The 109,367-nt window shown below is 69.2% G+C and carries 114 protein-coding genes, 3 tRNA genes, 2 pseudogenes and 2 riboswitches (2 of these 121 running past the window's edge); of the genes and pseudogenes, 71 read left to right on the top strand and 48 right to left on the bottom strand.

What is annotated here, in order from left to right:
• The 4 genes from JM664_RS01310 to dapA form a co-directional block, all read right to left on the bottom strand.
• Positions 1–405: the 5' portion of a GNAT family N-acetyltransferase gene (locus JM664_RS01310; protein WP_227418091.1), read on the bottom strand. Its footprint begins 153 nt before the window's first position; only the first 405 of its 558 coding nucleotides appear in the window; the start codon lies at positions 403–405; its stop codon lies off the left edge, out of view.
• Positions 402–1,253: a 3-mercaptopyruvate sulfurtransferase gene (gene sseA / locus JM664_RS01305; RefSeq protein ID WP_227418090.1), complete on the bottom strand. Its 852-nt coding sequence runs from the start codon at positions 1,251–1,253 to the stop codon at positions 402–404. The genes JM664_RS01310 and sseA overlap by 4 nt, the downstream gene beginning before the upstream one ends.
• Before the next feature lie 192 nt (positions 1,254–1,445).
• On the bottom strand, positions 1,446–1,922 hold the full coding sequence (smpB, locus tag JM664_RS01300) for an SsrA-binding protein SmpB (protein WP_227418089.1): 477 nt from the start codon (positions 1,920–1,922) through the stop codon (positions 1,446–1,448).
• A gap of 305 nt (positions 1,923–2,227) precedes the next feature.
• Complete coding sequence (dapA, locus tag JM664_RS01295; protein WP_227418088.1) at positions 2,228–3,103, bottom strand: 4-hydroxy-tetrahydrodipicolinate synthase; 876 nt, start codon at positions 3,101–3,103, stop codon at positions 2,228–2,230.
• 122 nt (positions 3,104–3,225) lie between these two features.
• On the opposite strand from dapA, the gene JM664_RS01290 reads away from it, so the two are divergent.
• A complete protein-coding gene (locus tag JM664_RS01290) occupies positions 3,226–5,163 on the top strand; it encodes a lytic transglycosylase domain-containing protein (protein ID WP_227418087.1) in 1,938 nt (645 codons plus the stop codon).
• A 24-nt stretch (positions 5,164–5,187) separates the two neighbouring features.
• Here the strand turns inward: JM664_RS01290 and JM664_RS01285 are convergent, their stop codons facing one another.
• Together JM664_RS01285 and JM664_RS01280 are read right to left on the bottom strand one after the other, a co-directional pair.
• Positions 5,188–6,621: a Glu/Leu/Phe/Val family dehydrogenase gene (locus JM664_RS01285; RefSeq protein WP_227418086.1), complete on the bottom strand. Its 1,434-nt coding sequence runs from the start codon at positions 6,619–6,621 to the stop codon at positions 5,188–5,190.
• Positions 6,622–6,717: 96 nt separating this feature from the next.
• Positions 6,718–7,209, bottom strand: a complete 492-nt coding sequence (locus JM664_RS01280) for a hypothetical protein (protein WP_227418085.1) — start codon at positions 7,207–7,209, stop codon at positions 6,718–6,720.
• 207 nt (positions 7,210–7,416) lie between these two features.
• On the opposite strand from JM664_RS01280, the gene JM664_RS01275 reads away from it, so the two are divergent.
• The 6 genes from JM664_RS01275 (at position 7,417) to JM664_RS01250 (ending at position 12,728) form a co-directional block, all read left to right on the top strand.
• A complete protein-coding gene (locus JM664_RS01275; protein WP_227418084.1) occupies positions 7,417–7,695 on the top strand; it encodes a hypothetical protein in 279 nt (92 codons plus the stop codon).
• Between the two features lie 64 nt (positions 7,696–7,759).
• Complete coding sequence (locus tag JM664_RS01270; RefSeq protein ID WP_227418083.1) at positions 7,760–9,046, top strand: homoserine dehydrogenase; 1,287 nt, start codon at positions 7,760–7,762, stop codon at positions 9,044–9,046.
• A 9-nt stretch (positions 9,047–9,055) separates the two neighbouring features.
• On the top strand, positions 9,056–9,700 hold the full coding sequence (locus tag JM664_RS01265) for a hypothetical protein (RefSeq protein ID WP_227418082.1): 645 nt from the start codon (positions 9,056–9,058) through the stop codon (positions 9,698–9,700).
• A gap of 76 nt (positions 9,701–9,776) precedes the next feature.
• On the top strand, positions 9,777–10,742 hold the full coding sequence (gene glpX, locus JM664_RS01260; protein ID WP_227418081.1) for a class II fructose-bisphosphatase: 966 nt from the start codon (positions 9,777–9,779) through the stop codon (positions 10,740–10,742).
• Positions 10,743–10,811: 69 nt separating this feature from the next.
• Positions 10,812–12,572 carry a single-stranded-DNA-specific exonuclease RecJ gene (gene recJ, locus JM664_RS01255; protein ID WP_227418080.1) on the top strand — a complete coding sequence of 587 codons (1,761 nt, stop codon included), beginning with the start codon at positions 10,812–10,814 and terminating at the stop codon, positions 12,570–12,572.
• Between the two features lie 81 nt (positions 12,573–12,653).
• A tRNA-Glu gene (locus JM664_RS01250) sits at positions 12,654–12,728 on the top strand.
• A 103-nt stretch (positions 12,729–12,831) separates the two neighbouring features.
• Here JM664_RS01250 and JM664_RS01245 read toward each other — a convergent pair.
• From JM664_RS01245 to JM664_RS01225, 5 genes and pseudogenes are all read right to left on the bottom strand, one after another.
• Positions 12,832–13,017: pseudogene (locus JM664_RS01245) on the bottom strand (tyrosine-type recombinase/integrase); the annotation flags it as partial.
• Positions 13,018–13,074: 57 nt separating this feature from the next.
• Entirely contained in the window at positions 13,075–14,109 is a 1,035-nt protein-coding gene (locus JM664_RS01240; RefSeq protein WP_227418079.1) for a diguanylate cyclase domain-containing protein, read from the bottom strand.
• On the bottom strand, positions 14,106–14,696 hold the full coding sequence (locus JM664_RS01235) for a heme NO-binding domain-containing protein (protein WP_227418078.1): 591 nt from the start codon (positions 14,694–14,696) through the stop codon (positions 14,106–14,108). Before JM664_RS01235 ends, JM664_RS01240 begins: the two co-directional genes overlap by 4 nt.
• Positions 14,697–14,791: 95 nt before the next feature.
• Complete coding sequence (locus tag JM664_RS01230; RefSeq protein ID WP_227418077.1) at positions 14,792–15,514, bottom strand: HAD family hydrolase; 723 nt, start codon at positions 15,512–15,514, stop codon at positions 14,792–14,794.
• A gap of 6 nt (positions 15,515–15,520) precedes the next feature.
• The gene (locus JM664_RS01225) at positions 15,521–15,799 is read right to left on the bottom strand and encodes a DUF3572 domain-containing protein (RefSeq protein WP_227418076.1); all 279 of its coding nucleotides are present in this window, start codon (positions 15,797–15,799) and stop codon (positions 15,521–15,523) included.
• 90 nt (positions 15,800–15,889) lie between these two features.
• Here JM664_RS01225 and JM664_RS01220 point away from each other — a divergent pair, with 90 nt between their 5' ends.
• The 4 genes from JM664_RS01220 (at position 15,890) to rmuC (ending at position 22,995) form a co-directional block, all read left to right on the top strand.
• Positions 15,890–17,269, top strand: a complete 1,380-nt coding sequence (locus tag JM664_RS01220) for a diguanylate cyclase (RefSeq protein ID WP_227418075.1) — start codon at positions 15,890–15,892, stop codon at positions 17,267–17,269.
• 64 nt (positions 17,270–17,333) lie between these two features.
• The gene (gene dnaG / locus JM664_RS01215) at positions 17,334–19,280 is read left to right on the top strand and encodes a DNA primase (protein WP_227418074.1); all 1,947 of its coding nucleotides are present in this window, start codon (positions 17,334–17,336) and stop codon (positions 19,278–19,280) included.
• A 118-nt stretch (positions 19,281–19,398) separates the two neighbouring features.
• Positions 19,399–21,381 (top strand): RNA polymerase sigma factor RpoD, encoded by a 1,983-nt coding sequence (rpoD, locus tag JM664_RS01210; RefSeq protein ID WP_227418073.1) that lies wholly within the window; start codon positions 19,399–19,401, stop codon positions 21,379–21,381.
• Positions 21,382–21,456: 75 nt separating this feature from the next.
• On the top strand, positions 21,457–22,995 hold the full coding sequence (rmuC, locus tag JM664_RS01205; protein ID WP_227418072.1) for a DNA recombination protein RmuC: 1,539 nt from the start codon (positions 21,457–21,459) through the stop codon (positions 22,993–22,995).
• Here the strand turns inward: rmuC and JM664_RS01200 are convergent.
• On the bottom strand, positions 22,972–24,051 hold the full coding sequence (locus tag JM664_RS01200; protein WP_227418071.1) for an AI-2E family transporter: 1,080 nt from the start codon (positions 24,049–24,051) through the stop codon (positions 22,972–22,974). The genes rmuC and JM664_RS01200 overlap by 24 nt on opposite strands.
• A 55-nt stretch (positions 24,052–24,106) precedes the next feature.
• On the opposite strand from JM664_RS01200, the gene JM664_RS01195 reads away from it, so the two are divergent.
• Positions 24,107–24,517 carry a secondary thiamine-phosphate synthase enzyme YjbQ gene (locus JM664_RS01195; protein WP_227418070.1) on the top strand — a complete coding sequence of 137 codons (411 nt, stop codon included), beginning with the start codon at positions 24,107–24,109 and terminating at the stop codon, positions 24,515–24,517.
• On the opposite strand, the gene JM664_RS01190 is transcribed toward JM664_RS01195, so the two are convergent.
• Positions 24,514–24,717 carry a dodecin family protein gene (locus JM664_RS01190; RefSeq protein ID WP_227418069.1) on the bottom strand — a complete coding sequence of 68 codons (204 nt, stop codon included), beginning with the start codon at positions 24,715–24,717 and terminating at the stop codon, positions 24,514–24,516. The genes JM664_RS01195 and JM664_RS01190 overlap by 4 nt on opposite strands.
• A gap of 68 nt (positions 24,718–24,785) precedes the next feature.
• Positions 24,786–25,454: an SDR family oxidoreductase gene (locus tag JM664_RS01185; RefSeq protein ID WP_227418068.1), complete on the bottom strand. Its 669-nt coding sequence runs from the start codon at positions 25,452–25,454 to the stop codon at positions 24,786–24,788.
• A 144-nt stretch (positions 25,455–25,598) separates the two neighbouring features.
• Between JM664_RS01185 and nrdR the strand changes: the two genes are divergently transcribed.
• From nrdR to JM664_RS01140, 9 genes are all read left to right on the top strand, one after another.
• The gene (gene nrdR / locus JM664_RS01180) at positions 25,599–26,060 is read left to right on the top strand and encodes a transcriptional regulator NrdR (protein ID WP_227418067.1); all 462 of its coding nucleotides are present in this window, start codon (positions 25,599–25,601) and stop codon (positions 26,058–26,060) included.
• Positions 26,057–27,145, top strand: coding sequence for a bifunctional diaminohydroxyphosphoribosylaminopyrimidine deaminase/5-amino-6-(5-phosphoribosylamino)uracil reductase RibD (ribD, locus tag JM664_RS01175; protein ID WP_406675750.1), 1,089 nt, complete (start codon positions 26,057–26,059; stop codon positions 27,143–27,145). The genes nrdR and ribD overlap by 4 nt, the downstream gene beginning before the upstream one ends.
• Before the next feature lie 54 nt (positions 27,146–27,199).
• Positions 27,200–27,799 (top strand): riboflavin synthase, encoded by a 600-nt coding sequence (locus tag JM664_RS01170; RefSeq protein ID WP_227418066.1) that lies wholly within the window; start codon positions 27,200–27,202, stop codon positions 27,797–27,799.
• Positions 27,796–28,338 carry a hypothetical protein gene (locus tag JM664_RS01165; protein ID WP_227418065.1) on the top strand — a complete coding sequence of 181 codons (543 nt, stop codon included), beginning with the start codon at positions 27,796–27,798 and terminating at the stop codon, positions 28,336–28,338. Before JM664_RS01170 ends, JM664_RS01165 begins: the two co-directional genes overlap by 4 nt.
• 81 nt (positions 28,339–28,419) lie before the next feature.
• Positions 28,420–29,520, top strand: coding sequence for a 3,4-dihydroxy-2-butanone-4-phosphate synthase (gene ribB, locus JM664_RS01160; protein WP_227418064.1), 1,101 nt, complete (start codon positions 28,420–28,422; stop codon positions 29,518–29,520).
• A gap of 2 nt (positions 29,521–29,522) precedes the next feature.
• Positions 29,523–30,035 carry a 6,7-dimethyl-8-ribityllumazine synthase gene (locus tag JM664_RS01155; protein ID WP_227418063.1) on the top strand — a complete coding sequence of 171 codons (513 nt, stop codon included), beginning with the start codon at positions 29,523–29,525 and terminating at the stop codon, positions 30,033–30,035.
• Positions 30,032–30,487 carry a transcription antitermination factor NusB gene (gene nusB, locus JM664_RS01150; protein ID WP_227418062.1) on the top strand — a complete coding sequence of 152 codons (456 nt, stop codon included), beginning with the start codon at positions 30,032–30,034 and terminating at the stop codon, positions 30,485–30,487. Before JM664_RS01155 ends, nusB begins: the two co-directional genes overlap by 4 nt.
• A gap of 241 nt (positions 30,488–30,728) precedes the next feature.
• Positions 30,729–31,811, top strand: coding sequence for a hypothetical protein (locus JM664_RS01145; RefSeq protein WP_227418061.1), 1,083 nt, complete (start codon positions 30,729–30,731; stop codon positions 31,809–31,811).
• Positions 31,812–32,083: 272 nt separating this feature from the next.
• Entirely contained in the window at positions 32,084–32,545 is a 462-nt protein-coding gene (locus JM664_RS01140; protein ID WP_227418060.1) for an MmcB family DNA repair protein, read from the top strand.
• Here JM664_RS01140 and JM664_RS01135 read toward each other — a convergent pair.
• On the bottom strand, positions 32,526–32,744 hold the full coding sequence (locus JM664_RS01135; RefSeq protein WP_227418059.1) for a DUF6324 family protein: 219 nt from the start codon (positions 32,742–32,744) through the stop codon (positions 32,526–32,528). The two genes, JM664_RS01140 and JM664_RS01135, sit on opposite strands and share 20 nt — an antisense overlap.
• Positions 32,745–32,860: 116 nt before the next feature.
• Here JM664_RS01135 and JM664_RS01130 point away from each other — a divergent pair.
• A tRNA-His gene (locus JM664_RS01130) sits at positions 32,861–32,937 on the top strand.
• A 3-nt stretch (positions 32,938–32,940) separates the two neighbouring features.
• Here the strand turns inward: JM664_RS01130 and JM664_RS01125 are convergent.
• Positions 32,941–33,267, bottom strand: a complete 327-nt coding sequence (locus tag JM664_RS01125) for a DUF6476 family protein (protein WP_227418058.1) — start codon at positions 33,265–33,267, stop codon at positions 32,941–32,943.
• Between JM664_RS01125 and JM664_RS01120 the strand changes: the two genes are divergently transcribed.
• From JM664_RS01120 to JM664_RS01105, 4 genes are all read left to right on the top strand, one after another.
• Complete coding sequence (locus JM664_RS01120) at positions 33,239–34,267, top strand: RluA family pseudouridine synthase (RefSeq protein ID WP_227418057.1); 1,029 nt, start codon at positions 33,239–33,241, stop codon at positions 34,265–34,267. The genes JM664_RS01125 and JM664_RS01120 overlap by 29 nt on opposite strands.
• Before the next feature lie 113 nt (positions 34,268–34,380).
• A complete protein-coding gene (gene rpoH, locus JM664_RS01115; protein ID WP_227418056.1) occupies positions 34,381–35,277 on the top strand; it encodes an RNA polymerase sigma factor RpoH in 897 nt (298 codons plus the stop codon).
• Between the two features lie 60 nt (positions 35,278–35,337).
• Positions 35,338–36,054: an HAD-IA family hydrolase gene (locus JM664_RS01110; protein WP_227418055.1), complete on the top strand. Its 717-nt coding sequence runs from the start codon at positions 35,338–35,340 to the stop codon at positions 36,052–36,054.
• On the top strand, positions 36,051–38,501 hold the full coding sequence (locus tag JM664_RS01105) for a glycoside hydrolase family 65 protein (RefSeq protein WP_227418054.1): 2,451 nt from the start codon (positions 36,051–36,053) through the stop codon (positions 38,499–38,501). Before JM664_RS01110 ends, JM664_RS01105 begins: the two co-directional genes overlap by 4 nt.
• A 1-nt stretch (position 38,502) precedes the next feature.
• Here JM664_RS01105 and JM664_RS01100 read toward each other — a convergent pair whose 3' ends face one another.
• Together JM664_RS01100 and JM664_RS01095 are read right to left on the bottom strand one after the other, a co-directional pair.
• Positions 38,503–41,172, bottom strand: a complete 2,670-nt coding sequence (locus JM664_RS01100; protein WP_227418053.1) for an HAD-IC family P-type ATPase — start codon at positions 41,170–41,172, stop codon at positions 38,503–38,505.
• A gap of 44 nt (positions 41,173–41,216) precedes the next feature.
• Positions 41,217–41,576, bottom strand: a complete 360-nt coding sequence (locus tag JM664_RS01095) for a hypothetical protein (RefSeq protein ID WP_227418052.1) — start codon at positions 41,574–41,576, stop codon at positions 41,217–41,219.
• Positions 41,577–41,704: 128 nt separating this feature from the next.
• Between JM664_RS01095 and ppsA the strand changes: the two genes are divergently transcribed.
• The 3 genes from ppsA to JM664_RS01080 all read left to right on the top strand — a co-directional run bounded on the left by ppsA (position 41,705) and on the right by JM664_RS01080 (position 45,311).
• Positions 41,705–44,089, top strand: a complete 2,385-nt coding sequence (gene ppsA, locus JM664_RS01090; RefSeq protein WP_227418051.1) for a phosphoenolpyruvate synthase — start codon at positions 41,705–41,707, stop codon at positions 44,087–44,089.
• A gap of 31 nt (positions 44,090–44,120) precedes the next feature.
• Positions 44,121–44,270, top strand: a complete 150-nt coding sequence (locus JM664_RS01085; protein ID WP_227418050.1) for a hypothetical protein — start codon at positions 44,121–44,123, stop codon at positions 44,268–44,270.
• A gap of 87 nt (positions 44,271–44,357) precedes the next feature.
• Entirely contained in the window at positions 44,358–45,311 is a 954-nt protein-coding gene (locus tag JM664_RS01080; protein WP_227418049.1) for a 1-phosphofructokinase family hexose kinase, read from the top strand.
• A gap of 16 nt (positions 45,312–45,327) precedes the next feature.
• Here JM664_RS01080 and metG read toward each other — a convergent pair whose 3' ends face one another.
• The 3 genes and pseudogenes from metG to JM664_RS01065 form a co-directional block, all read right to left on the bottom strand.
• Positions 45,328–47,040: a methionine--tRNA ligase gene (metG, locus tag JM664_RS01075; protein ID WP_227418048.1), complete on the bottom strand. Its 1,713-nt coding sequence runs from the start codon at positions 47,038–47,040 to the stop codon at positions 45,328–45,330.
• A 58-nt stretch (positions 47,041–47,098) separates the two neighbouring features.
• Positions 47,099–47,836 (bottom strand): annotated as a pseudogene (locus JM664_RS01070) (SDR family NAD(P)-dependent oxidoreductase).
• Positions 47,837–47,912: 76 nt separating this feature from the next.
• Complete coding sequence (locus JM664_RS01065; protein ID WP_227418047.1) at positions 47,913–48,512, bottom strand: ImuA family protein; 600 nt, start codon at positions 48,510–48,512, stop codon at positions 47,913–47,915.
• Between the two features lie 101 nt (positions 48,513–48,613).
• Between JM664_RS01065 and JM664_RS01060 the strand changes: the two genes are divergently transcribed.
• Positions 48,614–49,654, top strand: a complete 1,041-nt coding sequence (locus JM664_RS01060; protein WP_227418046.1) for an aldo/keto reductase — start codon at positions 48,614–48,616, stop codon at positions 49,652–49,654.
• Positions 49,655–49,663: 9 nt separating this feature from the next.
• Here JM664_RS01060 and JM664_RS01055 read toward each other — a convergent pair whose 3' ends face one another.
• Together JM664_RS01055 and JM664_RS01050 are read right to left on the bottom strand one after the other, a co-directional pair.
• Positions 49,664–50,359 carry an NUDIX hydrolase gene (locus JM664_RS01055; RefSeq protein ID WP_227418045.1) on the bottom strand — a complete coding sequence of 232 codons (696 nt, stop codon included), beginning with the start codon at positions 50,357–50,359 and terminating at the stop codon, positions 49,664–49,666.
• Complete coding sequence (locus tag JM664_RS01050) at positions 50,356–50,694, bottom strand: DUF983 domain-containing protein (RefSeq protein WP_227418342.1); 339 nt, start codon at positions 50,692–50,694, stop codon at positions 50,356–50,358. Before JM664_RS01050 ends, JM664_RS01055 begins: the two co-directional genes overlap by 4 nt.
• Before the next feature lie 145 nt (positions 50,695–50,839).
• On the opposite strand from JM664_RS01050, the gene JM664_RS01045 reads away from it, so the two are divergent.
• The 4 genes from JM664_RS01045 (at position 50,840) to glpK (ending at position 55,111) form a co-directional block, all read left to right on the top strand.
• Positions 50,840–51,205, top strand: coding sequence for an acylphosphatase (locus JM664_RS01045; RefSeq protein ID WP_227418044.1), 366 nt, complete (start codon positions 50,840–50,842; stop codon positions 51,203–51,205).
• A 67-nt stretch (positions 51,206–51,272) separates the two neighbouring features.
• Positions 51,273–52,664 carry a cardiolipin synthase gene (gene cls / locus JM664_RS01040; protein WP_227418043.1) on the top strand — a complete coding sequence of 464 codons (1,392 nt, stop codon included), beginning with the start codon at positions 51,273–51,275 and terminating at the stop codon, positions 52,662–52,664.
• 63 nt (positions 52,665–52,727) lie between these two features.
• On the top strand, positions 52,728–53,462 hold the full coding sequence (locus JM664_RS01035; RefSeq protein WP_227418042.1) for an endonuclease/exonuclease/phosphatase family protein: 735 nt from the start codon (positions 52,728–52,730) through the stop codon (positions 53,460–53,462).
• 155 nt (positions 53,463–53,617) lie between these two features.
• Complete coding sequence (gene glpK, locus JM664_RS01030; protein ID WP_227418041.1) at positions 53,618–55,111, top strand: glycerol kinase GlpK; 1,494 nt, start codon at positions 53,618–53,620, stop codon at positions 55,109–55,111.
• A gap of 4 nt (positions 55,112–55,115) precedes the next feature.
• Here the strand turns inward: glpK and JM664_RS01025 are convergent, their stop codons facing one another.
• The 10 genes from JM664_RS01025 to JM664_RS00980 form a co-directional block, all read right to left on the bottom strand.
• Positions 55,116–56,453 (bottom strand): class-II fumarase/aspartase family protein, encoded by a 1,338-nt coding sequence (locus JM664_RS01025; protein WP_227418040.1) that lies wholly within the window; start codon positions 56,451–56,453, stop codon positions 55,116–55,118.
• The gene (locus JM664_RS01020; RefSeq protein ID WP_227418039.1) at positions 56,453–57,289 is read right to left on the bottom strand and encodes a BKACE family enzyme; all 837 of its coding nucleotides are present in this window, start codon (positions 57,287–57,289) and stop codon (positions 56,453–56,455) included. Before JM664_RS01020 ends, JM664_RS01025 begins: the two co-directional genes overlap by 1 nt.
• Complete coding sequence (locus JM664_RS01015) at positions 57,286–57,993, bottom strand: alpha/beta fold hydrolase (RefSeq protein WP_227418038.1); 708 nt, start codon at positions 57,991–57,993, stop codon at positions 57,286–57,288. The genes JM664_RS01020 and JM664_RS01015 overlap by 4 nt, the downstream gene beginning before the upstream one ends.
• Entirely contained in the window at positions 57,993–58,565 is a 573-nt protein-coding gene (gene pcaG, locus JM664_RS01010) for a protocatechuate 3,4-dioxygenase subunit alpha (RefSeq protein ID WP_227418037.1), read from the bottom strand. Before pcaG ends, JM664_RS01015 begins: the two co-directional genes overlap by 1 nt.
• Positions 58,565–59,278 (bottom strand): protocatechuate 3,4-dioxygenase subunit beta, encoded by a 714-nt coding sequence (pcaH, locus tag JM664_RS01005; RefSeq protein WP_227418341.1) that lies wholly within the window; start codon positions 59,276–59,278, stop codon positions 58,565–58,567. The genes pcaG and pcaH overlap by 1 nt, the downstream gene beginning before the upstream one ends.
• Before the next feature lie 122 nt (positions 59,279–59,400).
• The gene (gene pcaD / locus JM664_RS01000) at positions 59,401–60,189 is read right to left on the bottom strand and encodes a 3-oxoadipate enol-lactonase (RefSeq protein WP_227418036.1); all 789 of its coding nucleotides are present in this window, start codon (positions 60,187–60,189) and stop codon (positions 59,401–59,403) included.
• On the bottom strand, positions 60,189–60,350 hold the full coding sequence (locus tag JM664_RS00995) for a hypothetical protein (protein WP_227418035.1): 162 nt from the start codon (positions 60,348–60,350) through the stop codon (positions 60,189–60,191). The genes pcaD and JM664_RS00995 overlap by 1 nt, the downstream gene beginning before the upstream one ends.
• Positions 60,351–60,395: 45 nt before the next feature.
• A complete protein-coding gene (locus JM664_RS00990; RefSeq protein ID WP_227418034.1) occupies positions 60,396–61,391 on the bottom strand; it encodes a threonine ammonia-lyase in 996 nt (331 codons plus the stop codon).
• Positions 61,392–61,431: 40 nt separating this feature from the next.
• Positions 61,432–62,253, bottom strand: a complete 822-nt coding sequence (locus tag JM664_RS00985; protein WP_227418033.1) for an alpha/beta fold hydrolase — start codon at positions 62,251–62,253, stop codon at positions 61,432–61,434.
• Positions 62,253–62,936, bottom strand: coding sequence for a haloacid dehalogenase type II (locus JM664_RS00980; RefSeq protein WP_227418032.1), 684 nt, complete (start codon positions 62,934–62,936; stop codon positions 62,253–62,255). The genes JM664_RS00985 and JM664_RS00980 overlap by 1 nt, the downstream gene beginning before the upstream one ends.
• A gap of 107 nt (positions 62,937–63,043) precedes the next feature.
• Between JM664_RS00980 and JM664_RS00975 the strand changes: the two genes are divergently transcribed.
• The gene (locus tag JM664_RS00975) at positions 63,044–63,442 is read left to right on the top strand and encodes a VOC family protein (protein ID WP_227418031.1); all 399 of its coding nucleotides are present in this window, start codon (positions 63,044–63,046) and stop codon (positions 63,440–63,442) included.
• Positions 63,443–63,445: 3 nt separating this feature from the next.
• On the opposite strand, the gene JM664_RS00970 is transcribed toward JM664_RS00975, so the two are convergent.
• From JM664_RS00970 to fabA, 5 genes are read right to left on the bottom strand one after another with little or no spacing between them, the layout of a single operon-like run.
• A complete protein-coding gene (locus tag JM664_RS00970) occupies positions 63,446–64,438 on the bottom strand; it encodes a serine hydrolase domain-containing protein (RefSeq protein ID WP_227418030.1) in 993 nt (330 codons plus the stop codon).
• A 60-nt stretch (positions 64,439–64,498) separates the two neighbouring features.
• Positions 64,499–65,023 carry an AAA family ATPase gene (locus JM664_RS00965; RefSeq protein ID WP_227418029.1) on the bottom strand — a complete coding sequence of 175 codons (525 nt, stop codon included), beginning with the start codon at positions 65,021–65,023 and terminating at the stop codon, positions 64,499–64,501.
• Positions 65,020–65,832 carry an enoyl-ACP reductase FabI gene (locus JM664_RS00960; RefSeq protein WP_227418028.1) on the bottom strand — a complete coding sequence of 271 codons (813 nt, stop codon included), beginning with the start codon at positions 65,830–65,832 and terminating at the stop codon, positions 65,020–65,022. The genes JM664_RS00965 and JM664_RS00960 overlap by 4 nt, the downstream gene beginning before the upstream one ends.
• The gene (gene fabB, locus JM664_RS00955; protein ID WP_227418027.1) at positions 65,825–67,057 is read right to left on the bottom strand and encodes a beta-ketoacyl-ACP synthase I; all 1,233 of its coding nucleotides are present in this window, start codon (positions 67,055–67,057) and stop codon (positions 65,825–65,827) included. Before fabB ends, JM664_RS00960 begins: the two co-directional genes overlap by 8 nt.
• A 24-nt stretch (positions 67,058–67,081) precedes the next feature.
• The gene (gene fabA, locus JM664_RS00950) at positions 67,082–67,588 is read right to left on the bottom strand and encodes a bifunctional 3-hydroxydecanoyl-ACP dehydratase/trans-2-decenoyl-ACP isomerase (protein ID WP_227418026.1); all 507 of its coding nucleotides are present in this window, start codon (positions 67,586–67,588) and stop codon (positions 67,082–67,084) included.
• A gap of 131 nt (positions 67,589–67,719) precedes the next feature.
• Between fabA and irrA the strand changes: the two genes are divergently transcribed.
• From irrA to JM664_RS00880, 14 genes are all read left to right on the top strand, one after another.
• Positions 67,720–68,166, top strand: a complete 447-nt coding sequence (gene irrA, locus JM664_RS00945) for an iron response transcriptional regulator IrrA (protein ID WP_227418025.1) — start codon at positions 67,720–67,722, stop codon at positions 68,164–68,166.
• Between the two features lie 183 nt (positions 68,167–68,349).
• The gene (gene miaB, locus JM664_RS00940) at positions 68,350–69,651 is read left to right on the top strand and encodes a tRNA (N6-isopentenyl adenosine(37)-C2)-methylthiotransferase MiaB (protein ID WP_227418024.1); all 1,302 of its coding nucleotides are present in this window, start codon (positions 68,350–68,352) and stop codon (positions 69,649–69,651) included.
• An 83-nt stretch (positions 69,652–69,734) separates the two neighbouring features.
• Positions 69,735–70,745, top strand: a complete 1,011-nt coding sequence (locus JM664_RS00935) for a PhoH family protein (RefSeq protein ID WP_227418023.1) — start codon at positions 69,735–69,737, stop codon at positions 70,743–70,745.
• Positions 70,738–71,214 carry an rRNA maturation RNase YbeY gene (gene ybeY / locus JM664_RS00930; protein WP_227418022.1) on the top strand — a complete coding sequence of 159 codons (477 nt, stop codon included), beginning with the start codon at positions 70,738–70,740 and terminating at the stop codon, positions 71,212–71,214. The genes JM664_RS00935 and ybeY overlap by 8 nt, the downstream gene beginning before the upstream one ends.
• Positions 71,215–71,246: 32 nt before the next feature.
• Positions 71,247–72,140 (top strand): hemolysin family protein, encoded by an 894-nt coding sequence (locus JM664_RS00925; protein ID WP_227418021.1) that lies wholly within the window; start codon positions 71,247–71,249, stop codon positions 72,138–72,140.
• Entirely contained in the window at positions 72,133–73,641 is a 1,509-nt protein-coding gene (gene lnt, locus JM664_RS00920; RefSeq protein ID WP_227418020.1) for an apolipoprotein N-acyltransferase, read from the top strand. The genes JM664_RS00925 and lnt overlap by 8 nt, the downstream gene beginning before the upstream one ends.
• Positions 73,642–73,672: 31 nt before the next feature.
• A riboswitch (SAM-SAH riboswitch) is annotated at positions 73,673–73,721 on the top strand.
• Between the two features lie 9 nt (positions 73,722–73,730).
• Complete coding sequence (metK, locus tag JM664_RS00915; RefSeq protein ID WP_227418019.1) at positions 73,731–74,912, top strand: methionine adenosyltransferase; 1,182 nt, start codon at positions 73,731–73,733, stop codon at positions 74,910–74,912.
• 238 nt (positions 74,913–75,150) lie between these two features.
• Entirely contained in the window at positions 75,151–75,864 is a 714-nt protein-coding gene (gene trmB, locus JM664_RS00910; RefSeq protein WP_227418018.1) for a tRNA (guanine(46)-N(7))-methyltransferase TrmB, read from the top strand.
• A 63-nt stretch (positions 75,865–75,927) separates the two neighbouring features.
• Complete coding sequence (locus JM664_RS00905; protein WP_227418017.1) at positions 75,928–77,007, top strand: amidohydrolase family protein; 1,080 nt, start codon at positions 75,928–75,930, stop codon at positions 77,005–77,007.
• A 154-nt stretch (positions 77,008–77,161) separates the two neighbouring features.
• Positions 77,162–78,250 (top strand): type 2 periplasmic-binding domain-containing protein, encoded by a 1,089-nt coding sequence (locus JM664_RS00900; RefSeq protein WP_227418016.1) that lies wholly within the window; start codon positions 77,162–77,164, stop codon positions 78,248–78,250.
• Positions 78,251–78,428: 178 nt separating this feature from the next.
• Positions 78,429–79,823 (top strand): cysteine--tRNA ligase, encoded by a 1,395-nt coding sequence (cysS, locus tag JM664_RS00895; protein WP_227418015.1) that lies wholly within the window; start codon positions 78,429–78,431, stop codon positions 79,821–79,823.
• An 82-nt stretch (positions 79,824–79,905) separates the two neighbouring features.
• The gene (cimA, locus tag JM664_RS00890) at positions 79,906–81,540 is read left to right on the top strand and encodes a citramalate synthase (RefSeq protein ID WP_227418014.1); all 1,635 of its coding nucleotides are present in this window, start codon (positions 79,906–79,908) and stop codon (positions 81,538–81,540) included.
• Entirely contained in the window at positions 81,537–82,247 is a 711-nt protein-coding gene (locus tag JM664_RS00885) for a class I SAM-dependent methyltransferase (protein WP_227418013.1), read from the top strand. The genes cimA and JM664_RS00885 overlap by 4 nt, the downstream gene beginning before the upstream one ends.
• Positions 82,244–82,993, top strand: a complete 750-nt coding sequence (locus JM664_RS00880) for a squalene/phytoene synthase family protein (RefSeq protein WP_227418012.1) — start codon at positions 82,244–82,246, stop codon at positions 82,991–82,993. The genes JM664_RS00885 and JM664_RS00880 overlap by 4 nt, the downstream gene beginning before the upstream one ends.
• Positions 82,994–83,088: 95 nt before the next feature.
• On the opposite strand, the gene JM664_RS00875 is transcribed toward JM664_RS00880, so the two are convergent.
• Positions 83,089–84,291 (bottom strand): MFS transporter, encoded by a 1,203-nt coding sequence (locus JM664_RS00875; protein ID WP_227418011.1) that lies wholly within the window; start codon positions 84,289–84,291, stop codon positions 83,089–83,091.
• A gap of 92 nt (positions 84,292–84,383) precedes the next feature.
• Here JM664_RS00875 and JM664_RS00870 point away from each other — a divergent pair, with 92 nt between their 5' ends.
• The 19 genes from JM664_RS00870 to JM664_RS00780 all read left to right on the top strand — a co-directional run bounded on the left by JM664_RS00870 (position 84,384) and on the right by JM664_RS00780 (position 101,966).
• Positions 84,384–85,037 (top strand): DNA-3-methyladenine glycosylase family protein, encoded by a 654-nt coding sequence (locus tag JM664_RS00870; RefSeq protein ID WP_227418010.1) that lies wholly within the window; start codon positions 84,384–84,386, stop codon positions 85,035–85,037.
• On the top strand, positions 85,034–85,693 hold the full coding sequence (locus tag JM664_RS00865) for an alpha/beta hydrolase (RefSeq protein ID WP_227418009.1): 660 nt from the start codon (positions 85,034–85,036) through the stop codon (positions 85,691–85,693). The genes JM664_RS00870 and JM664_RS00865 overlap by 4 nt, the downstream gene beginning before the upstream one ends.
• A gap of 136 nt (positions 85,694–85,829) precedes the next feature.
• Entirely contained in the window at positions 85,830–86,414 is a 585-nt protein-coding gene (locus tag JM664_RS00860) for an HNH endonuclease (protein WP_227418008.1), read from the top strand.
• A 107-nt stretch (positions 86,415–86,521) separates the two neighbouring features.
• Positions 86,522–87,973 (top strand): glucose-6-phosphate dehydrogenase, encoded by a 1,452-nt coding sequence (gene zwf, locus JM664_RS00855; RefSeq protein ID WP_227418007.1) that lies wholly within the window; start codon positions 86,522–86,524, stop codon positions 87,971–87,973.
• Entirely contained in the window at positions 87,970–88,641 is a 672-nt protein-coding gene (gene pgl / locus JM664_RS00850; protein WP_227418006.1) for a 6-phosphogluconolactonase, read from the top strand. The genes zwf and pgl overlap by 4 nt, the downstream gene beginning before the upstream one ends.
• A 2-nt stretch (positions 88,642–88,643) precedes the next feature.
• A complete protein-coding gene (gene pgi, locus JM664_RS00845) occupies positions 88,644–90,245 on the top strand; it encodes a glucose-6-phosphate isomerase (RefSeq protein ID WP_227418005.1) in 1,602 nt (533 codons plus the stop codon).
• A 157-nt stretch (positions 90,246–90,402) separates the two neighbouring features.
• Positions 90,403–91,431, top strand: coding sequence for a chemotaxis-specific protein-glutamate methyltransferase CheB (cheB, locus tag JM664_RS00840; RefSeq protein WP_227418004.1), 1,029 nt, complete (start codon positions 90,403–90,405; stop codon positions 91,429–91,431).
• Positions 91,431–91,955 carry a chemotaxis protein CheD gene (locus JM664_RS00835; protein WP_227418003.1) on the top strand — a complete coding sequence of 175 codons (525 nt, stop codon included), beginning with the start codon at positions 91,431–91,433 and terminating at the stop codon, positions 91,953–91,955. Before cheB ends, JM664_RS00835 begins: the two co-directional genes overlap by 1 nt.
• 32 nt (positions 91,956–91,987) lie before the next feature.
• Positions 91,988–92,190: riboswitch (cobalamin riboswitch) on the top strand.
• 133 nt (positions 92,191–92,323) lie between these two features.
• Positions 92,324–94,246, top strand: a complete 1,923-nt coding sequence (locus JM664_RS00830; RefSeq protein WP_227418002.1) for a TonB-dependent receptor plug domain-containing protein — start codon at positions 92,324–92,326, stop codon at positions 94,244–94,246.
• Positions 94,191–95,036: an ABC transporter substrate-binding protein gene (locus tag JM664_RS00825; RefSeq protein WP_406675749.1), complete on the top strand. Its 846-nt coding sequence runs from the start codon at positions 94,191–94,193 to the stop codon at positions 95,034–95,036. Before JM664_RS00830 ends, JM664_RS00825 begins: the two co-directional genes overlap by 56 nt.
• A 2-nt stretch (positions 95,037–95,038) precedes the next feature.
• Entirely contained in the window at positions 95,039–96,025 is a 987-nt protein-coding gene (locus JM664_RS00820) for a FecCD family ABC transporter permease (RefSeq protein ID WP_227418000.1), read from the top strand.
• Positions 96,022–96,771, top strand: coding sequence for an ABC transporter ATP-binding protein (locus JM664_RS00815; RefSeq protein WP_227417999.1), 750 nt, complete (start codon positions 96,022–96,024; stop codon positions 96,769–96,771). The genes JM664_RS00820 and JM664_RS00815 overlap by 4 nt, the downstream gene beginning before the upstream one ends.
• Before the next feature lie 83 nt (positions 96,772–96,854).
• On the top strand, positions 96,855–97,805 hold the full coding sequence (locus JM664_RS00810; RefSeq protein WP_227417998.1) for a metal ABC transporter solute-binding protein, Zn/Mn family: 951 nt from the start codon (positions 96,855–96,857) through the stop codon (positions 97,803–97,805).
• Positions 97,802–98,605: a metal ABC transporter ATP-binding protein gene (locus JM664_RS00805; RefSeq protein ID WP_227417997.1), complete on the top strand. Its 804-nt coding sequence runs from the start codon at positions 97,802–97,804 to the stop codon at positions 98,603–98,605. The genes JM664_RS00810 and JM664_RS00805 overlap by 4 nt, the downstream gene beginning before the upstream one ends.
• Positions 98,605–99,810 carry a metal ABC transporter permease gene (locus JM664_RS00800; protein ID WP_227417996.1) on the top strand — a complete coding sequence of 402 codons (1,206 nt, stop codon included), beginning with the start codon at positions 98,605–98,607 and terminating at the stop codon, positions 99,808–99,810. Before JM664_RS00805 ends, JM664_RS00800 begins: the two co-directional genes overlap by 1 nt.
• Positions 99,807–100,730, top strand: a complete 924-nt coding sequence (locus tag JM664_RS00795) for a metal ABC transporter permease (protein WP_227417995.1) — start codon at positions 99,807–99,809, stop codon at positions 100,728–100,730. Before JM664_RS00800 ends, JM664_RS00795 begins: the two co-directional genes overlap by 4 nt.
• 70 nt (positions 100,731–100,800) lie before the next feature.
• Complete coding sequence (locus JM664_RS00790; protein ID WP_227417994.1) at positions 100,801–101,019, top strand: hypothetical protein; 219 nt, start codon at positions 100,801–100,803, stop codon at positions 101,017–101,019.
• Positions 101,000–101,353, top strand: a complete 354-nt coding sequence (locus JM664_RS00785; RefSeq protein ID WP_227417993.1) for a YbjQ family protein — start codon at positions 101,000–101,002, stop codon at positions 101,351–101,353. The genes JM664_RS00790 and JM664_RS00785 overlap by 20 nt, the downstream gene beginning before the upstream one ends.
• Entirely contained in the window at positions 101,310–101,966 is a 657-nt protein-coding gene (locus JM664_RS00780) for a DUF1638 domain-containing protein (RefSeq protein ID WP_227417992.1), read from the top strand. The genes JM664_RS00785 and JM664_RS00780 overlap by 44 nt, the downstream gene beginning before the upstream one ends.
• On the opposite strand, the gene JM664_RS00775 is transcribed toward JM664_RS00780, so the two are convergent.
• A complete protein-coding gene (locus JM664_RS00775; RefSeq protein ID WP_227417991.1) occupies positions 101,963–102,394 on the bottom strand; it encodes a SufE family protein in 432 nt (143 codons plus the stop codon). The genes JM664_RS00780 and JM664_RS00775 overlap by 4 nt on opposite strands.
• A gap of 117 nt (positions 102,395–102,511) precedes the next feature.
• On the opposite strand from JM664_RS00775, the gene JM664_RS00770 reads away from it, so the two are divergent.
• Positions 102,512–102,970, top strand: a complete 459-nt coding sequence (locus tag JM664_RS00770) for a hypothetical protein (protein ID WP_227417990.1) — start codon at positions 102,512–102,514, stop codon at positions 102,968–102,970.
• 4 nt (positions 102,971–102,974) lie between these two features.
• Here the strand turns inward: JM664_RS00770 and rnd are convergent, their stop codons facing one another.
• The 3 genes from rnd to purM all read right to left on the bottom strand — a co-directional run bounded on the left by rnd (position 102,975) and on the right by purM (position 105,829).
• Positions 102,975–104,132, bottom strand: a complete 1,158-nt coding sequence (gene rnd, locus JM664_RS00765; RefSeq protein WP_227417989.1) for a ribonuclease D — start codon at positions 104,130–104,132, stop codon at positions 102,975–102,977.
• A 66-nt stretch (positions 104,133–104,198) separates the two neighbouring features.
• On the bottom strand, positions 104,199–104,789 hold the full coding sequence (gene purN / locus JM664_RS00760; RefSeq protein WP_227417988.1) for a phosphoribosylglycinamide formyltransferase: 591 nt from the start codon (positions 104,787–104,789) through the stop codon (positions 104,199–104,201).
• Positions 104,786–105,829: a phosphoribosylformylglycinamidine cyclo-ligase gene (purM, locus tag JM664_RS00755; RefSeq protein WP_227417987.1), complete on the bottom strand. Its 1,044-nt coding sequence runs from the start codon at positions 105,827–105,829 to the stop codon at positions 104,786–104,788. Before purM ends, purN begins: the two co-directional genes overlap by 4 nt.
• Before the next feature lie 114 nt (positions 105,830–105,943).
• Between purM and JM664_RS00750 the strand changes: the two genes are divergently transcribed.
• A tRNA-Ile gene (locus JM664_RS00750) sits at positions 105,944–106,020 on the top strand.
• Here the strand turns inward: JM664_RS00750 and JM664_RS00745 are convergent.
• Positions 106,015–106,161 carry a hypothetical protein gene (locus JM664_RS00745; RefSeq protein WP_227417986.1) on the bottom strand — a complete coding sequence of 49 codons (147 nt, stop codon included), beginning with the start codon at positions 106,159–106,161 and terminating at the stop codon, positions 106,015–106,017. The genes JM664_RS00750 and JM664_RS00745 overlap by 6 nt on opposite strands.
• A gap of 82 nt (positions 106,162–106,243) precedes the next feature.
• Positions 106,244–106,366, bottom strand: a complete 123-nt coding sequence (locus JM664_RS18945) for an integrase core domain-containing protein (protein WP_406675754.1) — start codon at positions 106,364–106,366, stop codon at positions 106,244–106,246.
• On the opposite strand from JM664_RS18945, the gene JM664_RS00735 reads away from it, so the two are divergent.
• Positions 106,353–106,520 (top strand): hypothetical protein, encoded by a 168-nt coding sequence (locus JM664_RS00735; RefSeq protein ID WP_227418360.1) that lies wholly within the window; start codon positions 106,353–106,355, stop codon positions 106,518–106,520. The two genes, JM664_RS18945 and JM664_RS00735, sit on opposite strands and share 14 nt — an antisense overlap.
• Before the next feature lie 313 nt (positions 106,521–106,833).
• On the opposite strand, the gene JM664_RS00730 is transcribed toward JM664_RS00735, so the two are convergent.
• The 3 genes in view from JM664_RS00730 to JM664_RS00720 are tightly spaced (at most 32 nt apart) and all read right to left on the bottom strand, a layout consistent with a single transcriptional unit that may run on beyond the window.
• On the bottom strand, positions 106,834–107,583 hold the full coding sequence (locus JM664_RS00730; RefSeq protein WP_227417985.1) for a creatininase family protein: 750 nt from the start codon (positions 107,581–107,583) through the stop codon (positions 106,834–106,836).
• A 32-nt stretch (positions 107,584–107,615) separates the two neighbouring features.
• Complete coding sequence (locus JM664_RS00725) at positions 107,616–108,668, bottom strand: ABC transporter ATP-binding protein (protein WP_227417984.1); 1,053 nt, start codon at positions 108,666–108,668, stop codon at positions 107,616–107,618.
• Positions 108,658–109,367, bottom strand: partial view of an ABC transporter ATP-binding protein gene (locus JM664_RS00720; protein ID WP_227417983.1) — the 3' portion only. 301 nt of this gene lie beyond the right edge of the window; 710 of the gene's 1,011 nt are visible here — the last part of the coding sequence; its start codon lies beyond the right edge, outside the window — the gene reads right to left on this strand; the stop codon is at positions 108,658–108,660. The genes JM664_RS00725 and JM664_RS00720 overlap by 11 nt, the downstream gene beginning before the upstream one ends.

Raw genomic sequence — 109,367 nt, 5'->3', positions numbered from 1 at the left:
GGACCAGCTGGTGAGGAGCGCCGTGCGCAGAAGGAAGCTGCCGAGGCCGCGCCCGAAGACTTCGGGGACGAGACCGAAGTAGGCGAGGTCGACGACGTCTCCCGCGCGGGCATCGAGAACGAAGAAACCCGCCGGCCAGCCGTCGCGCATCAGGGTGTGGAGCGTGACGTCCTCGTGCGCGAGCCATGCCTGGAGCTCGTCCTGCGGGCGCTGGAACATGTCCTCCCACGCGAAGTCGCGCCCCACCGCATCGTAGAGGGCGAGGAAGTACCAGACCGGCGGCCTGGCCGCGGGCAGAAGCGTTGCCGGCGCGCCGGACGGGAGTTGCGGCCACGGCCATTTGGGCCGCTCGGTCATCTCCAGCCAGGTGATGACGTAGTCGACCTCCTGTCCGGCGTCGATCATTCGCCGGTGGCGACGGCCAGGTCGCCATACATGCCCCACTCGCTCCACGAGCCGTCGTAAAGCGCATGGTCGCGATGCCCGATCCGTTCCAGCGCGAGGCTAAGGATCGCCGCCGTCACGCCCGAGCCGCATGTCGTGACGACGGGTTGGTCGAGGTCGACGCCCGCGTCGGCGAAGGCGGCGCGCAGGCCGGCCTCGTCCCGCATCGTCCCGTCCGCGTTCAGCAGCGAGCGGTAGTGGACGTTGCGCGAGCCCGGGATGTGGCCGGCCCGCAGGCCCGGCCGCGGCTCGGGCTCGTCGCCCCGGAACCGGCCCGGGGAGCGTGCGTCCACAACCTGCCGCTCACCCAGCTTAACGTCCCGCGCCACCTGCGTGACGTCGCGGACGAGCTGGTTCTGGCGGCTGGTGGTCATGTGCCGGTCTCGGATCACAGGCGCCATGTCCTCCACCGGCCTCCCCTCGTCGCGCCACTTGGGGAAGCCGCCGTCGAGCACGGCAACGTCGCTCTTGCCCATGAGCCGGAACAACCACCAGAAGCGCGCGGCAGAGAACATGCCCATGCCATCGTAGATCACGACCTGATGGCCGTCGCCGATGCCCAGCGACCGCATCCGGCTGACGAACTTCTCCGGCGGCGGCGCCATGTGCGGCAGGTCGGAGCGGCTGTCCGATACGTCGTCGAGGTCCACGAAGCGTGCGCCCGGGATGTGCGCCGCCTCGTACTCGGCACGTGGGTCGCGCGCGGCATCGGGCAGATACCAACTCCCGTCGATGATCCTCAGATCGGGGTCGTTGAGGTGCGTGGCCAGCCACTCCGTCGAGACCAGGGTCCTGGGATCGTCGCTCATCGGATTCCTCTCGCCGCACCACCTCTTCGGTAAGAGCGCGGGGCCGCGATGGCAAGCCGGCGAGCACGCCGCGACCAGATTCGCAGAGGCTTGCGCAATGCTGGCGGTGTCGGGAAGTTCAAGTTCATCACGGTCTTGTGGAACGGGTGGCGAGGTCATGGCGTCGTGGCGCCGGTCGCATGCGGCGGGGGTTCAGCCGTGCTCCTTGAGCAGGCGCTGCTTCTGGCGCTGCCAATCGCGCTTGGCCGCGGTCTCGCGCTTGTCGGCGACCTTCTTGCCCTTGGCGACGCCAATCTTCAGCTTCGCGATGCCGCGATGATTGAAGTAGAGCACCAGCGGGACGAGCGTCATGCCCTTGCGCTGCGTCGCGTTCCAGAGGTCCGACAGTTCCTTGCGGTTGACGAGCAGCTTGCGCCTGCGCCGGTCCTCGTGGCCGAAGGTGCGGCCGGGGTCGTAGGGCGCGATGTAGCTGTTGATCAGCCACAGTTCGCCGTCCTCGACGCTGGCATAGCTCTCCGCGATGTTGGCCTGGCCGGTGCGCAACGACTTCACCTCCGAGCCCATGAGCTGCACCCCACACTCGAGGTCGCTCTCGATCGCGTAGTCGTAGCGTGCGCGCCGGTTTTCGGCGACCACCTTGTAGTTCGGGTTGTCCTTAGGGCTGGCCATGCGGGCGGCTTATAACGACGGCGACGGCCGGGCGGCAAACGAAAAGCCCGACCGGCATTGAAGCCGATCGGGCGACGTAGATAAAATTCTGTCTTCCCCTGTCAGTGTCGCGTCACAGAAGGAACGGTCCCGACCACTTCAAACTGGCCGATGCGGCCAAAAATTGCCGCCCGCTTCCCCTGCGCGATAGCTCGCCTTGCGGCGAACACCCCCCACGCTGAATGCCTATCCACAGTAAGCGATTCGGCTCGAATCGCCTAACTGATTTTAGGACTTCGTTAACGTCCGGAAGCGCTTGCGCCGTTTCAGTTCAGCAGGCCCGCGTGCTTCATCGCATCCTTGACCGCCAGCCGCGTGCCCTCCGACAGGGGGAGAAGCGGCAGCCGCACCTCGTCGCGGCAGAGCCCGAGGAGCGACATCGCGTACTTCGCACCGGCGAGTCCGGGCTCGATGAAGATCGCCTCATGCAGCGGCATGAGCCGGTCCTGCAGCTCCAGCGCGCCGGCGTAGTCCCCGGCGAGTGTGCAGGCCTGGAAGTCCGCGCTGAGGCGCGGCGCGACGTTGGCGGTGACGCTGATGCAGCCGACGCCGCCGTGGGCGTTGAATCCCAGCGCGGACGCGTCCTCGCCCGAGAGCTGGACGAAGTCGGCGCCGCAGGTGATGCGCTGCTGGCTGACGCGAGCGACGTCGCCGGTCGCGTCCTTGACGCCCACGATGCGCGGAAGCTTCGCGAGTTCGCCCATGGTCGCTGGCGTCATGTCGACGACTGAGCGGCCAGGGATATTGTAGATCACTATCGGCAGGTCGCAGGCGTCGTGGAGCGCGCGGAAGTGGGCGATCATGCCGGCCTGCGTCGGCTTGTTATAGTAGGGCGTGACCACCAGCGCAGCGTCGGCGCCGACCTTCTCGGCGTGGCGAATCAGCCGGATGCCCTCGACCGTATTGTTCGAGCCGGCGCCGGCGATCACCGGCACGCGACCCGCCGCCGCCTCGACCACGACCTCGACCACCCGCTCGTGTTCGGCATGACTCAGTGTCGGGCTCTCGCCGGTCGTGCCGACGGGCACCAGCGCGGACGATCCTTGGGCAACATGCCACTCGACCAGCTCACGCAGGCAGGCCTCGTCAACCGCGCCATCGCGAAACGGTGTGACAAGCGCCGGCATCGAACCCTTGAACATGATCGGCAACTCTTTCCTGCTGTGACGGCCTGCGGTCGAGGCGCGCGGACACTAGCGGGCCGAGCGGGTGTTGCCAAGTTCGTGAGTTGCGGGCCGCGCGTCGGCCGGTAGCCTCCCGCCCGATGCTTAGATTCGCGCTGATTCTCCTCTTCTTTGCCGCCGGCCTGTCCGCCGGCACCGTCAAGTCCACGGCTCATGAGGCGGGCAGCATCGCCTCGTCGCTCGCCGCCATGCGCTCGGGCGCGTGGCCCGAAGCCGAGACACTGGCGGCCCGCGCCGGCGGCGTGGCGCCTGACATCGTGGAGTGGCACAGGCTGCGCGCAGGGCGCGGTTCTCTGGACGAGGCGCTGGCGTTCCTGTCGCGGCGGGCGGATTGGCCCGGCCTGCCGTTCCTGCGCCGACGGGTCGAGGGCGACCTGCCGATTGGCGGCAGCGCCGACGCGGTGGTGTCGTTCTTCGGCGGCGATCGTCCGCAGACCGGCACCGGCTCGCTCGCGCTCGCCGTCGCCTACACCGAACTCGGCCGCGACGGAGATGCCGAAGCGCTGGCGGTGCTGGCGTGGCTCACGCAGGCGATGGACGCGCCGACCGAGCTCGCCTTCATCTCCCGCTATGGCCACATGCTCGAGCGGCACCACGTCGCCCGCCTCGACATGCTGCTGTGGGAGGGTGACGAGCAGGGCGCTCGGCGGATGTTGCCGCGGGTGCCTGACGGCTGGCGCCGGCTCGCGGCGGCGCGGCTGGCGCTGCGCGGTGACACGCCGGGCGTGGACACGCTGATCGAGGCGGTATCCGAGGAGCTGGTCGATGATCCGGGCCTGGCGCACGAGCGTTTCGAGTGGCGGGCGCGGCGCGGGCGTGACGCCGACGCGCTCGACCTCGTCCTTGGCCGCCGCCCGGAGCAACTGGGGCGGCCCGAGGCCTGGGCGGACCGCCGCCGCCGCATGGCGCGCGAGCTGATGCGGCGGGGCGAGGCGCAAACGGCCTACGAGCTGGCATCGTCACACGGGCTGGTCGAGGGAAGCGACTATGCGGACCTCGAGTGGCTGTCGGGTTACATCGCGCTGACCTACCTCGACGAGCCGCAGGCGGCGGCGGACCATTTCGCCGCGCTCGGCGCGGCCGTGGTGACGCCGATCAGCCTCGGGCGCGCCGGCTACTGGCTGGGCCGGGCCGAGGAGGCGCTCGGCAACGCCGAGGCGGCGCGGCGCGCCTACGCCTTCGGCGCCGAGCACCAGACGAGCTACTACGGTCTCCTGGCGGCCGAGCGCGCCGGGCTGGCGCCCGACGAGGCGCTGCTGGGCGCGGAGGAGTATCCTGACTGGAAGAGCCTGCCCGCATCCCGAAGCTCGGTCATGGCGGCCGCCGAGATGTTCCGGGCTGCCGGCGAGCGGAACCTAGCCGAGCGGTTCATGGTGCACCTCGCGGAGAGCCTCTCGAGCGAAGAGATGGGCGCGCTTGCCGATCATGCACTGGCGGAGGACGAGCCTCACCTCGCGCTGATGGTGGCAAAGCACGCAGCCTCCCGCGGCATAGTGCTGCCGCGGGCTTACTATCCCGTCGTCGACCTGGGGGTCGAGCATCCCGACGTCCCGCCCGAGCTGGCGTTGAGCATCGCCCGTCGCGAGAGCGAGTTCGATCCGGTCGTGCAATCCGGCGCCGGCGCGCGCGGGCTCATGCAACTGATGCCCAGCACGGCGGAGATCGTCTCGCGAAACCTCGGCCTCGACTACTCGGTCGGCCGTCTGGTCAGCGACCCGCTCTACAACGCCCGGCTGGGAACCGAGTACCTCGCTGGCCTCCGGGATCGGTTCGGGCCGAGCGTCGCGCTGGTCTCCGCCGGCTACAACGCGGGGCCGGGGCGCCCGCTACGCTGGATGGAGGTTCTGGGCGATCCGCGCAGCGATACCGTTGACGTGGTCGACTGGGTCGAGCACGTCCCGTTCGACGAGACCCGCAACTACATCATGCGGGTCGCGGAGTCGCTGCCGATCTATCGCGCGCGACTGGCCGGCGCCGCGGAAGCGCTCGACCTGACAAGCGACCTCAAGGGCCGCTGAGCCGGCAGATCTCGCCGCTCGCCGTCAGAGCCCCTTGTTGCGGTAGGATTGCGCGACCCGGTCCACCGCGACCACGTAGGCGGCGGTCCTGAGGTCGTCGATGTCGTCGCGCGTCCGCCAGATATGTGCCATGGCCTGGTAGCCGGTGCGCATCGTGTCATCGAGGCCCGAGCGGACCAGCTCCAGCTCGTCCGCGCCGCGCAGGTAAGCCTCCTTGAAGCCGGGCGAGATCTCCCAGCCGAGTCCGCGGTCGGCAGACAGCCGCTCGAGTTCGTCGACGATGAGCCGGTGGCGCCGTTCCTCGGCCCGGCGCTGCATCCGGCCGAAGCGGATGTGGCTGAGGTTCTTGACCCATTCGAAGTAGCTGACCGTGACGCCACCCGCGTTGGCGTACATGTCGGGGATGATGACAACGCCCTTGGAGCGCAGGATCTCATCTGCGCCGGCGGTGACGGGACCGTTGGCGGCCTCGATGATCAGCGGCGCGCGGATGCGATCGGCATTGCCCCGGTTGATGACCGCCTCGAGTGCCGCCGGGATCAGTATGTCACAATGGTGCTCCAGCACCGATTTCCCATCCTCGACGTAGGTCGCGCCGGGGAAGTTCTTCACGCCGCCGGTCTCGCGCATCCACTCGTGCAGCGCGAGGATGTCTAGGCCGTCGGGATTGGTGACGGCGCCGTCCCGCTCGATCACCGCCGTGATCCGGCAGCCGTCCTCGACGCTGAGGAACTGCGCAGCGTGGAAGCCTACGTTGCCGAGGCCCTGCACGATCACGGACTTGCCGTCGAGCGTGCCGGAGAGGTTCGCGCGCCGCACGTCCTCGGGGTGCCGGAAGAACTCGTGCAGGGCATACTGCACGCCGCGGCCGGTTGCCTCGACGCGCCCTGCGATGCCGCCGGCGTTCAGCGGCTTGCCGGTGACGCAGGCGCGGCTGTTGATGTCGGTCGTGTTCATCCGAGCGTACTGGTCGGCCATCCAAGCCATCTCGCGCTCGCCCGTGCCCATGTCGGGCGCCGGAACGTTCTGCGCCGGATTGATCAGGTCGCGCTTTGCGAGCTCGTAGGCGAAGCGGCGGGTGATGAGCTCGAGCTCGTGTTCCGTGTATTGTCGCGGGTCGATCCGGAGGCCGCCCTTGGCGCCGCCATATGGCACCTCGGCCAGGGCGCACTTGTAGGTCATCAGCGCCGCCAGCGCCTCAACCTCGTCCTGGTTCACCTCCAGGGCGTAGCGGATGCCGCCCTTGACCGGCTCCATGTGCTCGGAATGGACGGAGCGATAGCCGGTGAAGGTGTGGATCTCGCCCCTGAGACGAACCCCGAAGCGGACGGTGTAGGTCGAGTTGCAGACCCTGATCTTCTCGCAAAGGCCCGGCGACATGTCCATTCGCGCGGTGGCGCGGTTGAACATGATGTCGACGGACTCGCGGAAGCTCGGCTCGTTGACGGTTGCGTCCATTGGTCTCCTCCCATCGTCGGTCGCGCCGCGGGCGCCCTCTGGGGCTGCGACACGGAGGAGCATAGGTCGCGACGGGTGGTTCGTCCGCCTGAAACTTCAGTTCTCTCCGCCATCGCGGCGCGCGAGGAGCGCCGCGAGCGTGTCGGCCATGTAGCGTGCCTGGTACTTCGGCGTTACGCCGCCGACCCCGAGGCGGGCGCCGAAACGCCACCAGATGCCCGGCGCCCAGCCCCACGGAGCGGATTGCGAGAGGCGTATGACGAAGCCGTTCGCCGGCTTGAAGGCGAAGGCGCCGCGCTCGACCGCCACGATGTCGTCCAGTCCGGCGAGGGAACGGCCGGTCGTGTCCCTGAGCCCCTCAGCCGTGAGTTCGATGCGCTCGCGCGTAACGCGCAGCATGGCGAGGCCGAGCCACGCCAGACCACCCCCAAGTCCGATGAGCACGACGCGCCAGCCAGCAGCAGTGGGACCCGGGGCCAGTCCGAACCAAAAGCAAAGGGCGCCGAGGATCGCCAGCACGAGCAGTGCCAGCACTCGGCGGACCGGAGAGGCGGCGAGCGTCGCGAGTACGGGAGGAGCGTCGGTCACGGCGGCGGCTTAGCGCGGCGATCCAGCCGGGTCGAGGGGCCGCGAGCCGGCAAGGGGGGCGCCGCTCCCGCAGGCAGGGGCTTCGCCCCCACCGTGCGGAAGCGGCGGCGCGCCTCCGGCGCGCGGCGTCCTTTGCCGCGGCGGAGGATCTGCGGGGCTGCGACGCGCCGCTTGCGAGGGGCAGCGGTCCGCTCCTATGTTCGCGCGATGCAAGCGCTGAAGGCCATCACTCTTGCCCTCTCCGTCGCGGCGTGTGCGCCGTTCCCCGAGCTTGCGCGCGCGCCGGCGGAGGTTCAGGGGCCATATCCGCGGATCGTGCCGCTCGGCCAGGTGAGCGTGCCGGCGCCGCAGGCGTCGGTGCCGCCGGACGACGCCCTCATCGCCCGCGCCGAGGCGCTAAAGGCGCGCGCCGCGGCGGCCGGCGACGGAGCGATCTCCGACGACGAGCGGCGGCGCATGATCGAGGCGGCTGCGCGGCATCGGTGATCCGGTGGACGGGCCGCGGCAAACCGGCTAAGGCGCCCGCGGTCGCGGCGAGGAGATGGAGCGCATGACGGAACCCCTGAGGCTCGGCATCGCCGGGCTCGGCACCGTGGGCACGGGCGTCGTGCGGATCGTCCAGCGTCACGCGCAGATCCTGGAGCGCCGCGCCGGACGGCCGGTGGAGATCACCGCCGTGTCCGCTCGCACGCGGGACAAGGACCGCGGCATCCGCATCGCCAGCTATGCCTGGGAGGACGACCCGGTAGCGCTGGCCCGGCGCGACGACGTCGACGTGCTGGTCGAGTTGATGGGCGGCTCGGACGGGCCGGCCAAGGCGGCGGTCGAGGCGGCGATCGCCGCGGGCAAGGACGTCGTCACGGCGAACAAGGCGATGCTCGCGGTGCACGGGCAGGCGCTGGCCGAGGCGGCGGAGGCCAATGGCGCCGTCCTGCGCTTCGAGGCCGCGGTGGCGGGCGGCATCCCGGTGGTGAAGGCGCTGACGGAAGGCCTTGCGGGGAACGAGGTCATGCGCGTCATGGGCGTGATGAACGGCACATGCAATTACATCCTGACGCGGATGGAGAGCGCCGGCCTGACCTATGAGGAGGTCTTCGCCGAGGCCAAGGCGCTGGGCTATCTCGAGGCGGACCCGACGCTGGACGTGGGCGGGATCGACGCGGGGCACAAGCTGGCGCTGCTGACGGCAATCGCCTTCGGCACGCGGGTCGATTTCGACGCGGTCGCCATAGAGGGGATCGAGCGGGTTTCGATCGACGACATCCGCCAGGCGGCCGACATGGGATTCCGCATCAAGCTGCTCGGCGTGGCGCAGATGACGGGGCGGGGGTTGGAATGCCGCATGTCGCCCTGCCTCGTCCCGGCGGGGAGTTCGCTTGGCCAGCTCGAGGCAGCGACGAACATGGTGGTGCTGGAGGGCGACGCCGCCGGACAGATCGTGCTGCAAGGCGCGGGCGCGGGCGAGGGGCCCACGGCGAGCGCGGTGATGTCCGATGTCCTGGACCTCGCGCGTGGAACGCGCCTCTCGACCTTTGGGCAGCCCGCGGCCTCGATGGAGGCGGCGCCGGCGGCCAGCGCCTCGGCGCCCGCGCCCTACTACCTGCGGCTCGCGCTCGTCGACAAGCCGGGCGCGCTCGCGCGGATTGCAACGGCCTTGGGCGACGCCGGCATCTCGATCGACCGGATGCGCCAGTATGGCCACGCCGAGGCAGTTGCGCCTGTGCTGATCGTCACCCATCGCACCAGTCGTGCAGCGCTGGACCAGGCAGTGGCGGGAATGGACGCGACCGGCGTCGTCTCCGGCTCCCCCGTGGCGCTGCGGATCGAAGAGGTCTGAGCGGCGGTCATGGCGCGGCGCAGGCCGGGGAGCGTCAGGGGGCTGGAGGCGCTGGGACGCGAGCGGCTGTCGCGCCACTTCTTCATGCGCGATTTCCTCTACAGCGAGATCGGCAACTTCCACGGTGTGCCGAACATCCCCGACGACCCGGACCTCGCTTTGGCGGCGGGCCGGGCGCTGGCGCAGACGCTGCTGGAGCCGCTGGTCGAGACATTCGGGCCCATCGCGGTACGCTCCGCCTACCGCTCGCCGGCGGTCAACGCCCTTGGCAATGAGCGGGGATACAACTGCGCCTCGAACGAGGCGAACTGCGCGGGCCACATCTGGGACCGGCGCGATGCGGAGGGCAGGATGGGCGCCTGCGCCTGCATCGTGGTCCCTTGGTTCGCCGACCGCTACGAGCAGGGTCGCGACTGGCTCGACCTGGCGTGGTGGCTGCACGACCACCTAGAGTACCACGGGATCGAATTCTTTCCGATCCGCGCGGCGTTCAATCTGACATGGCGAGAGCGTCCGGAGCGTACCATCCGCTCCTGGATCGGCCCGCGCCGCAAGATCCTCGGGCGCGGCGACGCGCCTGGCGAGCCGGAAGAGCGCCGTCGCGTCCGCTACGCCGACTTTCCGCCCTCTCGCGGCATCCGGTATCCGGCGTGAGTCCACGGTCCGAGCTTGTGCCGCCGCCGCGTTAGCGGATAGGGGTACTGCGTTCACGCCATGGAGAGGACGCCGAATGAACGCGAACCCCGTGCAATTCCACGACCGTATGCTCTCGCTCGGGCTGGCGCGGGTAAGCGAGGCCGCTGCAATGGCATCGGCCCGCCTGATAGGGCGTGGCGACGAGAAGGCCGCGGACCAGGCCGCCGTCAATGCGATGCGCGAGCAGCTGAACATGCTCGACATCGCCGGCGTGGTGGTCATCGGCGAGGGCGAGCGCGACGAGGCGCCGATGCTCTTCATCGGCGAGGAGGTCGGCACCGGCGAGGGGCCCGCGGTGGACATCGCGCTCGACCCGCTCGAGGGGACGACGCTAACCGCGAAGGACATGCCGAACGCGTTGACGGTGATCGCGATGGCGCCGCGAGGCACGCTGCTGCACGCGCCTGACGTCTACATGGACAAGCTGGCGATAGGGCCGGGCTACGAACCCGACACGGTCACGATGGACATGAGTCCTGCAGAACGCGTGCGCGCGCTGGCCGCCGCCAAGGGTGGCGAGACTGAGGACATTACCGTGTGCGTGCTGGAGCGGCCGCGCCACGAGGAGATGATCGCCGAGATCCGCTCGACCGGCGCCGCTATCCGCCTGATCACGGACGGCGACGTGGCGGGCGTAATCCACTGCGCCGAGCCGCACCTGACGGGGATAGACATGTACATGGGCTCGGGCGGCGCGCCGGAGGGCGTCCTCGCCGCCGCGGCGCTGAAGTGCATGGGCGGGCAGATGTACGGACGACTTCTCTTCCGTAACGACGACGAGCGGGGCAGGGCGGCCAAGGCGGGGATCGAGGATTTGGACCGGGTCTATCGGCGGGACGATATGGTCACTCAGGACGTCATCTTCGCGGCGACCGGCGTAACAGACGGCTCGATCCTGCCTGGCGTCAAGCGAGAGCTCGGATATCTGACGACCGAGACGCTGCTGATGCGGTCCAAAACCGGCTCGGTCCGGCGGATGAGCTACCGCAACCCGAGCTGACGAGAGGTTGCGCCGCGCCGTCACTGCGATGTAGTGCACCTGAGGGTCAGACACTAAATCTGGTGACAAATGCCGCGCGATCACGCCTCCACCGCCTTCCTGAACGTCGAAGCGTCCGTCACCGGGCGGCGCTGGGTTGGCCCGACGATCGAGGCGGACCGGCTGACCGAGGCGATGGCGCAGGCGACGGGCCTGCCGGAGGTCGTCTGTCGGTGCCTCGTCGCGCGGGGTGTGGCGCCGGACGGTGCGGCCGCTTACCTCGCGCCGACCCTGCGCGACCTGCTGCCCGATCCCCGCAGCCTCAGGGACATGGAGGTGGCCTCGCAACGTCTGCTGCGCGCGGTGCGCCGGCGGGAACGCGTGGCTATTTTTGCCGACTACGACGTCGACGGCGGCGCCTCGGCCGCCCTCCTGCTGATCTGGCTGAGGCACATGGGACTGGGCGCGACGCTCTATGTGCCGGACCGGCTCGAAGAGGGCTACGGCCCGAACGAGCCGGCGATGGCGGCGCTGGCCGCCGAGCACGACCTGATCGTCTGCGTCGATTGCGGGACGGTCGCTCACGGACCGGTCGCCGCCGCGCGCGGCGCGGACGTGGTCGTGCTCGATCACCACCTTGGTGGCGCGGAGCTGCCGGCGGCGCTGGCGGTCGTGAACCCGAACCGGGCGGACGAGGACGGGTCGCTGGCGCACCTTTGCGCGGCGGCGGTCGTCTTCCTGCTCCTCGTCGACATGGGTCGCCGACTGCGCGAGGAGGGGGCGAACGGCCCCGACCTGATTGCGATGCTCGACCTCGTTGCACTTGCCACTGTAGCCGACGTGGCGCCGCTCGTCGGCGTCAACCGGGCGCTTGTGCGGAGGGGTCTCGAAGTGATGCGGCGGCGTGAGCGGCCTGGGCTCGTCGCGCTCGCCGACGTCGCCGCGCTCGACCGGCCGCCGGAGTGCCACCACCTCGGTTTCGTGCTGGGCCCCCGGATCAACGCCGGGGGCCGGATTGGACGCGCCGACCTCGGCGCGCGGGTTCTTTCCACCGACGATCCGCACGAGGCGGCCGCGCTGGCGGAGCAACTCCACCGTCTCAACGACGAGCGGCGCGAAATCGAGGCGCAGGTGCGCGAGGCCGCGCTGGCGCAGGTCGAGGCGCGCGGCGACGACGGACCGCTCGCCTGGGCGGCGGGCGAGGGCTGGCATCCCGGCGTCGTCGGCATCGTCGCCGCCCGGCTGAAGGAGGCAACTGGCCGGCCTGCGGTGGTGATCGGCTTCGATGGAGCCACCGGCGTCGGCTCGGGCCGCTCGGTGGCTGGCGTGGATCTTGGCGCCGCGGTGCATCGGCTGGCGGCAGAGGGCTTGCTGCTGCGCGGCGGAGGCCACCGGATGGCGGCGGGCCTGAGCGTGGAGCGGAACGGGCTCGAGCCGGCCATGGCGCGGCTGGGCGAACTGCTCGCCCGGCAGGCCGGGCAGGAGATGCGCCGCAACGATCTTGTCCTGGACGCCCTCGTTGCGCCATGCGCGGCGACGGCCGAGCTCGTGCGCCGCGTGGACGCTGCCGGACCCTTCGGGATGGGCTCAAGCGCGCCGCGGTTCGCACTGGCGGACGTGAGGCTGGCCGGGGTGCGGCGGGTCGGAGAAGGACACCTGCGGCTCGACCTTGCCGACGGCGCCGGCGGTCGACTGCAGGCCATCGCATTCCGCGCCTTTGACGGACCCCTCGGGCCTGCCGTCGAAGCGCGAGCGGGCCGTTCGCTGCACCTCGCCGGACGGCTTGAGATCAATGTTTGGCAGGGACGAGAACGGGTGCAGCTGCGCGTCGAGGACGCCGCCTGCGACTGACGCCACGACCACTGGAAAGTGCGGAAAAATCCGCTTGCTCTGCTGCGGAGCTTTGACTAGGTACGCCGCACGCACCGGCTTGGCCCGTTCGTCTATCGGTTAGGACGCCAGGTTTTCAACCTGGAAAGAGGGGTTCGATTCCCCTACGGGCTGCCACTTCTTTCTGTTCGCAGGCGCTTTCAGATTTAAGCGCCCCCGTTGTCCAACTTCTTCGGAAGGCTGGATAAGATATGTTCGTCTTGCGTGCTCGCCAGCCTTATCATGCCGGAGGTCTCAACCTAATCCGGTTCGCGTCGGCGACATAGCGGCTCGCTTCCTTCGCCGGCTTGTGCGCGAGGAAGGCCATCACCTCCCATTCGGTCATCCCTGCCTCGGCCAGATGCCGTGCGCCCGCCTTGCGAAGTCCATGAGCCCCGCAGTGGTGAAGCTCTGCCTCGTTGCACCGATCACGGAACCAGTCGCCGAGAGACGCGGCATCGTAGCCCTGCCTTGGCGCGCGGGATCAGGCTGCCGGAGCGTGCGTCGAAGCTGGCCCTGAGCTGAAACCCGACAATATGGTCGCGCTGGTGTGGCGACCGCGACCGCAGTGCTTGGAGCGATAGAGCGCCGCATCCGCGTCCCGCTGCATCCGATCCAGATCCGGGCGGTCGTACAGCACGCTCATCGTCGATCCGATGCTCGAGCCGACCTGGCAGAGGGTGCCGTCGAAGTCGATGGGCTCGGCCACCCGCTCGATGATGCGCCGGGCGATCCGATCCGCGCGTGCAGCATCCACGAGGCCGTGCAGCACCAGCACGAATTCATCCCCGCCGACGCGCGCCACTATGTCGCCAGAGCGCGTCTCGTCGCCGAGGATCCGCGTCACGACCTGCAGGACATGATCGCCGGCCGCATGGCCAACCGTGTCGTTGACGTTCTTGAAGAAGTCGAGGTCGAGGCGCATCAGCGTGAAGGGGGTACGCGTCTCGATGACGCGCGCGAGCTCCATCTCGAGGGCGCGTCGGTTCCATGCGCCCGTGAGGGCGTCAGTCTGCGCCTGCCGTTCAGCGGTGCTCTTGGCAATCTGCAGTCGCTGGTTGAGATCGCGGGACTGCTCCATCGCGGCCGACTTGGCCTCCACGAGATAGAGCATCTCGATTGTCAGGTCGGTTGCGGCGAAGTCGGCACTGGTGAGACCGTAGTCCCGTACAGCGTCGACGACGCCGATGCCGAAGCTGACGTTCACAATGCCTCCGCCGTCCGGCAAGCCGACGATGACGCCCTTCAGCGACGTCTGTGGCGGATCCCGAAAGGATAGATGCACCTTCTGTCCGAGGCTCTCGGAAAAAAGAGACGGGTTGAAACTGCGCGGGCGGCGGATCTCGAAGATCTCGCTCAAGGCACGCCCGATCAGTCGTGACGCCGGCCTGATACGGAGCATGGTCGGGCCAGCGTGCAGGACCGAGAGGTCGGAATCCACGCGTAGGTGCATCGGCATGAGTAGATCCAGCGCCCGCGCGCCCACACCGATGCGGTCGGATGGGACGGAGCCGGTCACGAAGCGCGCGCCGCCAGCTCGAAGCGGCGTCCTTCGGCGAATGCAGGGTCGTGCAGCACGATGGACAACGTCTCCCGTCCCTCCACGTGCTCGACCACGTCCATGATGACCAGCGCGCCATAGTCGTCCGCGAGCGCTCTCAGGATGCCGACCAGAACGTGGCCGTAGCCGGCCTGCGGGTAGCGGCAGTGGAGGTGCCACGCTCCTTCATCGCCTTCGTCGATCAATTCGAGCGATGGAAGGTCCAGATCCGGCACCGCCAGGCGCGCACGTCCCGGCAAGTCGTCCAGCGAATCGAGGAACTCCGCGAATGTCTCGCCGCCGAAGCGCAGCAGTCGACGCAGCGCTTCTGTCGTCGGGTGCGAGACGAGGTAGGTGCCGAGGTCCTCCAGGAACGCGTCCAGAGGCTTGTCGAGGCAGTCGGTTGCAGCGTCGAGCACGCGTCGGGTCACGAAGTCTTCGTAGCTCAGCATTGCCTCGAAGGAGGGCTCGTCGAGGCGCGCGCGCCGCGCGACCTCGAGCCAGACGTCGACTCCGTACGTGTCGCGCACGAAGCTCTCGATCGCCTTGTTTGTCAGTCCGTGCATCTGGAACCTCTCTCCACGACCCAGCCTAGGAACGAGCCGCTTAAGAAAGGCTCAAGCGCACGCCTGCACCGCCGTAATGCCCAGGAGTCGTTTAACTAAAACTGTGTCTGCAGGGAGCTGGACGCGCCGATCTCGTCCAGCCAGCCCGGGAGACCGCCGACATCGTCCAAGACCGTCGCCGCTAGATCGTACAGCGGGGCCTCCTCCCCGCCGGTGCGCACGCCGAGGCAACGCATCCCCGACGCGTGCCCCGCGCGCATGTCGTAGACGCTGTCGCCCACCACCACCACCTCGTGCGGTCGAAGGCCAAGTCGCGCGGCGGTTGCGAGCAGGGGCGCGGCGTCGGGCTTGGCGCCGTGGCCGCTATCGAAGCCGACGATGGCTTGAAACCGCGTCTCCACGCCTGCCTGCTGCAGGTGGAGGCGAGCGGTATCTTCCGCGTCATTGGTAACGCAGGCCAGCAGGAGGCCGCGGCCAACGAGCTCGTCGAGAAGCGGGAGCAGCGGAACCGTCGGCACCTGTTCCGTCCGGGCGGCCACGTCGTCGATGAGCGTCCGCAGCCCTCGTCGATCGGCTCCGGCCGGCAGCGCCGCGAGCAGGGCGTCCCGAACCCGGTCCGGCGTCTCGGCAATCATGATGCTGTCGGGCACGAGTCGCCGCGTCGCCGCGTCGTAGCCGAGGACGGTGCGAAGGCGGTGCTCCAACGTCGCGTCGTTGCCCGACAGCTCCGTTGCGAGGCGTTCTGCGCAGGGCGCCCAAGTCGCCTGCAGGTCGAAAAGGGTTCCGTCCTTGTCGAAGATCACGCCGCGCACCCGCATCGCCCATCAGGTCCACGTCGGCACGTTTCCGCCAGGTAGCGCCGCCCGCGCCCGTCCGGGCACGTCGTAGCCGAGGCCAGCATCGTCGCAGAGCGCCATGATCCAGGCATCGTCCATCAGGACGAAGTCCAGCACGGAGCCAAGGAAAACAGGATCTTGCACGCCTGTCCTGATGCTCTCTCCTGAGGCGCCCGTGGCGCCCAGGAACACTGGCAGTAGCGAGTCGTTCCCGGCCAGCCAAGCCAGGGCCGACACCGCCACAAGCTCGGCCTCGTCCTGTCGCATTGCTTGTTCCCTTGTGAATGCTAATGCGTTGTTAACCATTGATGGCTCAGTTTGCAGACATCGCGACAAGGCAACAGGGGCAGGTGGCTGATGACCGGAAGAATCTTGGTCGCCGGCGGAGTGCAGGAGGAAAGGGATCTCCTGATCGACCTGCTCGATGCAGCTCGCTACGAAGTCATGCAAGCGGTGACGGCCGACGAGGTTGCCGAGCAGGCTCTCAACGCGTCACCCGATATCATCATGCTGGACGAGAGGCTTGGCGACGGCACGGGGATCAACCTCTGCCGCGCGCTGCGCACGGATCCCCGCCTACGCGATCTGCCCATTATCTTGTCCGCAAGGCGCGACGACAGCGAGGCGCGGCGTGCGGCGCTCGAGGCGGGGGCGAACGAGCTGCTGCGCAAGCCTCATGATGAGGTGGTGCTCATGGCTCGCGTGCGCAGCATCCTCAGGATGCGGGACACGAGCGAGGAGCTGAAGCGGAGGCGGACGACTGCTGGCGAGTTCGGGTTTGCCGAGCCGTCCGCAACTTTTGCGCCGCCCGGCCGGATCGCGTTCGTTTCGCCGGCCGGCGCGCGGGCGGCGGAATGGTGCGAGGCACTGAGGCCGCTGGTGCGGCACCACATGGAGGTTACCGATCCGGTCGCGGCGCTCGAGCAGGAGAGCCGTGGCCGCGCCGCGGATGTCTACGTGCTCGACGCGTCGACCGGATGCGCGACGGCAACGCTGCGGCTCCTGGCGGACCTGCGCTCGCGGGCGTTTACCCGCTTCGCAGCCATCATCTTCATGGCACCCACCGAGGATCGCGACTGCAGGGCCATGGCGCTGGACCTCGGCGCCAACGATCTGATCCCGGCCGACTTCGAGCTGCCGGAACTGGCGGTGCGCCTCAAGAGCCAGCTGCGGCGCAAGCGCGAAGCCGACGCTCTCCGGGCGGCGGTCGACGAGGATCTGCGCCTGGCGGTGCTCGACCCGCTGACCGGCCTCTACAATCGCCGGTACGCGATGGCGCATCTGAAGCGCGTCTCGTCCCGTGCGGCGGAGACCGGCCGGACCTTCGCCGTCATGGTCGCGGACATCGACCGCTTCAAGGACATCAACGACCGCTACGGTCACGCGGTGGGGGATGCGGTGCTGGTCGAGGTCGCGCGTCGTCTGAAGGACAATCTGCGCGGACATGATCTCGTCGCGCGAATCGGCGGCGAGGAGTTCCTGGTGGCGCTCCCCGAATGCGACCTGACGGAGGCCCGGCTGGCGGGCGAACGGCTCTGCCGCGTAATCGACGCCGTGCCGTGCGAACTTCCGAGCGGGATCTCGATCCACGTCACCATGAGCATCGGCGTCTCGGTCGGGGGCGGCACAAAGGGCCTCGATGTGGTCGCCTCCCTCATCGACGCGGCCGACCGCGCGCTCTACGGCTCCAAGTCAGACGGCCGCAACAAGGTCACCATGAGCCGTCCGGCTGCTTGACGACGAGGTGCGGTCGTTCCGCCGCGAACTGGACACCGTCCCGCGCCGGCTGGATACTCCGGCAATGAATCTTCCGGACGCCTTTCTGGACGAGTTGCGCTCCCGCGTCAGCCTTGCGCAGGTCGTGGGACGCAAGGTCGCGTGGGATCTGCGCAAGTCCAACCAGGGCAAAGGCGACATGTGGGCACCGTGCCCATTCCATCAGGAAAAAACCGCGAGCTTCCACGTCGATGACCGCAAGGGCTTCTACTACTGCTTCGGATGCCACGCGAAGGGCGACGCGATTCGCTTCACGCGAGAGACGGAGAACCTGAGCTTCATCGAGGCCGTCGAGCGGCTGGCCCAAGAGGCCGGACTTGAGCTGCCCGAGCGCAGTCCGGCCTCCAGGGCGAAGGCGGACCGGCGGGCGCAACTGGTCGAGGTGATGGAGCAGGCGGTGCGGCATTACCGCCTGCAGCTCCGTACGGCGGCCGCGGGGGTCGCGCGAGACTACCTGGCGCGGCGCGGTCTCGACGATGCGGCGCAGGAGAGGTGGGCGGTCGGATTTGCGCCCGACGCGCGGCGAGGAGTTCTGGCGCATCTGACCGCGCAGGGGGTGCCGGAGCAGCTGGTGGTCGACGCGGGACTGGCGGCGCGGCCCGAGGATGGGAGCGCCGCCTACGACCGGTTTCGCGGCCGGATCATCTTTCCGATCAGGGATGCGCGAGGTCAGACCATCGCACTGGGCGGGCGGGCGCTCGACCCGGGCGCTAGGGCCAAGTACCTCAATTCGCCGCAGACCGAGATCTTCGACAAGGGGCGCGGTCTCTACAACGTAGGTCCCGCGCGTGAGGCAGCGGGGCGCGATCAGCCATTGATCGTCGCTGAGGGCTACATGGACGTCATTGCGCTGTCGGAGGCTGGCTTTGGGGCCGCCGTAGCGCCCCTCGGCACCGCGATCACGGAAGATCAGCTCCGCCTTCTCTGGCGCATCCATCCCGAGCCCGTCGTCGCGCTCGACGGCGACCGAGCCGGTCTGCGGGCGGCCATGCGGCTCATCGACGTGGCTTTGCCGATGCTCGACGCGGGGCAATCGCTGCGCTTCTGCCTGATGCCCGAGGGGCGCGATCCAGACGACGTCGTTCGGAGCGAAGGGCGGACGGCAATGCGTCGCCTGATCGAGGAGGCGCAACCCATGGTGCGGCTGCTGTGGCGGCGGGAGACGGAGGGCAAGTTCTTCGACAGCCCGGAGCGCAAGGCGGCGCTCGACCGTTCGCTGCGCACGGCGATCCGCCGGATCCCCGACCCGTCGCTCCGGACGCATTACGGGCAGGAGTTCGCAGAGCTGCGGAAAGAGCTCTTTGGGCAGAAGCGGCGCCCGCCGCGCGGTCGCGGCTTTCGCGCCTGGTCACGGCCTCCGACGGCTGCGCCTGAGACGCGCTCGAGCCTGCTGGCCGCCTCTGGCGATGCAATGGCGGAGGAACTGCGGGAGGCGGTCATCTTGGCGACGCTGATCGCGCACCCGAGCTTGCTGCCGCAATTCGAAGGCGAACTGGAGCGGCTGGAGATGACGTCCGACGACCACCGGGCGCTGCAGGCGGCACTGCTTGCGCCGGATGTGCCCGAGCACGGTGATATTCGGGCGTATCTTGCGGGTCGGCTTGGGAAAGCACCTCTTGAACGGCTGCACATGACTCGCCACGTGCAGATCGCCCCGGGCGTGCGGCGCGGAGCGGTAGACGAGCGTGCGGCGCTGTGCCTTGCCGAGGAATTTGCGAAGTTGGCTGCGCGACGGGGGGCCAGGCGCGACATTGACGAGGCGCTGCGGCAGGCGGAGAACGCCGACGAGAACCTGATCTGGCGCTTGAGCAGGGCAGCGGAGGCACTTGCCGGACCGCGCCGAGAGCGGCGGCAGGTCGAGGATTTCGAGACGGCGCCAAATGGCGCTCAGGTCCGTCGCGACGAACGAACGGCGTTGGACGACCTGATCGGCGAGATCGACTTCTCGCGCGGCGGGCGCCGTCGCACCTGATCGCCGAGCCTGCCCCAATGGCGGGTCTCAGTTTTTCCGGGTATGCGGGTTTCCCGCAGACCGATTCGAACTAATGATTCGGCCGCTGGTCGAATCAGCCTGACGATAGGAGCGCCGGATGGCCGCCAAGGATACGGACGACCGCAAACCTGACGACCAGGATGGCGAGGTCATGCTCGATATGAGCCAGGCGGCGGTCAAGAAGATGATCGCCGAGGCGAAAGAGCGCGGCTATATCACCTACGACCAGCTCAACCAGGTACTGCCGCCCGAGCAGGTGTCGTCCGAGCAGATCGAGGACGTGATGTCGATGCTCAGCGAGATGGGCATCAACGTCATTGAGGACGACGAGGCCGAGGACGATGACAAGAGCTCGACCGAAGTCGTCGAGACCTCGAAGAGCACCGAGGTTGCGGTCGCCCAGACGGACCAGGAAAAGCTGGACCGGACAGACGACCCGGTGCGGATGTATCTGCGTGAGATGGGCTCCGTCGAGCTCCTCTCGCGCGAGGGCGAAATCGCCATCGCCAAGCGGATCGAGGCCGGCCGGAACACGATGATCGCCGGGCTCTGCGAGAGCCCGCTCACATTTCAGGCGATCACGATCTGGCGCGACGAACTTCTGAGCGAGGAGATCCTGCTGCGCGACGTCATCGACCTCGAGACGACCTTCGGTCGCTCGATGGACGAAGAGGGCGACGCGGAGGAGACCGTCGCCGATGCGGTCGAGACGCCGCAGGACCAGCAATCCGACAGCGGCGAGCCCGAGCTCGATGCGGACGGCAACCCGATCCGGCGCGAGGACGATGACGAGGATGACGACCAGGCGAACCTGTCGCTGGCGGCGATGGAGTCGGCCCTGAAACCACGGGTGCTCGAGACGCTGGATCGCATCGCCACGGATTACGAGCGGCTCTCCGAGATGCAGGACATGCGAATGTCCGCGACGCTCAATGAGGACGGCTCGTTCAGCGCAGCCAGCGAGGAGCAGTACCAGAAGCTTCGCGGCCAAATTGTCGAGCTGGTGAACGAGCTCCACCTGCACAACAACCGGATCGAGGCGCTGATCGACCAGCTCTACGGCATCAACCGCAAGATCATGAGCATCGACAGCGCGATGGTGAAGCTGGCTGATCAGGCCCGCATCAACCGGCGCGAGTTCATCGACGCCTATCGCGGCTACGAGCTCGACCCGAACTGGCTTGAGCGGGTCGCGGAGAAGTCCGGCCGCGGCTGGCAGTCCTTTGTCGAGCGCTCGAGCGACAAGATCGACGAGCTGCGTAGCGACATGGCGACAGTTGGCCAGTATGTCGGCGTCGACATCTCCGAGTTCCGCCGCATTGTCCAGCAGGTCCAGAAAGGCGAGAAGGAGGCCCGGCAGGCCAAGAAGGAAATGGTTGAGGCGAACCTGCGCCTCGTGATCTCCATCGCCAAGAAGTACACGAATCGCGGCCTGCAGTTCCTGGACCTGATCCAGGAAGGCAACATCGGCCTCATGAAGGCCGTGGACAAGTTCGAGTATCGGCGCGGCTACAAGTTCTCGACCTACGCGACGTGGTGGATTCGCCAGGCGATCACCCGCTCGATCGCCGATCAGGCACGCACCATCCGCATCCCGGTGCACATGATCGAGACGATCAACAAGCTGGTCCGCACCGGACGGCAGATGCTCCACGAGATCGGCCGCGAGCCGACGCCCGAGGAGCTGGCCGAGAAGCTGCAGATGCCGCTCGAGAAAGTCCGCAAGGTTATGAAGATCGCCAAGGAGCCGATCAGCCTCGAAACGCCCATCGGCGACGAGGAGGACAGCCAGCTTGGCGACTTCATCGAGGACAAGAACGCGATCCTGCCCTTGGACAGCGCGATCCAGGAGAACCTGAAGGAGACGACGACGCGGGTGCTGTCGTCGCTGACGCCGCGTGAGGAGCGGGTCCTGCGGATGCGTTTCGGCATCGGCATGAATACTGACCACACGCTCGAGGAGGTCGGCCAGCAGTTCAGCGTTACGCGCGAGCGGATCCGGCAGATCGAGGCGAAGGCGCTGCGCAAGCTCAAGCACCCGTCGCGGTCGCGCAAGCTGCGCTCATTCCTCGACCAGTAGGAATTCGAGCCCGCCGCTTGACGCGGTGGGGGAGAACCGTGAACATCGGCGCGATCCTGATGGGAGTGCGTGCCGATGATCTTCGATCCTGCAACAGCCGCCGCTGCAGCGTTCATGATGGTCACTGCGGTAGCAGTCGCGCTGCTCGTGGCGGATCGGCGTACGGGCGCGCGGCGCGAGCAGGAAACGCGCGATCTCCGGCGCTCGCTCGACGAGGCGAACCGGCTTGCGGAGCGGCAGGCGGTTCAGCTCGAGGACCGGGATAAGCGGCTGGAGAGGCTGGGCTCCGATCTAACGTCGCTGCGTCAGAAGCATGACGCCGCAGCGGCCGAGCATGGGCTCAAGGTGGCGGAGGCGTCGAGGCTCACGGAGGCAGTAGATCGGCTCGAGCGGACGGCCGAAGTGGCCAGGTCCGAGATGGCGGACCTGATTGATCGGCACCGGAAGCTGCAGGAGGAGCACGGCCGGCTGCAGTCCGCTCACGCGGCGCTGCAGGCGGACACCGACGGCAAACTCGCCTCGGCCGAGCGTGAGGTCGGGGTTCTGAAGGAGCTGCGCGAGGAGATGTCGCGCAGGTTCGAGGAGCTGGCCAACGCCACCCTGCGTCGCACCGGCGCCGATTTCTCAAAGGCGCATACCGAAAAACTCAACGAGTTGCTCACGCCGTTCCGCGAACATGTCGGCCGCTTCGAGGAGGAATTGCGCAAGGTGCATGGCGCGGCGGACCAGGAGCGGGCGCGGCTTAGCCAGCAGATCATCATGCTGACGACGCAGTCGGAAAGCATTCGGTCGGAAGCGGCGAACCTGACCCGCGCGCTCAAGGGCGACAAGCAGCGGCAGGGCGCGTGGGGCGAAATGATCCTCGAGCGCATCCTCGAGGCGTCGGGGCTGGAGCGTGGCACCCACTACGTGGTGCAGGAAAGCCGGCGCGACGAGGAGGGCGGGCGCTGGCGCCCGGACGTCGTGGTGAAGATGCCGCGCGATAAGTCTCTGGTGATCGACAGCAAGGTCAGCCTGATCTCGTACGAAGCGGCGGTGAACGCGGAGAGAGAGGAAGAGCGCGCAGCGCATCTGCGCGAGCACGCGGCGGCGGTACGGCGGCACATCGACCAGCTAGCGGCCAAGGGCTACCACGCGCTGGACGCTGGAACGGTGGACTACGTGCTGATGTTCATGCCGATCGAGGGGGCGCTCTCGGCTGCGCTGAACGAGGTCGGCGATCTCACCGCCTATGCCGTCTCCAGGGGCGTGGGCGTGATGACGCCGAGCACGCTGATGGTGACGCTCCGCACGGTCGACCACATCTGGACTGTTGAGCGTCGCGAGAGCAACGCCGAGGATATCGCCGTCCGGGCGGGACGTCTCTACGACAAGGTGGTGGGCTTCGTGACCGACTTGGACAAGGTCGGCGGCGCGCTTGCCTCCGCCGTGCGGGCACACGAGGATGCCATGGGCAAGCTCGCGACCGGGCGCGGCAACGTTCTGGGCCAGATCGAAAAGCTCAAGGTGATGGGCGCGCGGACCAACAAGTCGATCCCGGTGGACTTCGATCGGCAGGAGGACGAGGAGCTTGAGGAGGGGCCGGCGCGGCTAGCCCTCGCCTCCACCGACTGAAGCCGCTTCGCGGTGCGGCTGGTTGAGCGGCTTTACGTAGAGGTCGTTGACGAGGCTGTAGAGGGCGACGCTGAGTGGCGCGCTGACGACCACGCCGGCGAGCCCGAAGACGGCGCCAAAGGCGACGAACGCAAAGATCAACAGGGCGGGTGGCAGATCGGCCACCTCGCTCTGCGCGAACGGCAGGACGATGTTCGACTCGATTTGCTCGATGGCGAAGTAGGTCAGGCCAGTCCAGAGCACCATCGCCGGGCTGATCATCATCGCGAGGAGCAGCGCCGGAATCGCCGCCGCAATCGGACCTATGATCGGCACGAACTCCAGCAGGCCCGCTATCAGTCCCAGCGCGAAGGGCGATGGTAGCCCGAGCAGCCACGTCGCCGCCGTCACGCCAGCGCCAATTACCAGCATCGAGAGGAGCTGCGCCCGCAGCCACGCCTTCAGCGCGTGACCGGCCCGGTTCAGCGCCTCGCGAAGCGGCTCCTGCCGGTTCGGGACGAAAAGGGAAACCAGTCCGTCGCGGTAAGTGCGAGGCCTCGTCGCGAGGAAGATGCCGGCCACGATGACAAGGATGACGGTGGTCACGGTGGCGAACAGCGCCGTGGACCACGAGGCGAGTCGCGCGGCGATGTTCCTGACGACGCCGCCGCTCTGCATGAGGTCGTCCGGGAACCAGGCGCCGAACCTCCGATCGATCTCGTCCAGCGAGGCCGGGATCCGTTCGATCAGCTGCGACACCTGCGACTGGGCCTCCGGCATGGCGAGCCAGCCGAAAAAGCCGAGGATCAGCAGGATGACCAATGCCGCCACCAGCACCGCGTAACCGCGCTGCATCCCGGTCCTGCGCCGAAGTGGATCGGCGACCGACGACACGATGACCGCCACGACGACGCCGGCAAAGGCGAGGATCAGCGCGTGACGGATGATCCAAGCGAGAAACAGGAGCGCAACGGCAGCGGCGACGATGCAAACCCGGGTGATGAACCGGTCTCGCGGCGGATAGCCGCTTGGACCAGTGTCCTCGGGCATCGAGTGGTGCGGTTCATGGGCGCGCATCGCTAGACAAAGGTGCGGGCGCCAAATCAGGTTCCGTGAATAAGGGGAGAAGCGGATGCAGACGAGCTTCTTTGTCGAGACGAGCGGGCCCGGGCTCTACGACTTCACGAATGAAGTGGCGGACTGGGCGCGGGGCGAGGGTCTGTTGACGCTCTTCGTGCGGCACACATCGTGCTCGCTGCTGATACAGGAAAACGCGGATCCCGCCGTGCAGCGGGACCTGCTCGCGTTTCTCTGTCGCTTTGCGCCACGAGCGGACACGGCCGAAATGAGCTACATCACGCACAGATCGGAAGGCGCGGACGACATGCCTGCGCACATCAAGGCGGCGGTGCTGCCGGTCAGCCTGTCAATCCCGGTCAGAAAAGGCCGGCCCCTGCTCGGCACCTGGCAGGGGATCTATCTCACGGAGCATCGGGACGGAGCGCACCGCCGCGAAGTGGCGGCGGTGCTGACGCCTACCTAGTCCTCGAGCAGGAAGGTCACTTCCATGTTCACGCGGTAGTGCTTGATGGTACCGCCGTCGAGAGAGACGTTCATGTCCTTGACCCAGGCGCTCTGCAGATTGCGGAGGGTCTTGTTCGCCCGGTCGATGCCCTGCTTCACGGCATCATCGAAACTGGTCTCAGAGGTCGCACTGATTTCCGTTACGCGTCCAACGGCCATGTTCTCCTCCTTCCGTAAGGTAAGGAATGACTCAACCTGCCAGACGCGTCGCTGTTCCGAGGCGGGGCCTAGTTCTGCGGCATGAGAAAGATCTCGCGCACGCCGACGCGCTCCGGCGCCTCGATCGCGTGCATGACGGCGGCGGCGACATCCTCGGGGTGCAGCTTTTCCGGCTTCGGCGTGTCGAAGAAGGCGGTATCCACCATGCCCGGCGCCACGACGGTGCATCGGCCGCCCCATTCGCGCATCTCCTCGGCCAGGTTGCCGGCATATCCGTGCACGAACCACTTGGTGGCGCCGTAGATCGAGCCCGAGATGTGCCTGCGTCCGGCGGCGGAGCCGGTGACCACCAGGTGTCCCTTCCTGCGCCGCAGATGCGGCAGCGCCGCGCGGGCAGTGTAGAGCACCCCCATCACGTTCACGTCGACCATCTGCCGCCACTCGTCCGGGTCGCCAGCCTCGGTGCCGGGCTTCGACAGACCCTTGCCGGCATTGGCGAAGGCCGCGTCGATGCCGCCGCGTTCGGCCAGCGCATCGACGGCGTTCGTCAGGTCGTCGAGGCGGCTCGCATCCCCGGCGAAGATGCTCGCGGCATCGCCCAGTTCGTCGGCCAGCGCCCGCAGCTTGTCCTCGCTTCGCGCGAAGAGACCAACGTGCCAGCCCTGGGCGACGGCCGCGCGTGCCGTTGCCGCGCCGATACCGGATGATGCGCCGGTGATGAAGATGGTCCGTGCCATGTCATGTCTCCTTCGGATCTGTTGTCACAACGCGAACGGTCCGCGCGGGTTCGGCCTCTGCATCTTGCGGGGCCGCTGCAGGGGCTACCCAACCGATGGAGGTGCCCCTATAGTGCTGGGGTCGACCGGCCGGGGAGAGAGACGATGCGCTGTCCGTTTTGCGGGAACACCGACACGCAGGTGAAGGATTCGCGTCCCGCAGAGGATCACGTCGCCATCCGTCGCCGCCGCTTCTGCCCCGCCTGTGGGGGGCGGTTCACGACCTATGAGCGGGTGCAGCTGCGCGACCTCGTCGTCATCAAGTCGAACGGCCGGCGCGAGGACTTCGACCGGGACAAGCTGGAGCGGTCGATCCGCATCGCTCTGCAGAAGCGGCCGATCGAGCACGAGCGGATGGACCAGATGATCTCCGGCATCGTGCGGCGGCTCGAGAGCATGGGCGAGACCGACATCCCCTCGAAGGCGATCGGCGAGATCGTCATGGAGACGCTGGCCCGGATCGACACCGTCGCCTACGTGCGCTTCGCCAGCGTCTACAAGAACTTCCAGGCCGCGGACGACTTCGACCGCTTCGTCAGCGAGCTGCGGCCGCAAACGCCGGAGTGACGCCTACCGACGATCGCCACATGGCGCACGCCCTTTCCCTGGGGCGGCGCGGGCTGGGGCGCGTCTGGCCCAACCCCGCGGTCGGATGCGTTCTCGTCAGGGAGGGGCTGGTGGTCGGCCGCGGCTGGACCGCCCCCGGCGGACGGCCGCATGGCGAGACGGTGGCGCTTGCAGCCGCGCGAGACGCCGCCCGAGATTCCACAGCTTACGTCACGCTCGAGCCCTGTGCCCACTACGGCAGGACGCCGCCTTGCGCCGATGCTCTGGTCGCGGCCGGGGTCCGGCGGGTGGTGACGGCGATGGAAGATCCGGACCCGCGGGTGGCGGGGCAAGGTCATGCGCGATTGCGAGAGGCGGGAGTCGCGGTCTGCACCGGCATCCGCGAGGCCGAGGCGAGGCGCGACCATGCCGGCTTTCTGACGCGTGTCGCGGTCGGGCGGCCTTTGGTGACGCTGAAGCTCGCCGCCAGCATCGACGGGCGGATCGCGACAGCCTCCGGCGAGAGCCGATGGATTACCGGCGCCGAGGCGCGGCGGGTGGTTCACGCGCTGCGGCTGGAGCACGATGCGGTCATGGTCGGCGGCGGCACCGCCCGCGCCGACGACCCGGCGCTGAACGTCAGGGATCTGGGCGCGGTGCGGCAGCCGGTGCGCGTCGTCATCTCGCGCGCCCTCGACCTGCCACGGGCCGGGCGGCTGGAGCGTCCGGGTGAGGCCGGGCCGCTCTGGCTCGTGCACGGCCAGACGGCGGACGAGGCGCGCGATTTCTGGCTGGCGCGGGCGACGCTGCTGCCGGTGGCCGAGCGCGACGGGCAGGTGGACGCCGCAGCCGCGCTGGCAGCGCTGGGCCGCGCCGGGCTGACGCGGGTGCTCTGCGAGGGCGGCGGCCGGCTCGCGGCCTCGCTTATCACGGCCGGCCTCGTGGACCGGCTGGTCGTCTTCTCCGCGGGCCTGACGCTCGGGGCGGATGCGCGCCCGTCGGTGGGTGCACTGGGCCTCACGCGCATGGCGGATGCGGAGCGATTTCATCTCCAGGACGCGCGACAGGTCGGCGGGGATGTGATGCAGGTCTGGGAGCGCACCTGAAAGGCTTGCTCTCGTCCCGGTGCACGGCTACCTCGGATAGAGACGGGGAGCGGCATGTTCACGGGCATCGTTACCGACATTGGAACCATCAGGGCGATCGAGCGGCAGGGTGACACCCGCGCCAGGATCGCCACATCCTATGACGTCACGAACGTCGATATCGGCGCGTCAATCTGTTGCGACGGCGTCTGTCTGACGGTCGTCGAGACCGGCACCGAGCCTCAGCCCTGGTTCGACGTGCAGGTCTCGGCCGAGACGCTTGGCCGCTCGAATCTCGGTCGCTGGCGCGACGGGAGCCGGATCAACCTGGAGCGCTCGTTGAGGGTGGGAGACGAACTCGGCGGGCACATCGTCTCGGGGCACGTCGACGGGCTCGCGCGGCTCGTCTCGTTGCGGGACGAGGGGGACAGCACCCGCATGACCTTCGAGGTGCCGGACGAACTTGCGCGCTACATCGCTCCCAAGGGCTCGGTCGCGCTCAACGGCACCTCCCTCACGGTGAACGAGGTCGACGGGCGCCGCTTCGGCGTGAACATCATTCCGCACACCAAGCTCGTCACCACCTGGGGCGATGCTGCCGAAGGCGATCCGGTCAACGTCGAGATCGACACGCTTGCCCGCTACGTCGCCCGGCTGCGCGAGTTCGCCGCGTGAGCGCCTTCGGGCACAACGGCGGCCCACCGCTCGGCGGCGTCGGCTGGCAGAGACATTGCTGGGGGCGCGCGCGGGCGGCGCTACTGCCGCGGATGCCGCTCGAGGTCGTGCGCCGCCGTGTTGCCCGGGCCGCGGAGCTCGGGCTCGACTATCGCACCTATGCCGGTATCCGGGCGAGCACGGGGCGCGACGTCGTGGCGCTGTTGTTTTCGACGAACGCCCTCAGGATGGAGCGAAAGGATGTGCCGCCGCCGGAGCGGGCTGCGCATCTTGCCGCGATCCGGGACTGCGGGACGATGGTCCTGGCGCAATCGCCGCACCGGGCGGAGGAGGTGGCGCGCCGGCTGGGGCTAGACGCGGCCGCAGCGCCGGCGCCGCTGGCGCGCTGGGCGGAGGCGCGTGCGGCGGTCCTCGCCGCTTCGGCCGCATTTCCGGCGGACGGAGTGGTGCTGATCGGGGCGGCGAACTACGAGCGAGCGTGGGCCGAGGCGGCGCGGCTGGCCGCCTTCCTGCCCGAGAGCCGGGTGTTCATGCCCTGAGGCGAACGCCACGGCGGCTCTGGCCTTCCAGCGGAACCGAGGCTAAGGCGGGCGCCGGATGTTGACGGCATGGGCCAAGCGATGAACGACATGAACTGGTCCGAAGCGATATCCTCTGTCGAAGAGGTGATCGAGGACGCGCGCAATGGCCGCATGTTCATCCTCGTCGATCATGAGGACCGCGAGAACGAGGGCGATCTCGTGATCCCCGCGCAGATGGCGACGCCGGAGGCGATCAACTTCATGGCGACGCACGGTCGCGGCCTGATCTGCCTTGCGCTGCCCGGCACGCGGATCGATGCGCTCGGCCTGCCGCTGATGTCGAGCTACAACTCCTCGCGGCACGAGACCGCCTTCACTGTCTCGATTGAGGCGCGGGAGGGCGTCACGACGGGAATATCGGCGCACGACCGCGCGCGCACCATCGCCGTGGCCATCGATGCATCGAAGGGCGCCGCCGACATCGCCACGCCGGGCCACGTCTTTCCACTCCGCGCCCGCGAGGGTGGCGTGCTGGTCCGTGCGGGCCACACCGAAGCCGCGGTGGATGTGGCGCGCCTGGCGGGCCTGAACGCCTCCGGCGTGATCTGCGAGATCATGAACGAGGACGGGTCGATGGCGCGCCTGCCCGACCTCGTGAGCTTTGCGCAGCGCCACAACCTCAAGATCGGCAGCATCGCCGACCTCATCGCCTACCGCCGGCGCTACGACAATCTCGTGCGTGAGCGCGAGGTGCGGACGATCACCTCAGGCTTCGGCGGCGAGTGGACGATGCGCGTCTTCATCGACCAGACGCAGGGCGCGGAGCACATCGCCCTCATCAAGGGCGACATCTCCCGCGACGCGCCGGTGCTGGTGCGGATGCACGCTCTCGACCCGCTGCTCGACATCGTCGGCACCGGCGGCGCAGGTCGAACCGGCGAATTCGGGCAGGCCATGCGCCTCATCGCAGAGGAGGGACGCGGCGTGCTCGTTCTGCTGCGCGACCTGCACATGAAGCTGGCGCTCGAGGACACCGTCTCGCCGCATACACTCAGGCAGTACGGTCTCGGGGCTCAAATCCTGTCGACGCTCGGCCTCTCGCGCTTGGTGCTTCTGACCAATTCTCCTTTGCCAAAGGTGGTCGGGCTCGAAGCTTATGGCCTTTCGATCGCTGGTACCCGCTCGATACCGCTGGAGTGACCATGGCCGGACCGTCGCACTACGTCATGCCGCTGCCCGAGTTCGATGCGCCGGTCCGCGTGCTCATCGTGATCGCGCCGTTCTACCGCGACATCGCCGACGCGCTGCTCGAGGGTGCGCGAGCGACGCTCGACCGCGTCGGCGCGGAGCATGAGACGGTCGAGGTGCCCGGCGCGCTGGAGGTCCCGACGGCGGTGCGGCTTGCCCACCGGCAGGCCGACTTTGACGGCTACGTGGCGCTGGGGTGCGTCATCCGGGGAGAAACAACGCACTACGAGACAGTCTGCGCCGACTCCTCGCGCGGGCTGACGTTGCTTGGGCTCGACGGTCTATGCATCGGCAACGGCATCCTGACGGTAGAGAACCATCAGCAGGCAGTCGTGCGTGCCGATCCCGCAAGTCAGGACAAGGGCGGCGGCGCGGCCGCGGCGGCCCTGCATCTCGTCGCGCTGTCGCGGCGTCTGGCGCGCAGGCCGACAGGCATCGGCTTCCTTACGGGCGAGGCCGAAGCATGAACCGTCGCAGGCAGATGAAGTCGGCCGCGCGCCTCTATTCGGTGCAGGCGCTGTTCCAGATGGAGGCCGCGGGCGAGGGCGTGGACAAGGTGCGGCGGGAGTTCGAGTCTCACCGCTTCGGCGCCCGCTACGACGATGACGAGATGGCGGAGGGCGATGTGGACCTCTTCCGCGCACTTATGGAGGGTGCGGTCGAGCGGCAGGCGATGATTGACCAGATGACTGACCGGGCCCTGGTGGCGAAGTGGCCGATCGCGCGGATCGATCCGACGCTGCGCGCGCTCTTCCGAGCCGCCGGCGCCGAGCTCACCGGAGGCGATACGCCGCCGAAGGTCGTGATCAACGAGTTCGTCGATGTCGCGCGCGCCTTCTTTCCCGGTGGACGGGAACCGCGACTGGTGAACGCCGTGCTCGATCACATGGCGCGCGAGGCGCGGCCGGACTCGTTCTAATTCCATGACCGTGCGGTCGTTTCGTCCGCTGGTAAGGTAGACGGCGCAGCCTGATCTCCCTGAATGTGCGAGGGAGAATATGAAGGGCCTTGGACCACCCGACCGACGCGCGGGGTTGCCGGTCTGGAACCGGCCGGAAACCGGATTCGGATCGGGCGGCTACATCACGCAGCACTGGCGCCAGCAAGCGCCCAAAGACGAGCAACGCTCGCGGGTCGGTCTGTGCGTCGTCGTCTGGAACATGCACTGGCTCCAGGACCTCTTCGCCCGCGCCGCCGATGGCACGCCGGTGCTCAAGCCCGGCGACATGCGCGTCCGCGGCCCCAGCCCCCGGGGCCGGAACGACCTGCCGACGGTGAGCGAGCGGCTTGACCTGATCGCGCGTGGCCTCAGCGATCTTGATCCCGACGTTATCGTGGTGATGGAGGGGCCGTCGGACACGGAGAAGCTGCAGCTTCTCATGAACACGGTCTCAGGCGGGGTTTGGGAGTGCCACGTGCAACGCTCCCGCTTTCCCAGCAGTCCCGGCGGGCCAACGCTCGATTCGTCGCAGTGCGTCGGGATCGCGGTGCGGACGGACACCGGCCGCCTGGCCACGGTGCCGCTCGTGCCGTTCGAGGTCGAATCGCCTGCGATCGGCGATCTGCACGAGGCTACCGAGCCCTTCTTCCTCGACTTCGGGCGCGAGCAGATCACCGAATGGTTCCGATTCGAGCGGCGGCCGCTCTACGTCGAGGTCCGCCCGAACGTGGGCGCGCCGATCCGCTTGCTGGGCCTGCACCTCAAGAGCAAGGGCATCTTCGGCGCAATCGAGTGGTCACGCTGGTGGCAGATCGCCGAAGCGCACCGCGCGCGCCTGCTGGCCCTCTGCCGACATCTCCGCCGGCGCTTCATCGACATGTACCTGGCGCATGCGGCGACGCGGGACATCCCGCTGATCGTCTGCGGCGGCATCAACGAAGGCCCCGGCTTCGGCTTGGCCGAGATGCAGCTCCGCAATAGCGGGGTGCAGGAAATGATGGGCTCGATCTGGCGGCCGGACCTGATCCTGGGCAACGCGCTCTTCGACGCGCTCCAGGGCGATAGTGCCCCGACGTTCGAAGATCTCTGGACGGTGGAGTTTCCCGATCCGATCTTCGAGGAGACGCGCCACCGGGTCTGGACCGACCACTTGCTCTATTCGAGAAACGTCCGGTCCGACTGGATCAGCGACGCGCGGATCTTGCGCAGCACCTGTCAGGGCACCCCTTTCTCCGAGATCTCGGATCACTGCCCGGTGCGCGCGCTGATCGATACGACAGGGTGGGACGAGCCCCGAGATTAGCCCGTTTGGCGGTATCGTGGCGGGACCGCCGCAAACGTGGGGCGACTAATTCCCGAGGACCTGTTTTCACAGGTGGGCGTTGGGTAACCGGACCAGGATCCGGACAGAGCCAACTCCCTCGGAATTGAGTAAGGCCACCGGAATTTGACCCTGCACGGGAAGGGCAGTGCCCGCCACGCACAGCAGATAGGTGGAACGGAGCGCGCCGGCAAGCGCCGCAGCACCTTTCAATGCGCTTGCGCCAGGTTCGCGTTGCGTTCACCATGGACGCCATGCCCGACGATCTTTTTCCGGCCCTGCCAAAACCGGGGCAGCTTCTGGCTCGTGGCGTGTGCCGTCATCTGCTCGACCGGGATTTCGTGACGGTCGAGGAGTTGGTACCCGCACCGGGTTTGCGAGTCGACGTGATGGCAATGGGGCCGAAGGGCGAGATCTGGGTGATCGAGTGCAAGTCATCGCGCGCCGACTTTGCCTCCGACCGCAAGTGGCAGGGCTATCTCGAATGGTGCGACCGCTACTTCTGGGCCGTGGAGGCGGACTTTCCGATCGATCTCCTGCCCGAGGGCACGGGACTTATCGTTGCCGACGCTTACGACGCCGAGATCGTGCGGATGCCCGAGGAGGCGCGGCTTGCGCCTTCGCGGCGGAGTTCGGTACTGCGCAAGTTCGCGCGCCACGCGGCGCTGCGGTGGCACGCGGCGCGAGATCCTGCCCTCATCGTTTCCCGCGCCTAGGCTTGCCACCGGACTTGCCGATGTCGCGGGCGCGGGCGGCGGCGGCACGGATCTCCTCGGCAATCTCATCGGCCTCTTCGGGCTCAAAGTCGAGCGGCAGGTCGATCCCCTCCGCCTCGACGAAGATGCGGACCATGCCCAGCGACGTCGGGCCGATCTGCAGATTCGCCGAGACGTCCGATTCCCTGTCAATGCCCATTGCCGTTCTCCGTCCGCAGTGCGCCGCCGTCCTAGACCCGCAAGCGGTTCCGGGCAAGCCGGCGCCTTGTGCGAAGTCTTGCAAAGTCGCACACGTGGCGTTAGAGGGCACGGCGTGCCGCCTTAGCTCAGTTGGTTAGAGCGCTGGATTGTGGATCCAGAGGTCCCCTGTTCAAGCCAGGGAGGCGGTACCACCATCAATCGAGGGTGACTTCCTGCCGCAGCTTTCCGCTCGGCCGCTCGTAGATGAGGATACGCCCGTCGTCTGTGACGACCGCGTACCAGTCCGCCGCGGCGGTGACGGCCTGAGCGGAGACGCCGTCGGGCAGGGCCACCTCCTCGGGCAGAGGCAGGGCTGGCGTTCCGCTCAGGCGGGTAACAAGCAGCAAGACAATCGCGAGGACGCCGACGATCATGGTAAGCGTCAGAGCCATTACCAGCCGCGCCAGCCACCGGAGCCGCCGCGCGTCCGCTTCGGATATCGGAGCTTCCGCCATGCCGCCCTCTGTCGTTACCGTGGTCATCGCCGCCGATCCGCCGCCGCGGCTAGATAAGGCATTGGCGCGCGACGCACCAGCCGACGCACATCTCAGCCGCTCCCGTCTCGCGCGGCTGCTTGCCGACGGCTGCGTCCGTTCCGGCGCCGAGGCCGTGACCGATGCCAAGCGCCGGCCGGTCGAAGGCGAGGTGTACGAACTGACGATCGCGCCGCCCGCGCCGACCAATATGGTGGCGCAGGACATCCCACTTAATGTTCGCTACGAGGACGAGGACCTGATCGTCGTCGACAAGCCGGCAGGCCTGGTGGTACATCCTGCGCCGGGCAGCGCTGACGGCACGCTAGTCAATGCGTTGCTGCACCGCTTCGGCGGCTCGCTCTCGAGCGTCGGCGGGATTGCGCGGCCAGGCATCGTGCACCGCATCGACAAGGACACGAGTGGGCTCTTGGTGGTCGCGAGGTCGGACCGCGCGCATCATGGCCTTGCCGCACAGTTCGCCGCGCATAGCGCTGAGCGGACATATCTTGCTGTCTGCCATGGCGTGCCGGATGCGGCGGATCCTCGTATTCTGGGCCTGCGTGGCGCGAGCCTGGACGCCGACGGCACTGTCGTCGTTGCCACCGGCCTCGCCCGCCACCGGACCGACCGGCAGAGGCAGGCGGTGACGTGGCGGGGCGGGCGGCACGCGCTGACCCGCCTGCGGACGATCGAGCGTTATGGCGCCGCTGCGGCGCTGGTGGAGTGCCGGCTCGAGACCGGCCGCACACACCAGATCCGCGTGCACATGGCCTATCTCGGCCACCCGCTCGTCGGAGACGGAACCTACGGGGGGCGAAGGCGCGTTTCTGCCGCGCAACCAGGGGCCGAAGTGGCGAACGGTTTTTCGCGTCAGTCACTCCATGCGGCGACGCTGGGATTTCGCCATCCAGTCAGCGGCGAGCAGTTGCGGTTCCAGTCGCCTTTGCCCGCTGACATGGCGGCTCTGCTCGCGGCCCTCGGCCAACGGGGCTGCACGAATGAGTGAGGAAGCGCACGCTGGCTGGACAGGCCGCGCAGGTACGCCACAATCGAAACGACCTACTTGAACTGAACCGATCAGTTTACTATTTCGGAACCTCTCGTACGGGGGAAAGCGCAATGAGCACCTACGCCAATTTGCCCGCGCCGTCGCCGGAGCAGGGCCTCAACCGCTACCTGCAGGAAATTCGCAAGTTTCCGATGCTTGAGCCGGAGGAGGAGTACATGCTGGCGAAGCGCTGGGTCGAGGACCAGGACTCGGAGGCGGCACATCGGCTGGTGACGTCGCACCTGCGGCTGGCTGCCAAGATCGCCATGGGCTATCGCGGCTATGGCCTGCCGCAGGCGGAGGTCATCTCGGAGGCGAACGTCGGCCTGATGCAGGCCGTGAAGCGCTTCGATCCTGAGAAAGGCTTCCGCCTTGCGACATACGCGATGTGGTGGATACGCGCCTCGATTCAGGAGTACATCCTGCGGTCCTGGAGCCTCGTGAAGCTGGGCACGACTTCGGCGCAGAAGAAGCTCTTCTTCAACCTCCGTAAGGCCAAGGCGCGCCTCGGCGCGCTGGAAGAGGGCGACATGCGTCCCGAGAACGTTCGCAAGATCGCGACCGACCTGGGTGTCACCGAGCAGGAGGTGATCTCGATGAACCGCCGCCTGTCCGGCGGCGACGCCTCGCTCAATGCGCAGGTAGGGGCCGATGGCGAGGGTACGACGCAGTGGCAGGACTGGCTAGAGGACGAAGACGCCGACCAGGCGACTGCGTTTGCCGAGAGTGACGAGCTCGAGGCGCGCCGTGCGCTGATGGCCGAGGCGATGAAGGTCCTCAACGAGCGCGAGCAGGACATCCTGACCCAGCGGCGGCTGCAAGACCAGCCCGTGACGCTCGAGGACCTGTCGGGCGTCTACAATGTCAGCCGCGAACGCATTCGCCAGATCGAGGTCCGTGCATTCGAGAAGTTGCAGAAGCGGATGCAGGAACTCGCGCGCGAAAAGGGACTGCTTGCGGACGCCTGACAAGGCACCGGCAAATTCCTCAGCAAGGAACCGGCAGGCACGGCGACGCGTCGTGCCTGCATGGCGCGTGTCGTACTCGATCCTGCCGAATTCGATGGCGTGCTCTTCGACATGGATGGCGTCGTCACCGACACGGCCAGCCTGCACGAGCGGGCATGGAAACAGGTGCTCGACCCCATCCTGACTGCGGCCAGCGGTCCTCCCTTCTCGCATGATGACTACCGCCGATATGTCGACGGGCGAACGCGCCCGGATGGTGCATGCGCCATTCTGTCCTCCCGAGCCATCGAACCTACGCCCTTGCTGGACCGCATCGCGAGGGAGAAGAACGCTGTCTTTCAGCACCTGCTCATCGCAGAGGGCGCCGAGGTCCTCCCCGGCGCAGAGCGGCTCCTCGACGCGCTGCGTCAGGCGGGAGTGCGGGCCGGACTCTTCACGGGCAGCCGCAATGCCGAGCGTGTGCTGAGGAACTCCGGTCTGGGGGCGGCTTTCCTCGCGCGGGTCGACGGTCTGGTGGCCGAGGAGGAGGGCCTTGACGGCAAGCCCGCTCCCGACATGCCGCTCGCCCTCGCGCGGCGCCTGGGGGTGCGGCCGGAGCGCAGCGCATTGTTCGAAGATTCCGAGGCAGGCGTTCTTGCCGGCGCGGCGGGCGGCTTTCGACTCGTGATCGGGGTGGCGGAAGGGAAGGATGCGGAACGGTTGCGCGCAGCTGGGGCCGGGATGACTGTCGCCTCGCTCGAAGAGGTTGCAGTCCGGAACGAGGAGAGCGGAACATGAGCTGGACCTTGACCTACAACGGCTTCGACGTTGACGATGAGGGCCTGCGCGAGACGCTCTGCACCCTTGGCAACGGACGCTTCGCCACGCGCGGCGCCACGCTCGACTCGCGTCCAGACGCGACCCACTATCCCGGTACCTATCTTGCCGGCGGTTACGACCGGCAGACAAGCGAAGTATCCGGCCGCGAGATCGAGAACGAGGACCTGGTCAACTGGCCGAACTGGCTCCCGCTCGTCATCCGGCCCGAAGGCGGCGATTGGCTGCGGATCACGGCGGATAGCACTCGCGACTACGTCCAGACGCTCGACATGCGCCACGGGCTGCTCCTGCGCGAACTGCGGCTGGTGGACCCGCAGGGGCGCGTTACGCGACTGCGCGAGCGGCGCTTCGTCAGCATGGCCGATCCCGACCTCGCGGCCGTCGAACTTACGATCGTGCCCGAGGGCTGGAGCGGGCGTCTCGACGTCCGCTCGGCGATCCATGGCGGGGTGACGAACTGGGGCGTCGAGCGCTATCGCGATCTCGAGGGGTGCCATCTCAGGATCATCGACTGCGCCCACCCTGAGGCCGACGTCGTTCGCCTGCATTGCCGGACGCTGCAGTCCCGCATCGAGGCGGTGATTGCCGCCCGAACCCGCCTCTTCACCGGCCACGTCGAGCGGGATGCCGAGGCGGACGACTGGCGAGAGCTCTGTGAGGTCGGCACCGATTTCGCCCTCGACGTCGCGGACGGCGAGGAGGTTTCGGTCGAGAAGATCGTCTCCTTCGCCACGTCCCGCGACTGCGCCATCGCCTCGCCCAGCCTCGCCGCCACCGACGCTGTCATCCTCGCCCCTCGCTTCGCCGTACTTCTAGAAGAGCACGAACGCGCCTGGCGCGGGCTGTGGGAGGATTTCGACATCGCGCTCGCGGACGGCGATGACGAGGCGCAGCAGCACCTGCGCGTGAACACGTTCCACCTGCTCCAGAGCGTCTCTCCGCACACGACGGCGCTCGACGTGGGTGCTCCGGCGCGCGGCTGGCATGGCGAAGCCTATCGCGGCCACATCTTCTGGGACGAGCTCTTCGTCTTTCGCGTGCTGAACCTGCGTGAGCCGCGGTGGACGCGGGCGCTGCTGTCGTACCGCCTGCGCCGGCTCGAGGCGGCGCGCCGGCTGGCCCGGTCGGAGGGCCTGCCCGGCGCCATGTATCCTTGGCAGAGCGGCTCGGACGGGCGCGAGGAATCGCAGGTGGTGCACCTCAACCCGAAGTCGGGTCGCTGGGTGCCGGACGCCACGCACCGGCAGCGCCACATCGGCTTGGCGCTCGCCTACAACATCTGGACCTACTTCCGCGCCACCGACGACCGCGCCTTCCTTGCGGAGGGCGGGGCGGAGATGCTGCTCGAGATCGCGCGCTTTTTTGCCGGCCTCGCAAGCTGGGACGACGAGCTCCAGCGCTACCGGATCAGGGGTGTGATGGGACCCGACGAATTCCATACCGCCTATCCCGGCGTCCCGGCGGACGAGGCGGCAGGGATCGACGACAATGCCTACACCAACGTGCTCACCTCTTGGCTCCTCACGCGCACCATTGATGCCCTGTCGGACCTGCCGCCCAGCCGTCGCCAGCGGCTTCGCAGCGCCATCGGGCTCGACGACGCCGAGATCGCCCGCTGGCAGGAGATCGCCGAAAAGCTCTACGTGCCACACCTGTCGAACGGCCTGATCGCCCAGTTCGAGGGCTACGAGGATCTGGAGGAGCTCGACTGGGACGCTTACCGCGAGCGGTATGACGACATCCACCGCCTCGACCGGATCCTCGAGGCCGAGGGCAAGGACGTCAACGACTACAAGGTCTCCAAGCAGGCGGACGTGCTGATGTTGCCGTTCCTGTTCTCGTCCGAGGAGCTGGTGCAGATCTTCGAGCGGATGGGCTACGTCTTCGATCCTGCGGACATCCCGCGCCTCGTCGCCTACTATGATCAGCGCACCTCGCACGGCTCGACGCTCTCGCGCGTGGTCCACGCCTGGGTCGTCGGGCGGTCGCAGCGGCCGCGCTCATGGGATCTTCTGCGCGAGGCGCTGGAGGCGGACGTCAAGGACGTGCAGGGTGGTTCGACCCGCGAGGGCATCCACCTCGGCGCGATGTGCGGGACGATCGACATGATCCAGGCTGGCTATCTGGGGCTGGTGGTGCGGTCGGGCATCCTTCACGTCGACCCGGTGCTCCCCGACGCGCTCTCCCGCGTCCGCACGCGGGTCCGCTACAGGGGACAGGAGGTCAAGCTCGACGCGACCCGCCAATGTCTGGATATCGCGGTCGGAGGCAGCAGCGCCGACCCGATCGGCATCGCCTATCGCGGACAGCATCGCCGCTTGCCTCCGGGCTCGGAGGCGCGGTTCCGGCTGGTCCGGCCCCGCAACGCACGCGCTGGTCCGGCGCAAGAGGACGGCGAGCCGTGAGTCAGTAGGGGCGCAGGATCCCCGCTGCGCGCCGCAGCCACTTCTCGGCCTCTAGCCCCAGCAACAGCACGAGGCTGGCGCCGCCGATCAGCGCGAGGTCCGCGAGGCTCATCGGCTGGGTGTCGAAGACAACCTGCATCGGTGGCGCGTAGGTAAAGCCGGCCTGCAGCAAGATTGCGGCCGCCACGCCAAGCAGGACCGCGCGTGTGCCCATCAATCCGGTCCAGCTGAACCCCGAGAGGTGCAGGTAGCGCACCGAGAAGAGGTAGGCGATCTCCATCGCCACGATCAGGTTCACCACCAGCGTCCGCGCCAGCTCCAGCTCGTCGCCGCGCTCGAGCGACCAGAAGAAGAGGCCGAAGACGGCCAGCCCGAACAGCACCGAGACGAGCGCGACCCGCCATATCATCTCGGCGTCGAGCAGGCCCGCCTCCATCCGGCGCGGGCGACGCTCCATCACGCCCGGCTCGGCCGGCTCGAACGAGAGCGTGAGGCCCAGCGTCACCGCCGTGACCATGTTGATCCAGAGGATCTGCACCGGTGTCACGGGCAGCGTGATGCCGAGCAGGATGGCCGCGATGATGACGAGCGATTCGCCGCCGTTCGTCGGCAGCGTCCAGGCGATCACTTTGCGGATGTTGTCGTAGATCGTCCGCCCCTCGCGCACCGCCGCGACGATGGAGGCGAAGTTGTCGTCCGCCAGCACCATCCGCGCGGCCTCCTTGGCGGCCTCGGTTCCCTTGATGCCCATGGCGATGCCGACGTCGGCGCGCTTGAGCGCAGGCGCATCGTTCACGCCGTCGCCGGTCATCGCGACGACCTGCGCCTTGGCCTGCAGCGCCTCCACCAGCCGCAGCTTGTGCTCCGGCGCGGCGCGCGCGAAAACGCCGACCCGTCCGGCGTGGCGCGAAAGCTCTGCGTCGTCCAGCGACGCTACGTCCGCGCCGATCATGGCGCCGCCGGAGGTATCGAGCCCCAGCTCGGCCGCGACGGCCAGCGCCGTGCGCGCATGATCGCCGGTGATCATCTTGACGTCGATCCCGGCGCTGCGGCAGGCCGCCACCGCCTCGATCGCCTCCGGGCGAGCGGGGTCGATAAAGCCGGCGAGACCGATCAGCGTCAGGTCCCGCACGTCGTCCATCGTGAGGGCGTCCGCGTCCAGCGGCCTCTGAGCAAAGGCGAGGACGCGGTGACCGTCCGCCGCCAGCGTCTCGATCGCCTCCTGCCAGGCCGCGCGGTCGAGTTCGCCGCTCTCCTGCCGCGCCGAGAGCTCAAGCAGGCGATCCGGCGCGCCCTTTACGTGCAGCTTGCGCCCGTCCGGCCCCTTGTTCAGCGTGGCCATGAATCGGTGGTCGGCGTCGAACGGAATCTCCGCAATCCGCGTGTGGCGCGCGTGCTCGTCGCCCTCATTGAGCCCAGCCTTGCAGGCGAAGGCTACCAGCGCCCCCTCCATCGGATCGCCCTCCACGCGCCAGCCGTCCTCGCCTCTAAGGAGTTGCGCATCGCCGCAGAGCAGGCCGGTCCGCGCCAGTGCCTCCGCTCGCAGGTCGGAGCGCGAGAGTGCGCCTGCAGGGTCATAGCCTTCGCCGGTGACGTCGAGCGGCGCTTCGCGCGGATCAACTACCACTCGCCGCACCACCATTTCGTTCAGCGTCAAGGTACCGGTCTTGTCGGTGCAGATGACCGAGACGGCACCCAGCGTCTCCACCGCCGGAAGCCGCCGGATGATGGCGTTGCGCGCCGCCATCCGCTGCACGCCGAGGGCGAGCGTGATCGTCAGCACGGCCGGCAGGCCTTCGGGAATCGCCGCGACGGCCAGCCCCACCATCGCGAGGAATGCCTCCTCGATGGCGTACCCGCCAATCATGGTCGCATAGGCGAAGACGGCCGCGCAGACGGCGAGGATGAGGAACGTCAGCAGCCGCGCGAAGTGGTCGATCTGACGCAGGAGCGGCGTCTTCAGCTGCTCGATGCCGCTCAACATCGCGCCGATCCGCCCGATTTCGGCCGCGGCGCCGGTCGCCACGACGAGGCCGACGCCGCGGCCCGAAGCCGCCAGCGTGCCCGAATAAGCCATCGAGGTGCGGTCGCCAAGCGCCGCCTCCCGTGCGACGGCTTCCACCGACTTGACGATGGCGGCCGATTCTCCGGTGAGCGCCGCCTCCTGTGTGGTGAGGCCGCTGGACTTGATGAGGCGCAGGTCCGCTGGCACGCGGTCGCCGGCCTCCAGCAGCACGATGTCGCCCGGCACGAGATCCTCCGCCGGGACGTGCCGCCGCTCGCCCTCCCGCAGCACCGCCGCCTCCGCCGACAGCATGGCTCGCACCGCCGCCAGCGCGTCCTCGGCGCGGCCCTCCTGCCAGAAGCCGATTGCGGCATTGATCACGACCACGGCGATGATTACCGCTGCGTCGGTCCAGTGTCCGAGCACCGCCGTGATCGCGCCGGAGGCGAGCAGGACGTAGATCAGCAGGTTGTCGAACTGGTCGAGCAGCCGTCGCATCGGCCCCCGCGGCTTGACGGCCGGCAGCGCGTTCGGCCCATCCCGGGCGCGCCGTGCCGCCGCTTCCTCCGCGCTCAGGCCGCGACGACTCGACTCTTGCCGGCGCATCGCCTCGTCGACGTCGAGCGCGTGCCAGTCCTCGGCCGCAGGGGCGTCGTTTGCGTCCATGCCTGCTGTCCCGTTCCTTCGGCGCGCTGGCGAGACCGGCCCTGCTACCGCGCCTTGAGCGAGGCAAGCTTCAGGATCGCCTCGAGCAGCGCGAGGCTCACTGTCGGCGCGCGGCCGCTGCCGATCATCGCGTCGTCGTCGCGCGAGGCCGATTCGCGCAGGAAGCACTGCCAGTGGCCGTCCGGCTCGGTTGCCTGCCCCTGCAGCGAGATCGTCCAGCCGGGCAGGCACCGGTCGACGAGGTGCAGCACGGCCTCCGTCGCCTCGGTCGGCGCCGTGGCTTCCGCCGGCACGCCTGGGAACACCTCCCGGATCGCTTCGGTCGCCTCGTGCAGCAGGTTTGCGTCAAGCTCCCTAGCCTCGTCCACGCGCGCAAGCAGGGCCTCAAGTTTCGCTTTGGTCATGCCGCCTTCCCTATCTCGAGTTGCGCCGAGGCTAGTCCAGCGGAAACCGCCGACCTTGACCGGCATCAAATCGCGTGGGCCAGCTTGACGGCATAAGGACCGGAAGCCAATCGACGATCGGGGGCAACATGGCCGCGCAAGCTGAGAACGTGATCTGGTTCGAGAACCTCGCGCGGGGCGACGTGGCTCTCGTCGGGGGCAAGAACAGCTCGCTGGGCGAGATGGTGCAACAGCTCGGGGCGCGGGGTATCAAGGTGCCGCCGGGTTTCGCGACCACGGCGGGCGCGTTCCGCGCCTTTTTGCGCGCGAACGATCTCAACGACATGATCCGCGACACCGTCGGGCGGCTGGGCGAGGCGCGGATCGCGCTGCACCAGGCCGGCACCCGCATCCGCGAGGCGATCGGCGCCGGCGACTGGCCCGAGGACATCCGCGACGCCATCCTCGAGAGCTACCGCGAGCTCTGCCGTCGCGCGGGCGCGGACGACGTGCCGGTGGCGGTGCGTTCCTCGGCCACCGCCGAGGATCTGCCCGACGCGAGTTTCGCGGGCCAGCAGGAGACGTTCCTCAACGTGCGCGGTGAGGCGGCGCTGCTCTCGGCCTGCCGGCGCTGCTACGCTTCGCTCTTCACCGACCGGGCGATCAGCTACCGCGAGGCGCGTGGCTTCGACCACGAGCAGGTGGCGCTCTCGGTCGGCGTGCAGCGGATGGTGCGCTCCGACATCTCCGGGTCGGGCGTGATGTTCTCGATCGACACCGAGTCGGGGTTTGACAAGGTCGTCCTCATCAACGCCGCCTGGGGGCTGGGCGAGAATGTCGTGCAGGGTGCGGTCAGCCCGGACGAGTACGAAGTCTACAAGCCCTTCCTCGACCGCGAGGGTGTAATGCCCATCGTCGAGAAGACGCGCGGCGCCAAGGAGAAGAAGATGGTCTATGCTGGCGCAACCGGCGGCGAGACGAAGAACGTCCCGACCTCGAAGGCCGAGCGCGCGGCCTTCGTGCTGGAGGACGACGAGATCGTCGCGCTCGCCCGGATGGCCGCGACCATCGAGGACCATTACGGCCAGCCGATGGACATGGAATGGGCCAAGGACGGCGAGTCCGGCGAGATCTTCATCGTGCAGGCGCGGCCCGAGACCGTGCAATCCCGCGCCGAGGCGGGGGCGCTCAAGACCTACACCGTCAAGTCCGCCGGCAGGACGCTGGTCAAGGGCCTCAGCGTCGGGGACGCGGTCGCTGCCGGGCGCGTCTGCCTGATCGAGCACGCGAGCGAGATCGACCGCTTCGTCGACGGCGCGATTCTCGTCACCGGCACCACCGACCCTGACTGGGTGCCGATCATGAAGCGCGCCGCCGCCATCGTCACCGACCACGGCGGGCGCACCAGCCACGCCGCCATCGTCAGCCGCGAACTGGGCGTCCCGGCGATCGTCGGCACCGGAAACGCCACGCACCTGTTGCACGATGAGCAGGAGATTACCGTCGACTGCACCGGCGGCGACGAGGGCGTCGTGCACGAGGGGACCGCCGACTACGAGGTCGAGGAGCTGCGCCTCGACGACATCCCCGAGACCCGGACGCGGATCATGCTGAACCTCGCGAACCCGTCTGCCGCCTTTCGCTGGTGGCGGTTGCCGGCCGAGGGCGTGGGCCTCGCGCGGATGGAGTTCGTGGTCAACAGCTCGGTGCAGGTCCACCCGATGGCGCTGGTGAACTTCGATACGCTCGAAGACCAGGAGGCCAAGGAGCGGATCGCCGAGCTGACCCGCGGCTGGGATGACAAGCCGCAGTACTTCGTCGACCAGCTCGCTCGCGGCCTCAGCCGGATCGCCGCAGTGTTCTACCCCAAGCCGGTCATCGTGCGGATGAGCGACTTCAAGACCAGCGAGTACGCCGAGCTGCTGGGCGGCCACGCCTTCGAGCCGGCTGAGGAAAACCCGATGATCGGGTTCCGCGGCGCCTCGCGCTACTATTCCGACGCCTATCGCGAGGGTTTCGCGCTTGAATGCCGGGCAATTCGAAAGCTCAGGCAGGAGATGGGCTTCGACAACGTGGTGGTGATGATTCCATTCTGCCGCACGCCGGAAGAGGCCGACCGCGTGCTGGAGGTCATGCGCGAGAACGGGCTCGAGCGCGGGCGCGACGGGCTGGAGGTCTACGTCATGGGCGAGGTGCCTTCGAACGTGATCCGCGCGTCCGAGTTCGCCGAGCGCTTCGACGGCTTTTCGATCGGCTCCAACGATCTCACGCAGCTCACCCTCGGCGTCGACCGCGACAGCGACCGCCTCGCCGACCTCTTCCGCGAGGCCGATCCGGCGGTACTCTGGATGATCGAGACGCTGATCGCCCGCGCCCACGAGGCGGGCGCCAAGGTCGGTCTCTGCGGACAGGCGCCGTCGAACGACCCGGCCTTCGCGCGGCTGCTGGTCGAGGCCGGCATAGACTCGATCTCCGTCACGCCCGACAGCTTCGTCGCCGTGAAGCGCCACGTGGCCGAGGCGGAGGGAGCTTGATCCATCCGATCGACACATGAGGGAGCGACCCATGCCAAAGCAAGCCTACCTGATCCTCGCCCTCGCCCTCGCCCTGACACTCGCCGCTTGCGCCGCGCCAAACCGTTATCCCGTCTCCGGCGAGGAATGCGGGCCGAACGATCCCGTGGGCGAGATGCACCGCTCGACTGCCCCGACGTGAGCTTGTAGCGCGGCCTCCGGTCACCGCTGGCATCTGCCCTGGGCACGATTATGTCTCGGCCATGCCACGCTGTCGCCTCGGAGGATCATGCGCAGGATACTGACGCTCACGATGAACCCAGCGCTTGACGTCTCGGCCGAGGCGATGAGTGTCGTGCCGAACCGCAAGGTGCGCTGCCTCGATCAGCGGCTCGATCCCGGCGGCGGCGGCATCAACGTGGCGCGCGCCATCGGGCGACTCGGCGGTGATGCGACGGCCTTCGTGGCGCTGGCCGGGGCCACGGGTGACCTCGTGGCCGAGCTTCTGCGCGCCGAGCGAGTCGACGTGGCGGACTTCCGCATTGCCGGGCTGACCCGGCAGTCGTTCGCCGTGACGGCGCGGGACACATCGGATCAGTACCGCTTCGTCCTCGCCGGCCCGGAGTGGGGGCCTGCGGACGTCGACGCCTTGCTGGCGGCGCTGTCGACGCGGATCGAGCCCGAGATGCTCGTCGTCCTCTCGGGCAGCCTGCCGCCCGGCCTGCCGACCGCTGTCCAGGGCCGGATCAAGGCGCTGTCGCGGGAGCGGGGCGCGTGCCTCCTGCTCGACACGTCGGGCCCCGCATTGCTCGCCGCGGCGCGCGTTCTGGAGGGCGGCCCCTATCACGTCCTGCGCATGGATGGCGAGGAGGCGGAGGAACTGAGCGGTCGCGTCTTTCCCTCGGAGCGGGAGCTCGTGCTTTTCGGGCAGGAGCTGGTGCGGTCCGGCGTGGCCGACCACCTCGTCATGGCGCTGGGCGCCAGGGGCACGGCGGGCGTCACGGCGGACGACGCCTTCTTCTGCCGGCCGCCCTTGGTCGAGACGGTGAGCGCGGTCGGCGCCGGAGACAGTCTGATGGGCGCTCTCACCCTTGCGCTGGCCCGGGGCCAGACGTTTCGCCAGGCAGTGACTGCCGGCACCGCGGCGGCGGCCGCGGCAGTCATGACGCCGGCGACGGAGTTGTGCGACGGGCCGACCGCCGAACGTCTGGTCTCGGAGGTGCGACTGGCCGACGTCGCCTGAACGCGCCGCCGAAGGTCTAGCGATCGCCTGAAAAGCGCTGCTGCCATTCCGCGCGCTCGTCGTCCGCGATCTTGCGGAAGAGCACGTCGGGCACGTCAAAGGCGTGTCCCGCCGGCAGCGCCCGCAGCGCGGCCGACACATCCTCCGGCCACTCCGCGTCCGGCGCGCGCAGGGCGCGCAGCATGATATCGGCTGCGTCCGGCACGAAGGGCCGCGAGATCAGCGCGTAGAAGCGGATCAGGTTGAGTGACAGGCGGATCGTCGCGGCAGCCCGCGCCGGGTCCTCCTTGAAGGCGGCCCAGGGCGCGGCGGCCTGGAGGTACTCGTTTCCCGCAACCCAGATCGCGCGCAACTCCGCCGCGGCCTTGCGCACCTCGATCGCTTCCAGATGTCCCTGATAGGCGGCGAGACGGCGCGCGAGATCCTCGATCAGCGCCTCCTCGGCGGCGCCGTACTCCCCTTCCGGCACCGCTTCGCCGAACTTCGAGCGGCAGAACTTGGTCACGCGGCTGACGAAGTTGCCGAGCACGTCGGCAAGGTCCTTGTTCACCGAGCTCTGGAAGTTCTCCCAGGTGAATTCGCTGTCGCCAGTCTCGGGTGCGTGGGAGAGCAGCCACCAGCGCCAGTAGTCGGCCGGCAGGATCTCGAGCGCCTGGTCCATGAAGACACCGCGGCCCTGGCTCGTGGAAAACTGGCCCCCGTCGTAGTTGAGGTAGTTGAACGCCTTGATGTAGTCGACGAGCTTCCAGTCCTCGCCCGAGCCGAGGATCGTCACCGGAAAGCTCAGCGTGTGGAACGGCACGTTGTCCTTTCCCATGAACTGCACGTAGCGCACGTCATCGGCGCCGCGCTCCGTCCGCCACCAGCGCTCCCACGCCGCGTCGGGCAGGCCCTGCTCCTCGGCCCATTCGGCGGCGCAGGCGATGTACTCGATCGGCGCGTCGAACCAGACGTAGAAAACCTTGCCTTCCATTCCCGGCCAAGGCTCGGTCCCGCGCCGGACGGGTACGCCCCATGACAGATCGCGGGTGATGCCGCGGTCCTGCAGCCCCTCGCCGTCGTTCAACCACTTGCGGGCGATGGAGGTTGTCAGGATCGGCCAGTCCGTCGTGCCATCTATCCAGTCGTTCAGGGCGCCGCGCATCTTGGATTGGAGAAGGTAGAGGTGCTTGGTCTCGCGCACCTCGAGGTCGGTCGAGCCGCTGATCGCGCTGCGCGGGTCGATCAGGTCGGTCGGGTCGAGCTGCTTGGTGCAGTTCTCGCATTGGTCGCCCCGCGCGCGTTCGTAGCCGCAGTTAGGGCAGGTGCCCTCGATGTAGCGGTCTGGCAGGAAACGGCCGTCGGCGTTGGAATAGACCTGGCTCTCGGTCCGCTCCTCGATCAGGCCCGCCTCCCAGAGCCGGCCCGCGAAGTGCTGCGTCAGCGCGTGGTTCTGCGGAGAGGACGAGCGACCGTACTTGTCGAACGACAGGCGGAAGCCCTCGGCCAGACGGCTCTGCTCCGCATGCAGGCGGGCGCAGTAATCCGCCACCGGCTCGCCGGTCTTCGCGGCGGCGAGTTCGGCCGGTGTGCCGTGTTCGTCGGTGGCGCAGAGGAACAGCACCTCATGGCCGCGCGCGCGCATGTAGCGGGCGTAGAGGTCGGCCGGAAGCTGGCTGCCCACCAAGTTGCCGAGGTGCTTGATCCCGTTGATGTAGGGCAGGGCGGAGGTGATGAGGATGCGGGCCATGCGTCGCCTTTCGTCGTCCGCCGCGCCATACCCGCCTGTCGCCCCGAGCGCCAGCCCGTCAGCGCGCCGTGTAGCCGCCGTCGACGAGGTGATAGCTGCCGGTGATGAAGGATGCCGCGTCCGACAGCAGGAAGCAGGTCAGCGCCGATACCTCCTCGGACGTGCCGAGCCGGCCCACGGGATGCATTCCGTTCAGCTCCGCCTTCATGTCGGGGTCGATGTCGTCGAGGAGCGGCGTGTCGATGAAGGCAGGCCCGACCGAATTGATGCGGATGCCGCGCTGGGCGTACTCCAGCGCCGTCGACTTGGTCATGCCGACGACGCCGTGCTTGGCGGCGACGTAGGCCGGGCTGCCCTGGATGCCGACCGAGCCCAGGATCGAGGCCATGTTGACGATGGCGCCGCCGCCCGACCGCTCCATCGCGGGCAGCCCGAAGCGCATCCCGTAGAAGACGCCCGAGAGGTTGATGTCGATGACCCGACGCCAGTCGTCGACCGGGTACTCCCCGGTTGGCTGCTGCGGGCCGCCGATGCCGGCGTTGTTGACCATCAGGTGCAGTCCGCCGCCCTGCTCGATGGCGAACTCGACCATCCTCTAGACCGCCTGCGGGTCCGACACGTCGGTGGCGATCGCGTCGCCGCTGATCTCGTCGGCGATGCGGCGGGCGTCCTCCTCGCTGATGTCGGCCACGATGACGCGGGCGCCGCCGGCAGCGAGTTCGCGCACGATCGCGGCGCCGATGCCCGAGCCGCCGCCGGTGACGATGGCGGTCTTGCCTTGGAAACGTTCGGTCATGATGTCCTCCGGATTTTCTGACTGCACCGTGGGCGCGGGCGAGCGGGCGCGCCTTGATGTCGGTCAGTCCGTGATCTCAGTCGGAGAGGGCGAGCCGCACGCCGCCGGTCACGCGCCAGTCGCGGGGCGGGTCGCTGCGGGCGCGCAGGCGGTCGAGGCGCCAGGCCTGCGCTTCGCCTTCGTGCCGGGGGGCGAGCGACCAGCGGCTCTCGACCCCCGGCGCCGCGCCCTCGGGCGTCAGGATCAGGCCGAGGGGCGCCAGCTTGCCCTCCGCCGCGCCGGTCTCGGCGGCCAGGTGCAGCCGTCGCACCGGTGTCAGCGCCGGCGGGCCGGGCAGGTCGGCCACCACCAGAGGCACGAGGCCGGCACGCAGCACCTCCTCCATGCTCCACAGCAGGTCCTCAGCCCTGCGGGGGGTGACGAAGGTCAGACGGGCAGGGTCGATCCAGGACCGCACCCCGTCGCCGTGCAGGCGGTCTGGGTTCCAGCTCGGGGCGATCCAGAACACCGGCCCCTGCATCGCGCGCGCGACGATCAGCGCCAGGGTGCGGCGCGCCGTCCCGCAGAGCTCGTGCACCCGCGCGGGGGCCAGCGCCAGGTCGCCTAGGAACCGCGGCCCCGGCACCGCGCGGTGCGGGCGCGCCGTCAGCAGGTGCGGGGCGACGTGGCGACTCATGAGCGACAGGATAGATGTTCCGCAAACGTTCTCAAGTCCGCGCATGGACAATCGGCCACCGCCAAACGAGGGTGCGGCCCGAGAACGAAAGGACGCACCGCATGAGAAAGACCCGGCTCGGCCGCACCTGCATCGAGGTGTCGGAGATCTGCCTCGGCTCGATGACCTGGGGCAGCCAGAACACCGAGGCCGAGGGACACGCCCAGCTCGACCGCGCGATCGAGGTCGGCGTGAACTTCATCGACACCGCCGAGATGTACCCGACGAACCCGGTCAAGGCCGAGACCGTCGGCGACACCGAGCGGATCATCGGAAGCTGGCTGAAGCGCCGCGGGCGGCGCGACGATGTGGTCATCGCGACCAAGATCACCGGCCGCGGCCAGACGGTGCGGCCGGGACAAGCCGTCGACGCGGCCGCGGTGCGCGAGGCGGTCGACGCTTCGCTCGCGCGCCTCCGGACCGACGTGATCGACCTCTACCAGATCCACTGGCCGAACCGCGGCTCGTACCATTTCCGCAGGAACTGGAGCTACGATCCGACGGGACAGGAAGGCGCCGCCGTCATCCAGAACATCGACGAGGTCAGCGAGACGATGCGTGCCCTCGTCGAGACCGGGAAGGTACGCGCCTTCGGCCTTTCCAACGAGACGTCGTGGGGCCTGATGCAGTGGATCGCCTCGGCCGAGCGCACGGGCGGGCCGCGCCCGGTGTCGACGCAGAACGAATACTCCCTGCTCTGCCGGCACTTCGACACCGATCTCGCCGAAACATGCCATAACGAGAACATCACGCTGCTCGCCTACTCGCCGCTCGCTGCTGGTCTTCTCTCGGGCAAATATCAGGGCGGCAGAGTGCCGCAGGGCAGCCGGATGTCCCGAACGCCGGATCTCGGTGGTCGCCGGACCGACCGCGCCTTCTCCGCCGTTGCGGCCTACCTCGACGTGGCCGAGCGGCACGGACTCGACCCCTGCCAGATGGCGCTGGCGTGGGTGCGGTCACGGCCGGTGCCGACGATCCCGATCGTCGGAGCCACGACGCCCGACCAGCTCGAGATCGCGCTGACGTCCCGTGAGGTGGAGATGACGGAGCGCCTGCGCGAGGATCTCGAGGCGGTCCACCGCGCCCATCCGATGCCGTACTGACCGCGGCGATCAGGCGGGCAGCGGGCTCTCCCCGCCGAGCACGGCGATCAGGTTCTCCTCGTCATCGTTGCGGAAGAACGGCACCCGCGGCGGCGGCGAGAGGTCCGGCAGGCGCTGCATGACCTCGGCCAGCGCGACCTGCGTGATGAAGGGCAGGTCGAACCCCCGCACCTGCGACAAGGGGATCCACGCGAGATCGCTCAGCTCGTCCGCGCCGAGCGAAAAGTCATCGGGATCCGTCGCCAGGCGGCGCGCGTCCGCAAGGAAGAAGCGGGCGTCGAAACGCCGCGGCCGCCCGGCCGGGGTTACGGCGCGCAACACGAAGCCGAGGCCTGCGGGCGACGGCACGTGCCCGGTGGCGGCGAAGCCTTCCCAGCCGCGCGGGGCTGACGAGGGCCACCGGCCGCGCACGCCGAGGATCTGTCCCGTCTCCTCCCAGAGCTCGCGGATTGCGGCGGCGGCCAGCGTGGCGGCCGCGGGCGCTCGGGACGCCTCCTCAAGGCGTGCGGCGCAGACCGGCGCCACCGGCTCGGCGAGGGGAACGAGCGCGTCGACGGAATCGACGGCACCGCCGGGAAAGACATACTTGTCGGGCATGAACGCGGCTCTGGCGCCGCGCTTGCCCATCAGCACCTTGGGGTCGCCCTCGGGATCGCGTAGCAGGATGACGGTGGCGGCGTCGCGGACGGCAACGGCCCGGTTCAAGCGGAGCCGAAGCCGTGCATCCGCTTGGCCCACTGCAGCCCAACCATGAGCCCCTTGAGCCGCGGCAGCAGGTAGAGCGAGAGCGCCACGCATCCGATTGTGAAGACAGTCGCGAGCACCATTGGATCGGGCCGGAAAGTGGTGAAGGCCCAGAGGATGACCGGCGCCATAAGGTGCCCCACGATCAGAATCGTGAGGTATGCAGGCCCGTCGTCTGCCCGGTGGTGGTGCAGCGGCTCGCCGCAGACCGGACAGTCGTCGCGCACCTTGAGGTAGCCCTTCAGCATGGGACCTGTCCCGCATTGGGGGCATCGGCGATGCCAGCCGCGCAACATCGCCTGCTTGACCGGCCTCTCGGCTCCGGCTTCGGCCTCTACACTTGCATCGAACACGCCTGCCTCCGATCGGCATTCAGCGCACTCTAGATAACGCAAGGTGCGACGACAGGAACCCCTGCCGGCCTGTTGCGGTTGCGGCGCGTTGTCGCGTAACCGCTGGGGCGCGCGGAACCCGCCGCCGATCCGCTCGCTGATCCCCGAGGTCGCGCAGACGGAGGCTCAGATGGAACCATCCTCGAAGGCAGTGAGGGCACGGGTCGAGGGGCGGGTGCAGGGCGTTTCGTTCCGCGCGTGGGTCCGCCAGGAGGCGGAGGAGGCCGGGCTTTCGGGCTGGGTGAGGAACGAGGCCGACGGTTCGGTCGCGGCCCTCATTGCCGGCGAGGCCGGGCAGGTCGACCGGATGATCGCGACGCTGCGCCGGGGCCCGCCGCTCGCGTCGGTGTCAGCGGTGCAGGTCGAGCGGGCTGAGCCTGATCCGTGGCCAGAAGGCTTCAAGATCCGGCGCTAGCGCGGGCCTGGGTTGCAGTCACCCATGGAGCGTGGAAGTCAGGCGGCGCGTGCAGGAGGCCGGACGGATGTGGGGTTTTTCGGTATCGGCGGCGACGCTTCTGCTGGCCATCGCCTCGGCTCTGGTGGCGCTTCGCGCAATTCGCACCGCGCGCACACCGCAGGGCGCGGTCGGCTGGGTGGTGTTCATCTTCGCGTTGCCCGTGCTCGCGATCCCGGTCTACTTCGTGTTCGGCAACGTCGACCACGTGCGCTACGTCCGCGAGCGGCGCGTCTCCGAGGCATCCGCCGGTCGCAAGGATAAAGCCGACGCGGCGAGCCAAGGACGGCTCGCGGTGTTCGAGCGCCTATCGCAGACCTCGGCGCGACAGGGCAACCACGTCGAGCTCCTGATCGACGGGCGGGAGACCTACGATGCCATCTTCGGCGCCATAGACGCAGCGCAGGACTACCTGCTCGTCCAGTTCTACATCATCCGCAACGACGAGATCGGTCAGCGCCTGAAGGACGCGCTCATCGCCAAGGCGCGCGACGGCATCGAGGTCTACCTGCTCCACAACTCGATCGTCGGCCTCGGGCTGCCGCGGCGCTTCCTGAACGAGCTGCGTGAGGGCGGCGTTCACCTCAATCCGATGCAGGGTCCGAAGCGGCTTCTCGGGCGGCTACAGCTCAACTACCGGAACCACCGGAAGCTGGTGCTGCGCGACGGCGTGATCGCCTTCACCGGCGGGCTCAACATCGGCGTCGAGCACCTTGGACGGGACCGCAAGCTTGGCGACTGGCGCGACACCCACGTGCAGGTCAGCGGGCCGAGCGTGTCCCAGTTGCAGGGCGACTTCGTGGCCGACTGGTTCTGGTCCTCGGGTGAGCGGATCGGCGATCGTCTCGTCTGGGACGCACCGGATCATCCGGCCGACATGCGGGGGCTGGTGATGTCGCCCGCGCCCACCGACGTGCTCGAGACCGGTAACCTCTACTTCGGCGCGATGGCAGCTCTCGCGAAAAAGCGGCTCTGGATCGCCACGCCCTATTTCGTGCCGGACTTCGACGTGCTCTCGGCGCTGAAGCTCGCCGCGCTTCGCGGGGTCGAGGTTCGAATCCTCGTCCCCGACATCGCGGACCACTACCTCCCCTGGCTTGCGGCCTACGCCTATTTCGACGAGATCGCGACCTCGGGCGGCGAGATCTGGCGCTATCAGGCAGGGTTCATGCACCAGAAGGTCGTGCTGGTCGACAACGACGTGACGTCGGTGGGCACGATTAACCTCGACATCCGCTCGGGGCTGCTCAATTTCGAGCAGACCGTCATCATAGAGGATCGCCGCGCCGCCGCCGAGGTCGAGGCGATGCTCGCGGCAGATTTCGAGAAGTCGGTGCGGCTCGACAAGGGCCTGCACCAGCAGGCGCTCTGGCTGCGCATCGGCGCGCCAGCGGCCCGTCTGCTGGCGCCGCTGCTATAGTTCGGGTGGAACGAGCCGGCGGGGTGCGGCATTTTTCTCCTCGTGCGCAAGAGGAGAGGCGGCGTGACGCTGAGGCTGGCCAGCTACAACATCCGCAAGGCCGTCGGTCTCGACTGGCGGCGCGATCCGAACCGCTCGGTCAAGGTCATCGCCGCGCTGGGCGCCGACGTGGTGGCCCTGCAGGAGGTCGACAAGCGCCTCGGACCGCGTCCGGCCGCGCTCGAGCGCGAGTTGATCGCGCGGGAGACGGACCTCGAGGTGGTGCCCGTCTCCCGCAGTCCCGTCAGCCTTGGGTGGCACGGCAACGCGCTGCTCGTGCGCAAGAACCTCGACGTGAGGGACGTCGGCCACATCGAGCTGCCCGGCATCGAGCCGCGCGGCGCAGTGTTCGCCCGCATCGGCACCCCGCGCGGTGTACTGACGGTGGTGGGCGTCCATCTGGGCCTGCGGCGCGGTTGCCGCAGGCTGCAGTTCGCCCAGATCATGGAGGAATTCGACGAGGCGGCGCAGGAGCGGACCGTCATTCTGGGCGACTTCAACGAATGGTCGGGAAGTCGCGGGATCGAGGGCCTGCCGCCAAGCTTCGAGGTGGTCAGTCCCGGCCGCAGCTTTCACGCGGCGCGCCCGGTCGCCTGCCTCGACCGCTTCGCCCTCGGCCCGGGCGTCCGGCTGATCGAGGCGGGCGTCGAGCGCGGCATCGACGCGCGCGTTGCCTCCGATCACCTGCCGGTCTGGGCGGACCTTGACCTCGCCGAAGAGCCTTCCGAACTTTCGGGCGCGGAAAGCGTTGCCTTGTGAGAAGCGAAGGAGGGTGCGATGCGCAAGCTCTTGAAGTACGCGGCGATCTGGAAGCTCTTTCAGAGGTTCAGGCGCCGCTGAGGCGGTCGGGCCGGCCTTCCCCTTGAGGACGGCTTGCGGATAGGCTCTCCCCGCAACTAGCCGGGGAGAGCCGCATGACGTATATTCTCGCCATCGACCAAGGCACGACGTCGAGCCGCGCCATCCTGTTTGACGAGACGATGAAACTGACGGCGGTCGCGCAGGAGGAGTTCGCGCAGCATTATCCCGCCAGCGGGTGGGTAGAGCATGATCCGCGCGACCTCTGGACCACGACCGCCGGCACCTGCCGTCAAGTCATTGAAAAGGCCGGCATCCGGCCCCACGACATCGCCGCGATCGGCATCACCAACCAGCGCGAGACGGTGGTTGTATGGGACCGCGAAACAGGCGAACCGGTCCACAACGCCATCGTCTGGCAGGACCGGCGCACTGCCGACATCTGCAGCGACCTGCGCGAGGCGGGGCACGAGCCGCTGGTGACGCGGAAGACGGGCCTGATCCTCGACCCCTATTTCTCCGGCACCAAGGTCAAGTGGATCCTCGACAACGTCGAGGGCGCGCGCCAGCGGGCGGAGCGCGGCGAGCTTCTCTTCGGCACGGTCGACACCTGGCTCATCTGGAAGCTGACAGGCGGCCGCAGCCACGTCACGGACGCGACCAACGCCTGCCGGACGCTCATGTACAACATCCGCGAGGGGCGCTGGAGCCGCGAGGTTTGTGAGTTGCTCGGCGTTCCGCTTTCCATGCTGCCCGAGGTCAGGGACTGCGCCGCCGAGTTTGGCACCACGCGGCCGGACCTCTTCGGGCGCGAGATCCCGATCCTCGGCGTGGCGGGCGACCAGCAGGCGGCGACGATGGGGCAGGCGTGCTTCCGCCCCGGCATGTTCAAGTCGACCTATGGCACCGGCTGCTTCGCGCTCCTCAACACCGGCGAGCGGCTGGTCGAAAGCCAGAACCGCCTGCTGGGTACCATCGCCTATCAATTCGACGGCAAGGTCACCTACGCGCTCGAGGGGTCGATTTTCATCGCCGGCGCGGTGGTCCAGTGGCTGCGCGACGGGCTGAAGATCATCCGCGAGGCGGGCGAGACGCAGGCCCTGGCCGAAGCCGCCGACGAGGGCCAGAACGTGATCTTGGTCCCGGCCTTCGTCGGCCTCGGCGCGCCATACTGGCGGCCGGAGTGCCGGGGCGCGATCTTCGGCCTGACGCGCAGTTCTGGCCCCGCCGAGTTCGCCCGCGCAGCATTGCAGAGCGTGGGCTACCAGACGCGCGACCTGCTCGAGGCGATGCGCGCCGACTGGCCATCGGAGATGGGCGATGCGGGCGACGTCTTGCGGGTGGACGGCGGGATGACCGCCTCGGACTGGACGCTCCAGCACCTCGCCGACATCATCGGTGCGCCGGTCGACCGGCCCGAGGTGCGCGAGACGACGGCGCTGGGCGCGGCGTGGCTGGCGGGGATGCGCGCGGGCCTTTATCCGGGGCAGGAGGGCTTCGCCGAGAGCTGGCGACTGGAGCGGCGGTTCGAGCCGCAGATGGACGAGGCGCTGCGGGACGCACGCTACGCCGCCTGGAAGTCGGCCGTGCAGGCGACGATGAGCGCCTGACGCCTCAGCCGGAGGGCAGTGCCCGCGCGGCGGCCGCGAAGCGGCGTGCCTCGGCAGGTGCCGTGCCGAGTGCCCGCGCCGGCTGCCGCACGACGTCCAGGTCCGAGTCCGGGTAAGCCTCGCGGGCGAGATCGAGAAGGTGACGCCCCGACCGCGCCGTTTGGGCGCAGAGCGCCTTGACCGCCCCCTGCGCCTCCTGGCGGGGCATCTGGCGGGCGAGGACGAAGCTCAGCGCCTCAGCGTGGATCGCGCCGCCACCCTTCTCAAGGTGATGCGCCATGGCTGCCTCGTCCGCCTCCAGCCCCTGCGCCACCTCCAGCGCCGCAGCGGTGGCCCGGCCGGTCAGCAGGCACATCTGCGGCAGGCTCATCCACTCGATGAACCACGCCGCCCCGTCGCGCTGATGCGTGTGCACCATTGCCTCCTGCATCGCGCCATCGAGCGTCGCAACCTGCCGGGCGAGCGCCACGAGGAGCGATGGCAGGACGGGGTTCGCCTTCTGCGGCATCGTCGACGAGCCGCCGGCCGCGCCGAGCCGCACCTCGGCGACCTCCGACTGCGTGAGCAGCACGAGATCTGCGCCCATCTTGCCGAGGCTGCCCGTCACCAGCGTCAGCCATGCCGCAAGCTCCGCCGGGCCGTCCCGCTCGGCATGCCACGACGCGCCAGGATCGGCGAGATCGAGTGCCTCGGCCAGCGCGGCCCGCACGCGAGGCCCGTCCTCCCCCATCGCCGAGAGGGTGCCCGCCGCGCCGGCGAGGCTGACCCTGAGGACGCGCGGGCGCAGCTCAGCCAGTCGCTCGAGGTGGCGCAGGTGAGGCGCCCCCCATCCCGCCACGACCGCGCCGAACGCGGTAGGCGTCGCAAGCTGGCCGTAGGTCCGGCCGGGCATCGGCGTCTCGGCATGGCGCTCGGCCAGATCGCCCAGCGTCCGCGCGAGATCGCGCAGCCGCGCCTCGAGGATCAGCAGGATCTGCCGCAGGCGCAGCGCAAGGCCGGTGTCCACGATGTCCTGCGAAGTCGCGCCCCAGTGGAGGAACTGCGCATGGTCGGGCGCCTGCATCGCGCTGCGAAAGGCGTTTACGAGCGCAGGCACCGGGACGCCGCTTTGCCCGGCACCTGCGGCGAGGCCTCCCGGATCGATCTGCAGCTCCATGCTGGCGCGGTGGATCGCGCGGGCGGCGGTCTCGGGGATCAGGCCCAGCGCCCCCTGCGCGCGGGCCAGCGCCCCCTCGACCAGCAGCATCGCCCGCACCTCGGCGGTGTCGGAGAGGAGCCGCGCGACCTCCGCATCGCCCATCAGCTCGCGGTAGATCGCGCTGTCGGCGGGGCTCGCCGGCATCAGGCGGCCGGCTGGCGCAAACCGAGGATCTCGCGCGCCTGGCGCCAGTCTGCCACCGGCCGGCCGTGCTTTTCGCAGACGTCGACGGCGCGGCGCACCAGCGCGGCGTTCGACGGCGCCAGCGTCTCGCGGTCCAGCCGAACGTTGTCCTCGAACCCGGTGCGGGCGTGGCCGCCCGCCTCGACGCACCACTCGTTGAGGACGAGCTGGGATGCGCCGATGCCCGCCGCGCACCACGCCGCGTCGGGGGCGAGGCGCTTCAGCGTCTCGATGTAGAAGTCGAAGATCGACTTGTCCGCCGGCATCGCGTTCTTCACGCCCATCACGAACTGGACGTAGAGCGGTCCCTTGAGCCGCCCGTCCGCCTGCATCCGCGTCGCCTGCACGATGTGGGAGAGGTCGAAGGCCTCGATCTCGGGCTTCACGTCGTGCGCGATCATCTCTGCGGCGAGCCAGTCGATCAGGTTGGGCGGGTTCTCGTAGACCCTTGTCGGAAAGTTGTTGGACCCGACCGCGAGCGAGGCCATGTCGGGGCGAAGCTGCAGCATCCCGCCGCGCTCGCGCCCCGCGCCCGAGCGGCCGCCGGTCGAGAACTGGATGATCATTCCCGGGCAGTGGGTCTCGATCCCCTCCTTGAGGCGCGCGAAGCGCTCCGGATCGCTGGTAGGCTTTCCCTCGTCGTCGCGCACATGACAGTGCGCTATGGTCGCGCCCGCCTCGAAGGATTCGTGGACCGACTCGATCTGCTCCTCGACCGTGACGGGAAGGGCGGGATTGCTTTCCTTCGTCGGGACGGAGCCGGTGATCGCGACGCAGATGATGCAGGGCTTGGTCATGACTTCTCGGTGATCCTGATGAGGGTGTCGGCAAGGCGCTGGGGCATCGCGAAGAACGGCGAGTGGCCGCAGGGCAGGCGATAGACCTCGTCGCAGCGCTCGGCCATCTCGGCCTGGTACTCCGGCGGGATGGCGCGGTCGTCCTCGCAGAGGATGTAGCTCGCCGGGACGGCCGCGGAGGTCTCCGTCACGTCGAGCGGCGTCTCCTGCGGCTCGATCGGCTGCGATGTCATGCGAGGCAGCGCGTACTCGATCGTGCCGGGCGGGCAGTCGTGATAGAGCAGCGCCTCGGCGCGGGTCGGGTCGAGGCTGACGGTCTTGCCGTCGTCGGACCGGATCATCGCCTCGACCAGCGGCTGCCGCGCCGCCCGCTTGCGCATCTCGGCCAGCGATAGGCCCGAGAGCGGTGCATAGGCGCAGAGATAGACCAGATGTTCGATGTCGGCCGGAGAACGTTCGGCCGCCGCCGTGATCGGATAGCCGCCCATCGAGTGGCCGAGCAGGATCGTCGGCTCGTCGATGGCCGCGCGGATCGCCTCCGCATAGGTGGCGAGGGTGACGTCCTCGGGCGGGGTCCGATCATTGCCGTGCGATGGCAGGTCGATCGCCCGCGCCGTGTGACCGGCCTCGCGCAGCAGCGGCAGGACGTCGCGCCAACACCATGCCCCGTGCCATGCGCCGTGGATCAGCAGGAAACTTGCCATCAGATATCCAGAAAGACCGTCTCGCCTTCGCCCTTGAGGACGATGTCGTGGCGGTAGACGCCGCCGTCGCGTCTTGCAACCAGTGTCGGCACGCGATGCCGCAGTTCGATCCGGCCGAGGAGCGGATCGCCGTCGTTGTCCTCGTCCTCGAAATAGATGCGCGTGTGGAGCCCCAGATTGATCCCGCGGGCCGCGATCCAGACGGCGATGTGCGGCGCCTGCATGACCTTGTCCGAGAAGGGCACCCGGCCCGGCTTGACGGTGACGAGGCGCCATTCCCCCGTCTCGGCGTCGGCCGGGCGGCGGGCGAAGCCTTGGCCGGGCCGGTAGCGCCCCCCGCCGTCGGCCTGCCAGAACTCGACCATGCAGTCGCGGAGCGGCGTGCCGGTGCCGTCGATGACGCGCCCGACGAGGGTGATCGTGTCGCCCGCATCGGGGAACGGGTCGGCGGCGCCGAGATCCGCCGAATAGATGCCCTCGACGCCGATGAAGTTCGGCGTGCAGCCGATGTGGACGTAGGGACCCGCCGTCTGGCTCGGGGTTTCGTGGAAGGTTTCGAGCTTCTGGACCATCAGAGCCCCTCCATCCGGTTCTCGAACGTGGTCTGGCGCCGTCCGCGCAGCACGATGTCGAACCTGTAGGCCAAGCTGTCCATCGGCATCGCCATCGCCATGTCGAGCGGCGCGACGAGCCGTTCCGCCACCTTCGGGTCCGGAATAGTGGCGATGATCGGACAGCGCGGGATCAGCGGGTCGCCCTCGAAGTACATCTGGGTGATCAGGCGCTGACCGAAGCCGGTGCCGAAGATCGAGAAGTGTATGTGCGCCGGGCGCCAGTCGTTCGTGCCGTTGGGCCAGGGATAGGCGCCGGGCTTGATCGTGTGGAACTCGTAGCGGCCCTCGTCGTCGGTGATGCAGCGCCCGCAGCCGCCGAAGTCGGGGTCGAGCGGGGCGAGGTAGCCATCCTTCCTGTGGCGGTAGCGGCCGCCGGCGTTGGCCTGCCAGACCTCGATGAGGACGCCGCGCTGCGGGCGGCGCTCCTGGTCCGTCACCCGGCCATGCACGATGATGCGCTCGCCGATCGCGGGCCTGCCGGTGAAGTTGCAGGTCAGGTCGTTGTCGAGATCGGCCAGCATCTCGTGGCCGAAGACCGGCCCCGTCTCCTCGGTAATCGTCGAGGGCATCGACAGGAGCGGCAGAGACGGGCTGCGCGCGACCGTGGTCTTGTAGCCGGGCGAGTAGGGCAGCGGGTGCTGCCCGAAGTCCCTCTGGTAGAGCGAGCCCATGGCGGCGTGCGTCTCCGGATAGCCGGTGTAGCCGCGCGTGATCCGGGTGCCCGTCTCGTCAGGCATGGTGCGCTCGCTCCGCCGTGCCGCCCCCGAGTTCATCCGCAGGGAAGCGCCCGCCGTCAGACATGTCCGACTTCTTCCAGAAAGCCGGTCAGGACGTCGGCGTATTCGGCCGGCTGCTCGACGCAGGGCAGGTGGCCGGCCTTGCGGATCAGGTGGAACTTCGACACCGGCACCAGCTCGACCGTCTCGCGGACGAGGTCCGGCGGGGTGGAGCCGTCTTCGGACCCCGCGATCCCCAGCGTCGGCAGGCGCAGGCCGCTCGTCTGCTCCATCAGGTCCGTGCCGGCGATGGCGGCCGCGCAGCCGGCGTAGCCCTCTGCCGGCTGGCGCACCAGCATGTGCCGCCACGCGGTCAGCGCCTCCGTCTCGCGGAAGGCGGCGGAGAACCAGCGCTCCATCACCGCGTCCGCCAGCGCCTCGATCCCGCCTGCGCGCACCGCCTCGATCCGGTCGGCCCAGATGTCGGGCGTGCCGATCTTGGCGGCGGTGTTCGACAGCACCATCGCTCGCACCAGGTCGGGCCGCTGCGCCGCCAGGCCCTGCGCGATCATCCCTCCGATCGAGAGGCCGACGAACAGCGCCTCGCGCAGCCCGAGATGATCCATGAGCGCGGCCGCGTCGCCCACGAGCTGGTCCATCGTGTAGCTGCCGGGCGGGCAGTCCGAGAGGCCGTGGCCACGCATGTCGTAGCGCACGATCCTGAGGCCGCGAGGCAGGCGCGGCACCACCTCGTCCCAGAGGCGGAGGTCCGTGCCGAGCGAATTGGCGAAGACGATCGGTGCCCCCTCCGCGTCGCCCTCGTCGCGGTAGTGCAGGCGGATGTCGTCGAGTTCGGCGATCTTCATCAGGAAGGCAGCTCCAGATCATACTGGCGCATGCGCGAACCCTTGGCATGCGCGGTTCCGATGCCGCGCCGGCGGCCAACTCTGATGCGCCACAAGGCTTCTCGGCGATCGGCGCCGTGGTGCCTGGGGCCGGCGGCGCGCTCTGCGGCATCCGAGGTCATTCCCGAAACAGCGCCGATCGGGGCCGTCGCGTCAAGGCCGCTCTCTCAGCCGTGGCGCTCGAGCGCCTCGCGGAAGAGGGCCGGATCGACGTTGCCGCCCGAGGCGACGGCGACGACGGCGTCGCCCTGCACCGCGTCCGGATGGAAGAGCGCGGCGGCGAGTGCGACAGCCCCGCCGGGTTCGACCACGATCTTCAGCCGCAGGAAGGCGACCGCCATCGCGCGCAGGCAGTCGTCCTCGCTCACCACCAGGCCCGGCCCGCAGAGGCGCGCCATGATCGGGAAGGTGATCCGCCCAGGGGCCGGCGTCACGATCGCGTCGCAGATCGAGCCCGACGTCCTGTCGTTGGTGACGATCCGTCCCTCGGCGAGCGAACGCGTCGTATCGTCGAAACCCTCCGGCTCGACCGGCCGCGCACGCAAGCCGGTGGCCCGGGCCTCGAGCGCCAGTGCGATGCCCGACGTGAGGCCGCCGCCGCCGCAGGGCACCAGCACGTCCGCCTGTCCGACACCCGCCTCGGCGACCTGTGCGGCGATCTCTAGCCCCGCGGTGCCCTGGCCGGCGATGACCTGCGGCTCGTCGTAGGGGCGGATCAGCGTCAGTCCGCGCTCGCCGGCCAGCGCCTCGCCGATCTCCTCGCGGCTCTCGCCCGCGCGGTCGTAGGTGATGACCTCGGCCCCGAGGGCTCGCGTATTGGCGATCTTGAGGGCAGGGGCATCCGACGGCATCACGATCACCGCAGGGACGCCATGCATCCGCGCGGCGAGCGCGACGCCCTGTGCGTGATTTCCGGAGGAGTAGGCGATGACGCCCCGCACCCGCGCCGCCTCCGGCAAGGCGGAGAGGGCGGAGTAGCCGCCGCGGAACTTGAAGCTGCCGGTGTGCTGCAGGCACTCCGCCTTCACCAGCACCCGCCGTCCCGCGATCTCGTCGAGGAACGGCGAGGTCAGCAGCGGCGTCCGCCGCGCCCGCCCGTCAAGCCGGCCCGCGGCTGCGCCGATCGTCTCCTCCGTAACCGGCGGCCGGTCCATCACGTCCATTCGATCTGTCTCCTGTCGCTGTGCCGTTCGCCCGAGGCCGTCATCGCATCATGCCCAGCCAGCGCCGGATGGCGTCCAGCGCCTCTGGCTCGTCAAGGAACGGTATGTGGCCGCGGTCGGGCACCTCGGCATAGATCATGTCAGGCCGCTCCGCCCGCATCCGCTCCGCCGTCTCCGGAGCGAGAACGTCGCTGTTGGCGCCGCGGATCAGGGCGAGCGGCAGCCCCTGCAGCGCGTCAAACATGGGCCACATCTCAGGCGCCACGTCGGTGTCGTCGCCGACCACCGCCTCGCGCAGGCGCGGGTCGTAGTTGATCGTGAGACCCTCGGGCGTCTCGACGTAGTGCTTGCGCACCTCCTCCGCCCAACGCTCCTCCGGCACACCCGCGAAGCCCGACATCAGGGCCGCGCGCATGGCGGCGGCCTCGGCGTGGGTCTTCTGCGTCGGGTTCCGCCCGACGTAGCCCTTGATGACCTCAAGCCCCGCGGGCGCCACGACCGGCCCAACGTCGTTGAGGCAGACGCCGCACAGCCTGGACCTGGCGTAGGCGGCGAGTCCCATGGCGATGAGGCCGCCGCGCGAGGTGCCGATGATCGCCGCGCTCTCGAGACCGAGATGGTCCATGAGCTCGAGCACGTCGCGCGCCTCGATGAAGATGGTGTAGGTTGCGGGGTCCGCCCAGTCGGACCGGCCTCGCCCGCGATAGTCGAGCCGGATGAGTCGCACGTCGGGCAGATGCGGCGCGAGATAGTCGAAGTCCATCCCGTTACGCGTCAGCCCCGCAAGACAGATCACCGGCAGGCCCTCGCCCGCGTCCGTGTAGTGCAGGCCGACTCCGTCGGAAGAGGTGAAGCGGGGCATCAGACTGTCTCCAGCAGATCGGGAAGGCGGGCGAGGTCCGGCACGACATGCTGCGGCCGGCCGGGGAGGCGGTCAACAGGCTCGCCCCGCCGGTTGGCCCAGACGGTTACGAAGCCGTAGCTCGCAGCCCCGGCTGCGTCCCAGCCGTTGGACGACACGAAGAGCACGTCCTCGCGCCGGCAGTCGAACCGCTGGCCGACCATGTCGTAGACGCGGGCATCCGGCTTGAAGACGCCGACCGACTCAATCAACAACACGTCATCGAGCCAGCCGCCGATGCCGGCCGAGGCGACCGCGTCGGCCAGCATGCCGGGGGCGCCGTTCGACAGGATCGCGCAGGTGCAGCCGACATCCTTCAGGGCCCCCAGCGTCGCGGGCACCTCGGGAAACGCATCGAGCTCGCGGTAGAGGTCGAGGAGGTGCGGGCGAAGTCCCTCGTTCTCCAGCCCCGCCGCCTCCAGCGCCCAGTCAAGCGCGTCCTGCGTCACCTGCCAGAAATCCGCGTGCTCGCCCGTGATCGCGCGCAGCCAAGTATACTGGAGCTGCTTCTGGCGCCACGCCTCGGCCAGCGCTTGCCAGCGCTCGGCCAGCGCCTCGCGCCCCGGTTCCGCGGCCGCACGGCGCGCGGCGGAACCAACGTCGAACAGCGTGCCGTAGGCATCGAAAATGCAGATCCTGGACACCGTCCCGTCTCCCTCGTGCGGCGGCACAGTGGCACGACGCTGCGCGGGGGGAAAGACGATCCGATTCGTGCTAGTCTGACGCAAGGACAACATCGGAGGGTGAGGCGATGTCCGAACAGCACGGCGTGGTGTGGTGGTCGGAGCTGATGACTCGGGATCCGGCCATGGCCAAGGACTACTACCACGAGGTCTGCGGCTGGGAGTTCGAGGAGATGCCGATGGAGGGTGGTACCTACGTCCTCGGCAAGTCCGGCGGCCGGCCGGTGGTGGGGATCATGGACATCACCAACGTGGACGGGATGGGAACCCTGCCGCCGCACTGGTTCACATATCTTGCCGTGGACGATGTCGACGTCGCGGTGGAGCGGACGCGCGCGAACGGCGGCAGAATCGTCCGCGAGCCGTTTGACGTGTCGGGCGTCGGCCGGATCGCCATCGTCACGGACCCGACGGGCGCGACGGTAGGCCTGATGACCCCGAGCCAGGCCGAGTCCGCCGCGGCCTGAAGCTCAGCCGGCGCGCCTGACCTCGCGCACGACCGTCTCGGCCACCAGCCGGTGCAGGTCGCCCGCATAGCCGCGGGAGCGGGCGGGGCGGTCGGGGTCCGACGTGACGGCGACGGTCAGCCGCAGCGAGGGGATTACCCAGATCATCTGCCCGCCATACCCGCGGGCATAGACGGCGTCGCGCCCGGTGAATTCCGACAGGAACCAGCCGTAGCCGTAGCCGTCGCCCGAAAAGCGCGAGCGGGTGTGCGGCGACCACGCCGCCTCGACCCAGTCGCGCGGCACCACGCCGAGATCGGTGCGCCAGGCCTCGCCGAAACGGATCATGCCGAGCGGCGACAGGGCCATGTTGTTGCCGCCCATATAGCGGCCTTGCGGATCGCGGGTCCATGGCGGGATCTCGATGTCGAGCGGATCGCCGATGCGGCGTCGCGCGAGCTCCAGCAGGCTCTGCCCCGAAACCTCGGCAAGGACCGCGCCGAGCACGTGCGTGCTGCCGGTCGAGTAGAGCATCTGGCCGCCCGGCTCGGCGACGAAGGGGCGCGAGAGGGCGTCGGTGACCCAGTTGCCGCTCTGTACCCACGCGCCGTAATTGCCACCCGATGTCCGCTCAAGGCCCGCGCGCATGGTGAGCAGGTTCTCGATCGTGATGTCCCCGACGCCGTCCTCGGCGCCCTGCGGGACGAGGTTCGGCGCCACATCGTCCAGCGTAGCCTCGACGCCCAGCAGTTCGCCCCGCGCGATGGCGATGCCGGTGAGGGCCGAGACGACCGACTTGGACACCGACTTGACGTTGACCGGGGTCTCGAGCGACGGGCCCCGCACCGCCTCGGCGGCCACGACCTCGCCGTCCTGTGCGATGACGAGTGCGCGGAGCTGGTCGAGGGCGCGCGCCCGGTCGAAGGCGGCGGTGAAGCTCGCCTGCGCCGCGAGCGGCATTGCGGCAGAGGCGGCGAGGCCGGCGAGGACGGCGCGGCGGGTGGTGAAGATGCTCATGCCGGCGAGGATAGGCGGACGGGGGGCGGCTTCACCATCGGCAACGACAACGTGATGCGCTCAACCCTCCGCGAGAGGCAGCAATGCGGCCAGCACCCGCTCGACCGCCTCGGCCGGCGACAGTCGGGCGGTGTCCAGCACGAGGTCCGCGTCCTCCCACGGCTCGTAACGCCGCGCGCGGATCGCCGGCCAGCCCGGCGGCGCGAGGCCGTCGATGCCGGTCTCGCGCACCTCGGCCCGGCGGCGGTGCAGGCCGGCGTCGCTGCACACGACCTCCACCTCCAGGCAGGGCGCGGGAAGGCCTGCAGCGACCATGCGCCATGCGTCGCGCGTCGAGGCCGCCGGGTTGACGCAGTCGGCGACGATCACGTGCCCGAGCCGCAGATTGTCCCGCGCCACGGCGTAGGCGATCGCATAGCCGGCCGGGCCGACATCATCGCCAAGTCCGGTGGCGTCGCGCAGCGCCTGCTCGATGCTGTCGATACGCAGGTGAAGGGCACCGGCCGCCTCGGCGAAGTGGCGGGCGATGGTGGTCTTTCCGGTCGCTGGCAGGCCTCCGATGACCACCAGTGCCGGCCGTCTCACGCCTTGAGGTTCTCGGACTGCGGCATGCCGAGGATGTGGTAACCGCTGTCGACATGGATGATTTCGCCGGTGGTGCAGGCGCCGTGGTCCGAGGCGAGGTAGACTGCTGTGCCGCCCACCGCCTCGAGCGTGGCGTTCATCCTGAGCGGCGCGTTCTCGCCGGTGTGGCGGAAGGTGCGTCGCGCGCCCCCGATCGCGGCGCCGGCCAGCGTCTTCATCGGGCCGGGCGAGATCGCGTTGACGCGAATCCCCTCCGGCCCGAGGTCGTTGGCGAGGTAGCGCACCGTCGCCTCCAGCCCCGCCTTGGCCACGCCCATCACGTTGTAGAACGGCGTGACCTTGTTCGAGCCCTGGTAGGTCAGGGTCATGATCGAGCCGCCCTGCAGCCCCTCGTCCTGGCTTACCATCAGTGGGCGCGACCGCCGCGCTACGTCGATCAGCGAATAGCAGGAGATCGCCAGCGTCTTCTGGAAGTTGGCGAGCGAGGTGTCGATGAACCTCCCCGTCAGCTCGCTCTTGTCAGAGTAGGCGATGGCGTGGACGACGAAGTCGAGGCTGCCCCACGCATCGGCGAGCCTGGCGAAGGCCGCGTCCATCCGCGCCTCGTCCATCACGTCGACATCGACGAGCAGGTCGGACCCCACCTGCGCCGCCAGCGGCTGCACCCGGCGCAGCAGCGCCTCGCCCTGGTGGCTGAAGGCCAGCTCCGCGCCCTCCGCGGCCAGCGCGCGGGCGATGCCCCAGGCGATGGAGTGGTCGTTGGCGACGCCCATGACGAGGCCGCGCTTGCCCTTCATCAGCTCAGGCATCGCGGTACCTCGACAGCAGCATCGATCCGTTGGTCCCGCCAAAGCCGAAGGAGTTCGTCATCACCGTGTCGAGCTCCGCATCGTCGACCCGCTCGGTCGCGATCTCCTCGGGCTTGAGCGCGGGGTCGAGGTTATCGACGTTGATCGAAGGAGCGATGAAGTCGTCGCGCAGCATCAGCAGGCAGTAGACCGCCTCCTGTGCGCCGGTCGCGCCCTGGCTGTGGCCGGTCATCGACTTGGTCGAGCTGATCGGCGGCGTGCGGCCCTCGCCGAAGACGCGGCGCACGGCCTCGACCTCACCCACGTCGCCGACCGGGGTCGAAGTGCCGTGGGCGTTGATGTAGCCGACCTTGCGGTCCTCGGGCAGGGTCTTGAGCGCCAGCCGCATCGCCCGCTCGCCGCCTTCGCCCGACGGCGCCACCATGTCGTGACCGTCGCTGGTGGCGGCGTAGCCGGTGACCTCGGCGTAGATCTTGGCGCCGCGGGCCTTCGCGCGCTCCAGATCCTCCAGCACCACCATGCCGCCGCCGCCGGCGATCACGAAGCCGTCGCGGTCGCGGTCGAAGGCGCGGCTTGCGCGCTCGGGCGTGTCGTTGAACTTGGAGCTCATCGCGCCCATCGCGTCGAAGAGGCAGGAGAGGGTCCAGTCCAGCTCCTCGCCGCCGCCGGCGAACATCAGGTCCTGCTTGCCCATCTGGATCTGCTCGGCCGCGTTGCCGATGCAGTGCAGCGAGGTCGAGCAGGCAGAGGTGATCGAGTAGTTGATCCCCTTGATCCGGAACGCCGTCGATAGGTTCGCGCTGACCGTCGAGGACATGCCGCGCGGCACCATCAGCGGCCCGATGCGCTTGGGCGAGCCGTTCTTGAGCACGATCTGGTGCGCCGCGAAGAGGTTCGAGGTGCTGGGTCCGCCCGAGCCCGCGACCAGGCCGGTCGACGCGCTGGAGATGTCCCGCTCCTCGAGCCCCGCGTCGGCAATCGCTTGGCTCATCGAGATGTGGGCGTAGGCGGCGCCGGGGCCCATGAAGCGCAGCGTCCGCTTGTCGATGTGCTCGGTCACGTCGATCTTCGGCGCGCCGCTGACCTGGCTGCGGAAGCCGTGCTCGGCCATCTGCTCGTCCCGGGCAATGCCGGAACGGCCTGCCTTCAATGCCTCTGCAACCTCCTCGGCGCTGTTCCCGATGGGCGAGACGATCCCCAGCCCGGTGACGACGACGCGACGCATTGCTTTCCTCCGCTGGCGGCCGGGTCAGTCCTGGAACAGGCCGACCTTGAGCCCGGTGGCTGCGTAGATCTCCTCGCCGTCGGCCAGCATCCGGCCGTCGGCGATGCCCATCTTGAGCTTGCGATCTATCACGCGGGTGAAATCGACAAGGTAGGTGACGCGATTCACCTTGGGCGTGACCATGCCGGTGAACTTCACCTCGCCCACGCCGAGGGCGCGGCCGCGGCCCTGCATCCCGCGCCAGCCGAGGTTGAAACCGGTGAGCTGCCAGAGCGCGTCGAGGCCGAGGCAGCCCGGCATCACCGGGTCGCCGGGGAAGTGGCACTTGAAGAACCAGAGGTCCGGGTCGATGTCGAACTCGGCCACGACGTGGCCCTTGCCGTGCAGACCGCCATCGCCGCTGATCTCGGTCACGCGGTCCATCATCAGCATCGGCGGTTCGGGCAACTGCGGGTTGCCGGGGCCGAAGAGTTCGCCCCGGGCGCATTCCAGCAGACCCTCCTTGTCGAAAGTGCTGGGAAAATCGGCCACTATTCGCCCCCTCCGGACGGCGTCGCGTTGGCGGCACCTCTACCACCGGGTGTCGCGGAAGGGCAAGCGACCGGCTGGCGTGCCGGACAATCCGTTTGAAAACCTGTGCCTGCGGCGCTTATATGAGGCCGATGAGCGATAGGCGGCAGACCCAGGACGACATCACGCGCGGCACCGACTGGCTTGCCGGCGCCGGCCTGAGGCCGACACGGCAGCGGGTCACTCTGGCCGCCCTTCTGGTGGGCGACGGCGAGAACCGGCACGTCACCGCCGAGAGCCTGCACGCCGCCGCGCAGCGCAGCGGGACCGGGGTATCGCTCGCCACCGTCTACAACACGCTGCGCGCCTTCTGCGATGCGGGGCTGATGCAGGAGGTCACCGTCGACGGGTCGAAGAGCTACTTCGACACCCGCACCGACGACCACCCGCACTTCTACTGGGAAGACACCGCCACGCTGACTGACGCGCCCTCAGGCGAGCTGCAGATCACGCGCCTCCCCCGCGCGCCCGAAGGCGCCGAAATCGCCAGCGTCGACGTGGTGATCCGCCTGCGCCGCACCTCCTCCCGGCCCGACTGAGGGCCATCACCGTCCGCGCCGTGGTCCGGTTCGCGCGACGTGCGTCAGGTTACGCGGGGAACGTGACTGTCAGGTGCCGGGGCTTCGCCGTCCCAATCCGAAAGCCTTGGTCGCGTCGCGGCTTCGTTGCGTGCGGCGGCGCGCTCGTGTAGGACGCGCGCCATATCTCCCAAGGACGGTGCGATGGGCCAGCCGCGCAAGCTCTTCATCAGGACCTACGGCTGTCAGATGAACGTCTATGACAGCGAGCGGATGGCGGAGTCGCTGAGCGGCTATGAGCAGGTCGCGTCGCCGGACGAGGCTGACCTGATCCTGCTCAACACCTGCCACATTCGCGAGAAGGCGGCGGAGAAGGTCTACTCGGAGCTCGGCCGCCTCAAGGGACTGAAGGCCACAAACCCGGACCTGCGCATCGGCGTGGCGGGCTGCGTCGCGCAGGCCGAGGGCGCGGAGATCATGCGCCGCCAGCCGCTCGTCGACCTGGTGGTCGGGCCGCAGAGCTATCACCGCCTGCCCGAGCTCGAGGCGCGGGCGCGGGAAGGGCGGCAGGCCATCGACACTGACTTTCCGGCCGAGGACAAGTTCGAGCACCTGCGCGGCCGGCGCGCTGCACGCGGGCCGACGGCGTTCCTGACGGTGCAGGAGGGCTGCGACAAGTTCTGCGCGTTCTGCGTTGTGCCCTATACCCGCGGCGCCGAGGTGAGCCGCCCCCCGGAACGGGTGCTCGCCGAGGCGCGCGACCTGGTGGAACGCGGCGTGCGCGAGATTACGCTGCTCGGCCAGAATGTCAACGCCTACCATGGCGGCGACTGGAGCCTCGCCCTGTTGATCCGATCGCTGGCCGGGATCGACGGGCTGGAGCGCATCCGCTACACGACGAGCCACCCGAACGACATGTCGGACGATCTGATCGCGGCACATGGCGAGGTGGAGAAGCTGATGCCGTACCTCCACCTGCCGGTGCAGGCGGGCTCGGACCGGGTGCTGAAGCGGATGAACCGCAAGCACACGGCAGAGAGCTATGTCCGGCTGATCGAGCGGATCCGCGCCGCGCGGCCCGACATCGCGCTTTCGGGCGACTTCATCGTGGGGTTTCCCGAGGAGACCGAGGCCGACTTCGCCGAGACGCTCGCGCTGGTGGAGCGTGTCGGCTACGCCTCGGCGTTCAGCTTCAAGTACTCGCCGCGCCCCGGCACGCCCGCGGCGGAGCGCGCGCAGGTCGACCCCGCCGAAGCCGACGACCGGCTGCAGCGGTTGCAGGCGCTGCTGACGCGGCAGCAGCGCGCGACGCAGGACGCCATGGTCGGGCGCGAGGTGGGCGTCCTCTTCGAGCGGCCGGGCCGGATGCCGGGCCAGATGGCGGGCAAGTCGGACCACCTGCACGCCGTGCACGTGACGGCGGACGTCGCGCCCGGCATGTTGCGGCGGGTGCGGATTACCGGTAGCGCGCCCAATTCACTCGCGGGCGAACTCTGCGCCGGATGATGTTTCGGTGACAGGCGCAGGCGGCGCTTGCGCCGCGCCGCGCCCGTTGGCACCATCAGAGCCACCAGTGACCGGAGCATCGATTGGCCATTAGCGCGCCGACCACATCGCCAGACACCGGCGAGGTCCCCGAGACCGCCCTCCAGTTTCCCGACAACCGTCTGCTCATCGACCTTTGCGGCGAGTTCGACCGCAATCTGGCGAACATCGAGCAGCGGCTCTCGGTCCACATCACGCGAAGGGGCAACCAGCTCGTCGTGATCGGGGATGAGGATGCGCGCGAGCGGGCGGCCGAGGTCCTGCGCAATCTCTACGCGCGGCTCGAGCAGGGGCGTGCGCTCGACGCCGGCACGCTCGACGCCGAAATTCGCATGGGCGGGACCGCCGATGGGACCGGCGCGCGCGACGGCGATCAGATGGAGCTGTTCCAGGGCGGCCGGGTCGAAATCAAGACGCGCAAGAAATTCGTCGAGCCGCGGACCGACGCGCAGAAGGCCTACGTCCAGTCGCTCTTCGCGCATGAGCTCGCCTTCGGGATCGGGCCTGCGGGGACCGGCAAGACCTACATGGCCGTGGCGGTGGGCGTCAGCATGTTCATCGGCGGGCATGTCGACCGCATCATCCTGAGTCGCCCCGCGGTCGAGGCGGGCGAGCGTCTCGGCTTCCTTCCCGGCGCAATGGAGGAGAAGGTCGACCCCTACATGCAGCCGCTCTACGACGCGCTGAACGACTTCCTGCCCGGCAAGCAGCTGGCCCGCCTGCGCGAGGAGAAGCGGATCGAGATCGCGCCGCTCGCGTTCATGCGGGGACGGACGCTGACCAACGCCTTCGTCGTGCTGGACGAGGCGCAGAACGCCACGGCGATGCAGATGAAGATGTTCCTGACGCGCCTCGGCGAGGGCAGCCGGATGGTGGTGACGGGCGACCGGACGCAGGTCGATCTGCCGCGCGGGCAGACGAGCGGCCTCGCTGACGCCGAGCGGCTGCTGAAGGACGTGAAGGGCATATCCTTCAACTACTTCACCTCGAAGGACGTGGTGCGGCACCCGCTGGTAGCGCGGATCATCGAGGCCTACGACGCGGACGATGGTTGACGCCGTTCTCGAGGATGATCGCTGGGCAATGCTACAGGCGCTGGCCGATCGCGCCTGCGACGCGACCTTGCGGCACCAGGGGCTGGACCCGGACGCTTGGGAGATCGTGGTGATGGGCTGCAGCGACGCCCGGATCGCCGAGCTCAACGCCCAGTTCCGCGGCAAGGAGAAGCCGACCAACGTCCTGTCATGGCCGTCCGAGGAGCGGGGCGCGGCGCAGGCGGGGGCGAAGCCGGAGCCGCCGCGGGGCGACAGCCTCGGCGACATCGCCCTTGCCTGGGAGACATGCGAGGCGGAGGCGCGGGCGGCCGGAAAGCCATTCGAGGAACACGTCGCGCATCTGCTCGTTCACGGTACGTTGCATCTCCTCGGGTACGACCACGAGGATGAGGCGGACGCGCAGCTGATGGAGCGGGTGGAAGTCGAGGTACTTGCCACGCTCGGGCTCGCTGACCCATATTCGGCCTGACGAACGCGTCGGGCGCAGATCGGAAAGGGAAGATGGCCGATATCGGCGACGGCTCTACGGAAGCAGCGCGGGGCGCGCACCAGGACGACTCGAGCGAACACGATCAAGGCGACGGCCGAGGGGGCACCGGCTTTCTGAGCCGGCTCGTGGGAGCATTCACAGGCGCCGAAGGGCAGGCGAACGCGCAGCTCGACGCGCCGCGGCCCGAGCCGCGGCCTGGCCTGCTCAACCTGCGACGGATGCGGGTCGAGGACGTGGCCATCCCCAAGGCCGAGATCGTCGCCGTCTCGGCCGATACCGACAAGGACGCGCTGGTGGCCATCTTCCGCGAGAGCGGCATGACGCGCCTGCCGGTCTACGACGGCACACTCGACACGCCTGTGGGGATGATCCACCTCAAGGACTTCGCGCTCCAGCACGGCTTCAACGGCACGACGCCGGATTTCGACGTGCGAAAGCTCCTGCGCCCGTTGCTCTACGTGCCGCCGTCGATGCCGATCGGAATCCTGCTGACCAAGATGCAGGCCGAGCGGATGCACATGGCGCTGGTGATCGACGAGTATGGTGGCGTCGATGGCCTCGTCACGATCGAGGACCTGATCGAGCAGGTCGTGGGCGAGATCGAGGACGAACACGACATCGCCGAGGACGGCTACTGGACGCAGGAGTCGGAGGATTGCTGGCTGGTGCAGTCACGCGCGCCGCTCGACGAGTTCGAGGGCGCGATCGGGCGCCGCCTCGTCGATGTTGAGGACGAGGAGGAGATCGACACCGTCGGCGGACTTGTCTTCATGCTCGCGGGCCGCGTGCCGGCGCGTGGTGAGGTCATCCACCATCCGACCGGTCCCGATTTCGAGGTGGTCGACGCGGATCCCCGGCGGATCAAGCGCTTGCGGGTGCGACTCGCCGGCGTGCAGAGTGCCTGAGGCGGCCGCCGCTCTGCCCTGGCGGCGTGAACTCGGCGTGCGCGGCACATTGGCGGTCGCCGTGGCGCTGGGCGCGCTTGCGGCGCTGGGGCAGGTGCCGTTCGCGCTTCCGCCGGCGCTCCTCCTCGGTCTCGCCGGCGCGACCGTGCTGCTGCGCCGGGCCACAGGAGCGCGACAGGCGGCGTGGATCGGGTGGGCGTTCGGTGTCGGCTACTTCGCGCTCGCGCTCCACTGGATCGTCGAGCCGTTCCTGATCGACCCGCCGCGCCACGGCTGGATGGCGCCCTTCGCGCTGCTCTTCTCCGCCTTCGGGTTCTCTCTCTTCTGGGCCGCCGCCTTTGCAGGGGCGGGCGTGGTACGGCCTGCCCGGCGGCCGCTGGCGCTGGTTCTCACTCTGACGGCCGGCGAGGGGGTCAGGTCCGTCGTGCTCGGCGGCTTTCCGTGGGCGCTCATCGCCTATGGCTGGAGCGAGACGCCGGCCATTCATGCCGCCGCGCTGGTGGGGCCCCATGGGCTGACGCTCCTGACGCTGCTGGCGGCGGTCGGTCTCGCGCAGGCCCTGCGGCGAAAGTGGATGCCGGCCCTGGCGAGCGCCCTGCCGCTGGCTGCGGTGGCGGCTGCCGGCTGGTGGCTGGCGCAGGCGCCGCTCGTCGACGACACGCGCGACCCGATCGTGCGGCTCGTCCAGCCTAATGCGCCTCAGCAGGACAAGTGGGATCCCGAGCGGGCGCGCGTCTTTTTCGAACGGCAGGTGGAGTTTACGGCTGCGGGCGAGCCGCCGGACCTCGTGGTATGGCCGGAGACGGCGATCCCGTGGTGGCTCGACCAGGCCGGTCCGGCGCTGGAGCGCGCGTCCGTGGCGGCACGGGGGGCGACGCTGGTGCTGGGAGCGCAGCGCGCCGAGGAGCAGCTGGCGTTCAACTCGCTGGTGGTCGTGGATGCCGACGGCAGGCAGGTCGAAGTCTACGACAAACACCACCTCGTGCCCTTCGGCGAGTACATCCCGCTCGGCGGCCTCGGGCGTTGGCTCGGCCTGCGGAGTTTTGCGGCGCAGGACGGCTACGGCTTCTCGGCCGGGCCGGGGGCGCGGCTGCTGGACCTCGGCCCGCTCGGCCGGCCGCTGCCGCTGATCTGTTACGAGGCAATCTTCCCGCAGGAGGTGGCGGGCGCGCCGGAGCGGCCCGACTGGCTCTTGCAGGTCACGAACGATGCCTGGTTCGGAACGTTCTCGGGTCCCTATCAGCATCTCGCGCAGGCGCGGTTCCGGGCGGTGGAGCAGGGCCTGCCGATGATCCGCGTGGCGAACACGGGCGTCTCGGCCGTGATCGATGCGCGCGGGCGGGTGCTGCGGTCGCTGCCCCTGGGGCGCGCCGGATACATCGACGCGGCGCTGCCGGCGGCGGCTCCGCCAACTCTCTACGCGCGGACGGGGAACCTGCCGGTCCTCGTGGTGCTCCTCCTCGGCGCGGCGGCATTTACGACATTCAGAAATCGCGATTGACCGGGATCTCACCCGGGGATAACGCAGGGGGCCGTCGTCACAACGGCTTCCTGGCGTGGCGGCGTGAACCCAATGGAGCAAAATCCCAAATGAGCCGCCAGAACTACATCTTCACCTCCGAAAGCGTTTCGGAGGGGCACCCCGACAAGTTGTGCGACCGGATCTCGGACGCCGTCCTCGACGCCCTGCTCGAGGTCCAGCCCGAGGCGCGCGTCGCCTGCGAGACCTTCGCGACCACGGACCGGGTGGTGATCGGCGGCGAGATCGGCCTGACGGACGCGGACGCGCTCAGCGAGCAGCTCGAACGGGTCGAGGCGATCGCGCGCGACTGCATCCGCGACATCGGCTACGAGCAGGACAAGTTCCACCACGCCACCTGCGAGGTCACGAACCTTCTGCACCGGCAGTCCGCCCACATCGCGCAGGGCGTGAATGCAAGCGGCAACAAGGACGAAGGCGCCGGCGATCAGGGCATCATGTTCGGCTATGCGGTGCGCGAGACGCCGCAGCTGATGCCGGCGCCGATCCTCTACTCCCACGCGATCCTGAAGCGGCTGGCGGAGGCGCGAAAGTCGGGTGCCGAGCCGACGCTCAGGCCGGACGCCAAGACCCAGCTGAGCCTGCGCTACGAGGGCGGCAAGCCGGTCGAGGTCGTGCAACTGGTGCTCTCGACGCAGCATTCGGACGAGGGCCAGACCAGCGACGACATCCGCGAGATCGTCGAGCCCTACGTGCGCGAGGTGCTGCCCGACGGTTGGCTTACGGACCGGACGGAGTGGTGGGTCAATCCCACCGGCACGTTCGTCATCGGTGGACCGGACGGGGACGCGGGGCTCACGGGCCGGAAGATCATCGTCGACACCTATGGCGGCGCGGCTCCGCACGGGGGCGGCGCCTTCTCGGGCAAGGACCCGACCAAGGTGGACCGCTCCGCCGCCTACGCCGCACGCTATCTGGCGAAGAACGTCGTGGCGGCAGGGCTGGCCGAGCGGTGCCTGATCCAGCTCAGCTACGCGATCGGCGTGGCGCGGCCGCTCTCGATCTATGCCGAAACCTACGGCACCGGCGAGGTGCCGCCGGAGGCGATCGAGACTGCGATAGCGCAGGTGATGGACCTCACACCGCGCGGCATCCGCGAGCATCTGAGCCTCAACCGGCCGATCTACCAGCGGACGGCGGCCTACGGGCACTTCGGGCGCGAGCCCGACAGCGAAGGCGGGTTCAGCTGGGAGCGGACGGACCTGGCGGACGCGCTGCGCCGGGCCGTCTGAGGGGCGCGGCCGGGCTCGACGGGGCCCGATGGGCCCCGCACTCGCCCGACCGCCCGCGCTGACGCGCGGGGCGCTCCGTCCCGGCGCAGGTGCCGGCTGCCGCCCCGGGTGCCGCTCGGGCCGGCGTGCCGCGCGGTCACGCGCCGGTCCGGCGACCGGGACCCTTCAGAACCCATCAAGCCGGACGGTGCCTCTCACGGCTTGACCGCCGGCCACCTGCTCTGGCAACTGCGCGGCCATGTCTGACAGGACCCACGAGAGCGGCGCGCCTTGGCGCAACTTCTACGGCCGCCGCCGCGGCAAGACCCTGCGCGACAGCCAGCGGCGCTATCTGCGCGAGGACCTCGCTGCCCTTTCGCCCGGTCCCGTGGACCGCGAAGACAATCCCGACCGCAAGCCGCTCGACCTCGGGCGCCGGTTCGGCGACCGCCCCCTCTGGCTCGAGATCGGCTTCGGCGGCGGCGAGCACATGGTCCATCAGGCCGCCCGCAACCCGGAGGTGGCCATTCTCGGCGCCGAGCCCTTCATCAACGGCGTCGCCATGCTGCTGGCTCGGATCCGCGAGGCGAGGGTGGACAACGTCGCCATCCATCCCGGCGATGCTCGCGACCTCTTCGACGTGCTGCCGGAGGCGAGCATCGCGCGCGCGTTGCTCCTCTATCCCGATCCCTGGCCCAAGGCGCGGCACCACCGCCGGCGCTTCGTGACGGCGGAACACCTCGAACCGCTCGCTCGCGTCATGGCGCCGGGCGCGGAACTCAGGATCGCCACCGACATCCCCGACTACGTCCGGCAGACGCTGGAGGAGGTGCCGCGGCACGGCTTTCGCTGGACCGCCCGCGCCGCGCGCGACTGGCGCACGCCGTGGCCCGACTGGACCCGCACGCGCTACGAGGCAAAGGCCCTGCGCGAGGGGCGGAAGCCGCACTACCTGACGTTCCTCCGCGCCTAGAGCGTTGTTCCTGAACGATGCGCGCCGTGCTAGCATCCGCAGCGGGACGGTCGGGGGACGCGCATGACGAAGATCATCAACTGCCACATCCATACCTTCACCACGCGCCACACGCCGCGCTACTTTCCGTTCAAGGCGGCGGTGGCGTTCCGCTACGCGCCGTTCCTGCTGCGCTGGGTGCGCAACGCCATGCGTTGGCACACCAGCGCGCATTCCTACCTGCTGCGGCTCGAGGCGTTCCACGACACGGGGCGCAGGCCGACCCAGCGCGAGGTCCTGCGCGAGGCGTTGCACTACTACCCGCGGGACGCGAAATTCGTGGTGTTGCCGCTCGACATGGAGCCCATCGGCCACGGCCCGGTCGAGATCGGGATCCGCGGCCAGCATGACGAGCTCCACCGACTGACGCAGGACGGCGTCTACGGCCCGCGCGTCATCCCCTTCGCCAGCGTGCATCCCGCGACACCGGGCGCCGCCGCGGAATTCCGCCGCTGCGTCGAGACCCTCGGCTTCCGCGGCCTCAAGGTCTACCCGAAGCTCGGCTACGCGCCCGACCACCCGCTCCTGATGGAGGAGATCTATCCGCTCTGCGTCGAGCGGGGCCTGCCGGTGATCAGCCACTGCTCGCGCGGCGGCATCTATCGCAAGGGCTGGGACCAGCGGCGGCGGGACGAAGTCTCGGGACCCGAGGCCTGGATCCCGGTGATGGAGGCACACCCGGAGCTGCGGGTCTGCCTCGCCCACTTCGGCGGCGACGCCGACTGGCGCAGCTACATCAATGACGGCTTCGACCCCGACGACCCGGACGCGCGGCGCAAGAACTGGGTCTGGCAGATCAACGACATGATCTGCCGGGGCGACTTTCCGAACCTCTGGACCGACATCTCCTACACGATCTTCAAGTTCGACGAGTACGCCCCACTGCTGCGAATCTTCCTGCAGGAGAGAAAGCTGGGGGAGCGCGTGCTGTTCGGGTCTGACTTCTACATGACGCGGCAGGAGCGGCTGAGCGAGAAGGCGATCTCGATCCGCCTGCGCGACACGCTCGGCGACGACCATTTCCGGCAGATCGCCGAGACCAACCCGCGGGTCTTCCTCGCACTGCCCCCGATCGACGCGGAGGAGAACGCGGCGGTCGCGTAGACGCGCGAGAGGAGGGGCCGCGGCTTGACAGCTGGCGCCGGCGCCAAACAGGGTCGCTGCAGTGGAACCCGCACCTGATGCGCGGGAACGCACCGTCTCGGGAGGGAGATCGATGAAGGCTTTGCATCGGTCGCGGAGGCGTCTGGCCGCGACGGTGGCGCTCGCGTCCGCGGCGGCAGGAGCTGCGGCGGCCCAGAACTTCACCTACGGATCGTGGCTGCCCGCGTCGGAGTACGTCAACCGCGTGGCCCTGCCGAAGGCCTTCCGGGAGATCGAGGAGGAGACGCAGGGCCTCATCACCTGGCGCCTCGTTCCGGGCGGACAGCTCGTGAACCTGATGGATACGTGGGACGCGGTCGGCAGCGGCCTCGTGCAGGGCGGCATCGGCCGGGCGAGCGACGTGGCCTCGGCCGTGCCGGCGCTCGACGCGGTCTACCGCACCGTCCTGCCGGGTGACGAGACGCTGGCCGCCGGCGGCGCGTCGCTCGAGACGCTCCTGCTCGACTGCCTGCAATGCCGGGAGGAGCTGCGCGACCTGGGGATGGTCGTGCTGGCGGGCTGGACCGCCGCGCCTGACCACCTCGGCTGCACCACGCCGGTCCGGTCGGTGGACAACCTTGCGGGACTGAGGGTTCAGGCTTCAGGCGGCAACGTCCGGCTGATCGAGCATGGCGGCGCGACCGCCGTAACGGCAAGCCCGGTGGAGGCGCTGGAGCTCCTGCAGGATGCCGACATCGACTGCGTGTTCGGCACTGTCGAGCAACAGCGCAGGTTCGGCCTTGGCGACGTCATCACCCACTACACCGACTATCCGCTTGGCATGACCGGCCCGACGATAGGCTGGATGATGAACCGCGACGCGTGGAACGTGCTCTCGGATGAGGACAAGGAGCTGCACCTGCGCAAGGGTGCCATGGTCTCGGCCATGCAGATCGGCGGCCACTTCGTGGAGGAGGAGCGGGCGGCACTGGACTGGGCGGTGGGCGAGAAGGGCGTCGAGCTCGTGCAGGCCGATGATGCGGCGTTCGCGGCGCTGATGGAGGACTTCCTCGCGGCGCAGGACCAGGCCGTGATCGCGGCGGCCGAGGCGCAGGGGGTCGCGAACCCCGGCGAGATCATCTCGACCTACCGCGGCAACTTCGAGAGGTGGAAGGATCTCGTACGGAGCGTGGAGACGGCCGAGCAATTCGAGCAGCTGCTCTGGGACGAAGTCTACGCGTGGCTCGACTTCGGCACGTTCTGACGGCGCCGGCACCATGCCGACGCGCTTGGCACGGGCGGGAAGCGGCGATATGGTCCAGCGCCATGACCTGTGCCGCCACCATCTGCATCTGCCGCTGACCAGAACGCGGGCCGGTCGCCTTTCGCCACGACGACGATCTTGCTAAGGCCCGCGGGTGACGCCTCTCGAGGACGCCTTGATGCCCGACATCCGCCTGACCAACACCGCGACGCGCCGCAAGGAGGTGCTGCGCCCGCTCGATCCGCAAAACGTGCGGATGTATGTCTGCGGCCCCACGGTCTACGATCGCGCGCATCTCGGCAACGCCCGGCCGGTGATCGTCTTCGACGTGCTCTACCGGCTGCTGCGGCATGTCTACGGGCCGCAGCACGTCACCTACGTGCGCAACATAACCGACGTCGACGACAAGATCATCGCCCGCTCCGCCGAGACGGGACGCCCCATCGACGCCATCACCGAGGAGACGTCGCGCTGGTATGCCGAGGACATGGCGGCGCTCGGCGCGCTGCCGCCGACGCACCAGCCGCGCGCGACCGCCTACATCCCGCAGATGGTGGCGATGATCGAGGCGCTGATCGCGCGCGGTCACGCCTACGAGGCGGAGGGGCACGTCCTCTTTTCGGTCGGCAGCTACGTCGAATACGGCCGCCTCTCGGGTCGCTCGACGGACGACATGATCGCCGGCGCGCGGGTCGAGGTGGCGCCGTGGAAGCGCGACCCAATGGATTTCGTCCTCTGGAAGCCGTCGGCGCCGGACCAGCCCGGCTGGGACTCGCCCTGGGGCCGGGGCCGGCCCGGCTGGCACATCGAGTGCTCCGCGATGTCCGAGGCGCTGCTGGGGCGCGCGTTCGACATCCACGGCGGCGGCAACGACCTCATGTTCCCGCACCACGAGAACGAGATCGCGCAGTCCCGCTGCGCCCACCCCGGCGCCGGCTTCGCGCAGGTCTGGATGCACAACGAGATGCTGCAGGTCGAGGGAAAGAAGATGTCGAAGTCGCTCGGCAACTTCTTCACCGTCCGCGACCTGCTGGACCAGGACTGGCCGGGCGAGGTGATCCGCTTCGTCTTCCTCTCGACGCACTACCGCAGCCCGATGGACTGGACCGAGAAGAAGGCGCGCGAGGCCGAGACGACGCTGCGGAAGTGGCACCTTAAAACGCAAGACATTGAGCCCGCGGCTGAAGTCGACAAAGGATTCCTCCGGTACCTGGCAGATGACCTCAATACTCCAGGAGCGATTAGTCACCTCCATTGGTTGGCTCAAGGCATCGACTATCGACGCCAAGACCTTGCGAAGATGAAGACGTGTGCGCAGCTTCTCGGCCTTCTCACCGACGAGATGCGCGATTGGATGACGAAGGTGCCGGAGGTTTCCGAGCCTGTTGACCGCCGGGTTGAAGGCCTGATGTCGGAACGCTTCCAAGCACGTCAGATGAAAGACTTCGCGCGCGCGGACCGCATTCGGGATGGTCTTAGAGAGGCTGGTGTAATCGTTCAGGATCACGGCGACAGCTATACTTATGACTTTGCGCCCGACTTCGACCCGGCGAAACTGGAGGCGCTGCAATGATCGGTCGGCAGGCGGACGTATGCACGGAGTATGCACGCGGTATGTACGCGCAATGCATGCTTGGATCAGGGGCGGAAACGCGATGACGCGCGAAAGGCTCTGGCTCTACGATACCACCTTGCGCGACGGGCAGCAGACGCAGGGCGTGCAGTTCAATGCCGACGAGAAACGGCAGATCGCGCTGGCGCTCGACCGGCTCGGGGTGGACCACATCGAGGGCGGCTGGCCCGGCGCGAATCCCACCGACAGCGCATTCTTCGAGGACGCGCCGCAGACCCGCGCGACGATGGTGGCCTTCGGCATGACCAAGCGCGCCGGGCGCTCCGCGGCCAACGACGACGTGCTCGCTGCGGTGATTAACGCCGGCACCCCCGCCGTCTGCTTAGTCGGCAAGACGCACGACTTCCACGTCGAGCGGGCGCTGGGTATTACGCTCGACGAGAACGTCGAGAACATCGCCCGCTCGCTCGAACACGTGGCGGAGAGCCGTGAGGCGCTGTTCGATGCCGAGCACTTCTTCGACGGCTACATGGCGAACCCGGATTACGCGCTCGAGTGCCTGCACGCGGCGCTCAACGCGGGCACGCGGTGGATCGTGCTCTGCGACACCAACGGCGGAACGCTGCCACCGGAGATCGGGCGGATCACCGCCGAGGTCATCGCCTCCGGCATCCCTGGCGAGCGGCTCGGCATCCACTGCCATGACGACACGGGGCAGGCAATCGCGGGCTCGCTCGCGGCGGTCGAGGCTGGGGCGCGGCAGGTGCAGGGCACGCTGAACGGCCTCGGCGAGCGCTGCGGGAACGCCAACCTGACGAGCCTGATCCCGACGCTGCTGCTCAAGAGCGACTACGCGCGCCGCTTCGAGATCGGCGTGACGGAGGAGGCGCTGGCGGGCCTGACCCGGACCAGCCGGATGCTGGACGACATCCTCAACCGGGTGCCGATGCGCAGCGCGCCCTACGTCGGTGCCTCGGCCTTTGCGCACAAGGCCGGGCTGCATGCGAGCGCCATCGCCAAGGATCCGAGCACCTACGAGCACATCGACCCGGCGCTCGTGGGCAACACGCGCATCGTGCCGATGTCGAACCAGGCGGGGCAGTCCAATCTGCGGGCGCGGCTGGCCGACATGGGGCTGTCGGTGGCGCCGGGCGACCCGGCGCTGGCGCGGATCATGGACACGGTGAAGGAGCGCGAGGACCAAGGCTACAGCTACGACACCGCGCAGGCGAGCTTCGAGCTGGTCGCGCGGGAGGAGCTGGGGCGGCTGCCACAGTTCTTCGAGGTCAAGCGCTACAAGGTCACGGTCGAGCGGCGGAAGAACAAGTACGACCGAATGGTGAGCCTCTCGGAGGCGGTCGTCGTGGTGAAAATCGGCGGCGAGAAGATGCTGTCGGTCAGTGAGAGCCTCGACGAGGCGGGAACAGACCGCGGGCCGGTGAACGCGCTCTCCAAGGCCTTGGCCAAGGATCTCGGGCCGTACCAGCAGTACATCGACGACATCCGCCTCGTGGACTTCAAGGTGCGCATCACGCAGGGCGGCACCGAGGCGGTGACGCGGGTGGTGATCGACAGCGAGGACCGCTCGGGCCGGCGCTGGTCGACGGTTGGCGTGTCGCCCAACATCGTCGACGCCTCGTTCGAGGCGCTGCTCGACGCGATCAACTGGAAGCTCATCCGCGACTGCGGCGAGCTGCCGATCGAGGCCAGCGCATGACGCCGGAGGATGCGTTCTTCATGATCCATGATGGGCTGCCGCGCGAGGGGCCGGGCGAGGCGGCGGACGTGGCCTGGGCGGTGGACGCCGCGGGTACGCCTGCAGGCGCCCGGATCTGCGACGCCGGATGCGGCCCCGGCGGCGATCTGGAGGCGCTGCTGACGGCCGTGCCGGAGGGGCACGTGACGGCGGTCGACCTCCATCCTGACTTCGTCGAGGCGGTGGCGGCGCGGCGGCTCGACCGGGTCGACGCGCGGCAGGGCGACATGGCCCAGCTGAGCGGGCCCTACGACCTGATCTGGTCGGCTGGCGCTCTCTATTTCCTGGACGTGACCGACGGTCTCGTCGCCTGGCGCGATGCGTTGGCCGAGGGCGGGGCCGTGGCATTCAGCCAGCTCTGCTATCTGGTGCCGAACCCGCCGGACGAGGTGCGCACCTTCTGGCAGCGGTACCCGGCGATGACCGACGTGGCCGGTGTGGCCGGGCAGGTCGAGGCGGCGGGCTACGAGACACTCGCCACGCGGGTCCTCTCCGACGCGGCGTGGGAGGCGTACTACCGGCCGCTGGAAGAGCAGATCGCGGCGCTGCGGCCGGGGGCGTCGGCGGAGCTCGCCGCTGTGCTCGACGAGGAGGCGGTCGAGATCGACCTGTGGCGGCGGCATCGTCGGAGCTTTGGCTACCTGCTGTCGGTCGTGCGCCCGGCATGAGCGTCAAGGCCTGCGCCGAGCTCGTGCAGCGCGGCGACCCCGACCGCTTTCTCGCGGCAATGGCGGCGCCTGTCGGGGCGCGGCGGGTGCTGTTCCCGCTCTACGCCTTCAACCTGGAGGTAGCGCGGGCGCCGTGGGCCAGCGCCGAGCCGCTGATCGTCGAGATGCGGCTGCAATGGTGGCGCGACGCCTTGGACGAGATCGCCGAGGGCCGTCCTGTCCGCCGCCATGAGGTGTCACTGCCGCTGGCGGAGGTGCTGGACGCGGAGGGTGCGCGGCTGCTCGACCGACTGGTGGCAGCGCGGCGGATGGATGTGGAGGTCCAGCCGTTCGCGGAAATGGCGGCGTTCGATCGATACCTCGACGAGACCGGCGGCACGCTTGCGTGGGTTGCGGCGCGGGCGCTGGGGGCGTCGGGAGAGAGGGCGGTGCGAGACGTGGCGTGGGCGGGGGCACTAGCGAACTACCTGCTGGGCGTGCCGCAACTCGCGTTGCATGGGCGCGTGCCGCTGCCGCCGGGCGCTGATCTGACGTCGATGGCCGAGAAGGGGCTGGAGCGCCTGCAACGCGGGCGCCGCGACCAAGAGGCGACAGCGCGGCCGGCATTGCTTGCGGCTTGGCAGGCCGAGGGGGTGCTGCGGAAAGCGTGGAAGGACCCGGAGGCAGTGGAGCGGGGGGCGCTGAAGGCGTCGGAGTTCCGGCGGCGCCTGCGGCTGATGTGGGCGGCGGCCACAGGCCGGGTCTGACCGCCCGTCTCGGGCCCCGCCCCGGCAGCCGTCGCCCTGGCGGCGGGGGCATCGCGGCCCACCCATGGCCCTCTCCGGGCGGTGCCTTCGGCGGATCAGGTGCCGCGAGGTCGCAGCGCAAGCCAGACGAGCGCCCCGCCCGCGAGCGTCAGGAACGGCACCATCGCGTAGTTGACTGCCATCCAGCCCTCGACAGGCGTGCCGCCGGAGCAATTCATCAGACCGCCCGAGGCGAGCGAGGCGACGGTGACGCAACCGAAGACGATCGCGTCGTTCATGCCCTGCACGTGGCCCCGTTCTTCGGGGCGGTGCGCGCCGGCGAGCATGGTGGTGGCGCCTATGAAGCCGAAGTTCCAGCCGATGCCGAGCAGCATCAGCGCCCCGAAGAAGTTGGCGAGATCGACGCCGGCGAGGCCGACGACGCCACTGGCCGCGAGGATCGCGAGGCCGAGCGCGAGGATGCGCTCGACACCGAACCGGGCGATCAGGTGCCCGGTGAAGAACGAGGGTGCGAACATCGCCAGCACGTGCGCCGACACGACGTCGGCCGCGTCTCCCTGGCTGTAGCCGCACCCGACGACGGCGAGCGGCGTCGAGGTCATCACGAGGTTCATCAGCGCGTAGCTGACCATCGCGCAGATGATCGCGACGGCTATCCGGGGCGTGCGCAGCAGCTCGAGCCGGGTGCGCCCGAGCGGCGCGTCCGCGCTCGGCGCCGGCGGGCGCGGGATGTCCAGCGCGAAGAACAGGAGCGCACCGAAGGCGTTGATCGCGATGACGGCGAGGTAGGTGCCGAGGAACGGCACCACCAGCGCCTCGGACGTCATCTTGACGAGCTGCGGGCCGATCAGCGCGGAGACGAGGCCGCCCGCCATGACGTAGCTGATGGCCTTCGGGCGGAACGCCTCCTCGGCGGTGTCGGCGGCGGCGAAGCGGAAGAAGCCCTGCGACGACATATAGATGCCGGTCAGGAGCGAACCCGCGAGGAAGATCGGGAAGCTTGCCTGAACGAGGCCCCAGGCGCCGACGGCCGCGCCGCTCGCGCCGCCCAGGGCGCCGACCAGGAAACCGGCGCGGCGGCCGAAACGCTGCATCAGCGCCGCGAGCGGCTGCGCCGACAGCATCGATCCGAGCACGATGAGCGAGATCGGCAGCGTGGCGAAGCAAGGGTTGGTCGCGAGCGACTGCCCCGCCAGGCCGCCGATCGTGAAGATCATCGGCATCTGCGCCCCAAGAAACGCCTGCGCGGCGACGAGGACGGCGACGTTGCGCCGCGCGCGGGTGGGGGAAGCGTCCATTCCGACGCGCTAGCGCAGCCCGTGCGGCGCGGCAAGGGACGGCGCCCGGCCCGCCTTGACCACAGCCACAGCTTTCGGTTCACGTCGCGGCCATGAGCAACGCGACAGGGATCACACCGGTAGGACGGATCATCGAGACGCCCGCCTGCGTGGCGGAGGGCGCGGCGTGGCTGGCGGCCGCGGAGCCGCGCTTCGCCCGTGCGCTCGAGCGGACCGGGCCGCTGCCGCTGAGGCGGCGGCAGGATGGGTTCCGGCCGCTCCTGAGCGCGATCGTGAGCCAGCAGGTCTCGGTCGCGGCTGCCGACGCGATCTGGGCGCGACTCGAGACGGCGCGGCTGACGGGGCCGCGCGCGATCGTGGTCGCGAGCGACGAGGAGCTGCGGGCGTGCGGCCTGTCGCGGCAGAAGATCCGCTATGCCCGCGCACTGGCGCAGGCGCGGCTGCCCTATCGCAGCCTGCGCGACGCCTCGGACGAGGAGGTGGTCGCGGCGCTGGTCGAGGTGCCGGGCATCGGGCGCTGGACGGCGGAGATCTACGCGATGTTTTCGCTCGGGCGGGCCGACGTGTTCGCGCCGGCGGACCTGGCGCTGCAGGAGGCGGCGCGGCTGCTGTTCGAGCTGGAGGCGCGGCCGACGGAGCGTGAGCTGAGGGAGATGGCGGCGCCATGGTCGCCATGGCGCGCCGTTGCGGCCCGGCTGCTCTGGGCCTACTACCGCGTCGCCAAGGAGCGGGAGGGCATCAGGTGACGCGGGAACTGACGAGCGGGCGTAAGGGGCCGAAGGACGCGACGGCGGCGCTGGTCTTCGTGCACGGCTACGGCGCGGACGGGCGGGACCTGCTGTCGCTGGCCGAGCCGCTGGCGCCGCACATGCCGGGGGTGGCGTTTTACGCGCCGGATGCGCCGGAGCCCTGCACCGGCAACCCGATGGGGCGGCAGTGGTTTCCGATCCCGTGGCTCGACGGATCGACCGAGGCGGCGGCCGAGGCGAGCATGACGCGATCCGTGGCCGACCTGAACGCCTTCATTGACAAGGTGCTGGCGGACGAGGGGCTGGCGCCCGAGCGGCTGGCCCTCGTGGGTTTCAGCCAGGGGACGATGATGTCGCTGCACGTCGCGCCGCGCCGGCAGGAGCCGCTGGCCTGCGTCGTGGGCTTTTCCGGACGTCTGGTCGGGCCGGAGCGGCTGCCGGGCGAGGTGGTCTCGCGGATGCCGGTCCTGCTGCTGCACGGCGACGCCGACGAAGTGGTGCCTCCGGAGCACCTGCCCGAGGCGGCGAAGGCGCTGCAGGAGGCGGGCTTCGACGTTTCAGCCTTCGTCATGCGGGGCACCGCGCACGGCATCGCGCCCGACGGGCTGGGTGTCGCGCTGCACTTTCTTCGCGAGAAGCTCGGGCTCGGCTGAGCGTCACGCGCCTGTCACCCGTGGCAGCTACGGCAGAACCCACACGATTTCGTGGGGCTTGTCACATGAATCGCGACATATATAGTCGACTGCAGGGCGGAGGCGCCTCCGCCGGGCGCAGGCGGAGTGACGACTGATGAATGGCGACTTCAGGGCGAGCTTCGTGCGCGAGCCGCAAAGTCTGAGGCACCATCCGGCGCTGGTCCTGAACGCCGACTACCGACCGCTCAGCTATTACCCGCTATCACTCTGGCCCTGGCAGGAGGCGATCAAGGCCGCGTGGCTCGACCGGGTGCAGATCGTGGCCGAGTACGACACCTGTGTGCGAAGTCCCTCGACCTCGATCCGCATACCGTCGGTCGTCGTCCTGAGGGACTATGTAAAGCCGCAGAAGCGCGTGGCCTTCACGCGCTTCAATCTCTTCCTGCGGGACGAGTTCGCCTGCCAGTATTGCGGCAGCAAGGGAGAGCTGACCTTCGACCACGTGATCCCCCGCTCGCGCGGCGGCGTCACGAGCTGGGACAACGTCGTGGCCGCCTGCGCGACGTGCAATCTGCGCAAGGGCTCGCGCTCGCTGCGCAAGGCAGGCATGAGCCTCAGGCGCACGCCCTGCCAGCCCGGCGCGGAAGAGCTCAAGAACCAGGGCCGCAAGTTTCCGCCGAACCACCTGCACGAGACGTGGCTCGACTTCCTCTACTGGGACGCCGAGCTGCAGGCGTGAGCAGCGGGTTACGCTGCGACATCTTTCGCCGCCGTGTGGGGCGCGGCGCGCTGGACATGCCTGGCGCACGCCGCTAAGCGCGATTTCCGAGGCAGCAGGGGACGGCCATGGTCTCGCGCGTCATCCCAGTCGATTCGTTCGACCTCGTCATCTTCGGCGGGACCGGCGACCTCGCCCGCCGCAAGATCCTGCCGGCGCTGTTCCATCGTTTCGTGGCCGGGCAGATGCCGGACGGTGCGCGCGTCATCGGCGCGGCGCGGTCCGAGCTGACCGACGACGAATACCGTGACCTGGTGCGCGAGGCCTTGACCGAGTTCATTCCCGAGGATCGCCTGCCGGATGACCAGCTCAACGCGTTCATCGAGCGCATGGGCTACGTCTGCATCGATGCGACCGGCGAAGACGGCTGGGCCGACCTGAAGGGGCGGATGCGCGAGGACGTGGTCCGCGCCTTCTACTTCTCGGTCTCGCCGTCGCTCTTCGGCGCGCTGGCCGAGCGGCTGCACGAGCATGACGTGGCAGGCCCGAATGCCCGCATAGTTGTGGAGAAGCCCTTCGGCCACGACCTTGCCTCGGCCCGGTCGCTCAACGCCACGCTGCGCGAGCACTTCGACGAGGAGCAGATCTACCGGATCGACCACTACCTCGGGAAAGAGACGGTGCAGAACCTGATGGCCGTCCGGTTCGGCAACGTGCTCTTCGAGCCGCTCTGGAACAGCCAGTATGTCGATCATATCCAGATCACCGTGGCCGAGACGGTGGGTGTCGGGGGGCGCGGCAGCTACTACGACCGCTCGGGCGCGATGCGCGACATGGTGCAGAACCACCTGATGCAGCTCTTCTGCCTCATCGCGATGGAGCCGCCGAGCCGCTTCGAGCCCGACGCGGTGCGCGACGAGAAGCTCAAGGTGATCCGTGCGCTCGAGCCGGTGCAGCCGAACGAGATCGTGCGCGGCCAGTACGCCGGCGACGGCGAGCCGTCCTACCGCGACGATGTCGAGGACCCGCGCAGCCGCACCGAGAGCTTCATCGCCCTGAAGCTGCACCTTTCGAACTGGCGCTGGGCGGGGACGCCGTTCTATCTGCGTACCGGCAAGAAGCTCCGGGCGCGGACCTCGGAGATCGCGGTCGTGTTCAAGGACGCGCCGCACTCGATCTTCGGTGGCGAGACGGCGCGGCATCGCAACGTGCTGGCGATCCGGCTCCAGCCGAACGAGGGGATGACCCTGCGCGTGACGATCAAGGAGCCGGGGCCGGGGGGCATGCGGCTCGTCGATGTGCCGCTCGACATGACGTTCGCCGACGCGCTCGGCCCCGACGTGGAGGACGTGCCTGACGCCTATGAGCGGCTGGTGATGGACGTGATCCGCGGCAACCAGACCCTCTTCATGCGCGGCGACGAGGTCGAGGCGGCGTGGGCATGGACCGACCCGGTGATCGCGGCGTGGGAGGCGCGGTCGGACGTGCCGAAGCCCTACGAGCCGGGCTCGGCGGGGCCGGAGGACGCGGCTGTGATGATGCACCGCGAGGGGCGCAAGTGGCGGGAGATCAAGGCATGAACCTGATCGAGTACCCCGACCGGGACCTGATGATGATGGACCTCGCCAGCGTGCTGGCGGGCGAGCTGAACTCTTATCTCATGCGTCATGACGAGGCGTCGTTCGCAGTGCCCGGCGGCACGACGCCGGGGCCGGTCTTCGACGCGCTCTGTGCCGCGAACATCGATTGGGGCCGGGTACGGATCGTGCCGACCGACGAGCGCTGGCTGCCGGAGAGCGCGCCGCGCTCGAACGCGCGGCTGATCCGCCGGCACCTGCTGACCGAGCATGCGGCGGCCGCCACGCTGGTGCCGCTCTACGCCGAGGCGGAGCAGCCCGAGGATCGGCTCGAGGAGCTGACGGAGGCGGTGCGGCCGCTGCTGCCGCTGACGGTCTGCCTGCTGGGCATGGGCACGGACCTGCACGTGGCGTCGATCTTCCCCGGTGCCGACCGGCTGGCCGAGGCGATGGCCGACGACGCGCCGCCGCTGATGGCGATGCGTGCGCCCGGCGCGCCCGAGCCGCGGGTGACGCTGACGATGCCGGTGCTGCGCGGGGCGCTCTCGACCCACATCCTCATCACCGGGGCGGAGAAGCGCGCGGCGCTCGATCGGGCGCGGGACGCCGACCCGGCCGAGGCGCCGGTGGCGGCGCTGCTCGATGAGGCAACCGTTCATTGGGCGGAGTAGATATGGATTGTAACGCATTGAAAACGCGGTCGGAAGCGGTTCGTGATCGCCCGATCCTCGACCTCTTCGATGGCGAGCGTGCGGAGGCGTTCAGCGTCACCGTTAGTGACCTGCTCTTCGACTACTCCAAGACCAACATCGACGCCGGGACCCGCGACCTGCTCGTCGACCTCTACCGCGCATCAGGCGCAGAGGCGCGCCGCGACGCGATGTTCGGCGGCGAGAACATTAACGAGACCGAGGGGCGGGCGGTGCTGCACACCGCGCTGCGCAACCTCGACGGCGGCGCGGTCACGGTGGACGGCCGAGACGTAATGCCAGATGTGCGAGAGACGCTGGAGCGGATGGCGCGCTTCGCCGAGGACGTACGGCAGGGGCGCGTCACAGGGCAGGGCGGCGCGATCACCGACGTGGTCAACATCGGCATCGGCGGCTCGGACCTCGGGCCGGCTATGGCGACGCTGGCGCTGGCGCCCTACCACGACGGGCCGCGCTGCCACTTCGTCTCGAACGTCGACGGGGCGCATATCGCCGACACGCTGCGCGGGCTCGATCCGGCGACGACGCTGGTGATCGTCGCGTCGAAGACGTTCACGACCATCGAGACGATGACCAACGCCCGGACCGCCCGCGACTGGATGAGCGAGAAGATCGACGAGCCCGCGGCGCAGTTCGCGGCGCTCAGTTCGGCGCTCGACAAGACGGCGGCCTTCGGCATCGACGAGGCGCGGGTGTTCGGTTTCGAGGACTGGGTCGGCGGGCGCTACTCCATGTGGGGGCCGATCGGCCTCAGTCTGATGATCGGCATCGGGCCAAAGGCGTTCCGGGCGTTCCTGCGCGGGGCGCAGGCGATGGACCTGCACTTCCGTTCGGCAAAGCCGCTGGAGAACATGCCGGTCATGCTGGCGCTGGTGGGGATCTGGCACAATCAGGGCTGCGGCCATGCCACGCGGGCGGTACTGCCCTACGATCAGCGGCTGGCGCGGCTACCGGCCTATCTGCAGCAGCTCGAGATGGAATCGAACGGCAAGCGCGTGTCGATGGACGGGGCGGACCTCTCTGTCGACAGCGGGCCGATCGTCTGGGGCGAGCCGGGGACGAACGGCCAGCACGCCTTCTACCAGCTCATCCATCAGGGCACCCGGATCGTCCCCTGCGAGTTCATGGTGGCGGCCGAGGGGCACGAGCCGGAGCTGGCGCACCAGCACAGGCTTCTCGTGGCCAACTGCCTCGCGCAGTCCGAGGCGCTGCTGCGCGGGCGCAGCCTCGACGAGGCCCGCGAGATCGTTCGCGGCAAGTTCGAGGGGGACGAACTGGAGCGACAGGCGCGCCACCGCGTCTTCCCCGGCAGCCGTCCCTCGACAACCCTAGTCTACCCGAAGCTCACGCCAGAGGTTCTGGGCATGATCGTCACGCTCTACGAACATCGGGTCTTCGTCGAAGGTGCGATGCTCGGCATCAACTCCTTCGACCAATGGGGCGTCGAACTTGGAAAGGAGCTTGCCGGAGCGCTCGAACCCGTGCTTTCGGGCGAAAAGGGCACCGAGGGCAAGGACGGTTCGACCGCGATGCTGGTCGACTTCGTCCGGCGCCACGGCGGCTGAGGCGGCTCAACCGAATCTTCACCGCTCTGCCCGACGGTCCGCCTCCGACGGCGGTCTGGAGAATCCGCAGCGTTCCGTCTCGCGAAAGCGACCGGATGTCCCGGCAGCAGTCCGATGACGCACGCGCTCGCGGTCATATCTCCTGAGGATCATTATCTTGGCTCCGACCCGCGTCCTTGTCGTCGACGACAGCCGAACCATTCGCCAGATCGTGCGGGCCATCCTGTCGCGCGACCCGTTTCTCGAGGTCGTGGGCGAGGCGGCCGACCCCTACGAGGCGCGCGCCGCGATCAAGGCGCTCAACCCGGACGTCATCACGCTCGACGTGGAGATGCCGCGAATGGACGGGCTGGAGTTTCTTGGCCACCTGATGCGGCTCAGGCCGATGCCGGTGGTGATGGTGTCCTCGCTGACGCAGAAGGGCAGCGCGGCGGCGGTCCGGGCGCTGTCGCTCGGCGCGATCGAGTGCGTCGACCGCGAGGAGATCCGCAAGGACGTCAACGGCGGCACGCGGCTCTGCTCCATCGTGCGGATGGCCGCGCGCGCGACCGTCTCGCGCCGCGCCGAGACCGCGGCGTTGCCGAGCGCAGAGAATTATGACTGGAACGGCCGGATCCTGATGATCGGCAGCTCGACCGGTGGGGTCGACGCGCTGGAGCGCATCTTTCGCCGGTTTCCAGAGAACTGTCCGCCGACGCTTGTGTCGCAGCACATGCCGCCCGCCTTTCTTGCAAGCTTCGCCGACCGCATGAACGAGGCGTTCCGCCCGCGGATCAAGATCGCCGAGGCGGGCGAGCGGCTGGAGCAGGGCAAGATCCTGATGGCACCCGGCGGCCGGCACCACCTGCGGATCGCCGGGCGCCTGACGCCGGTCGTGGACCTCTCAGAGGGCGATGGCACGGACCTGCATGTCCCTTCGGTCGGCGTGATGTTCGACTCGGCGCTTCACCGCGCGGCCGATGTCGTGGCCGCGATCCTGACCGGCATGGGCCGGGACGGGGCCGAAGCGATGCTGCGTCTGCGCCAGGCCGGCGCGACCACACTGGCCCAGAGCGGCCACACCGCTGTCGTGGACGGGATGCCCCGCGTCGCCCGTGAGATCGGCGCGGCCGGACGTGTGGTGGACCTCGACCACATCGCGCAGGCGCTCCTGTCGGCCTGCGGCCGCGAGTTGACCGCTGCCTGATGCCAGGCTCGGGCGCAGAGGCGCATGAGTTCGTGCAGGTGCGGCAAGGGGCACACGCGCTTGGGCGTGGCCCGGACGATGTGGTCGGCGCGATCCTCGGCTCCTGCGTCGCCGCCTGCATCTGGGACCCGCTGGCGCACGTCGGGGGGATGAACCACATCCTGCTGCCGGGTCGGACCGTTAGCGGTTACGTCTTCGACGGACACGGCGCCTGCAGCATGGAGCGACTGATCAACGCCCTGCTCAAGGAGGGCGCAAGCCGCGGTCGCCTGCGGGCAAAGGTCTTCGGCGGCGCCACGATGGTGCCGGGGCTGGGCGACATCGGCGCGCGCAATGCGGCGTTTCTCGAGGCCTACCTCCGGCGCGAGGGCATTCCGTGCGACGGCGGCAGCCTTGGCGGAAATCGCGCGCGGATGGTGCGCTTCTGGCCCTACACCGGCCGCGCGCGCCAGCGTCTGGTGGACCGGGTGGGCGAGGTGGTGGCGCCACCGAAGCCTCCGGGCAACGGTGTGGAACTCTTCTGACCGCCGCCGCTTGACGGGATCCAGCCGTTGCACGACCAAGAACCTGCTTCGGTTCGGGCGTCACGGCGTCCGATGAAAAGGGAACGTGGTGAGTCCGGCGCTCGGGCGAATCCGCGGCTGCCCCCGCAACTGTGAGCGGCGAGCGAGGTCGACGATGCCACTGGGGACGCCCCCGGGAAGGCCGGCCGAGCGACGATCCGCGAGCCAGGAGACCTGCCGAGGCGCTCACCCTGTCCGGACGCGGGGCGCGTCGCGGGCTGCGGAGGCTCCGCTCGTGGTGATCTCGCGCCGATGGCGGGTCTTGCGGTCCTCTGCCGGCATTATCGTGACAGGCGGGCGCTCGCCCCGCCGGAAGCCGGGGGCAAGTCTTGAGACGCCACGCCATCATCGCCGCGACTGTCGCAGCAACCGCCACTTCCGCCGGAGCCCAGGTCTCCGACGGGATCGTGCGCATCGGCGGCCTGACACCGATCGGCGCCGAGAGCTACGGCCGCGCCTATTCCGTCGTGACGGCCGAGGAAATTGCGGAGCGCCAGTACACGCACGTCGCCGACGTGCTGCGTTCGCTGCCGGGCGTCACGGTCAGCCGGGCCGGAACCGTCGGTGGTCTGACCGCCGTGCGCATCCGGGGCGCGGAGGGCAACCATACCATGGTCCTCGTGGACGGGGTCCCGCTCGAGGCGCCGGAGACGGGCGAGTACGACTTCGGCGGCCTGCTCGCTGCGAACGTCGAGCGGATCGAGGTGCTGCGCGGGCCGCAATCGTCGCTCTACGGCGCGAATGCGATCGGCGGCGTCATCTCGATCACCACGCGGCAGGCAACAGAGCCGGGAACGGGCGGCACCGCTTCTGCCGAGGTCGGTTCGGACGACACCCGCGCGGCCAGCGCCTCGGTCCGGCTCCGCACCGCGCGCTCACGCGTCAGCCTCGGCGTTGCGCGGCGCGAGACCGGGGGCTTCGACGTCTCGGGCGATCCGGATGGTGAGGATGACGAGAACCGCATCAACATGACCGACTTCCGCGGCGCCTACGACGTGACCGAGACCACCACGGCCTACCTCACGTTTCTGCACGCCACCCGACGCGGCGACTACGACCCGGAAACCTTCGGCGCGCCGAACCGGGACGCGCTGGTGACGGACGATAATTTCGTGCGCGAGCGCGACGAGGTGCTGGGCTCGATCGGGCTGACGTCCGAGTTCTTCGGCGGGCGGCTGGCGACGGAGGCGCGGCTCGGCTTCGTCGAGTTCGACGACCGCAACTACGAGGACGGCCACCAGACCACCGCGACCGCCAGCCGCCGCCGCACCGCACTGCTGCAGGGCACCTGGGCGCTCGACGCGCCCTATGTCGGTGCGGCGGACCATACGCTGACCTTCGCTCTCGACTATGACTACGAGACGTTCCGCGCGGTCGAGCCCGACCTGGTCTTCGACCCGTCGCAGCTCGAGAAGCGGCAGCGCGACACCGTCGGCGCGGTTGTCGAGTACCGGGGCGCGCTGCCGTCGGGCCTCGATCTGCAGTTGGGGCTGCGCCACGACGAGAACTCGGGCTTCGAGGACGCGACGATCTGGAGCGTCGGCGCATCCTATCCGCTGGCGGACGGGCTGACGCGGATCCACGCCTCGGCGGGAACCGGCGTGCAGAAGCCCACGCTGCTCGATCAGTTCGGCTTCTTTCCCGGCCAGTTCGTCGGCAACCCCGACCTCGAGTCCGAGCAGAGCATCGGCTTCGACATCGGGATCGAGCGCCGCTTCGGGCGGGGCGTCATCGACGTCACCTACTTCCGGCAGGTGCTGACCGACGAAATTGCGACGGTCTACGACCCGGTGACTTTCCTCTCGACGGCGGTCAACGAGGACGGCGAGAGCGACCGGCAGGGCGTCGAGGTAGCGGCGAGCTATGCCCTGAATGAGCGTGTCGATCTCGGCCTCGCCTACACCTGGCTCGACGCGAGCGATCCCGATGGCGGGCAGGAGGTGAGGCGGCCCGAGCATCATCTTGCGGTCGAGGCGACCTACCTCCTGCCGAACGACCGCACGGAGCTGACGCTGGGCGTCGAGCATGTCTCCGGGCTGGTCGACTTCGACTTCACGGCGCCCTCCTTCGGCCAGGACCGTGTCTCGCTCGACGACTACACCCTCGTCGACGTCGCGGCGCGTCACCACCTGACGGAGCGGGTCGACCTGACGGCGCGGGTCGAGAACCTGTTCGATGCCGAGCATGAAGAGGTCTATGGCTATGACAGCAAGGGCCGCACGGCGTATCTGGGCGTGGCTGCGCGCTTCTAGCGCGGCGCTCGCCCTCGCCGCCGCGCCAGTCGCGGCGGCGCCGGAGCGCGTGGTGTCCATGAACCTCTGCACCGACCAGCTCGCGCTGATGCTGGCGGCGCCTGGACAGCTGCTGTCGGTGTCGGCGCTGTCGCAGGATCCGCGCTCGTCGGCGATGGCCGAGGCGGCGCGGCGGCTGCCGGCCAACCACGGCCGCGCCGAGGAGGTGTTCCTGATGCGCCCCGACCTCGTGCTGGCCGGCAGCTACACCACGCCCGCGACCCGATCGATGCTGAGCCGTCTCGGCATCCGCGTCGAGACGCTGCCGCCGGCGGCCTCGCTCGACGAAGTTCGTTCGAACCTCCGCACCGTGGGACGCCTGCTGGGGCGCGAAGTGGAGGCGGAGGCGATGGTGGCAGAGTTCGATGCTGACCTCGCGGCCCTCGCGCCCGCCGAGGGGGAGCGCCCGGACGCGGCGCTCTACCAGGCGCAGGGCTATGCCTCGGGACCTGAGACGCTGGCGGGAGAGATTCTTGCGGCGGCGGGCTTCGACAACGCGGCCGCTGCGGCGGGCGTGTCGGGCGGTGCTTTCCTGCCGCTCGAGGTGCTGGTCACGCTGGCGCCGGACCTCGTGGTGAGCGGTGGGCGGCAGCCGGGCGCGTCGCGGGCGGAGGAGGTGCTGGACCATCCGGCACTGCGTGCGTTGCACCGGTCGGAGGCGCCGATGGGCAGCGACTGGGTCTGCGGAACGCCGCACGTCCTCGCAGCAGTGGAGCGGCTGTCGGGCGAGCGCCGCGCGCTTGCGCACTGACTATGCCGGCTCCGGCGCTGAACGCTGCGCTTCTGTCGCTGACGGGCGCGTTGCTGCTGGCCTCGCTCCTGATCGGACCGGCCGGCATCGCGCCGGGTACCGCGCTGCTGGCACTGGTGCAGGACCAGGGGGCGACGACGCTCGTCATGCGAGAGATCCGGCTGCCGCGGGCGCTGCTCGGGGTCTGCGTCGGCGCGAGCCTCGGGCTTGGCGGCGCGGCAATGCAGGGCTACCTGCGAAATCCGCTGGCCGAGCCAGGGCTGCTCGGCGTGTCGTCCTCCGCCGCGCTGGGGGCGGTGCTGGCGATCCAGACCGGTCTCGCCGCCGCTTTCGCCCCCGCGCTGCCGCTTGCCGCCCTCGCGGGCGCCGCACTGTCGGGCGCAGCCATCCTGCTGCTCGCCGGCCCGCGGGGGCCGTCGCTGACGCTGATCCTGGCGGGTATCGCCATCAGCGCGCTGGCGGGGGCGCTGACCTCGCTGGTGCTCAACCTTTCGCCGAATCCGTTCGCCGCGACGGAGATCGTGTTCTGGATGCTGGGCTCGCTGGCGGACCGGTCCTTCTCCCACCTGTGGCTGGCGCTGCCCTTCATGGCGGCGGGAGCGCTGCTGCTCCTGCGGCTCGGTCCGGCGCTCGATGCCCTGACGCTGGGCGAGGATGCGGCGGCGACGATGGGGGTGCGGCTCCTGCGGTTGCGGCTCTCCGTCGTGGCCGGGGTGGCGGCGATGGTCGGTGCGGCGACGGCGGTGGCGGGAACGGTCGGCTTTGTCGGCCTTGTGGTCCCGCATCTGCTGCGGCCCCTCGTCGGGGCGCGGCCGTCGCGGCTGCTGCCGGCCTCGGCGCTGGGCGGGGCGGCGATGGTGCTTGCGGCCGACGTCGCGGTGCGGCTGATCCTGCCGGAGCGCGACCTGAAGCTCGGCGTGCTGACCGCGCTGGTCGGGGCGCCGGTGTTCCTGCACCTGATCTACGCGACGCGGCGGCGACTTGGATGACGCTGATGACGCTCGAGCGGTTGGGCGTGCGGCTTGGCGGGCGGCCCGTCGTCGAGGAGGTCGACCTGCGCGTCGGTCCGGGCGAGCTGGTGGGCCTGATCGGGCCGAACGGGGCGGGCAAGACCAGTCTGATGCGGGCGGCGCTGGGTCTATTGCCCTTCAACGGATCGAGCGACCTCGCCGCGCTCTCGCCCGCGGACCGCGCCCGCCGCGTCGCCTGGATGCCTCAGTCCCGCGAGATCGCCTGGCCGGTGTCGGTCGAGACGCTGGTGTCGTTTGGCCGCCTGCCGCACGGCCCGGCGGGGCTGCCGGCGGACCGGATGGCGGTCGAGGCGGCGCTGGAGCGGATGGAACTGGGACCGCTGCGCCACCGCCCGGCGACGGACATCTCGGGCGGCGAACGGGCTTGCGCGCTCTTTGCGCGGGCGCTGGCGCAGGACACGCCGCTTCTTCTGGCCGACGAGCCGGCGGCGGGCCTTGATCCGGCGCATCAGGTGGGACTGATGCGCCTGCTGAGCGAGCTGACCGGCGAGGGGCGCGGCATTCTCGTCTCGATGCACGACCTCGGGCTGGCGCTCAGGCACTGCACGCGCCTCGTCCTGCTCGACCACGGGCGCAAGGCCGCGGACGGTGTGCCGCGCGACGTGCTGACTGCGGAGCTCCTCAGCCGCGTGTTCGGCGTGCGGGCGCATCTCTCCGAGACCGAGGATGGCCCGATCTTCCAGGTGCTCGACACGCTCCGCTGAAATTGCGAGGCATTCGCAACTTGCTTGAATGTTGAGAATCGTTCGCATATGCTCCTGCACGTGAGCCATTTGGAGCCGAAAGAATGTTGAGCCGTATTGCGATTCTCTGCGCCCTGATCCTGTGGGTTGCGCTGCCGGCGCGGGCGCAGGCGCCGCTGCAAGTGGTGACCACGACCGGCATGATTGCCGACGCCGCGCGAGAGGTCGGTGGCGAGCATGTCGAAGTCCGCTCGCTGATGGGGCCGGGCGTGGATCCGCATTCCTATCGCCAGACCCGAAGCGACATTGCCGCACTGACCCGTGCCGATCTCGTGCTCTGGCACGGCCTCTATCTCGAGGCGCAGATGGAGGAGCTGCTGGAGAAGCTGGCCGAGCGCCAGCCGGTGGTCGCCGTCGCCGAAGCCCTGCCGCGCGAGCGGCTGCTGAGCTATGGCACCTACGAGGGGCGGTGGGATCCGCACGTCTGGATGGATCCCGAGCTCTGGGGCGAGGTCGTGCTTTCCGTGCGCGACGCGCTGAGTGACGCGCGGCCGGAAGCGGCGGAGGACTTCGGTCGCAACGCCGATGTCTATCGGGAGAAGCTGACGGCGCTGGACGGCTATGCGGCCGAGGTGACCGCGACCGTGCCTGAGGGTCGACGTGTGCTGGTGACGGCCCACGACGCCTTCAGCTATTTCGGCGACGCCTACGACGTGGAGGTACTGGGGATCCAGGGGATCTCGACCGAGAGCGAAGCGGGCCTCGCCCGCATTGGCGAGCTGGTCGACCTGCTCGTCGAGCGCGACATCGGCGCCGTCTTCGTCGAATCCTCGGTGTCCGATCGCAACGTGCGCGCATTGGCGGAAGGTGCGGCGGCGCAGGGGCACGAGGTGCGGATTGGCGGCGAGCTCTATTCCGACGCGATGGGCGAGCCTGGCACCTATGAGGGGACTTATCTTGGCATGATCGACCACAACGTCACGACAATCGTTCGTGCACTCGGCGGCGAGGTGCCGTCGCGGGGCATGAACGGCCTGCTGGAGGCCGGGGCATGAAGGCGATCAAGCTTGCGGCATCCGAGGGGCGTGCTGTCCATCCCGCCGGCGAGGGTGCGCTGGTCGTGCGCGGCCTCACGGTCTCCTACGGCGAGGCGCCGGCGGTCTTCTCGGCGGACCTGACGGTGCCGGAGGGGTCGATGACCGCCATCGTCGGCCCGAACGGCGCCGGCAAGTCGACGCTGCTCAAGGCGGCGCTGGGTGTGACACCGCGCCTCTCGGGGCAGGCGCACTTCTTCGGCGAGCCTCTGGGGCAGGTGCGACGGCGGGTGGCCTACGTGCCGCAGCGCGCTTCGGTTGACTGGGACTTTCCGACGCGGGTGCTCGACGTGGTGCTGATGGGCCTCTGGCGCGATCTCGGACTGCTGCGTCCGGTCCGGGCGCGGCACCGTCAAGCGGCACTTGACGCGCTCGCCCGCGTCGGCATGGCGGATTTGTCCGACCGCCAGATCGGCCAGCTCTCGGGCGGTCAGCAGCAGCGGGTGTTCCTTGCGCGGTCGCTGGCGCAGGGGGCGGACCTCTACCTGCTCGACGAGCCCTTCGCGGGCGTCGACGCCGCGACCGAGCGGGCCATCATCGACGTCCTCAAGGCGCTGCGGGACGAGGGGCGGACCGTCGTTGCCGTGCACCACGACCTCTCGACCGTCGCCGACTACTTCGACCGAGTCGCGCTGATGAACGTCCGGGTCATCACCGAGGGGCCGGTGGCGGACGCCTTCACGCGCGAGGCGCTGCAGGAGGCCTATGGCGGCCGCCTCGCCACCGTGCAGATCGACCAGCTGAGGCTCGGGGCGACCTGATGCTGTGGGAGGCGCTCACGCTTCAGGCGGGCTACAACGCCGCGCTCGTCGCCGTGGGCGCGGGCCTGCTTGGCACGGCGGCGGGGGCGGCGGGAACGTTCCTCTTCCTGCGCAAGCGGGCGCTCGTCTCGGATGCGATCAGCCACGCGACGCTGCCGGGCGTGGCTCTGGCCTTCATGGTGATGGTCGCATTCGGGGGCGACGGGCGCTGGCTGCCGGGCCTGCTGCTGGGCTCGGCGCTCTCGGCGGGGCTTGGCCTGCTGGCGGTGCAGTGGATCTCCGATCGGACCCGCCTCAACGAGGATGCGGCCATCGGCGCGATCCTCTCGAGCTTCTTCGGGCTCGGCGTGGTGCTGCTGACGGTCATCCAGACCATGTCCTCCGGTCGGCAGGCGGGGATCGAGGACTTCCTCCTCGGTGCGACGGCGGGCATGCTGATGAGCGAGGCCACGACCATCGCCGTAGGCGGTGGGCTGGCGGTGGCGGCAACGCTCCTGCTGCGGCGGCCGATGACGGTGGTCGCCTTCGATCCAGGCTACGCGGCGGCGAGCGGTATCGACGTGCGCCGCATCGACCTGGCGACGATGGCCCTGGTGCTCGCAGTCACCATCATCGGGCTCAAGGTGGTCGGCCTGATCCTAATCGTTGCGCTGCTCATCATCCCGCCAGTCGCCGCGCGCTTCTGGTCCGAGCGGGCGGGACATGTCGCGACGATCGCGGGCGTCATCGGAGGCGTCTCTGGCTATCTCGGCGCCGCCATATCGGCCTCGGCGCCCGATCTGCCGACGGGGCCGATCGTGGTGCTGGTTGCCTTTGCGGTCTTCTGCCTGTCGCTCGCCTTCGCGCCGGGGCGGGGCGTGCTGGCGGCCTTCCTGCGGCACCGGCGGTTCCAGCGGCGAGTGCATCTGCGGCAGGGTCTCCTGGCGCTGGCGCAGGGGCAGCCGGTGCTGGAGCGTTACACGCTCCGCCTCCTGGCCCGCGCCGGACTCGCCCGCGGCGACGGCGTGCCGACCGAGGCGGGGCGCGCGCAGGCGGCGCGCGCGCTGAGGGACGAGGCGCGCTGGTCCGAAGCGCGGAAGCTCCATGCCCACGAGACGGCCGCCGGGCGCTATGACGGGCTGACCCCTATCGAGGCCGTGCTGACCCCGGACGAAATACGCGAACTTGACCGCCGCATCGGCGCGCCGCATGCGGTGACGCCATGAGCGACTTCGTCGTCCTGTCCCTCGTGCCGATGGGGATCGGCGCGTTCGCGGCCGTCGCCTGCGCGTTGCCGGGCAACTTCCTGATCCTGAGGCGGCAGGCGCTGATCGGCGACGCGATCAGCCACGTCGTGCTGCCGGGCATCGTCGCCGCGTTCCTCGTCACCGGCACGGTCGCGGCGTTGCCGATGCTGGCGGGCGCGGCGGGCGCGGCGGTGGTCGCGGTCCTCTTGATCGAGGCGATCCGGCGGCTGGGGCGGATCGAGCCCGGCGCCGCCATGGGAGTGGTCTTCACGGCGATGTTCGCGGGCGGCGTCCTGTTGCTGGAGCGGAGCGACACGTCGTCGGTGCACCTCGATGTGGAGCATGCGCTCTACGGCAATCTCGAAAGCCTGATCTGGCTCGACGCCACCGGCTGGAGCTCGCTCCTCGATTCTGAGGCGCTGGTGGGGCTGCCGCCGGAGCTGCTGCGCACGGCGGTGGCCTGCGGGGCGATGATCCTCTTCGTCGCGCTGCTCTGGCGACCGCTCAAGATCTCGACCTTTGACGAGGGCTATGCCCGCTCGCTCGGGGTTCGCACCGTGCCGCTGGGCCTCGCGCTGGTGGTGGCCGCGGCGGTGGCGGCCGTGGCCGCGTTCGATGCGGTGGGTTCGATCCTCGTGATCGCGATGTTCATCTGCCCGCCCGCCACCGCGCGCCTGATGACCAACAGGCTCGAGCGGCAGGTGCTGCTCTCGGCAGTGATCGCCGCCGTGGCGGCCTTGGCGGGCTACGTCTTCGCCGGCTACGGGCCGCTCTGGCTCGGCCGGGCCGACGCGGTTAGCGCGGCGGGCATGATCGCCACCATCTCGGGCCTGATGCTGGGCGTCGCTTGCGTCGCCGCACCGCATCGCAGGCGCGCGGGCGAGCCTGCCGCCGGCTGACCCCTCGCCGAGGAGCGTCGGCGTGACCATCTCTGGCGGGACAGCTATGGTGCGGGCAAGGAGGTGCAGTATGCCGCTCGACAAGTTCGTCCTGATCTTGGTCCTCGTGATCGTCGGCGCCGGCATCACCGTGTGGCTCGGCGCGCTGCTGACGGCCTCGGCGTACGCGCCCGGCATCGCGGCGGGGTCGGCGATGGTGATCCTGCCGCTCGCCTACGTGGTCGTGCGCATCGCCGCCGACCGGGTGAGAAACCGCGAGGACCAGCGCTATGACCGAATCGAGAAGTGACGTGCTGGTCGTGACCACGGACGGCGTGCCTGGGCGCGAGGTGGCCGAGGTGCTGGGCCTCGTCCGCGGCTCGACCGTGCGAGCGAAGCACGTCGGCTCGGACATCGTCGCGTCGCTCCGCAACATCGTGGGCGGCGAGATCCGCGAATACGCCGCCCTGCTCGGCGGCGCGCGCGAGCAGGCGATCGACCGGATGGTCGAGGAGGCGGCGCGGCTTGGCGCGGACGCGGTAGTGGCGGTCAGGCTTGAGACATCCACGATCCAGCACCGCGCGTCAGAGGTGCTTTGTTATGGAACCGCGGTGCGGCTGGTGTCTCGTGCAGCCGGCGGATGACGCCACGCTGACGCGCGCGGGGCTGGCGCCCGACGGGCAGGGGCGCCTCTTGCTGATCGCGTGCGGGGCGCTGGCGCGCGAGATCCTCGCGCTGCGCGACGCGAACGGCTGGAGCCACCTGGACCTCACCTGCCTGCCAGCGATCCTGCACAACCGGCCCGAGCGGATCGCGCCGGCGGTCGAGGCGGCGGTGGCGCGGTACCGCGACGCCTACGATGATATCTTCGTCGTCTACGGCGATTGCGGCACGGGCGGCCAGCTCGAGGCGACGTGCGCGCGGCTGGGCGTGCGGATGATGCCGGGGCCGCATTGCTACGCCTTCATCGAGGGCGTCGATGCCTTCGCGACGCGGGACGAGGCGACGGCGTTCTACCTCACAAACTTCCTCGTGCGGCAGTTCGACGCCTTCGTCTGGCGGCCGCTCGGGCTCGACCGTCACCCCGAGCTGCGAGACCTCTATTTCGGCAATTACGAACGGCTGGTCTATCAGGCCCAGACGGACGACCCGGAGCTCGACGCGCTGGCGCGGGGCCATGCGGCGCGGCTGGGACTGTCCTATGAGCGGCGCTTCACCGGCTACGGCGACCTCGCCCCGGCGCTGGCGAGGCTCTAGGCGGCGGCCTCGGCGGAGGCGGCGATGGCGCGTACCCGTTCGACCATCGCGCGCAGACCGTTCGAGCGCTGCGACGACAGGTGATCGTGGAGACCGAGACGCTCGAGCTCCGCCGAGGCGTCGACCGCCAGCGCCTCGCGCGCCGTCAGTCCGTCGTAGAGCGCAATCAGCACGGCGATCAGGCCGCGCACGATCATCGCGTCGCTGTCTCCGCGGAAGCCGATGCGTGCCGCCGCGCCCTGACCGTCGATCTCGGGCACTAGCCAGACCTGGCTCGCGCACCCTTCCACCTTGGTGGCGGGCACGCGGAGGCCCTCGTCGAGCGGCTCCATCGCCCGGCCGAGGTCGATGACGTAGCGATAGCGGTCCTCCCAGTCCCCCAGGAACTCGAAGGTCTCGGCGATCTCTTCGAAGGCTTGAGTGGCCATGCGCGTCTCCTCGGCCTCCGAGCTAAGTCCGGCGCTCCGGCATGTCCAGAGCGGACGGCTTTTCAAGCCGCGGCGTTTCGGCTAGGTCCGGTGCGACGAGGGAGCCGGGGACGGGGAATGAAGCGGCGCAATTTCATCGCTTTGGCAGGTTTCGGCGCGGTCGCCGGTTGCGCGAGGATCGGCCGCTCGCGGCTGAACCCGGTGAACTGGTTTGGCCGTGCCGAGCGGGTCGAGACCGTGGCGGCGCCCGTGCAGGGGGTCAGCGACCCGCGGCCGCTGGTGCCGCAGGTGACGAACCTGACGGTGGAGCGCAACCCAGGGGGCGCCATCGTGCGCGCCACGGGCCTGCCGCCGGTTCAGGGCTGGCACGGTGCCGCGCTGGTGCCGGTGCCGAATGCGGGGCAGGGGGTGCTGGCGTATCAGTTCCGCGCGCTGCCGCCGGCGGGGCCGACTCGTGTGTCGACGGAACGGTCGCGCGAACTGGTGGTCGCTGTCTTCCTGACGGACCAGGCGCTGGCCGGCGTGCGCGAGATCCAAGTCTCTGGGGCGACGAACGCTCTCGCCGCGCGCCGCTGACGCCTCAGAGATCCACCACGACGACGGACGAGCCCTTGGCGGCGAGCGCGATCGCGCCGTCGCAGAGGCGCAGCGCGTCGTTGCCGAAGACCTCGCGCCGCCAGCCGTGGAGCGCGTGCACGTCCCGCTCCCCCGCCGAGATGGCGTCGAGCTCGGCCGAGGTGGCAACCAGCTTCTGCGCCACGCCGACCTTCTCGGACTTGGCCTTGAGCAGGACGCGCAGCAGGTCGGCAAGCGCCGGGTTGACCTGCATCTTCTCGCGGCTGCGATCGACCTCGGGATAGTCCTCCGGTCGGTAGGCGAGGCCGCGTGCAACCGCCGCCAGGATGCCGTCGGCGATGTCGCCGCGCCGCGCCTCGCGCAGCAGGAGCCGCGACCGCGCGAGATCCTCGGCGGTGCGCGGCTTGGTCGAGGCCAGCTCGAGCAGCGCGTCGTCCTTGAACACACGGCTGCGCGGCAGATTGGCGTCGCGGGCATAGCGCTCGCGGAATTCCGCCAGCTCCTTGACCAGGGCCATGAACTTGCCCGAGTTGTTGCGCGTCTTGACCCGCTGCCACGCCTCTTCGGGGTGGATCACGTAGGTGGCGGGGTTCGTGAGGACCGACAGCTCCTCGTTGACCCAGGCGGTGCGGCCGGTGCGCTCCAGCTCGTCCGAGAGGTGCTCGTAGATCACCCGCAGGTGCGTCACGTCGGCCAGCGCATAGGCCTTCTGCGCCTCGCTCAGCGGGCGCCGCGACCAGTCGGTGAAGCGCGAGGTCTTGTCGAGGTTCTCGCGCGCGATCCGCTTGACCAGCGTCTCGTAGCCCGCCTGCTCGCCAAAGCCGCAGACCATCGCCGCCACCTGGGTGTCGAAGAGCGGGGTCGGGATCACGCCGCCTTCGACGAAAAAGATCTCGAGGTCCTGGCGCGCGGCGTGGAACACCTTGACCGTGCTCTTGTCTCGGAAGAGGTCGTAGAGCGGCGCGAGCGACATCTCGCCCTCGAGCGGGTCCACCAGCACCGCCGCGCCCTCGTCCTCGCCCGGCACCGCCAGCTGCAGCAGGCAGAGCTTGGCGTAGTAGGTCCGCTCACGCAAAAATTCGGTGTCGACGGTGACATAGGGGGCTTGGCGGGCACGGTCGCAGAAGGCGGCGAGTTCTTCCGTCGTGGTGATGGTGATCAAGTCTCTGCGTCCCCGGCTCTTTGCGCGTAGGCTCGTGATAAGCAGGCGGCGCGGGGAAGGAAAGCCTCAGGGCAGACGCACCGGCGTCCGGTCGCCGGCGGCGAAGCGGCGCAGGACGGCCGGGTAGAGCCGGTGCTCGGCCTCCAGCACCCGCGCCGCCAGCGCGTTGGCCGTGTCGCCCGGCAGGACCGGCACCCGCGCCTGACCCAGGATCGGCCCGTCGTCCAGCGCCGCCGTGACCTCATGCACCGTACATCCGGCCTCGGCATCGCCCCCCGCCAGCGCCCGCGCATGGGTGTCGAGCCCGCGGTAGAGCGGCAGGAGGGACGGGTGGATGTTGAGGATACGGCCGGTCCAGCGCGAGACGAAGTCGGCCGAGAGGATGCGCATGAAACCCGCAAGGCAGATGATCTCCGCACCCTCGCGCCGCAGCGCTGCGTCGACCGCGACCTCGAACGAAGCGCGGTCACGATACGCGCGGCGGTCGACGGCCTCTGCCGGAACGCCGCGACCAACCGCCCGCTGGAGTCCCTTGGCCGCCGGATCGCTCGACAGGACCAGCACCGGCCGCGCCGGATGGTCGCCGGTCATGCTGTCGATCAGCGCCGCCATGTTGGATCCCGACCCGGAGATCAGGATGGCCACCCGGCGCGTCACGCGGTGGTGCCCTCATAGCCGATGCCCTTGCCCTCGACGATCTCACCGATGCGGTGGACCGTCTCGCCCGCCTCCGTGGCCGCCGCCGTGACATCCTCGGCCCTGTCCGGCGCCACCACCAGCGTCATCCCGATACCGCAGTTGAAGGTGCGGAGCATCTCGGCCTCGGCCACGCCGCCCTCTTTCTGCAGCCATCCGAAGACCGCGGGACGCGCCCATGCGCCGACGTCGATGCGCGCGCCCATCCCGTCGGGCAGGATGCGCGGCAGGTTTTCGGTGAGGCCGCCACCGGTGATGTGCGCCACACCGTGCACGCCCCCCGCGGCGATGGCGGCGCGGACGGCGCGCACGTAGAGCCGTGTTGGCGCCAGGAAGCTGGCGCCGAGCGCGCCCTCCGCAAATGGCGCGGGGTCGGACCAAGCCAAATCCGCGCGCTCGACCACCCGTCGCACCAGCGAGAACCCGTTCGCATGGACGCCGGACGAGGCGACCCCCAGCACAACGTCCCCCGGCGCCACGTCCTGCGGCAGCGTCCGGCCGCGCTCCACGGCGCCCACTGCGAAGCCGGCGAGGTCGAAATCGCCGGCGGCATAGATGCCGGGCATCTCCGCCGTTTCGCCGCCGATCAGCGCGCAGCCCGACGCGGCGCAGGCCTCGGCGATGCCCTCGATCACCGTCGCCGCGTCGTCCACGTCGAGGCGGCCGGTCGCGTAGTAGTCGAGGAAGAAGAGTGGCTCCGCCCCCTGGCAGACGAGATCGTTCACGCACATCGCCACGAGGTCCTGCCCGAGCCCCGAAAGGTCTCCTGCCTCGATCGCCACGCGCAGCTTGGTCCCGACACCGTCGGTCGCGGCGACGAGCACCGGATCGTCGTAGCCCGCCGCCCGCAGGTCGAAGAAAGCGCCGAACCCGCCGAGCCCGGCAATCGAGCCCGACCGCGCAGTCCGTCGCGCCGCCGGCGCGATCCGCCGCACCAGTTCATCGCCCGCGGCGATGTCGACACCCGCCGCGCGATAGTCCAGCCCGTCGTCGCCCGTCATCCCCAGCCTCCGGATAGCCTGGCCCGTCGCTAGCAACCGGCTTCGCCCGTGTAAATGCGGCCGACCGGTCAGCGCCTTGACCGGTCGGCCCGATCTGCTAATCCGGCCGCTGGAGGGCCTGTAGCTCAATTGGTTAGAGCAGAGCGCTCATAACGCTTTGGTTGGGGGTTCGAGTCCCTCCGGGCCTACCACCTCCATGGGATGCTCTCGCCTGTGCCGGGCCGGCGGCTCTGTTCATAGAGGCAGGTGGTCATCAGCGACCCGAGGACGATGAAGTCGCTGAGAGCGGGAAAGAAGAAGCACTCGATCTCGTTCGGCTCTGGTGCGCCCATTGCGGTGAGCCGGGCCGCATAAAGTCGAACGCCTACGTTCGGCGGCGTCTCGTAGCCGATCGCGGAGTGCGGCCGGCTGTGTTTATCTTCGGCGACCCGGTTCGCGACCTTGTCTTGGGCCTGCTCTAGATCGAAGAACGGCGTCTGGTTGAAGGAGTTCGTCGCGCATTCGCCCGTTGAAAGCTTCGCAGATGCCGTTCTGGATGGGCCTGCCCGGCGCGATGAAATGCCAGACGGCGCCGGCTGCCTCGGTCCCGGCGAAGATGATGTTCGAGTTGAACTCGGTGCCGTGGTCGCTGACGATGCGCTTGGCCTCGACCATGCTCGCGCAGAACCCCGATGATCTGCTCCTCACTTAACGTCGTTCGCTTCATCGTCCGGACCTCCCGTTCGGCCGGACTTGGAACTGAGCCTTGAGCGCCTGCCTTCGATCACCTCGATCACAAGCCTTGTCGGGCGCGAGGGATATCTCCCGAACCTGTCACAGTCTCAGGATTCGCGGGCGGCGGTGCGAATCCCAGGCTTTGCCGCATCGGCAGAATTGAAGCGCCGAAACTTCTCGTGCAGCAGGCGCCCGCTGCGGAGGCAACTGCCCATCGCCATGCCGCCCGTCCGGCAGCCGAACGTGCGAGAGGAGGCTGCCTGCGATGCCACGGCATCAGGCGCCCGCCGCTAGTCGGCGAGGATGAAGGCGCGGTACTGCTCCGCGTGGAAGGCAGCCGCCGTCTCCAGGAGCGCGGCGCCGATCTCGGGGCTGGCGTTCTCGGGGTTGGACTCGATCCGCCCGTCGGGGAAGCGTCGCCGAAAGTCGGCGGAGTTGTAGAAGGTGTGATCCAGCGGCGCGAAGTCCGGCTCGAGCTTGGCCTTCCGGATGTTCGCCGGATCGGCGGCCTGGGCGACCGACACTTCGGCAGCCGAGGCATGGCCGAGTGCCGTGTGACCCGTCAGCTCCAGCGCCCTTGCCTCGCAGATATCGTTCTCGAACCACTTCATCGCTTTGGCACGGACATCCGGCATGGCGCAACCGAAGCGGCGTCGCACGGTCGTGTAGACCTCGGCGAAGGCGGCGTTCAGCGTGGACGTGTTCCCGCCGTGGCCATTCAGGACGTAGAACCGCTCGAAGCCGTGCTCGACCAGCGACAGGATGTAGTCGGTCATGAAGGCGATGTAGGTCGTGGGGCGCAGCGTGATCGAACCTGGGAAGGTCATGTGGTGCTCGGAGATGCCGATCGTCACGGTCGGTCCCACCAGCGCGTCACAAAGATCGCCGGTGCGCCAGGCGATCGTTTCCGCGTCGATATGGTCAGTGCCCATCACGCCGATCGGGCTGTGCTGCTCGGTCGACCCCGTGGGCAGGATGATGCCGCGGGAGCGCTCCAGATAGCGGCCCACCTCTTCGTATGTCGATTGCGCCAGTCGCATCGTCACCCCTCCCTTGGGTCAATTGGTCTCGCCTACTCGGCCGCGATGTCCTGCCCGACACCACGCAGGTCCAGCTCCTCTGCCCGGTGGCAGCTGACGGAATGACCGTGACCGAAGTCGCGCAGCCGCGGCGTCTCGGACCGGCACCGCTCGACGGCATAGGGACAGCGCGGATGGAATGGGCAGCCCGAGGGCGGCGACATCGGACTCGGCACGTCGCCCTCGAGCCGGATCCGCACCCTCGGCCTCTCGGGATCGGCGATCGGGACCGCCGACATGAGCGCTTCTGTGTAGGGATGCAGCGGCTGCTCGAACAGGCGGTCCGTCCTGCCCAGCTCCACGATCCGGCCGAGGTACATGACGGCAACGCGGTTGCTGATGTAGCGCACCACCGACAGGTCGTGGGCGATGAAGAGGAAGGTGAGCCCGAACTCCTGCTGGATATCCTGCAGCAGGTTGATCACCTGCGCCTGGATCGAGACGTCGAGGGCCGAGACGGGCTCGTCCGCGATGATCAGCTTGGGGTTCAGCGAAAGGGCACGCGCGATGCCGATCCGTTGACGCTGGCCGCCCGAAAACTCGTGCGGGTAGCGGTCGACATGCGAAGCGTCGAGGCCGACCGCCTCGATCAGCCGCGCCACGCGGCTCTCGCGCTCGCTGCGGCTCTCGAGGCGCTGGACGCGCAGCGGCTCCGCGATGAGCTCGCCAACCTTCATCCGCGGGTCGAGTGAGGAATAGGGATCCTGGAAGATGATCTGCATCTCGCGGCGCAGCAGGCGGAGTTCGCGGTGCGAGACCTTGGCCACATCGACCATCCCGTCGTCGTCCTCGCGATAGGCGAGGGCCGAGCTTCGGAAGAGGACGGAGCCGCCGCTTGGCTCCGTCAGGCGCAGGATGGAGCGTCCGGCCGTGGTCTTGCCGCACCCGCTCTCGCCGACGAGGCCCAGCGTCTCGCCGCGATAGACGGTGAGGTCGATCCCATCCACCGCCTTCACCTCGGCCACCGTGCGCCGAAGGATGCCCTTCCTGACGGGGAAGACCTTGCGGAGGCCGCTGACCTTCAGGAGCACCTCGTCAGACGGCATCATACATTTCCTCGGTCTCGTCGTGGTGCAGGAAACAGGCGGCACGATGCTGCTCGCCGCCGGCGAGCGCCGGAACGGTCTCCCGGCAGCGCGGCATGACGTGCGCGCAGCGCGGCGCGAAGGCACAGCCGCGGATGTGCTCGGTGGGCTGGGGCACGGTGCCCTCGATCGCCTCCAGCTTCTCGCGATTGCCCTTCACGAGCGAAGGGGCGGAGCGCAGGAGGCCGCGCGTGTAGGGGTGGCGCGGTTGCCGGAAGAGGTCGCGCACCGGCGCGCTCTCGACGACCTTGCCGCGGTACATGACGATGACGTCGTCGGCCATCCCGGCGATCACGCCAAGGTCGTGCGTGATGAAGAGGATCGAGCCGTCAAACTGCTGCCGCATTTCGTTCATCAGGTCGAGGACCTGAGCCTGGATCGTCACGTCGAGCGCCGTCGTCGGTTCGTCGGCGATCAGCAACTGCGGGTTGCAGATCATCGCCATCGCGATCATGGCGCGCTGCCGCATTCCGCCTGAAAGCTGGTGCGGATACTCGCGGAATCTCTGCTCGGGCGCCGGGATGCCGACGGAAGCGAAGGCCGCGACGGCGCGCTCCCGCGCCTCTGCCGCGGGCATGCTGCGGTGCAGGCGCAGCGCTTCGACCGTCTGGTCGCCGATCGTGAACACTGGGTTCAGCGCCGTCATCGGCTCCTGGAAGA

It is taken from the genome of Roseitranquillus sediminis, assembly GCF_016918935.1.
GTDB lineage: Bacteria > Pseudomonadota > Alphaproteobacteria > Rhodobacterales > Rhodobacteraceae > Roseitranquillus > Roseitranquillus sediminis.
The sequence above is the reverse complement of the archived record's forward strand: the minus strand, read 5'-3'. Positions and strand labels throughout refer to the sequence as shown.

Excerpts from the sequence above, each read along its gene's own strand:
- sseA (WP_227418090.1), bottom strand. The coding sequence starts at position 1,253 with ATGAGCGACGATCCCAGGACCCTGGTCTCGACGGAGTGGCTGGCCACG.
- smpB (WP_227418089.1), bottom strand. The coding sequence starts at position 1,922 with ATGGCCAGCCCTAAGGACAACCCGAACTACAAGGTGGTCGCCGAAAAC.
- dapA (WP_227418088.1), bottom strand. The coding sequence starts at position 3,103 with ATGTTCAAGGGTTCGATGCCGGCGCTTGTCACACCGTTTCGCGATGGC.
- JM664_RS01290 (WP_227418087.1), top strand. The coding sequence starts at position 3,226 with ATGCTTAGATTCGCGCTGATTCTCCTCTTCTTTGCCGCCGGCCTGTCC.
- JM664_RS01285 (WP_227418086.1), bottom strand. The coding sequence starts at position 6,621 with ATGGACGCAACCGTCAACGAGCCGAGCTTCCGCGAGTCCGTCGACATC.
- JM664_RS01275 (WP_227418084.1), top strand. The coding sequence starts at position 7,417 with ATGCAAGCGCTGAAGGCCATCACTCTTGCCCTCTCCGTCGCGGCGTGT.
- JM664_RS01270 (WP_227418083.1), top strand. The coding sequence starts at position 7,760 with ATGACGGAACCCCTGAGGCTCGGCATCGCCGGGCTCGGCACCGTGGGC.
- JM664_RS01265 (WP_227418082.1), top strand. The coding sequence starts at position 9,056 with ATGGCGCGGCGCAGGCCGGGGAGCGTCAGGGGGCTGGAGGCGCTGGGA.
- glpX (WP_227418081.1), top strand. The coding sequence starts at position 9,777 with ATGAACGCGAACCCCGTGCAATTCCACGACCGTATGCTCTCGCTCGGG.
- recJ (WP_227418080.1), top strand. The coding sequence starts at position 10,812 with ATGCCGCGCGATCACGCCTCCACCGCCTTCCTGAACGTCGAAGCGTCC.
- JM664_RS01235 (WP_227418078.1), bottom strand. The coding sequence starts at position 14,696 with ATGCACGGACTGACAAACAAGGCGATCGAGAGCTTCGTGCGCGACACG.
- JM664_RS01230 (WP_227418077.1), bottom strand. The coding sequence starts at position 15,514 with ATGCGGGTGCGCGGCGTGATCTTCGACAAGGACGGAACCCTTTTCGAC.
- JM664_RS01225 (WP_227418076.1), bottom strand. The coding sequence starts at position 15,799 with ATGCGACAGGACGAGGCCGAGCTTGTGGCGGTGTCGGCCCTGGCTTGG.
- JM664_RS01220 (WP_227418075.1), top strand. The coding sequence starts at position 15,890 with ATGACCGGAAGAATCTTGGTCGCCGGCGGAGTGCAGGAGGAAAGGGAT.
- dnaG (WP_227418074.1), top strand. The coding sequence starts at position 17,334 with ATGAATCTTCCGGACGCCTTTCTGGACGAGTTGCGCTCCCGCGTCAGC.
- rpoD (WP_227418073.1), top strand. The coding sequence starts at position 19,399 with ATGGCCGCCAAGGATACGGACGACCGCAAACCTGACGACCAGGATGGC.
- rmuC (WP_227418072.1), top strand. The coding sequence starts at position 21,457 with ATGATCTTCGATCCTGCAACAGCCGCCGCTGCAGCGTTCATGATGGTC.
- JM664_RS01200 (WP_227418071.1), bottom strand. The coding sequence starts at position 24,051 with ATGCGCGCCCATGAACCGCACCACTCGATGCCCGAGGACACTGGTCCA.
- JM664_RS01195 (WP_227418070.1), top strand. The coding sequence starts at position 24,107 with ATGCAGACGAGCTTCTTTGTCGAGACGAGCGGGCCCGGGCTCTACGAC.
- JM664_RS01190 (WP_227418069.1), bottom strand. The coding sequence starts at position 24,717 with ATGGCCGTTGGACGCGTAACGGAAATCAGTGCGACCTCTGAGACCAGT.
- JM664_RS01185 (WP_227418068.1), bottom strand. The coding sequence starts at position 25,454 with ATGGCACGGACCATCTTCATCACCGGCGCATCATCCGGTATCGGCGCG.
- nrdR (WP_227418067.1), top strand. The coding sequence starts at position 25,599 with ATGCGCTGTCCGTTTTGCGGGAACACCGACACGCAGGTGAAGGATTCG.
- JM664_RS01170 (WP_227418066.1), top strand. The coding sequence starts at position 27,200 with ATGTTCACGGGCATCGTTACCGACATTGGAACCATCAGGGCGATCGAG.
- ribB (WP_227418064.1), top strand. The coding sequence starts at position 28,420 with ATGAACGACATGAACTGGTCCGAAGCGATATCCTCTGTCGAAGAGGTG.
- JM664_RS01155 (WP_227418063.1), top strand. The coding sequence starts at position 29,523 with ATGGCCGGACCGTCGCACTACGTCATGCCGCTGCCCGAGTTCGATGCG.
- nusB (WP_227418062.1), top strand. The coding sequence starts at position 30,032 with ATGAACCGTCGCAGGCAGATGAAGTCGGCCGCGCGCCTCTATTCGGTG.
- JM664_RS01145 (WP_227418061.1), top strand. The coding sequence starts at position 30,729 with ATGCACTGGCTCCAGGACCTCTTCGCCCGCGCCGCCGATGGCACGCCG.
- JM664_RS01140 (WP_227418060.1), top strand. The coding sequence starts at position 32,084 with ATGCCCGACGATCTTTTTCCGGCCCTGCCAAAACCGGGGCAGCTTCTG.
- JM664_RS01135 (WP_227418059.1), bottom strand. The coding sequence starts at position 32,744 with ATGGGCATTGACAGGGAATCGGACGTCTCGGCGAATCTGCAGATCGGC.
- JM664_RS01120 (WP_227418057.1), top strand. The coding sequence starts at position 33,239 with ATGCCGCCCTCTGTCGTTACCGTGGTCATCGCCGCCGATCCGCCGCCG.
- JM664_RS01125 (WP_227418058.1), bottom strand. The coding sequence starts at position 33,267 with ATGACCACGGTAACGACAGAGGGCGGCATGGCGGAAGCTCCGATATCC.
- rpoH (WP_227418056.1), top strand. The coding sequence starts at position 34,381 with ATGAGCACCTACGCCAATTTGCCCGCGCCGTCGCCGGAGCAGGGCCTC.
- JM664_RS01110 (WP_227418055.1), top strand. The coding sequence starts at position 35,338 with ATGGCGCGTGTCGTACTCGATCCTGCCGAATTCGATGGCGTGCTCTTC.
- JM664_RS01105 (WP_227418054.1), top strand. The coding sequence starts at position 36,051 with ATGAGCTGGACCTTGACCTACAACGGCTTCGACGTTGACGATGAGGGC.
- JM664_RS01100 (WP_227418053.1), bottom strand. The coding sequence starts at position 41,172 with ATGGACGCAAACGACGCCCCTGCGGCCGAGGACTGGCACGCGCTCGAC.
- JM664_RS01095 (WP_227418052.1), bottom strand. The coding sequence starts at position 41,576 with ATGACCAAAGCGAAACTTGAGGCCCTGCTTGCGCGCGTGGACGAGGCT.
- ppsA (WP_227418051.1), top strand. The coding sequence starts at position 41,705 with ATGGCCGCGCAAGCTGAGAACGTGATCTGGTTCGAGAACCTCGCGCGG.
- JM664_RS01085 (WP_227418050.1), top strand. The coding sequence starts at position 44,121 with ATGCCAAAGCAAGCCTACCTGATCCTCGCCCTCGCCCTCGCCCTGACA.
- JM664_RS01080 (WP_227418049.1), top strand. The coding sequence starts at position 44,358 with ATGCGCAGGATACTGACGCTCACGATGAACCCAGCGCTTGACGTCTCG.
- metG (WP_227418048.1), bottom strand. The coding sequence starts at position 47,040 with ATGGCCCGCATCCTCATCACCTCCGCCCTGCCCTACATCAACGGGATC.
- JM664_RS01065 (WP_227418047.1), bottom strand. The coding sequence starts at position 48,512 with ATGAGTCGCCACGTCGCCCCGCACCTGCTGACGGCGCGCCCGCACCGC.
- JM664_RS01060 (WP_227418046.1), top strand. The coding sequence starts at position 48,614 with ATGAGAAAGACCCGGCTCGGCCGCACCTGCATCGAGGTGTCGGAGATC.
- JM664_RS01050 (WP_227418342.1), bottom strand. The coding sequence starts at position 50,694 with ATGTTGCGCGGCTGGCATCGCCGATGCCCCCAATGCGGGACAGGTCCC.
- cls (WP_227418043.1), top strand. The coding sequence starts at position 51,273 with ATGTGGGGTTTTTCGGTATCGGCGGCGACGCTTCTGCTGGCCATCGCC.
- glpK (WP_227418041.1), top strand. The coding sequence starts at position 53,618 with ATGACGTATATTCTCGCCATCGACCAAGGCACGACGTCGAGCCGCGCC.
- JM664_RS01025 (WP_227418040.1), bottom strand. The coding sequence starts at position 56,453 with ATGCCGGCGAGCCCCGCCGACAGCGCGATCTACCGCGAGCTGATGGGC.
- JM664_RS01020 (WP_227418039.1), bottom strand. The coding sequence starts at position 57,289 with ATGACCAAGCCCTGCATCATCTGCGTCGCGATCACCGGCTCCGTCCCG.
- JM664_RS01015 (WP_227418038.1), bottom strand. The coding sequence starts at position 57,993 with ATGGCAAGTTTCCTGCTGATCCACGGCGCATGGCACGGGGCATGGTGT.
- pcaG (WP_227418037.1), bottom strand. The coding sequence starts at position 58,565 with ATGGTCCAGAAGCTCGAAACCTTCCACGAAACCCCGAGCCAGACGGCG.
- pcaH (WP_227418341.1), bottom strand. The coding sequence starts at position 59,278 with ATGGGCTCGCTCTACCAGAGGGACTTCGGGCAGCACCCGCTGCCCTAC.
- pcaD (WP_227418036.1), bottom strand. The coding sequence starts at position 60,189 with ATGAAGATCGCCGAACTCGACGACATCCGCCTGCACTACCGCGACGAG.
- JM664_RS00995 (WP_227418035.1), bottom strand. The coding sequence starts at position 60,350 with ATGACCTCGGATGCCGCAGAGCGCGCCGCCGGCCCCAGGCACCACGGC.
- JM664_RS00990 (WP_227418034.1), bottom strand. The coding sequence starts at position 61,391 with ATGGACGTGATGGACCGGCCGCCGGTTACGGAGGAGACGATCGGCGCA.
- JM664_RS00985 (WP_227418033.1), bottom strand. The coding sequence starts at position 62,253 with ATGCCCCGCTTCACCTCTTCCGACGGAGTCGGCCTGCACTACACGGAC.
- JM664_RS00975 (WP_227418031.1), top strand. The coding sequence starts at position 63,044 with ATGTCCGAACAGCACGGCGTGGTGTGGTGGTCGGAGCTGATGACTCGG.
- JM664_RS00970 (WP_227418030.1), bottom strand. The coding sequence starts at position 64,438 with ATGAGCATCTTCACCACCCGCCGCGCCGTCCTCGCCGGCCTCGCCGCC.
- JM664_RS00960 (WP_227418028.1), bottom strand. The coding sequence starts at position 65,832 with ATGCCTGAGCTGATGAAGGGCAAGCGCGGCCTCGTCATGGGCGTCGCC.
- fabB (WP_227418027.1), bottom strand. The coding sequence starts at position 67,057 with ATGCGTCGCGTCGTCGTCACCGGGCTGGGGATCGTCTCGCCCATCGGG.
- irrA (WP_227418025.1), top strand. The coding sequence starts at position 67,720 with ATGAGCGATAGGCGGCAGACCCAGGACGACATCACGCGCGGCACCGAC.
- miaB (WP_227418024.1), top strand. The coding sequence starts at position 68,350 with ATGGGCCAGCCGCGCAAGCTCTTCATCAGGACCTACGGCTGTCAGATG.
- ybeY (WP_227418022.1), top strand. The coding sequence starts at position 70,738 with ATGGTTGACGCCGTTCTCGAGGATGATCGCTGGGCAATGCTACAGGCG.
- JM664_RS00925 (WP_227418021.1), top strand. The coding sequence starts at position 71,247 with ATGGCCGATATCGGCGACGGCTCTACGGAAGCAGCGCGGGGCGCGCAC.
- metK (WP_227418019.1), top strand. The coding sequence starts at position 73,731 with ATGAGCCGCCAGAACTACATCTTCACCTCCGAAAGCGTTTCGGAGGGG.
- trmB (WP_227418018.1), top strand. The coding sequence starts at position 75,151 with ATGTCTGACAGGACCCACGAGAGCGGCGCGCCTTGGCGCAACTTCTAC.
- JM664_RS00905 (WP_227418017.1), top strand. The coding sequence starts at position 75,928 with ATGACGAAGATCATCAACTGCCACATCCATACCTTCACCACGCGCCAC.
- cysS (WP_227418015.1), top strand. The coding sequence starts at position 78,429 with ATGCCCGACATCCGCCTGACCAACACCGCGACGCGCCGCAAGGAGGTG.
- cimA (WP_227418014.1), top strand. The coding sequence starts at position 79,906 with ATGACGCGCGAAAGGCTCTGGCTCTACGATACCACCTTGCGCGACGGG.
- JM664_RS00885 (WP_227418013.1), top strand. The coding sequence starts at position 81,537 with ATGACGCCGGAGGATGCGTTCTTCATGATCCATGATGGGCTGCCGCGC.
- JM664_RS00880 (WP_227418012.1), top strand. The coding sequence starts at position 82,244 with ATGAGCGTCAAGGCCTGCGCCGAGCTCGTGCAGCGCGGCGACCCCGAC.
- JM664_RS00875 (WP_227418011.1), bottom strand. The coding sequence starts at position 84,291 with ATGGACGCTTCCCCCACCCGCGCGCGGCGCAACGTCGCCGTCCTCGTC.
- JM664_RS00870 (WP_227418010.1), top strand. The coding sequence starts at position 84,384 with ATGAGCAACGCGACAGGGATCACACCGGTAGGACGGATCATCGAGACG.
- JM664_RS00860 (WP_227418008.1), top strand. The coding sequence starts at position 85,830 with ATGAATGGCGACTTCAGGGCGAGCTTCGTGCGCGAGCCGCAAAGTCTG.
- zwf (WP_227418007.1), top strand. The coding sequence starts at position 86,522 with ATGGTCTCGCGCGTCATCCCAGTCGATTCGTTCGACCTCGTCATCTTC.
- pgl (WP_227418006.1), top strand. The coding sequence starts at position 87,970 with ATGAACCTGATCGAGTACCCCGACCGGGACCTGATGATGATGGACCTC.
- pgi (WP_227418005.1), top strand. The coding sequence starts at position 88,644 with ATGGATTGTAACGCATTGAAAACGCGGTCGGAAGCGGTTCGTGATCGC.
- JM664_RS00835 (WP_227418003.1), top strand. The coding sequence starts at position 91,431 with ATGCCAGGCTCGGGCGCAGAGGCGCATGAGTTCGTGCAGGTGCGGCAA.
- JM664_RS00825 (WP_406675749.1), top strand. The coding sequence starts at position 94,191 with ATGGCTATGACAGCAAGGGCCGCACGGCGTATCTGGGCGTGGCTGCGC.
- JM664_RS00820 (WP_227418000.1), top strand. The coding sequence starts at position 95,039 with ATGCCGGCTCCGGCGCTGAACGCTGCGCTTCTGTCGCTGACGGGCGCG.
- JM664_RS00815 (WP_227417999.1), top strand. The coding sequence starts at position 96,022 with ATGACGCTGATGACGCTCGAGCGGTTGGGCGTGCGGCTTGGCGGGCGG.
- JM664_RS00810 (WP_227417998.1), top strand. The coding sequence starts at position 96,855 with ATGTTGAGCCGTATTGCGATTCTCTGCGCCCTGATCCTGTGGGTTGCG.
- JM664_RS00805 (WP_227417997.1), top strand. The coding sequence starts at position 97,802 with ATGAAGGCGATCAAGCTTGCGGCATCCGAGGGGCGTGCTGTCCATCCC.
- JM664_RS00800 (WP_227417996.1), top strand. The coding sequence starts at position 98,605 with ATGCTGTGGGAGGCGCTCACGCTTCAGGCGGGCTACAACGCCGCGCTC.
- JM664_RS00795 (WP_227417995.1), top strand. The coding sequence starts at position 99,807 with ATGAGCGACTTCGTCGTCCTGTCCCTCGTGCCGATGGGGATCGGCGCG.
- JM664_RS00790 (WP_227417994.1), top strand. The coding sequence starts at position 100,801 with ATGCCGCTCGACAAGTTCGTCCTGATCTTGGTCCTCGTGATCGTCGGC.
- JM664_RS00785 (WP_227417993.1), top strand. The coding sequence starts at position 101,000 with ATGACCGAATCGAGAAGTGACGTGCTGGTCGTGACCACGGACGGCGTG.
- JM664_RS00780 (WP_227417992.1), top strand. The coding sequence starts at position 101,310 with ATGGAACCGCGGTGCGGCTGGTGTCTCGTGCAGCCGGCGGATGACGCC.
- JM664_RS00775 (WP_227417991.1), bottom strand. The coding sequence starts at position 102,394 with ATGGCCACTCAAGCCTTCGAAGAGATCGCCGAGACCTTCGAGTTCCTG.
- JM664_RS00770 (WP_227417990.1), top strand. The coding sequence starts at position 102,512 with ATGAAGCGGCGCAATTTCATCGCTTTGGCAGGTTTCGGCGCGGTCGCC.
- purM (WP_227417987.1), bottom strand. The coding sequence starts at position 105,829 with ATGACGGGCGACGACGGGCTGGACTATCGCGCGGCGGGTGTCGACATC.
- JM664_RS00745 (WP_227417986.1), bottom strand. The coding sequence starts at position 106,161 with ATGGGCGCACCAGAGCCGAACGAGATCGAGTGCTTCTTCTTTCCCGCT.
- JM664_RS00735 (WP_227418360.1), top strand. The coding sequence starts at position 106,353 with ATGCCGTTCTGGATGGGCCTGCCCGGCGCGATGAAATGCCAGACGGCG.
- JM664_RS00730 (WP_227417985.1), bottom strand. The coding sequence starts at position 107,583 with ATGCGACTGGCGCAATCGACATACGAAGAGGTGGGCCGCTATCTGGAG.
- JM664_RS00725 (WP_227417984.1), bottom strand. The coding sequence starts at position 108,668 with ATGCCGTCTGACGAGGTGCTCCTGAAGGTCAGCGGCCTCCGCAAGGTC.